The organism is Psychrobacillus sp., assembly GCF_032154225.1.
In the GTDB taxonomy this organism is placed as follows: Bacteria; Bacillota; Bacilli; order Bacillales_A; family Planococcaceae; genus Psychrobacillus.
Window position 1 is genome coordinate 1 of the sequence record NZ_JALDYF010000011.1, and the last position, 115,343, is coordinate 115,343.

The window sequence follows — 115,343 nt, forward strand, 5'->3', positions numbered from 1 at the left end:
GCGCCGATGGTAGTTGGGGGTTTCCCCCTGCAAGAGTAGGACGTCGCTGGGCACACAAATAAAAAGTCGTTACCGAGTAATCGGTAACGGCTTTTTTTGTATGAAATTATGATGTATTTATTACAAATAAAAAAAAGCTGAAATTGAATTTTGATGCATTAAACAATCATAAAATTTAATTTTGCTCCTATTCTAGCTATCAAAATTAAATTATCTCCATATTATGTGAACTTACTATTGTGTTAAATATGATAGGATTCCAAAAAAGGGATGATTTATTGATTAGCAAAAAACGTTCTAATGATTATAATTATGTGGGTTTGCAAATGCTTTGTCGGCGTTTACCTGATAGGCATGTGATAAAAAATGTTATTCAGTCAAAGATGTTATCAGCAAAAGCAGGAATAATAGGAGAAACCACGATTGAAAAAGTATTTGAAACATATCAATTTTCTTTTCCATGTCGTGTATTGCACGACATAAGTTTGAACTCGAATGGTAAATTTCAAATAGATACTTTGTTATTCAGTCCGCATTTTGCAGTTATTTTTGAGTTTAAAAATATTGTAGGCGAATTTAAGTTTGAAGGTGATCCTGCTTGTTTAAGACGAACATTAGAGAATGGCCAGGAAGATATAATTCGAGAGTCCTGAAGTGCAGATGGACCGAAATATGTATTTGTTAAGAGAGTGGTTGAAAAAGCGTGAAATAGACATTCCAATTACAGGCGTCAATGTATTTAGTAGTTTTAAATCTATAATTGTTAATCCTCCAGATCACACATCTGTTATTTATGCTTCAACCATTCCGGTTTATCTGAGGAAGCTACAAAGGCAAAAGAAATATTTAAAGGATGTTCAAATGGCAAATATTGAAGAAGATATTGTGCAGAAACATCAACTGTATATGCCATTTCCGATGTGTAAAAATTGGAGAATTGATACGAGAGAGTTAATTACCGGAGTTCAATGTGAAAAATGTGAAAGGTTTGGAATGGAAAAGTTAAAGAAATGGTGGTATTGTCCTTCCTGTGGAAATATTGATCGACTAACACATGAAAGAGCAGTGCGTGACTGGTTTGCACTAGTTAATACTGGTATTACTAATGGAGAGTGTCGGAAGTTTTTACGTATTGATTCTCATCAGCTTTCGAGTAGAATATTAAATTCAATGAACTTGATACGAAAGGGGGAGCTCTAAAAATACGATAAAGTATACTCTTGAATGGAAGTAGCAAATGTATAAGTAATTTTGAAAAATATTAGTATTGGACAATCTCCAGGAACAACTGGACAATCAAATAGATAAGGCGAACAATGCTTCCAGTGACAGCACTCAAATTGAAGTAAATCACTATTTAATGTATTATTAGAGCAACTTAACATCTATATTCTATGATTCAACTTGTACCGTATGAGGAAAAAGCGCTTACTGAGTATCCGCTTTATGAGCAAAGTGATATAAAATACATAAAGAGAAATTGGAGGGTGGATGGCACTTTTGAAAAGACCATCCGTAACAAAAATGAAAAAAGAGACTGTTTGGTTTGAAGTAGAAGAGCATGAAACAATTGCGGCTTGTATGGAAAGAATGGATAAAGAAGGCTTTCAAATTGCGGGTAGAAGAGAGGAACCACTCTTTGCTGAGGTGGATGGGCAACCTGTTCCAATTAGACAAATTATCATGTTAAAAGGAATAAAAGAGACAAATTAATAAAAATCGCACTTAAAACCGAACAATAAAGTTTAACTAAAATTCATTGTTCGTATTTAAGCGTTGACGAGATGCCGTTCACTTGATAAAATAAGAATAGAAATAAACGACAATATCCCCATATATACTAAGGAATTGGCCTTAGTGTTTCTACCATGTCACCGTAAATGACAGGACTATGCGGGAAAGCAACTTTTGGAAAAATGCTAGAGGGATGTGTTTGCATATGTTAGTAATCACACAAAGTCAGCGAATTAACTCCTTAAGTAAACTGCTTTTCATGCATGAAGAGTAGTTTATTTGGGGAGTTTTTTATGCCTTAGGAAGGGACGAAAATAATGAACGCAAAAATTGGTGTAATTATGGGTAGTTCTAGTGATTGGGAAACAATGAAGTATAGCTGTGAAATACTAGATGAATTACATATTCCGTATGAGAAACAAGTAGTGTCTGCACATCGTACGCCAGATTTGATGTTTGAATATGCAGAGCAAGCTAGAGGTAGAGGAATTCAAGTAATTATTGCAGGAGCTGGTGGTGCTGCGCATTTGCCAGGTATGGTTGCTGCAAAAACCACTCTTCCAGTAATTGGTGTTCCGGTTCAATCAAAAGCGCTTAATGGGCTAGATTCTTTATTATCAATCGTGCAAATGCCGGGTGGTGTTCCAGTTGCTACTGTTGCAATAGGAAAAGCTGGTGCAACAAATGCCGGATTACTTGCTGCACAAATACTTTCTATAGAAGATTCAGACGTGACAAGTCGTTTAGAAAAACGTAGAGAAGACACAAAAAACAAAGTATATGAAAGCAATGGTGAGCTTCAATGACAAAAGTAATTTATCCGGGACAAACAATCGGTATTATCGGTGGTGGTCAGCTTGGACGAATGATGGCGTTAGCAGCAAAAGAAGCTGGTTTTAAAGTAGCTGTACTGGAGCCGACAATAGATTCACCATGTGGACAAGTAGCAGATATTCGTATCGTTGCTCCATATAATGATGAAGCTGCATTAGAGGAACTTGCTGAAGTAAGTGACGTAATTACGTACGAATTTGAAAATATTGATTATGCTGGATTGAAGAGATTATCGCAAATTGCTTATGTACCTCAAGGTGCGGAACTGGTGAAGATTACACAAGATCGCATTCTGGAAAAAACAGAAATTCAGGCTTCTGGTGTACCAATTGCGAAATTTGTCGAAGCAAGTACATTTGAAGAACTAGAAAAGCGTATTGACGAAGTTGGTTTTCCTTGTGTAGTGAAAACGGCTCGCGGTGGATATGACGGTAAAGGGCAGCAAATCGTTAAAATAAGAGCTGATCTTTCATTAGCAAAATCACTTTTTGAGCATTCGGCATGTATTGCAGAAGCGTTTGTACCATTTACGAAAGAAATATCTGTCATTGTTCAGCGTAATGGAGAAGGCCAAACATATTGTCTGCCAATCGGTGAAAATATTCATGTGAATCATATTTTGCATGAAACAATCGTACCTGCTCGTATTAGTGATGAACTTGCAAAGAAAGCTATTCGTGCAGCTGAAACAATTGCGAATCATTTAAATCTTGTTGGTACATTAGCTGTAGAGATTTTCGTTTTAGATAATGGTGAAATATTAATAAATGAATTAGCTCCTAGACCACATAATTCTGGTCATTATTCTATTGAGGCATGTAATATTTCACAATTTCATCAGCATGTTCGAGCAGTTTGTGGGTGGCCACTTCGTGAACCAGAGCTTTGGACCGACACTGTCATGGTCAATGTCCTTGGCCAGCATGTGATTCCATTAACAAAATCAATTAGTAAATATCCAAACTGGTCTGTACATTTATATGGGAAAAGTGAAGCGAAAACAAACCGTAAGATGGGTCATGTAACTATTTTATCGTCTAATATTGAACAAACATTGGAAGAAATTAATCAATCTAAAATTTGGTCTTAACCGGGAGGAACTTGAATGATCCAACGATATACACGCCCAGAAATGGGTGCCATATGGACAGAAGAAAATAAATACAACGCTTGGCTTGAAGTGGAGATTTTAGCTTGTGAGGCTTGGGCTGAAATTGGGGATATTCCAAAGGAAGACGTTGTGGCACTTCGCAAAAATGCATCATTCTCTGTAGATCGTATTTTAGAAATTGAAGAAGAAACAAGGCATGACGTTGTGGCGTTTACACGTGCTGTTTCTGAAACATTAGGTGAGGAACGAAAATGGGTACATTACGGACTTACTTCAACAGATGTAGTAGACACAGCTCTTTCTTACTTGATCAAGCAAGCAAATGTTATTTTACGTAAAGATCTTCTGAACTTCATTGAAATTTTGGAGAATAAAGCAAAAGAACATAAGCTGACAGTCATGATGGGACGTACGCATGGTGTACATGCAGAACCCACTACATTTGGTTTGAAGCTTGCACTTTGGACGGAAGAAATGAAACGTAACTTAGAACGTTTTGAAGCAGCGGCTAAATCTATTGAGACAGGAAAAATGTCTGGTGCTGTTGGAACATACGCAAATATTGATCCGTTTGTAGAAAAATATGTATGCGACCATCTAGGACTTGAGGCTTCACCAATTTCGACACAAACATTGCAGCGTGATCGCCATGCACAATATATGAGTGTATTAGCTCTTATCGGTTCTTCTATTGAAAAATTTGCAACGGAAGTTCGTGGGTTACAAAAATCAGAAACTCGTGAAGTAGAAGAATTTTTTGCAAAGGGTCAAAAAGGTTCTTCTGCAATGCCACATAAACGCAATCCAATTGGATCTGAGAATATGGTTGGTTTAGCGAGACTCATTCGTGGTTATATGATGACTGCTTATGAAAACGTAGCTTTATGGCATGAAAGAGATATTTCACATTCATCTGCAGAGCGCGTTATTTTACCAGATGCAACAATCGCATTAAATTATATGTTAAATCGTTTCGGTAATATCGTGAAAAATTTAACGGTGTTCCCTGAAAATATGAAACGCAATATGGATTCCACTTTAGGATTAATTTATTCTCAACGTGTGCTACTAGCACTGATTGACAAAGGGCTTGCACGTGAAACAGCGTATGACACTGTGCAACCACTTGCGATGCAAGCTTGGGAATCTCAAACTGCTTTCCGCACATTTGTAGATGCGGATGAAAAAATCACTTCTTTATTAACAAAAGAAGAGTTGGATGATTGCTTTGACTACAACTATCACATCCAACATGTTGATTTAATTTTCGAGCGTTTAGGACTTAATTAATTTCATTCGGGGGAATTCATAGTGGAAAAAGGTCGTCTATTATACGAGGGTAAAGCAAAGCAATTATTCGCAACAGAAGATGAAAATATACTTTTTGTTTCATATAAGGATAGCGCTACAGCTTTTAATGGAGAGAAAAAAGAAGAAATAGATGGTAAAGGAATTTTGAACAATAAAATTACGACTATTTTATTTCAACAATTAAAAAGGCACGGGATTGATTCACATTTTGTAGAAGAGATTTCGGAAAATGAACAGCTTGTACGAAAAGTAGAAATTATTCCATTAGAAGTAGTTGTTCGTAATGTAGCGGCAGGGAGCCTAGCTAAAAGGCTAGGAATGGAAGAAGGAGTCCTTTTAAAGCATCCAATTGTAGAGTTCTATTACAAGGATGATGCACTAGGAGATCCTATTCTTACAAATGCACATCTTGAATTACTTGAACTGGCAACACCAAAGGAAATAGAAACGATCACAGCAAAAGCGTTAGAAATTAACCATGTATTGCAGCCAATTTTCAAAGAAATCAGCGTTTCATTAATTGATATGAAGTTGGAGTTTGGACGAGATGCACACGGAGAAATCTTACTTGCAGATGAAATATCACCAGACACATGTAGATTATGGGACGATGAAACAAACGAAAAATTAGATAAAGATGTATTTCGCCGCAATTTAGGTAGTTTAACTGAGGTTTACCAAATAATATTATCTCGCCTAGGAGGATTATCAAAATGAAAAAAGTTAAAGTATATGTAACATTACGTGAAAGTGTATTAGACCCACAAGGTTCGGCAGTTATGGGAGCACTTCATTCGATGAATTATAACGAAGTAAAAGACGTTCGTATTGGTAAATTTTTAGAGCTTCAAATCGAAGAAAGTGATCGTGATTTAGATACAATCGTCAAAGAAATGTGTGAAAAGCTTCTTACAAATACAGTAATTGAAGATTACAGCTACGAAGTTGAGGAGGTTAATAACAAATGAAATTCGCAGTAATCGTTTTTCCAGGATCGAACTGTGATTTAGATATGTACCATGCTATTAAAGACGAGCTTGGTGAAGAAGTAGAGTATGTATGGCATGATGAAACAGATTTAAGCAGATTCGATGGAGTGTTATTACCAGGTGGATTCTCTTATGGTGACTACTTACGTTGTGGAGCTATGGCTAACCAATCTAACGTTATGGCTGAAGTTGTAAAAGCAGCGAAAGAAGGCAAACCAGTTTTAGGTATTTGTAATGGATTCCAAGTGCTAACAGAAGCAGGTCTTCTACCAGGAGCACTTTTACGTAACAAAAACTTGAAATTCATGTGCCGTACTGTTGGGCTAAAAGTAGTAAATAATGAAACACAATTTACATCAGAATACGAAAAAGACCAAGTAATTCAAATTCCAATCGCACATGGTGAAGGAAACTACTATTGTGACGAAGAAACTCTTGCAAGTTTAAAAGCAAATAACCAGATCGTGTTCACTTATGCTTCAGAAAATCCAAACGGAAGCATCGAAGACATCGCAGGTATCGTGAATGATAAAGGAAATGTATTAGGAATGATGCCTCACCCAGAGCGTGCTGCAAATGACATTATGGGTGGAGCAGAAGGACTAGCATTATTCAAATCAATAGTGAAACAGTGGAGGGAATCTCATGTCAATCATGCTTGAACCAAATCCGGAGCAAATTAAGGATCAAAAAATATATGCACAAATGGGTATGTCGGATGAAGAATTTGAAATGGTAGAGAAGATTTTAGGTCGTCTTCCTAACTACACAGAAACAGGATTATTTTCTGTTATGTGGTCTGAGCATTGCTCATATAAAAACTCTAAACCAGTATTACGTAAGTTCCCTACAAGTGGACCACAAGTATTACAAGGACCAGGAGAAGGCGCTGGAATCGTAGATATTGGTGACGGTCAAGCAGTAGTATTCAAAATGGAATCTCATAATCACCCTTCTGCTATCGAGCCTTACCAAGGAGCGGCAACAGGTGTTGGTGGAATTATTCGCGACGTATTTTCAATGGGAGCTCGCCCAATTGCGATGTTAAACTCTCTTCGTTTCGGAGAATTAAAAACACCACGAGTGAAATACTTATTTGAAGAAGTTGTAGCTGGTATTGCTGGATACGGTAACTGTATCGGTATTCCAACAGTTGGTGGAGAAATCCAATTCGACGATTGCTACGAAGGTAACCCACTAGTAAACGCAATGTGTGTTGGTTTGATTAACCATGAAGATATTCAAAAAGGAATCGCTGCTGGTACTGGAAATACAGTATTGTATGCAGGTGCTAAAACAGGTCGTGACGGTATTCACGGTGCTACATTTGCATCTGAAGAACTAACAGAAGCTTCGGAAGAAAAACGTCCAGCGGTTCAAGTTGGAGATCCATTCATGGAGAAATTATTACTAGAGGCTTGTTTAGAAGTTATTAAATCAGATGCACTTATTGGAATTCAGGATATGGGAGCAGCAGGATTAACTTCTTCTTCAGCTGAAATGGCATCTAAAGCTGGTTTTGGTGTAGAAATGAACTTAGACTTTGTTCCTCAACGTGAAACTGGGATGACAGCATATGAAATGATGCTTTCAGAATCACAAGAGCGTATGTTAATCGTAGTGAAAAAAGGACGCGAAGATGAAATCACGAAGATTTTTGATAAATACGGCTTGGATTGCGTTGCTGTTGGTAAAGTGACGGATGACAAAATGTTACGTCTTCTTCATAACGGCGAAGTTGTAGCAGAAGTACCTGCGGATGCACTTGCAGAAGAAGCTCCAGTGTATTACAAAACATCTTCTGTACCTTCTTATTTTACAGAATTCCAAGCAATGGAAAACGTAGAGCCGGTAGTTTCTGATTACAAAGAAACATTATTAAACTTACTTCAACAACCAACAATTGCTTCGAAAGAATGGGTTTATGATCAATATGACTACCAAGTGCGTACAAGCACAGTAGTAACACCTGGTTCAGATGCTGCAGTAGTGCGAGTTCGTGGTACGAATAAAGGATTAGCAATGACAACGGATTGTAACTCTCGTTACATCTATTTAGATCCTGTTGAAGGTGGAAAAATTGCAGTTGCAGAAGCAGCTCGTAACGTAGTGTGTTCGGGTGCAAAACCACTTGCAATTACAGACTGCTTAAACTTTGGTAATCCAGAAAACCCTGAAATTTTCTGGCAGCTTGAGAAATCAGCTGATGGTATTTCAGCAGCTTGTATCGCATTAGATTCACCAGTAATCGGTGGTAACGTTTCTTTATATAACGAGCGCAGTGGAGTTGCAGTTTACCCAACACCAACTATCGGTCTAGTTGGACTTGTAGAAGATCTTGCACATGTAACAACTCAATCAGTGAAACAAGCTGGAGATATCGTTTATGTAATTGGTGAAACGAAAACAGAATTCGGTGGATCAGAGCTTCAAAAATTAGTGGAAAAACGTATTTTTGGTAAAGCACCTTCTATCGACTTAGCTGTAGAGGCATCTCGTCAAACAGCTCTACTTACTGCTATAAAAGCTGGAGTTGTAGCTTCTGCACATGATATTGCTGAAGGTGGATTTGCAGTTGCTTTAGCAGAGAAAGCTTTCGGAGCAACTGGTCTTGGAGTTGAAGTAACTATAAATGGCTCTGCAACAACAGCGTTATTTAGTGAATCTCAATCACGTTTCCTTATTACAGTAAAACCTGAAAATGCAGCTAAATTTGAAGACATCGTAAATGATGCAGTTAAAATTGGTGCTGTAACAGATTCAAATAAAGTAATTATTTCTAACGAAGATGGAACTGAATGGATTAACGGTTCTGTTGACGAATTGCGTTCCGCTTGGAAAGGGGCAATACCATGCTTGCTGAAGTCAGAGGCTTAAACGAAGAATGTGGTATATTTGGGATTTGGGGTCATCCAGATCCTGCACCAATTAGCTATTATGGTTTGCACGCTCTTCAACACCGTGGGCAAGAAGGTGCTGGAATAGTAGTAACAGACGGAGAATTTTTACGCGCTATTAAAGGCGAAGGATTAGTGAACGATGTTTTCAATCACGATAAGCTAGGCAATTTAGGTGGAAATGCTGCAATCGCGCATGTTCGCTACGCTACTGCTGGCGGTTCAGGAATTGAAAATGTACAACCACTTCTTTTTAATTCCACAACTGGAAGTCTTGCAATTGCGCATAATGGAAATATTGTGAATGCAAATCATTTAAAACGTAGTTTGGAAAAGCAAGGAAGTATTTTCCAAACTACATCTGATACAGAAGTGTTAGCGCATTTATTGAAAAAAAGTCATCATACTTCTTTAGAAGAACGAGCAAAACAAGCCCTAAAATTATTAGATGGTGCATTTGCATTTGTTATTTTAACTGAAGATGTCATGATGGTTGCGCAAGATCCACACGGCATGCGTCCGCTTTCTCTAGGAAAACTTGGTGATGCTTGGGTAGTTGCATCAGAGACAAGTGCATTTGACTTAATCGGAGCGGAAGTAATTCGTTCTGTAGAACCTGGTGAGTTATTAATTATTAACGACGAAGGTCTTCGTTCAGAACGTTTTGCAGAACCTGCTAATCGTGCAATTTGTACGATGGAATACGTGTACTTTTCAAGACCTGACTCAGATATTGATGGTATTAATATTCATATGGCAAGAAAACGTCTTGGAAAACAACTTGCGAAAGAAATTCAAATTGAGGGTGACATTGTAACTGGCGTACCAGATTCGAGTATTTCTGCTGCAATTGGTTTTTCGGAAGCAACAGGTATTCCATATGAAATGGGTCTTATTAAAAACCGTTACGTTGGTCGTACATTCATTCAACCTTCTCAAGATTTGCGCGAACGTGGAGTGAAAATGAAGCTATCTCCAGTTCGACAAGTTGTAAATGGCAAACGTGTTGTTATGGTAGATGACTCAATCGTACGTGGAACAACTTCTAAACGAATTGTTAAAATGCTGAAAGAGGCTGGAGCAAAAGAAGTGCATGTAGTTATTAGCTCACCTCCACTGAAAAGTCCTTGTTTTTATGGAATTGATATTAGCACAGATTCAGAATTAATTGCTTCTAACAATAGCATTGAAGAAATGCGAGAGTTAATCGGAGCTGATTCTCTATCATTTTTATCTGTTGAAGGAATGGTTGAAGCAATTGGTCGTACAGATGAAGGAAAAAACTGTGGACATTGTTTAGCATGTTTTACAGGCGAATATCCAACGTCTATTGCTGCAAATACGAAATTACCGCATGAAAAAGAGCTTGTTCGATAGGAGGATTTTACATGTCAAAGGCATATGAAAAAGCTGGAGTAAATATTGAAGCAGGCTATGAAGCTGTTCAAAGAATGAAGTCGCATGTCGAACGTACAGCAAGAAAAGGAATCATGGGTACATTTGGTGGTTTTGGCGGAATGTTTGACCTGTCTTCATTAAACTATAAAGAGCCTGTATTAATTTCTGGTACAGACGGGGTTGGAACGAAGTTAAAACTTGCGTTCATGACTGATTCACACGATACAATCGGTGTAGACTGTGTTGCAATGTGTGTTAATGACATCGTTGCACAAGGAGCAGAGCCATTGTTTTTCCTTGACTATGTTGCAGTAGGAAAAGCAGTACCTGAGCGTATTGAACAAATCGTTAAAGGTGTTGCAGATGGCTGTGTGCAATCTGGAGCGGCTTTAATCGGTGGAGAAACAGCTGAAATGCCAGGTTTATACGAGGAAGACGAGTATGACTTAGCTGGATTTGCAGTTGGTGCTTGTGAAAAATCAAAAATCGTAACGGGTGAAAAAATTGCAGAAGGTGACGTTTTAGTTGGAATTGCTTCTAGCGGCGTTCATTCAAATGGTTATTCGCTTGTGCGTAAAATTGTTTTTGAAGAGCAAGGTTATACACCAAGTACAGTTGTAGAAGGATATGAAGGTCTTGGCGAAATTGGTAAGGCACTTCTAACTCCAACAAAAATTTATGCGAAGCCAGTAATGGAAATGCATAATGCACTATCTATTCACGGAATGGCACATGTAACGGGCGGTGGTTTTTACGAAAACTTACCACGTATGATGCCGGAAGGTCTAGCAGTAGAAGTAGATTTAGGTTCATGGGAAGTACTTCCTGTATTCCATTTCCTGAAGGAAAAAGGTGAACTTACAGATCGCGATTTATATAATGTCTTTAATATGGGAGTAGGCTTTGTTATTGCAATATCTGCTGATGAAGCGGAAAAAGCAATCGCAATCGCTGAATCTCATGGTGAAAAAGCATACACAATTGGTCGTGTTGTGAAAGGTGAAGGAGTTATCTTCAACGGTACGCATGACGGGAGTTTAGTGTAATGGCTGGAACACCGAAATTTGCGGTATTTGCTTCAGGGAGTGGCAGTAATTTTCAAGCTATTTATGATGCAATTGAATCAGGTAAATTAGCTGGTTCGATTGAGCTTGTTGTAACAGACAAGCCAAATGCCTATGTAATTGAAAGAGCACAAAAAGTCGGGATTAAAACACTAGTTTTGATTCCAAAAGAATTCACTTCAAAAGCGGCATATGAGCAAGCTATTTTAGAAAAGCTTGTGGCGCTTAATATAGAATGGGTTGTATTAGCAGGGTATATGCGTTTAATAGGAGACGTCTTATTGGATGCCTACCCGAATAAAATCATTAATATTCATCCATCTTTATTGCCTTCATTTCCAGGAAAAGATGCCATTGGACAAGCAATGGATCATGGAGTGAAAGTAACTGGTGTAACAGTTCACTATGTCGATGCTGGAATGGACACTGGTTCAATCTTAGCACAGCAGGCTGTTATTGTAGTTAATGGAGATAAAGAACGAACAGAAACACTTATTCATGAAGTGGAACATGAGCTGTATACAAAAACATTACAACAGTTATGGAGCCGGTAATCATTACCGGCTTTTCTTATAAAAGGAGGAATTTACGTGTCAAAACGTGCTTTAATTAGTGTTTCAGATAAATCAGGTATTCTCGAATTTGCAAAAGAGTTGGAACTACTTGGTTATGAAATTTTATCAACTGGTGGAACAAAAGCGTTTCTTGAACAAAACGGAGTTGCGATTACATCAGTAGACCAAGTAACAAACTTTCCAGAAATTTTGGATGGTCGAGTAAAAACATTAAATCCTATGATTCATGGTGGACTATTAGCAAAACATGACGATCCTTCTCACCAAGCACAATTAGAAGAACATAGCATTACACCAATTCAAGTAGTATGCGTGAACTTATATCCTTTCCGTGAAACAATTTCAAAACCAAATGTTGCTTTTGAAGATGCAATCGAAAATATTGATATTGGTGGACCATCTATGTTGCGTTCAGCAGCTAAAAATCATCAATACGTAACAGTAGTAACAGATGCAACGGACTATCCAGAAGTATTGGCACAGCTAAAAGAAAGTGGCGCAACTACACTAGAAACTCGCCGTAAACTTGCTGCGAAAGTATTCCGTCATACTGCGGCTTACGATGCATTGATTGCTGGCTATATGACTGATTTGGCTGGGGAAGAATTCCCGGAATTATTGACACTTACATATGAGCGTAAACAATCTCTACGTTACGGTGAAAACCCACATCAACAAGCAGCATTTTATAAACGTCCACTTGGATCAGATTTCTCTATTGCTTCTGCTACTCAATTGCACGGTAAAGAGCTTTCTTATAATAATATCCAAGATGCAAATGCAGCTATCCAAATCATTAAAGAATTCGAAATTCCAGCTGCTGTTGCTGTGAAGCATATGAATCCTTGTGGTGTTGGAACTGGTGAAACAATTGCTGATGCTTTCCAAAAAGCGTATGAAGCAGACGAAACGTCTATTTTCGGAGGGATTATCGCATTGAACCGTGAAGTAGACGCGAAAACGGCGAAAACATTAGCGGGTATTTTCTTAGAAATCATTATTGCACCTTCATTTTCAGAAGAAGCAATTTCTATGTTAACGGCGAAAAAGAATATTCGCTTGATGACGATTTCATTTGAACAAACGAAAAAAGATGCTATGAATACAGTGTCTGTTGAAGGTGGTTTATTAGTTCAATCACCTGATGCATTTGGTTTAAAAGATGCTGATGTAAAAGTAGTAACAGACCGTGAGCCTACTGCTGAAGAGTGGAAAGCGTTAGAACTTGGCTGGAATGTTGTAAAACATGTGAAATCAAATGCAATTGTTGTTGCAGCAGAAGATATGACTATTGGCGTTGGTGCTGGGCAAATGAACCGTGTAGGATCAGCAAAAATTGCATTAGAGCAAGCTGGTGAGCGTGCAAAAGGAGCTGCACTTGCTTCTGACGCATTTTTCCCGATGAATGATACAGTAGAAACAGCTGCAAAAGCTGGTATTACAGCAATCATTCAACCAGGTGGATCTGTGAAAGACCAAGATTCCATCGATAAAGCAAATGAATACGGAATTGCCATGGTATTCACTGGCGTTCGCCATTTCAAACACTAAGGAGGCGCATCTCATATGAAGATTCTCGTAATAGGTAGTGGCGGCCGTGAACATGCCATCGTAAAGCAATTTAGTCATTCCCCTTCTGTAAGTGAGGTATTTGTAGCACCAGGAAATGCTGGTATGGCAAAAGATGCACAAATTGTTCCAATTGATGTAATGGCATTTGAAGAGCTTGCACAGTTTGCGAAAAATAATGCGATTGATTTGACGTTTGTTGGTCCAGAGCAACCACTTGTAGCTGGAATCGTCGATCATTTCATGAAGCATGACCTTCGTATTTTTGGACCGAACAAAGCTGCGGCACAATTGGAAGGCAGTAAAACATTTGCTAAAGAGCTGATGAAAAAATATAATATCCCAACTGGTGCATATGAAACATTTACTGATGTTGATAAAGCGAAAGCATATATTGAAAAGCTAGGTGCTCCAATTGTTGTGAAAGCTGATGGCCTTGCTGCAGGTAAAGGCGTTGTAGTTGCTCTGACAGTAGAAGAAGCGAACGGTGCAGTAGAAGATATGATTGGCAATCAATTATTTGGTGAATCATCTTCTAGTGTAGTAATTGAAGAGTTTTTGGACGGGGAAGAAATTTCGTATATGTCATTTGTTCATAACGGACAAATTTATCCAATGGTTATTTCACAAGATCATAAACGTGCATATGAAGGGGACAAAGGGCCGAACACTGGCGGTATGGGTGCTTACTCTCCTGTGCCTCAAATTGCCAACGAAGTAGTACAGTTAGCGTATGATACAGTCGTTGTTCCTACAGTGAAAGCAATGGAGCAAGAAGGCACACCATTCACGGGCATTTTATATGCAGGGCTTATTATTACGAAAGAAGGACCAAAAGTAATTGAGTTTAATGCTCGATTCGGTGATCCTGAAACGCAAGTAGTACTTCCAAGAATGACGAGTGATTTCGGATTATTTATGACTGCATTGCTAGATGAAAAACCATTCGATTTAAAATGGTCGGATAGAGAAATTCTTGGTGTAGTAATTGCATCTGCTGGTTATCCAGGAGATATGAAAAAAGGTGCTAAGCTGCCGGATCTTTCTGTTTTAGAAGAGGCTGGTCTTCATGTGTTCCATGCAGGAACAAAAGTTGTAGGGGAAAACTTAGTAGCGAATGGCGGGCGTGTTATTTTAGTTGTAGCGAGCGAAGCAACTTTAAAAGTAGCACAGAAAAAAGTATATGAAGGTTTATCTAAACTTACTTGGGATGGTTTATTCTTCCGAAAAGATATCGGCTGGAGAACTTTCCAATAATAAAAATCCATTTACTCCGTATTAATGGGGTAAATGGATTTTTATATATATGTTCTAAATGTAGGTATGAATTTAGTTAAATCGGATGGTCCACTTGCTTAGACCAAAATGCCATAAAGGTAACATAAATTCAATCAAAACTATCAAAAAATAACAATGAACACTTTGCTTTACTAAAGTGATATGCTACTATTATTTTAATAAGCTATCTTAAAGGAAGGAGACTGGCTAAAATGCAATATCCTATATGGAAAATAGAAGAAATTAGACATCAAATAGAAGTCGTAAATAGAACACAATCGCCAAATATTCTTATAACGAATGCGACTTATTTACATAGTCATTTAAAGAAATGGATTACCGGTAATATTTGGATCGTAAAAGATCGAATTGTATATACGGGCCTAGAAATGCCACTCGTTTCTGAAAAAACGGAAGTATATGATGCAACTGGCCAAAAGATTGTACCAGGATATATTGAACCACACTCGCATCCATTTCAGCTATATCATCCACAAACATTTGCAGATTATGCTGCACAAGGTGGGACAACTACATTTATAGCAGATAACTTAACATTATTTTTGGCACTTGAAAATAAGAAAGCGTTTTCAATTATGGATGAATTGAGTGAGCTTCCTTTTACTTTTTATTGGTGGGCTCGATTTGATTCGCAAACAGAATTGATAAATGAAGAAGAAGTGTTTACTTCAAGAACTGTTGGAGAATGGATTGAACGCCCCGATGTAATTATGGGTGGAGAGTTAACTGGCTGGCCAAGATTACTTTCAGGAGACGATCAAATGTTGTATTGGATGCAGCAAGCGAAGTCGAATGGCATGAAGATTGAAGGGCATTTTCCTGGTGCCTCTGAACAGACGCTTGCACGTATGCGTTTATTAGGAGCGGATGGAGATCATGAAGCAATGACGATTGAAGAAGTAGAAAGAAGAATTTTACACGGCTATGCAGTTACATTACGCCATTCTTCCATTCGTCCGGACTTGCCGAATTTATTAAAAGGAATATTAGAAAAAGATTTACGTATTTTCGATCATTTAATGATGACGACGGACGGAGCAACTCCTTCGTTCCATGTGGATGGTGTCATAGACAAATGTATTCAAGTTGCACTTGATGCAGGTGTCGATCCAATTGATGCATATTTAATGGCTTCATTCAATGCTGCGAAATATTATAATCTGTCTAATTTACATGGTGTAATTGCAACTGGAAGATTTGCAACATTAAACTTTTTAGAAAACGAGCAAAATCCAGTGCCGATAGCTGTTTTATCTAAAGGAGTATGGTTAAAGAAAGCACAAGAAAAAGTGCATGCGCTTGCTCTAATTGATTGGTCACATATGCCAGCATTCGATTTGGAATTTGATTTAACGGATGATGATTTTCAATTTTCGATGCCTTTTGGAATTCATATGGTCAATGATGTTATTACAAAACCATATTCAGTTTCTGTTGATACAACGGACAATGAACTTTCAAGTGAGCATGACGAAAGCTTTCTTCTTCTAATTGATCGTCATGGAAAATGGAAAGTGAGCACGATGATTAAAGGATTTGCTACTACATTAAAAGGTTTCGCATCATCTTATTCAAGTACAGGTGATATTTTATTGATTGGAAAGAACAAAAAGAGTATGCTAAAAGCCTTCCAAGAAATGAAAGCTATGCGCGGTGGTATTGTTATTGTAGACAATGATGACGTTGTTTGTACGATCAAACTACCGATAGGTGGAACACTTTCGGATAAACCTATGGAACAATTAATAGAAGAAGAATTACTATTCAAGAAAGAGCTGGCAGAAAGAGGATTTACGCATGGGGATGCTATTTATACATTATTATTCTTGCAAGCTACACATTTACCATATGTTCGAATTACCCAAAGAGGTATTTTTGACGTGATGAAGAAACAAGTACTATTTCCAGCTGTTATGAGGTAGGAGGAGTGAAATGTTCAAAAAATGGGGTATTGTATTTGCGATAAGTTTGCTTGCACTCGCCGCTTGTTCGAAAGAAGAAGTAATAGAGGAAGAGGCAGGGGAAGTTTCTGAGGAACTAGAAGAAGTAGAGGAAATTGTAGAAGAAGAGGTTGCGCTTCCGTTTATGGCTCCATTTACTGGAGTTGGTTCGGAACAAGAGGTAACACAAAGGGCGATTCTTGTTACAATGAATAACCACCCAAGTGCGAGACCACAGTCCGGTATTGCTCAAGCCGATGTCGTATACGAAATGCTTGCAGAAGGAAATGTTACAAGATTTCTTGCGTTATATCAGAGTGAAATACCAGATTTAATAGGGCCTGTAAGAAGTGCACGTGATTATTTTGTGAATATCGCAAAAGGGTTGGACGCTTTTTATATTGCACATGGCTATAGTCCGGCGGCACAGAAAATGTTAAATGCAAAAGTCGTGGATAATATTAATGGCATGCAATATGACGGTACTTTATTTCATCGATCGAAAGAACGAAAAGCACCGCATAATTCGTATATTACAAAAGACAAAATTTTCGCTGGTGCTGAAAAAGTTGGAGCTTCGATGGAACTTAAAAAGACCCCAGTGTTCTCTTTTTATGATTCGATAGAAGGAGCTAAACTAGGCCAACCGGTATCTAGCGTGAGCGTTCAATATGGTTCAGGATCAAGTTTTGAAAATCAGTATACGTATATTGCAGAAGAAGGTATTTATGAACGAAAAACAGCAGGTATTTTAACGACGGATAAAGAGACAGCAGAACCTGTTAAACTAGCAAATCTAGTTTTTATGGAAATACCACATAAAGTAATTGATAACTCTGGTAGACAAGAGATCACGTTGACCGAGGGTGGAAGAGCATATCTTTTTCAAGCGGGGCTCATGAAAGAAATTGAATGGGAAAATGTTGATGGTATTCTCATTCCAATGGAAAATGGAGTACCTGTGAAGCTTGTAAAAGGAAAAACGTGGATAAGTTTTGTTCCAACGAAAACTGGACTTGAAGGTATGGTCAACTTTTTACCATAATAGTAGATTGGGAAGAGGAGATATGTAGATGCAAATCGAAAAAATAAAAGGACATCAAACAGATCAATTGTTTAAAGCTGTCCTAGAATTAAAAGATATAGACGAATGTTATCGATTTTTTGATGATCTATGTACAATTAGTGAAATCCAGTCATTGGCACAGCGATTTGAAGTAGCACATTTATTGAGATTGAAAAAAACATACGAAGCGATTAAAAAAGAAACTGGTGCGAGCACAGCAACTATTTCCCGTGTTAGACGCTGTTTTGACTATGGAAACGACACCTATGATGAAATGCTTGGACGTTTATATCCAGACGAACAACCTTTTCAAAATCCAAGAAGCTGAACAGAAACCTCTGTTCAGTTTTTTTGTTATAATGGAGAAATGTAAAGTAACTAATAGTAGGTGAAGAAATGGAATATAAAGAATGGCGACATATATTTAAGTTAGACCCGGCAAAAGAAATTAGTACAGAAGCATTGGAAAAGGTTTGTGAATCAGGAACCGATGCGATTATTATTGGAGGGTCTGATGGTGTAACGCTTGATAATGTCATTGATTTATTAATGCGTGTTCGACGTTATGCTGTACCTGTAGCTTTAGAAGTGTCAACGATTGAGTCAATCACACCAGGTTTTGATTTTTATTTTATTCCGAGTGTATTAAATAGTACTGACACAAAATGGGTGAAGGATTTGCATCATGCGGCGATGAAAGAATTTGGTGAAGTGATGAACTGGGAAGAAATTATTACGGAGGGATATTGTATTTTAAATCCGGATTGTAAAGCAGCGAATTTGACGAATGCTAAGTTACCCGAGTCAGCCGAAGAAATTATTGCGTATGCGCAAATGGTGGAGCATATGTTTAAGTTCCCTATTTTTTATATGGAATATAGCGGAATTTATGGAGATGTGGAAGTTGTTCAAAAAGTAAGTGAAGGTCTTGAACGAACACAGCTATTCTACGGTGGAGGAATTCAAACGGAGGCACAAGCACGCGAAATGGGTGCTTATGCGGATACGATCATTGTTGGCAATCACGTATATGAAAACTTAGAAGAAGCTTTAAAAACAGTAAAAGCAGTACAGTAAAATTTGAGAAAACAGATATTCACATGTATAATAGCGAGAACAAACGTTCTTGAAAAGGAAGTGCATTATGGAACTTATAGCGAAAAATTTATTGAACGGCATGAATCCAGAACAAGCAAAAGCAGTGAAAAAAACAGAAGGACCTCTTCTAATTATGGCTGGAGCAGGTTCTGGGAAAACACGCGTATTAACACATCGAATTGCTTATTTAGTTGTGGAAAAAGAAGTATATCCATCGAAAATTCTTGCGATTACATTTACAAATAAAGCAGCAAGAGAAATGCGAGAACGTATTGATGGTCTGCTAGGAGCAGGAACTGGTGAACGTATGTGGGCATCTACATTCCACTCTATGTGTGTCCGTATTTTAAGAAGAGATATTGATCGAATCGGTTTTTCGAAAAGCTTCTCGATTTTGGATACGACAGATCAATTGTCCGTCATAAAAACTATTTTAAAAGAACAAAACATCGACTCCAAACAATATGATCCACGTTCAATGTTAAATGCTATTAGTGGTGCTAAAAATATTTGCATCGACGCAGATACATATAAAGCGCAGATGAATGAACATAATCCGTTTGAGAAAATAGCAGCAGAAGTATATTTAGGGTATGAAAAACGATTAAGAAAAAACCAATCCCTCGATTTTGATGATCTCATCATGACCACACTTACACTATTTAAACGCGTTCCTGAAGTGTTAGAGTTCTACCAAAACAAATTTCAATATATTCACGTAGATGAGTACCAAGATACAAATAAAGCACAGTATGAATTAGTTCAAATGCTGGCGGCGAAATTTAAAAATATTTGTGTGGTTGGCGACTCGGATCAGTCTATTTATCGCTGGCGTGGAGCGGATATTCAAAATATTTTATCGTTCGAAAAAGATTATCCAGATGCAACTGTCATTATGCTGGAGCAAAATTATCGTTCATCTAAACGAATCCTTCAAGCAGCAAATGACGTCATTGGGAATAATGCAAGCAGATATCCGAAAGTGCTTCGTACGGACAATCATGATGGAGAAAAGATTCAGCTTTATCGTGCCTATAATGAGCAGCAAGAATCTCAATTTGTTGTGCAAACAATCCAAGAGCTAATGGAAAATGAAAACCGCACACTCAATGATTTCGCAATATTGTATCGCACAAATGCTCAATCACGTGTCATGGAGGAAGTGCTCGTTAAATCGAATATGGCCTATACAATCGTTGGAGGAACAAAGTTCTATGATCGCAAGGAAATTAAAGATTTACTTGCATATCTTCGACTAATTGCCAATAACGATGATGATTTGTCACTTGCACGTATTATTAATGAGCCGAAGCGAAATATTGGTGCTACTTCATTTGAACGAATGGCGCGGTATGCAATGGAACAAGATCGTTCTATTTTAGATGCTTTAAATGAAGTTGATTTTATGGGATTACCAGCGCGTGCTGTCAATTCAGTCGTTCAATTCCATGGCCTACTTCAAAACTTTACACAAATGCAAGAATTTTTGTCGGTAACAGAAATTGTGGAGCAAGTGCTTGATAAAACAGGTTATCGAACGATGTTAAAAAATGAAAAGACGATTGAAGCAGAAAGTCGTTTAGAAAATATTGAAGAGTTTTTATCTGTGACGAAAGCATTTGAAAAAAATAGTGAGGATAAATCGCTTGTGGCTTTCTTGACCGATTTAGCACTGATTTCAGATATTGATAAATTGGATGAAGAGGAAGATACGTCACAAGGAAATATTATTTTAATGACAATGCATGCTGCAAAAGGACTTGAGTTTCCAATTGTATTTATCATTGGTATGGAAGAAAATGTTTTTCCACATTCACGCTCCATTGGAGATGATGATGAGATGGAAGAAGAACGTCGCCTTGCTTATGTAGGAATAACTCGAGCAGAAGAAAGACTTGTCATCACTTGTGCTCAATCTAGAACTCTTTTTGGACGTTCTAACTTTAATAATCCCTCTCGTTTTATCGCAGAAATTTCGGATGATATTATCGAAACAATTGGTGGACAAAAAGCAAGTCAGCAAGGGCAAGGAGCTTATGCGCGTTCGCAAACAATTGCACAACCGCAAAGAACAGCTGTTACTTTACCAGCATATAGTGCATCTGGTGGAGAAAAAATGGGCTGGCAAGTTGGAGATAAAGCAGCGCATAAAAAATGGGGCGAAGGGATGGTCGTTAGTGTACGTGGACAAGGGGAAGAAATTGAACTCGACATTGCGTTCCCAAGTCCAACAGGTATTAAACGATTATTAGCCAAATTTGCACCAATTGAAAAAGTATAATTCACTTAGTGGAGGAAACACGGCATGGATAAATTAGAACAACGCGTAAAAGAGCTAAATAAGCTTTTATATGACTACGGATATGCGTACTATACATTAGATACCCCACTCGTGTCGGATGCGGTTTACGATCAATATTTGAACGAATTGATCGCTTTGGAAGAGCAACACCCAAGCTTAGTGTTACCCGATTCTCCGACACAACGAGTTGGAGCATCTGTAAGCGAAGGATTTCAAAAAGTAACGCATACGACACCAATGCTCAGCCTTTCTAATGCATTTAGCGAAGAAGATTTACTAGACTTTGATCGACGAATTCGAGGAATGATTGATGAAACACCAACATATGTATGTGAGCTAAAAATCGATGGACTAGCAGTTTCTCTTTTATATGAGGATGGCATTTTAGTTCGTGGTGCAACTCGAGGAGATGGAACTACAGGGGAAGATATTACAACGAATATAAAAACGATTCGTGTTGTACCACTTCGTTTGAAGGATAATGTAACGCTTGAAGCAAGAGGCGAAGTATATATGTCGAAAGCTTCTTTCCAAAAGTTAAATGAAGAACGAGCGGAACGCGAAGAAGAGCTTGCCGCTAATCCACGAAATGCAGCAGCGGGATCGCTCCGTCAGCTAGATTCTAAAATAGCGGCAAGCAGAAACCTTTCGATGTTCGTCTATGGAATGGGAGATTCTGAAGTGCAAAATATCGATGCACATTCGGAAGCATTAAACTATTTCAGTGTGCAAGGATTACCTACAAATAAAGAAACGAGAGTATGTTCTTCGATGGAAGAAGTAATTGCATTTGTTCAGGAATGGACTGCTAAGCGGACAGATTTACCATATGAAATTGATGGAATTGTTATTAAAGTAGATGAATACGCACAGCAAGAAGAACTTGGTTTTACAGCGAAAAGTCCACGTTTTGCGATTGCCTACAAGTTCCCAGCAGAAGAAGTAGTAACGACTATTATCGGGATCGACTTAACGATTGGACGAACAGGTGTAATAACACCGACTGCTATTTTGGAACCTGCACAAGTAGCCGGTTCTACTGTTCAACGTGCTTCTTTACACAATGAAGATTTAATTCGTGAAAAAGATATTCGTATCGGTGACCGTGTCATTATTCGAAAAGCTGGAGATATTATTCCTGAAGTTGTTGGAGTTATTTTGGAGGAAAGAAAAGGCACAGAAATTCCATACGAAATGCCAACAAATTGCCCAGCATGTGATAGTGAATTAGTCCGAATCGAAGAAGAAGTAGCTTTACGTTGTGTTAACCCAACATGCCCAGCACAAATCCAAGAAGGTATTTATCATTTTGCATCTCGAAACGCAATGAATATCGAAGGATTAGGTGAAAAAGTAGTAGAGCAATTATTTAGAGAGCAGCTAGTGAAGGACATATCAGATTTATATAAACTAACGGTAGATGATTTAGTAAAATTAGAACGAATGGGTTTGAAGTCAGCTACTAATTTAGTGGAAGCGATTGAATCCTCTAAAACAAATTCAATGGAGCGAGTATTGTTTGGTTTGGGTATCCGTCATATCGGAGAAAAAGCTGCAAAAATTTTGTCGGAAACTTATCATCACTTCGATGCGTTAATGTTAGCGAATAAAGAAGAGCTTATACAGATTTTTGAAATCGGAGAAAAGATGGCGGATTCTATCATTACTTATTTTGAACAAGAAGAAGCAGTTCAATTAATCGAACGATTAAAAGAAGTGGGGCTTGCTTTACAATACACAGGAAAAATTGTCGATGCTGCTACATTAGAAAATGGTTTATTTGCAGGGAAAACAGTTGTATTGACAGGAAAGCTTACACAATTAACACGCCAAGAAGCGAAAGAACAGATTGAAGCATTAGGTGGCAAAGTTGCGGGAAGTGTAAGTAAAAAAACCGATTTAGTCATTGCAGGAGAAGAAGCCGGGTCTAAGCTGGAGAAAGCAACTAGCTTAGGAATTGAAACTTGGGATGAGCAAAAATTGCTAGATCAGTTAGCAGAGTAAAGGGGTAATGAACATGGTGAAAAAAAGGGTAGGCATATCCATGTTGGCTTTGTTGCTACTTATTTCTGGATGTACTCCTTCTATGAAAATGGAACCGGAAGTCGTTCAAGATACAGAGCAAGAAGCAACGAAAACAGTAATCATACCAAGCTTACAATTAGATGATGCGTATTATCGCACGGTATTACCTTATGAGGAAAGTAAAAGTAGAGGGTTAATCGTTTCTAATTTAGCTACTAAATACGATATGAAAGAAGTGGAAACTGGACTGCTTCGCATATCCCAAAAACAATTTTCTCCTGATAAGTATTTATTTCAAGAAGGGCAGTATTTAAAAAGCAGTGAGTTAAAAGACTGGTTAGCAAGAAGTAATCAAGAAAAAAGCGGTTTAAATCCTAGCGATGAAGGGCTTATTGGAGAAGAAAAAGCAAAAAATGCTCCAGTTTATATTACACATATTGTGGAACAAAATTATTTGGTAAAAGAAGATAATAAAGTAAAGCTTGCAGGAGTTTCAATCGGGCTAGCTTTGAATTCCATTTACTATTACCGCAAAGAAGATTTTGGAGCAACATATGAGGAAGTATTAACACAAGCACAAATCGAAGAAAACGGGAAGAGAATTGCGGATGAAGTTGTGAGTAGAATGCGCCAAATGGAAGACTTAGCAAATGTACCAATTGTTGTTGGTCTTTTTAAACAAAATAGTAGGAATGCTGTCGTACCTGGAACATATTTTACGTATAGCGTTGCACCAGAAGGCAAAAATGTCTCGGAATGGACTGCTATTGACGAAGAATATGTTTTATTTCCTACTGCAGCATCAGAAGAAAAACATCGTGATTTAGATACTGCTTTCCGTAGTTTTAAGCAAGAAGTTGAAAGGTATTTTTCTAACTATACAAGTGTTATTGGTACAGGTTATTTTAAAGACAAGCAGCTTCAAAAATTGACGATTACAATACCGATTCAGTTTTATGGAACGGCTGAAATTATTGGCTTTACACAGCATGTTGCTGGCTTGATGATGAATCAATTTACTCCCGCCACTCATGTGGAAGTGCGCGTTACTTCATTGAATGGGGAAGAAGCTTTATTGATAAAGAAACCAAATGATGAAAAACCTTATGTTCACATATATGGGCAGTGATAGTTCTCTGTTCAATTAGTGTGAAAAATGATATGATACTTCTTATGGTTATCGAATTCGGAGGTGTGAAAAATGGCGAATATTTCAAAAGAAGAAGTTAAGCATGTAGCGAATTTAGCAAGACTAGCAATCACAGATGAAGAAGCTGTGAAATTTGCGCTTCAGCTTGGTGCAATTACAGATTTTGCGAAACAATTAGAAGAATTGGACACGACAAATGTAGTACCAACAACACATGTTCTACCACTAGTAAACGTTTTACGTGAAGACAAAGCAGTTAAAGGATTAGACCGTGAAACGATGATGTTAAACGTAAAAGAGCAAGAAGCAGGTCAAGTAAAAGTACCATCTATTATGGACTAATAGTTGTGAGGAGGGAAAGTAATGACGTTATTTGAACGTACAGCGAAAGAGCTACAAACTCTTTTACATAGTAAAGAACTTACAATCGCTGATTTAACAAAAGAAGCATTTGAACGCGTAGAAAAATTAGATGGTGATGTAGAAGCTTTCCTAGCATTGAACAAGGATAAAGCACTTGCAACGGCATCTGAATTAGATCAAGTTCCTTTTGAAGAGCGTGGACCACTATTTGGTTTACCTATCGGAGTAAAGGATAATATCGTAACAGAAGGTCTAGAAACTACTTGTGCGAGTAAAATCTTAGAAGGATTTAACCCAATTTATGACGCAACTGTTGTGCATAAATTACGTGCAGCAGGAATGGTTACGATCGGGAAATTGAATATGGATGAGTTTGCAATGGGTTCTTCAAATGAAAACTCTGCATATAAAACGACAAAAAATCCATGGTCATTAGATCGAGTTCCAGGCGGTTCTTCAGGTGCATCTGCAGCAGCAGTAGCAGCAGGAGAAGTACCATTTTCACTAGGTTCTGATACTGGTGGATCTATTCGTCAACCAGCTTCTTACTGTGGCGTAGTTGGGATGAAACCTACTTATGGTCGTGTTTCTCGTTTCGGTTTAGTTGCATTCGCATCTTCACTTGACCAAATTGGACCAATTACACGCAATGTAACAGACAATGCATTATTACTGGAAGCAATTTCTGGATTAGATGCAAATGATTCTACTTCTGCAGACGTTGAAGTACCAAATTTTGCAGCAGCTTTAACAGGCAATATTGAAGGATTAAAAATTGCCGTACCTAAAGAATTTTTAGGTGAAGGTGTTAGTGAAACAGTACGCCAGTCTGTTCTGGATGCTTTAAAAGTTCTGGAAGCAAAAGGAGCAACGTGGGAAGAAGTTTCATTACCACATTCTAAATATGCTTTAGCAGCATATTATATCCTTTCTTCTTCGGAAGCTTCATCGAATCTTTCACGTTTTGATGGAATTCGTTATGGTTTCCGTGCTGAAAATGCACAAAACTTAATGGAACTTTATAAAGAAACTCGAGCTCAAGGATTTGGGGATGAAGTAAAACGTCGTATTATGCTTGGAACTTATTCTTTAAGTGCGGGAACTTACGATGCTTACTATAAAAAAGCGCAACAAGTTCGTACTTTGATCAAAGAAGATTACGATAAAGTATTAGCAGAATATGATGTTATTATTGGACCTACTGCACCAACACCTGCGTTCAAAATTGGTGAAAATGTAGAAGATCCATTAACAATGTATGCAAACGATATTTTAACTATCCCGATTAATCTAGCAGGTGTACCAGCGATTTCTATCCCATGTGGATTTGAAGATGGCTTACCACTTGGCTTACAAATTATCGGTAATTACTTTGATGAGTCGACAATTTATCGTGTAGCTCATGTGTATGAGCAAGCGACAGATTTCCATAAACAAACTCCTCAAATTTGGGAGGGAAAATAACATGAACTTTGAAACAGTCATTGGATTAGAAGTACACGTAGAGCTAAAAACAAACTCTAAAATCTTCTCTGCGGCACCGAATCATTTCGGAGCTGAGCCAAATACAAATACGACAGTAATCGACCTTGGATATCCAGGCGTATTACCTGTGCTAAATAAAAGCGTAGTCGATTTTGCAATGCGTGCAGCTCTTGCATTAAACATGGAAATCGAACAAAATACAAAGTTTGACCGTAAAAACTATTTCTATCCAGATAATCCGAAAGCGTATCAAATTTCACAATTCGATAAGCCAATCGGTAAAAATGGATGGGTTGAAATTGAAGTAAACGGAGTGAAAAAGCGTATCGGTATTACTCGTCTTCATATGGAAGAAGATGCAGGTAAATTAACGCATGCGGATGGTTACTCTTTAGTTGACTTTAACCGTCAAGGAACTCCACTTGTCGAAATCGTTTCAGAGCCAGATATTCGTACTCCAGAAGAAGCATATGCTTATCTAGAAAAAGTAAAATCGATTATTCAATATACAGATGTTTCGGATTGTAAAATGGAAGAAGGATCTTTGCGTTGTGATGCTAATATTTCTATTCGTCCATACGGAAGAGAAGAATTTGGTACAAAAACAGAATTGAAAAACTTAAACTCTTTCAACTACGTGCGTAGAGGTCTAGAGCATGAAGAAATTCGTCAAGCAGAAGTACTTTCTGCTGGTGGAATTATTGAACAAGAGACTCGCCGTTACGATGAAAAAACAGGAAAAACGATTCTAATGCGCATTAAAGAAGGAACAGATGATTATCGTTACTTCCCGGAGCCAGATTTAGTTGATCTTGTTATTGATGATGCGTGGTTAGAACGTGTACGTGCAGAAATTCCAGAATTACCGGATGCTCGTAAACAACGTTATGTTGCGGAACTTGGTTTATCTCCATATGATGCACATGTTTTAACTTTATCAAAAGAAATGGCAAACTTCTTTGAAGCAACAATTGCTGATGGAGCAGATGTAAAACTTTCTGCTAATTGGTTAATGGGAGAAGTTTCTGCTTACCTAAATACAGATCAAAAAGACCTAAAAGATATTAAACTTACTCCAGCAAATCTTGCGGGTATGATTAAGCTAATTTCAGATGGAACAATTTCATCGAAAATAGCGAAAAAAGTATTCAAAGAGCTTGCAGATAATGGCGGTACTGCAGAAGAAGTTGTTAAAGCACAAGGCTTAGTACAAATTTCAGATGAAGGTGCACTACGCGAAATCGTAACTGCAACGCTTGATGCAAATCCACAATCTATTGAAGATTTTAAAAATGGTAAAGATCGCGCAATCGGATTCCTTGTTGGTCAAATTATGAAAGCAACAAAAGGACAAGCGAACCCACCACTTGTTAATAAAATCTTGAATGAAGAAATCGTTAAAAGATAAATAATAAAGGCCAACTCAGAATTTTAATTTTGAGTTGGTCTTTTTATATGAAGAGAATGGATTCCGTTACAAGCGGACGCTTTCCGCGGGCGTTGCCTCAGCTTCCTCACTTTGTTCCGGGGTATTCGACTAACGCTGTTCCCTCCAGAGTCTCCGCTTTGCACTACATCCAACTAGTTTATAAGAATGGATTCATGTGCGTTCTATTTATTGATTTTATAGAATACTTGCTTCTGCATTTTAGAGTGAATATTTGTAGGCAGCTAACGATGAAACAACTTTTTGAAACAAGTTAATCTCTTTTTAGAAATAAAGTAAAAGAAATAATCATCTATCCTTGTTTGGCCCAAGATTCTAATAATAGTTCTTCTATTTATAAAAAGATGAAACTATGCATAAATATAAGCTTATTGATTGAAGTGGAGGCGGCGACTTCTGTGGAGATCAACGGCGTCTTATTTTCTATAGTTCAAAATTACTTTTTAATATATAATTATCTTTAAATTCAGTTAGTTATAAAAAGAGGGGGATGGGAATGGAAGCGTTAGCATGTGAATCAGGAGTTTATTATGAATTTAATAAAAACAATGCGTACACGAAGAAAGTAGCTTCTGGAACGACTATAAAAATTGAAACGTATGACTGTTATAAAAATCAAATCCAATCCGAAGAGATATCAATGGACGCGATTAATTGGCATGAGATTAATCCGGCAACAGGACCGATATACGTAGAAGGGGCACTTCCAGGAGATATATTAAAAGTACAAATTGAAAAGATTGAAATAGGATCACAAGGTGTAATGATGGTCGGTCCGGGATTAGGGGTAATGGGTCATCGCATAGAAAAGAGAGTTGCAAAAATTCTACCAATTCGAGAAGAAAAAATAATATTCAACGGAATTCAAATTCCATTGAATAAAATGATCGGTGTCATTGGAGTAGCACCCGCCGGAGAAGGTGTAAGTTGTGAAACACCTGGAGCCCATGGTGGAAACATGGACAATAAAATGATTACTGAAGGTGCAACATTATACTTCCCAATTTTTACAGAGGGTGCTCTTTTTAGTTTAGGCGATTTGCATGCTGCAATGGGGGATGGTGAAGTTGGTGTTTCAGGAATAGAAGTTCCTGGGGCAGCAACAGTTACTATAGAAGTTATAAAAGGACCAACGATTCAACATCCAATGCTTGAAAATGCGGAGGTGTTTACTCAAATTGCGTCTGCCCAAACATTAGATGAAGCTACAAAAATAGCTATAGAAGAAATGATCGATAGAATCGTAGAGAAATCTACTTTATCGTTAGAGGAAGTAACGATGTTAATGAGTGCTGTTGGACAAATTGAAATTTGCCAAATTGTTGATCCATTAATGACTGTACGTTTTGTTGTTCCGAAATGGTTATTAGAAGAGTTAGGAATAGAGCTCATTTAAGGAGGAAAATATATGTCTTCATTAAAACGATATTTAAAAGAGTTAAATGACCTAGTTGCTGTTTCTGGTGAGGAAGAAGAAGTAGCTGACTATATTAAAAAAGAACTTGAGCATTCCACTTTAAAATACACAGAGGATAGTTTAGGAAATTTAACGTATATCAAAAAAGGAAGTCATGAAAACTTGAGTCTCTTACTAGCAGCACATATGGATGAAATAGGATTTATCGTTACTTATATAGATAATGACGGATTTATTTATTTTGGTGCAATTGGTGACCATGATGATCGTATGGCAATTAATCAAGTGCTCCAAATAAAAACATCAAAAGGAATAGTTAAGGGAGTTACTGGAACCAAACCGGCTCATGTATTAACAGCTAATGATATGCAAAAAGCAATTATGATGAAAGATATATTCTTAGATGTGGGCACTTCTTCAAAAATAGAAACTGAAAACCTTGGAGTTGAAATCGGTGATTATATAACTTTTGATCGAGAAGGTCAGTTCTTAAATGGTGGATTTATTTTTACTGGGAAAGCCGTAGATAATCGCTCGGGCTGTGCCGTACTTATTGAAGTAATTAAACGCATTGAAAATCTTGATATTAAACCGACTGTTTATTGCACGGCAACAGTTCAAGAAGAAACGGGAATACGAGGAGCAGCACCAGTTGGACATTCTATTCAACCAACAGTTGCTCTTGCAATTGATGTAACGCTTGCGGGAGGGTTACCTGGTCATGATAAACATGAACTACCTGTCTATTTAGGAAAAGGTACGGCAATAAAGTTTTATGATGAAGGAATATCAGTTCCGAAAAAGTTGTCTCGTAAGCTAGTAGAAACTGCGGAAAAGTATGATATTCCATATCAAAGAGAAGTACTCTTAAAAGGAGCTACTGATGCAAGGGCTATAAGTGTATCAGGTAATGGCGTTATGACCGGGGCAATCTCAATTCCATCTAAATATATTCATTCCGGTGTTGGGTGTGTTCATATAGAAGACATGGAACACTCAGTTGAGTTAATCGTCCGTTTCATAGAGGATATGGTAGAGAACTTTTAAATAGTAATGGACCAACTTGAAATTTTCATCACAAGCTGGTCCTTAATATTACCCAGTAAACACCGGGTCATACGGATAACGATAATGTGTTTTCTTTGGTTTCGTTAAAATGAAAAATAAAGTAAGTGGTCCAATTCTCCCGATAAACATGACAATACTAATAAGGATTTCTCCAACAGGAGTAAGATCTCCAGTAACCCCCATTGTTAAACCAACAGTTCCAAAAGCAGAAAATACTTCAAAAACAAGAGGCAACAAAGGAATTCTTTCACTAATTGTGAGCATAAACGTAAAGAAAAATATAACAGCTAAGCTAATCGTAGATATTGCTAAGGAACGAATAATTACTTCTTTCCGAATCGTTCTTCTAAAGAGTTCAGGTTCATCACGAGATCGTAAGAAAGCAAATGTCGCTAAAATAATGACTATAAAAGTTGTTAGTTTAATACCAGAAGCAGTAGAAGCACTACCACCTCCAACGAACATTAGAAACATAGTAAATAATAAAGAAGGGTCTTCCATTTGTCCGTAATCGACCATATTAAAACCAGCAGTACGAGGAGTAACTGCATTAAAATAAGAAGTGAATCCCTTCTCCCAAAAGCCCATCGTTCCTATTGTTCTATCATTATTATATTCTAATAAGAACAAGATAATCGTTGCAAATAGATTCATAGCAATTGTTCCAACGACCATCATTTTCGTGTGGAGCGACCATGCTCGAATCGATTTCTTCTTATAAATATCTACGACTACAACAAATCCAAGACCACCAATAACAAACAAACTAGATAAGATGAAATTGACGATAGGATCACCCGTAAATCCCATCAAGTTATCGGGAAATAAAGAAAATCCAGCGTTATTAAAAGCTGAAACAACATGAAATAGACTATAGTAAAAAGCGTCCTCTAATCCATATATTGGTAGCCAATGAAGGGTTAGTATAACAATAGCGATACTTTCAACAGTTAATACGAATAGTAAGATTAGCTTCGTAAGTTTGACAATACCGCCAATGGATTGTTGGCTAAACGATTCTTGCAAATAAATTCTGTTTTGTAAGCCAATTTTTTTCCCGAGTAAAATAAGTAGTGCTACAGCAAACGTCATTAATCCAATACCGCCACATTGGATAAGAAAAAGTAGCACAAGTTCTCCAAATAAGGTTAAAGTAGCCCCGGGATCGAATACACTTAGCCCGGTAACCGTTGTTGCAGAAGTTACAACAAATAGAGCATCTATCCAAGTGATTGGAGTAGTCGTAGCAAATGGGAGCATTAATAAACATGTTCCAACGACAATTAGAGAAAAGAAGCTACCAGCAATAATAACAGGTGGAGAAATAGTCATTCTTTTCTTTTTATGCTTTAACATAAAAATCACTTCCTCTTTAATTATTGCCGAAAATAATAATTACTGTATGCTTCTTTCTATTTTTTGTCAATACTAAAAATAGTCGTGTCATCTAATTTGAAATAGCTAATCGAACGAAGTATACTTAGCAAAAAGGGGGATGGCAAAATGACTAATGAGCAACGCTATTTTGACAATGCAAAATCATTGAAACAATATATGGACGATATGACAACGAAAAAAGAAGAAACCTTTAGCATATATGAACAGTTTGAAGTACCAGTGGATGATGGATTCATCGACATACTAACAGAAAAATCGCCGTCTATACTAGTTATTACAGAAGACTGGTGCGGAGATGCTATGATGAATAATGCAATTTTACGTAAAATTACAGAAGCAGCTGAAATAGAAGTTCGTGCAGTGTACCGTGATGAAGATGTAACGTTAATCGATCAATATTTAACAAATGGAGGTCGTGCAATTCCTATTTATTTATTGTTAAACAAAGATGGGGAAGTTATTTCTAAGTGGGGACCACGTGCTGAAAAAGTGCAGCAATATGTGATAGACAATAGAGCAAAGTTTCCATCTAAAGAAGATCCGACATTCGAAGAAGTACAAAAAGCATTTTATGAACAAATGACTAAAGAATTCAACGACAATAAAGACTTCCATTTAGCCGTATATGAATCAATTCGCAATACATGGTTACCAGCGCTTCAAAAGTAAATAGATCGAAGAAACTTTTTGTTTGCATATGAAGTCTTTATGGCTATAAGAAAATGTAAGACAGGAAGGAAATAATGATGAAACGTGCAAGAATTATATATAACCCTACTTCGGGCAGAGAACTTTTTAGAAAACATTTAGCAGAAGTTTTAGAAAGCTTGGAAATAGCGGGCTATGAAACATCATGTCATGCTACAACGAGCGAAGGAGATGCTACCCTTGCTGCGATTAATGCCGTTGAAAATGGTTTTGATGTCATTATTGCTGCTGGTGGAGATGGCACGTTAAACGAAGTCGTTGCAGGAGTTAGTACAATGGAAAGACGACCGAAAATAGGACTTATTCCTATGGGAACAACAAATGATTTTGCAAGAGCTGTTCATATTCCAAGAGATATAAAAAAAGCTGTAGAAATCATTATTAAAGGCGATACAATTCCTGTAGATGTTGGAATTGTAAATGACCGATACTTCATAAATATTGCAGGTGGCGGAAGAATAACAGAGCTTACATATGAAGTACCAAGTAAGTTAAAAACCGTGCTTGGCCAATTAGCATATTATTTAAAAGGTATAGAAATGCTTCCTTCGATTAATGCAACAAAAGTAAGAATTGAATATGACGATGAAGTATTTGAAGATGAAGCAATGATGTTTTTAGTAGGTTTAACTAACTCTGTTGGTGGCTTTGAAAAGCTAGCACCAAATTCGAGTATTAATGATGGGAAATTTACTTTATTAATTTTGAAAAAATGTAATATTGCAGATTTTATTCGCCTTGCATCACTTGCGATTCGTGGAGAGCATTTACATGACCCACTCGTAATTTCCACAAAAGCGAAGCATATTAAAGTGACATCAGAAGATAAAGTTCTTCTCAATCTAGACGGTGAATACGGTGGCACAATCCCAGCTGTATTCCAAAATTTATATCGACATATAGAGGTTTTTGTACCAATCGATGAAATTCGAGAACAGGACAGACCGTAAAACTAACCCAGCATTCTTAACAGATTGCTGGGTTTTTCTAAACAATTTTGTATTTGTCCTATTGTAAAGGGGAATTAATAGGGAAGAATGGAATATAGGGAGTGAATGACATGTATAAAAAACAAGAAAAGCACTTGATGTGGCTTGCATTTGTCGTTGCAGGAATTATGCTATTGTCATTTGTTGGACGAATTTTTGGAAGCTAAGGAGGTATAGCAAATGGGAAATGAAGAAGCGGTATTTTTTAGTCGCGTATTAACGGAACTAACTTTATCTTTTCATATCATTTACGCAACCATTGGTGTAGGGGTTCCACTAATGATTATGATTGCCCAATGGGTAGGGATTAAAAAGAACGACGAACATTATATTTTACTTGCAAGACGTTGGGCGAGAGGCTTCGTTATAACCGTTGCTGTCGGAGTAGTTACAGGAACAGCCATTGGAATGCAGCTATCCTTACTATGGCCGAACTTCATGGAGCTGGCAGGAAATGTTATAGCCCTTCCACTATTTTTAGAAACTTTCGCATTTTTCTTTGAAGCAATTTTTCTTGGTATTTATTTATACACATGGGATCGTTTTGAAAATCAGAAAAAGCATTTATTATTACTTATTCCAGTAGCAATAGGAGCTTCTGCATCGGCAGTTTTTATCACAATTGTAAATGCATTTATGAATGCTCCACAAGGTTTCGATATATTGAATGGTGAGTTAATAAATATTAACCCATTGCTTGCAATGTTCAATCCAGCAATGCCAACGAAAGTGGCACATGTTGTTGTAACAGCTTATATGACTTCTGCGTTTGTTTTAGCGTCTATTGCAGCTTTCCGTTTATTGAAAGGATCGAATCATGTATATCATAAAAAAGCATTGTTTTTAACGATAAAAGTTGGTTTTGTGTTTGCAGTAGCAACAGCGATTATCGGTGATTTTTCAGGGAAATATTTAGCTGAATATCAACCAGAGAAACTTGCTGCGGCAGAATGGCATTTTGAAACAGAAGGTAGTGCCCCATTAATACTTTACGGTGTATTAGATGATGGTGAAGTAAAATATGCGATTAAAATTCCTTTTGCATTAAGTATTTTGGCGCATACAAATCCAACAGCGGAAGTAATTGGACTTGATCAGTTCCCGGAGGATGAAATTCCACCTTTATATATTCATTATTTGTTTGATATTATGGTAACAATCGGTGTTTGGATGACTGTTTTATCTGGTGCTTATTGGTTAGGAAAACAAATGAAATGGGCATTTGTAGATTCAAAATTATACCGTTGGTTAATCGTTTTAGGGGGCCCTTTATCGGTTCTTGCGATTGAAACAGGCTGGTGGCTTGCAGAAGTAGGAAGACAACCTTGGATACTGCGAGGGTTAATGCGCGTGGAAGATGCGGCAACAACTAGTGCTCATGTAGATACAATGCTTGTTCTATTTGCAGGGCTTTATTTGGTACTTGGAGTCGGCAGTGTAGTTGTATTAAGACGAATGTTTAGAAAAAATCCGGTAGAACAAGAGCTAGAAGATCGTCATGCTGAAAAAGGTGGTGACATTTCATGACACTTGAAATCATTGGCGTTACTGTGTTATGGATATTTTTGTTCGGTTATTTAATTGTAGCATCCATTGATTTTGGAGCAGGATTTTTTAATGCGTATAGTTTATTGACCGGAAGACAGCATATTTTAACGAATGTAATTCAGCGTTATTTATCACCAGTTTGGGAAGTAACGAATGTATTTCTCGTATTTTTCTTTGTTGGAATCATTGGATTTTTCCCGAAAACCGCATTTTATTATGGCACGACATTACTAATTCCAGCCAGTATCGCGATTATTTTATTGGCGATCCGCGGGTCTTACTATGCGTTTGAGACGTATGGCTCAAGAGGGCATAAAGGGTATTCGTTTATGTATGGCGTGTCGGGATTGTTTATACCTGCTTCGTTATCGATTATTTTGACGATTTCAGAAGGTGGATTTATCGATATGATAAATGGAGCACCGTCACTCAATTACAATGCACTTTTCACTAGCCCATTAACTTGGTCTATTGTCGTGCTGAGTCTATGTTCCGTTTTGTATATTTCCGCTGTGTTTTTAACATGGTATGCGAATAAAGCAGGAGATGCAGATGCAACGAAATTGATGAGAAAGTACTCGCTAATTTGGGCATTGCCAACGATTATTACCGCGGGGGGAATAATGTTTGAATTACGTTCACATAATCCAGAGCATTATAGTAACATGCTTGATATTTGGTGGGCGTTTGCAGTGTCGTTTTTATTGTTTGTAGGAACGGTTTGGTTTTTATATAAAAAACGAAATTATGGATTGGCGTTTGGATTATTAGCTGGACAGTTTTTAGTTGCGTTTTTCGCTTACGGTTTTGCGCATCGTCCTTATTTGCTCTATCCATACTTAACGATTTACGATAGTTTTACGAATGAAGCAATGGCGATTTCTTTGATCGTTGCATTTATTGCAGGGTTAGGGTTACTTATTCCATCGTTGTATTTGTTATTACGTCTGTTTTTATTCAATAAAGATTATGTTCGTGGCAATAAAAAAGATAATCATGCATAAGGAGGAGCCACTATGACAAACTTTTTTATATTTTACGCACCATTTATAGTTCTGGCCGGATCAATTGTCGTAGCCTTTTGGGCGGCTTCAAAAGATGGAGCAATTAAAGAGAAATAAGAAAAGAAGAAAGTATATAAAAAGGTTCCATGAATACAGGGTATTCAGTGGAGTGTATTTCATTACAAGCGGACGCTTTCCGTGGTGCGCGGCTTCAATCTCCTCGTCGCGAAAAGACGCTCCTGCCTAGTTAGAAATAGACAGACAATTTTGGTATGAAGTAAATATGTCATTTACTTCTCCACTTTATATTCAAATGTAGAAGTGGCGCTTTGTAAAAATCTACAAAAAGCTGCCAAAATTGCATCTTTGGCAGCTTGCAAAGTAAATAGAACCGACTTGCTTCTCCTAGTGCCAAAGATATTTAACAACTTGGCACGGAAGTTTTTGGCGAGCGAAAGGCGAACATTTTCCATACGATGACCGAAAAAAGCTTGTTGGAAGCGGCGCAGCCACTTCCAACAAGCTTTTAAAATTTTCCGATCATCGTATAGCCTAATGGGAAGCCTGAAGCGAGGCAGAAACTGGGTTGTTAAGATGTTTTAGATTTAAAGGACCCGGCCACCTTTTACCTGGTTTTCTCATTAGTTTTTAAATTGTAATCCCGCTTCCTGTAAAACGGTTCGAAGTGTTGGCAAAGAGGCTGGTCCGATACCGTGAAGTTTCAAAAGCTCTTTTTCACTATACTGTGACAGCAGTTGCAAGGTAGTTATTTCATGATGTTCTAATGCTCGTCTCGCTGGTGCGGAGAGTAGGGAAAGAAATCCGCTCGTTGGTTTACGTTCTTGCTCACAAATGGGACAAGTAGGGCACTCGCTACTTTTATAGTATTCATGTCCATTCTGGCAAGTTCTTAATGTTTTTTGCGAAGCTGTCATTTTACATATCTCCTCCGTATCGTTATATTGTAGAACGAATGTTTGTATATTTCAATAAAGAAGCTTAAAATTTATAAGATTAATGAACTATTCATCAAAGTTTGTTAAAATGGTTATGCATTCTAACAACAAGAGGAGAACGACATATGGTAAAGAAAAGTAGCACGAAAACAGTAGTTTTTGAATATATTCAAATAATGTTTGGAGCAGCTCTAGTCGGCGTTTCCTACAATATATTCCTATTACCATCCAAACTCGCTGCAGGAGGAGTTTCTGGGATAAGTACGATTCTTTATGAACTTTTTCAATACAATCCTGCTTATGTTCAATGGCTTATTAATATTCCATTATTCTTTTTAGCAATCATTATTGTAGGGAAAGATTTCAGTTTAAAAACGCTTGTTGGAACAATTTTTGTTCCATTAGTTATTTGGTTGACGTCCGATATTAAGATAATGATAGACAATCCACTTCTAGGAGCCATTTACGGTGGGATTATGTTAGGAGTAGGTCTTGGTATTGTTTATCGAGGAAATGGATCAACAGGTGGTACGGCATTAATTGCGCAAATACTGAAGAAATTCACAGGTATTTCTAGCGGGTTTTCTCAGCTTTTAGTGGACGGATTAGTTGTCATTACGTCTGCACTTGTTTTTAATTTTGAATTAGCGTTGTACGCAATGATGTCCATTTATGTATCAAGTAAAGTAATTGATTTTGTACAATTACAATCTTCAACAGCTAAATTAGTGCTTATTATAACGGATAAAGAAGAAGAAATCCAAGAGATTGTCAAAGAAGAGATTAACCGTGGATTGACGAAAGTCAAAACAATTGGTGGTTACACAAATGATGAGAAAACAATGATTTTATGTGTAGTAGAGCAATCAGAGGCAGTCTATTTTAAGAAGCTAATATTAGAAAGAGAGCCAACTGCATTTGTCATTTTCTTAAATGCATCTGAAATACTAGGACGAGGTTTTTCAAAAGCGCGATTTGATGAATAAAAGGATGGGATATTAATGAAATACGATGTTTTGATATTTGATTTGGATGACACATTATTTGATTTTGGAATGACTGAAAAAAATGCACTTCACCATTCTTTTACGGAATACGGTTTGCCAAATGGTTTAGCGGATTATTTAGCAAGCTATAAAGCGATTAGCAAAGTATTGTGGGATGATTTAGAGCATGGACGTACAACTTTAGACGTGCTGAAAGTGGAGCGTTTTAAACGATTATTTACGGGGCATGAATTAGACATAGATGCGGAAGCTTTCGGATATAAGTATTTAGAGAACTTAGGGAAAGAAGTGCATATGATTGATGGAGTAGAGGAGATGTTTGCTAATCTTTCTGACTGTCGATTTGCTTTATTAACAAATGGTTTTAAAGATGTTCAGCATGCAAGAATTGGTGGATCTACGTTAAAGGATTTGTTTGAGGTTTTAATAACGTCAGAGGAAACTGGTTTTCAAAAGCCACAAGCAGAAATTTTTGCGTATACATTGGGCAAGTTGCAAATGCCAAGTAAATCTCGTGTGCTAATGATTGGTGACTCACTGTCATCTGATATTCAAGGTGGAAATAACTTTGGTATTGATACTTGTTGGTTTAATCCTCATAGGAAGGATAATGGAACAGGTATTCAGCCAACGTATGAAATTCAATCGTGGGACGAGTTAGTTGAAATTGTTCTTAAACATGTAATGGAAGTGAAATAAGCAAGGAGAGTGCCTTAATGACAACTGATCAAATGGAACAAGTTAAGCGAATTCGAACGGAAATGAAACGCTTTATGTTAATGTATAAATTTGCTTTATCGGAGCTCGAAACAAAAATCGAAATTTTACAAGAAGAGTTTCAGATAATCCATGATTATAGTCCGATTGAACATACTAAATCTCGCATTAAATCGCCAGAAAGCATTTTAAAAAAGATACAACGAAAAGATATGAATATATCATTAACGAATATTAGAGAAAATGTGAAAGATATTGCAGGAATGCGTATTACATGTTCTTTTATTTCGGATATTTATCAGATTTTAGATATGCTGCAAAATCAAAGTGATATAACTGTGGTAGAAATTAAAGACTATATTAAAGACCCTAAAGAGAATGGTTATCAAAGTTTGCATCTACTTATTAAAATTCCAGTTTTTATGTCGGATCGTACAGAGCTTGTTCCTGTGGAAGTCCAGATTCGCACGATTGCGATGGATTTTTGGGCAAGCCTTGAACATAAAATCTTTTATAAGTATGACCAGTTTGTACCTGAACATTTGCTGGAAGAATTGAAGGAAGCTGCAGATTCTGCTGCGGCACTAGATCAGAAAATGGAAAGGCTCCATAATGAGGTCAAAGCAATAAAAGATGAAAACAAATTAGAATTAGAAAATGAATCTATGCAGTTAATGATAAAAGGCCAACAATTTACTATTCCTCCTGCTTTCTTGAAGTTGCTTGAGGAAGGGGAAATATTGAAGTAGAACCTCGAAAGGGCTTATTCAACAAAAGGGCCAGCGAACGATTCTGCTATTGAATACCGAGAAATTAACTGAATATATCCAATGATGCGTATGTGTTAAAACATACGCATTTTTTGGTATAATGAAACAAACAAATAAGAACGGAGAAATAAAGTGAATACACCAGTAACGAAAAATGACCGCATTACAGTTCATATAGAAGATTTAACTCACGACGGAGCAGGAGTTGCAAAAGTCGACGGCTATCCATTATTCATACAAGGTGGATTGCCAAATGAAACAGCAGAAGTACATGTTTTAAAAACATTGAAAAATTATGGCTTTGCAAAATTAGTAAATATTGTAGAACCTTCACCATTTCGAGTTGAAGCACCATGTCCTGTATTTTCGGAATGCGGTGGCTGTCAATTGCAACATATGACGTATGAAGGGCAACTAGTATGGAAAGAAAATATGGTTAAAAACGTCATGCAACGAATCGGTAAAATAGATGCACCTGTGCTTCCGATTAAAGGAATGGACAATCCTTGGGAATATCGCAATAAATCTCAAATTCCTTTTGGACTAGAAGAAGGACAAGTTGTCGCTGGTTTTTATCAAGCGAAATCACATCGCATTGCGGATACAAATACATGTTTAATTCAAACAGATGAAGCAGATCGATTGCTTAGAGCTGTAAAAGAAAAAGCATTAGATTTAGATTTAATGCCTTATAACGAAGAAACGAGAAAAGGACAGCTACGTCACTTAGTCGTTCGTAAAGCTCGTGCAACAGGGGAAGTAATGGTCGTACTTGTAACGAAATATCCAAAGCTTTCGAAACAAAACGAAATCATTGCATTCATCCAAGAAGTAGAACCGAATGTCACTTCTATTATTCAAAACGTAAATAATCGCAATACAAATGTTATTTTCGGTGATGAAACGAACGTCCTTTGGGGCAAAGCAGCTATCGAAGATCGAATTGGCGATGTTCGCTTTGAAATATCAGCGCGTTCATTCTATCAAGTAAATCCAGAGCAGACAGAAGTACTTTATAAACAAGCGTTGGATTACGCACAGCTTTCAGGTGACGAAACAGTCATCGATGCATATTGCGGAATCGGAACAATTTCTTTATTCTTGGCACAAAAAGCAAAACAAGTACTAGGTGTAGAAATAGTTCCACAAGCAATCGAGGACGCAAAACGCAATGCAGCATTAAATGGCTTCGAAAACACTTATTTTGAAGCAGGTCCAGCAGAAGAAGTTATTCCTGCGTGGTACAAAGAAGGCAAAACAGCAGACGTTTTAGTAGTCGATCCACCAAGAAAAGGCTGTGACGAAGCATTGTTGACGACAATAATAGAACAACGTCCAAAACGTGTTGTTTATGTATCTTGTAACCCAGCGACACTTGCTCGTGATCTACGCATTTTAGAAGATGGTGGGTATAAAACACAGGAAATTCAGCCGGTGGATATGTTCCCGCAGACGACGCATTGTGAGGCTGTGGCACTGTTGTCGAAAATATAATATGTATAACCTTGGAGACCATTTGTGAATTCCTTATCGGATTATTGAAATTCGAATAAGTGTAATACATATGGTCTTCTTTGGGGATTATTTTTATCGTTTTATTTCCGAAAATATGACAGTTTTTTAAATCAAGCAGAGCGTGAGGCAGGAGACTTAGAATTCGACTATGCTAGGCTTTCAGATGAAGAAGCAGAGATGGATTTTCGTCCCAATACAGTTGAAGATAAAGGTTTTTTCATCTTGCCAAGTCAGTTGTTTGGAAATGTTGTTGAGACCTCAAGAACTAATGAGAATTTGAATACAGACTTAGCGAATATCTTTAGTGGAATTGAAGCGAGTGCTGTTGGATTTGCTTCCGAGAGAGACATTAAAGGGCTATTTGAAGATAATGATATTGATGCTTTTGGAGATGCGTATGAATATTTGATTTCCAACTATGCACGTAATGCTGGTAAAAGTGGGGGAAAATTTTTTACACCGCAAAGTGTTTCACGCTGTTTAGCTCGTTTGGTAATGGACGGAAAAATAAAAATACATAAGGTGTATGATCCACCCTATTCGATTAAGTGGGTGGGAAACGTGGATCCGACTTTGATTAACGACGAAAGATTTGCCCCAGCAGGTAAATGGTTTGGTGAATAATTAGGGGTTGACTAAATTTATTAACTAGGTATACTTAGATAGATAATTGATATTGATAATCATTATCAAAGTTATTGTTTTTGTGTCGCCACTGGGCACTATGTGAAATAAAAAATATGATTGAAACCTAAAAAGGTATTTCGTTGAAAAAAGCGGCTTACAAAACACAGCATATGATGGTTTGTTTGGATGAATATCTACTACATATGGTATTAATAAAGGCGTTTTGACATTTTTGGGGGCTAATCAAAATATTTATTATTTAAATCACGCATAAAAAATAACATAGATATTAGCTTTATCAACACAATAATCTGTTTGTCTATATTGTTTACACATAAGGAGAGGAATAAGAAAATGAGAAAGATTAAATTAACTGCTATTATGGCAATTTTTGTTTTGATGTTGGCTGCGTGTTCAGATTCAAGTAAAGAAACTAATCAAGAGTCAAAGCCTAAAGAAGATAATAAAAGTGAAGAGGTTGCTAAGCCTACGACGGTTGAAATCACTGATGCCCATGGAACTGTTACTGTTCCTGTAAACCCAAAGAATGTAGTTGCTTTGGATAATAGAACTTTTGAAACTTTAGCTGATTGGAACATCGAACTATCAGCTGTTCCAAAGGATGTAATGCCTGAGGGTATATCATATAAAAGTGATGATTCAGTTCAAAATATTGGAAATCACCGTGAACCAAATCTTGAAATTTTAGCAGCTGCAGACCCTGAACTTGTAATTGTCGGCCAAAGATTTGCTGACTATTACGAAGAGATAAAAAAATTAGTGCCAAATGCAGTTGTTATTGATCTTAATGTTGATATCTCTGAGGAAGCTGCTGCACCTGGGGAAAACTTAGTAAATGGACTTAAAAATTCTACAATTGCTTTAGGTCAAATCTTTGATAAAAATGAAGAAGCTAAACAATTGGTAGCTGATTTTGATAAAGTTATCGAAGATGCTAAATCTGCTTATAATGGAACAGATACAGTTATGAGTGTTATTGTTTCTGGTGGGGATATTGGTTTTGCAGCTCCTTCTTCTGGACGTGTTTGGGGACCAATGTATGAAATTTTCGGTTGGGTTCCAGCATTAGAAGTTGCCGATTCTTCTACAGATCATAAAGGTGATGAAGTTTCTGTTGAAGCTATTGCACAAAGTAATCCTGATTGGATTTTCGTATTAGATCGTGATGCTGGAACATCTGATGCAGCTACTTCAACTCCTGCTAAGGATGTTATTGCTAACTCACCTGCTCTTCAAAACACAACTGCTGTTTCTAAAGAACAGATTATTTATGCACCAGCAGATACTTACACAAATGAATCAATCCAGACTTATTTAGAGTTATTTGAAAACCTTGCAAACACTTTAGCTAAGTAGTGTAAAGGAGTATGAAATAGTGCCAAAAAATATAATTTCTAGGGTTGAGAATTTTTCTCAACCCCAGTTTTATAACCACAATAAGATATGGACAAGACCCTTTATATTCGCGATTATAGTTGTGATTATTTTAGGCGTTATATCACTGTTTACTGGAGTTTATGATATACGTGGACAAGAGGATGGAATGGAGATGTTTTTCATAACTCGCGTTCCAAGAACAGTTGCATTAATGCTTACTGGCGCTGCAATGTCGATGGCAGGACTCGTAATGCAACTGATTACACAGAATCGTTTTGTTGAACCAACTACAACAGGGACTATTGAATGGTCAGGTTTAGGGCTACTTCTTGTTTATTTATTATTTCCTGCTCCATCTTTAGTTTTAAGAATGACGGGTGCAATCATTTTTTCGTTTATAGGAACTATGATTTTCTTTTTATTTTTAAGAAGAGTTAAACTTCGTTCGTCTTTAATTGTTCCGATTATTGGATTGATGCTTGGAGCAGTTATTTCTGCAGTGTCCACTTTTGTGGGACTCCTTTTTCAAATGACGCAAAGTATTGAAACTTGGTTTGTAGGTTCTTTTGCACCCGTTCAGGTGGGAAGATATGAATACTTATGGCTAATTGTTATCGTTACTGTGCTTATTTTTATTTATGCTAATAGATTGACTTTAGCTGGACTAGGAGAAGATGTCGCAACAAGCCTTGGAGTTAATTACAATAGGATTGTTCTTTTTGGAACTGGTCTTATTTCTGTTGCAGTTGGAGTTGTTGCAGCTGTTATTGGAAACTTACCTTTCTTGGGTTTAATTGTCCCAAACATTGTTTCAATGTTTAGAGGCGATGATCTTAGGAGTAATTTACCTTGGGTATGTGTGATAGGAATGGGGACTATAACTGCCTGCGACATAATTTCTCGAGCAATTATAATGCCTTTTGAAGTACCTGTTTCTTTAATACTTGGAACAGTGGGGGCAGTCGTGTTTATTACTATTTTATTGAGACAAAGAAAACCAAGGAGGCTACGATGAACACATTGGAATATAGAAATAAAGAAAATGTCGAAATCGATTCTAGCCTTCATAATGAAAATAGATCAGCTAGGGCTTTTCGTTCTAAGAAGGAAGAAAGACGTTATTGGATTTTGCTGATAACATTGATTGCTTTGGGCATCCTTGCTTCATATGGACTTTTAGTTTACAACAATCCAGTTCCGGTAGATTCACCTTCTTTTATCCCAGTTGTTATGAGAAGGGTAGTAGCTCTTGTTGCAATGATTATTGCTGCAATTTGTCATAGTTTGTCGACCGTTGCTTTCCAATCTATAACGAATAATAGGATCATAACCCCTTCACTTTTAGGTTTTGAATCACTTTACTCAACAATACAAACGAGCACAATATATTTCTTTGGTGCTAGTGCATTGATAAATTTTAGTGGAATTGGATCTTTTTTATTTCAAGTTGTTGTTATGGTCTTGATGAGTTTGATACTTTATGGATGGTTACTTTCTGGTAAATACGGGGATTTACAACTTATGCTTTTAGTTGGAATAATTATTGGCACTGGACTAAATTCTGTGTCAACTTTCATGAGAAGACTACTTGCGCCTTCTGAATTTGATATTTTACAGGCAAGATTGTTTGGTTCTGTTAATAATGCAGATCCTGCATATTTTCCTATTGTAATTCCTATGGTAATAATTGTAGCATTATTACTTCTTGCTAATTCTAAGAATCTAAATATATTGTCACTAGGAAAGGATGTTTCTACTTCTTTTGGAGTTAAATATCAATTTAGTGTAATTTATACGCTTATATTAGTTGCTATTTTGATGTCAATTTCAACAGCTTTAATTGGGCCACTTACTTTCTATGGCTTTTTAGTTGCAACTTTGAGTTATCAGGCGGCGTCAACTTATGATCATAGATATATTTTTCCAATGGCTCTTGCTATAGGATTTTTGATACTAACGGGTGCATACTTTTTGATGTATCATGTATTCCATGCTCAAGGTGTAGTTTCAGTTATTATCGAATTATTTGGTGGAATTTTATTTTTAACTGTAATTTTAAGGAAGAGGTCTCTATGATAAAAATTGATAATGTTAAAAAGTTCTATACTGATGAGGTAAAAATAGGACCTTTGAATATTGAAATACCAAAAGCGGGTTTTACTTCTTTAATTGGACCAAATGGCGCTGGCAAGTCTACGACACTTTTGATGATTGGAAGACTTTTGGATATGGACGAAGGTCAAATTCAGGTGGCAAATATGGATGTTTCTGAATCCAAATCAAAAGACTTAGCAAAAATTTTGACTATCTTGCGACAAGAAAATCATTTTGTAACTAGGCTTACTATTAGACAACTAGTTGGATTTGGACGCTTTCCTTATTCAAATGGACGATTAACTAAAGAGGATGAGGTTATTGTTTCTAAATATATCGATTTTCTACAATTAACTGATTTAGAGAATAGATATTTAGATGAGCTTTCTGGTGGTCAAAGACAAAGGGCATATGTAGCGATGGTTTTGTGCCAAGAGACTGAATATGTACTTTTGGACGAGCCTCTGAACAACCTTGATGTTGCTCGTTCTGTTCAAATGATGGAGCATTTGAGACGTGCGGCTAATGAATTTGGAAGAACAATTCTGACTGTTATGCATGATATAAATTTTGCGGCCAAATATTCTGATAGAATTTGTGCTATGAAAGATGGTCAAATTGCCGCTTTTGGAACAGTAGAAGAGATTATGGACCCAGAAGTTTTGACAAATATTTTTGAAACGAAGATAGAAATTATCGATGGTCCTTATGGGCCAATAGCTGTTTATTAGTTATAAAATTTTATTAAAAGAAGTATCTCAGAATATAAGTATACCAAAAAACTAATAGAAAATTAAATTATTTACTGTAACTTGCACAGATCATAACAGCTATTCCGCTTGAAATGATTAGATGAACATTCAAATTGCTTATGAGATACTTTCTCTTGAGCTTCATAAATTATATAATCGGTTCAATCGATTTTAAAATTGAGAATTATTTCCAATTATTATATATTAGATAGCGAAGATACATATAATTGAGGAGGATGTATTATGCAAGTATATTGGACTAAAATAAATAAGATTATTGAAGAAACGCCTGAGGTTAGAACGTATCTACTTGACTGTCCGCAAGACTTTACATGGGAAGAAGGTTCCCACACCCACTTTGCACTAGAGGGTTTTAATGCTGGAGATAAACCAAACCGCAGCCTGATTCGCCATATGTCAATTTCAACTTTACCGCATGAAGATGCGATAGGAATCACAACACGTATCAAAGAGCAATGCTCTGAGTTCAAAACGATTTTAAAAAATCTTGAAGTCGGTAATGAAGTAGCAATATTTAAAACACATTCAAATGTACCGCTGAAAAGAGAAGGTAAAAATGTTTACCTGTTGTCATCAGGTGTCGGTCTGGCAACTTTCAGACCGCTTGTACTTGATTATTTCAAACGTGCTGACAACGTCAATCGAATTCATTCCTTAAACATCGATTCATCGAAAGATTTCTTATTTACCGATATTTTTGAATCCGCACCTGATAAGAAGTTTACATCACAGTTCGTCGATAACCGTAAAGACTACTATGAAGAAGTGAAAAATCTTACTTCAGACAATGATGGGCTCTTCTATGTTGTCGGCAGTGACGAATTCCTCGTGCAGAACATTGAAGTACTGCGTGAGCAGGGCATCAAGGCGGAACAGATTATGCTCGATAAGCATGAACAACAACTGACTGAGTTTTTATCATTCGAATTGTCAAATTAAGCTAGACAAAATATTCTATTGGTAAATACGAAATAAATGTTCCATTAACGGCGCTATTGGGGAATATATTCACGCAAACCAGAGTATTCGTGTAAATGTTTCAACCAATGATGAAAACACATGTCAAGTGCCTCCCTTGTTTGGAAAAATAAAACACCCCAACAGTTAGATTCCAACTGTTGGGGTTTCTTTTGCTAAATATAGGTGGTAAGTTAATTGATTTAGAAGTTGTATTGCCTGGTGTAAACTTCGTGGAATTGAAAAAAACGCTGCTTTTAGAAAAGTATTTTTTGATCTTAAAAAAATATTACTATATTTCGCAATTGGGGCGTTAATCGCATAATGTTGTTCCAAAAAAAGGGTCAAATTATTAGAATTAATTTAGAATATAAAGTGAATTGAGGTGAAGAACACAATGAACAAATATCATAGATCCAGCTTATGGATAATTTTTATTGTCACTATGTCGTTGATTTTATCTACGTACTGGTTGAATTTAGAGTTTGGTTACGGAATTATACTTTTACTCATAGTTGTTGGGTATGCTATTTATCTTAATTTTAAAGCACTTAGAAATGAACAAAAGGAAGAATAAGAACCTGCAAAGTTTACATATTAAGTTGGAGTTGGGAACAAAAACTGAATAATAAACCTCGGATATTATAAAAATAAATCCATGGTAAACGTCAGATAGCGCCTTATCCTAAAGTCTGGATAAGGCGCTATCTGACGTTTACGATTGTGAAGAAGTTGATGAAAAGTCTCTGAAAACAGGTTTTTACCATTACATGAAATACATATATATAGGGTAAAAGCTAATAGGAGTGGAAATCATTGGACAAACAAAATAGCAGATACAGATGGATTGTATTTGTTGCTGTATTGTTTACTTATTTGTTAATGGCGAGCCAACGAACCGCTCCAGGATTGATTACGGACCAATTAATAAGGGATTTTAATGTAACAGCATCAACGATTGGGTTATTGACGGGTTTACAATTTCTTGTATACACTGGTTTGCAAATTCCTATGGGTATTTTAGCTGATCGTTATGGGCCAAACTCGTTTCTAATTATAGGTGCCTCACTTACTGGGTTAGGAACAATCATTTATAGTCTTGGTACACATGAATTTGTACTTTTTTTTGCTAGAATTCTTACTGGGGTAGGGGATGCGACCATATGGGTTAATATGGTTTTAATTTTGGCTGGATGGTTTCATACAAAAGAATTTGTTCGATTAATTGGTCTGGCAGGCATGACAGGAAGTCTTGGTTTCTTATTGGCGACAGTTCCTTTCTCTGCCTGGATACTTTTACTTGGTTGGAGGGGAGCATTTTTCTCAGTGGGAATATTGTTATGTTTTTGTGGCTGTCTCCTTTATTTTGTACTTATAAAAAAACCAAAAAGTATTTTTGTGGATAAACCGGTAATTGTAACAGAAGTGGGACAACGTGAAAAAACATTCGTTTTATTACGAAGAATATTTTCAAATCGGCAAGCATGGGCTCTATTCTTTTGTCATTTTGGAGTTGTCGGTGGCTATGTAGGGTTTATCAGTTCTTGGGCAGTACCATATGGGATGAGTATGTATGAAATGACACGCTCAGATGCAAGCCAGATGATTATGATTGGTCTTATCGGGGCACTTATTGGAGCTCCTCTAGCTAGTTGGATTTCAAGCCGGTTAGAAACGATAAAAAGGCCATATATTGTCGTTCATATTACTGTTTTATTGAGTTGGTTTTCCTTCTTATTATGTAATGGGCGCCCATCATTATATTTGCTAATTGTCCTTTTTTTTATCATTGGCTTTGGATTTGGAGCAAGTGCATTAACCTTTGCAGCTGTACGTCAATCTTTCCCAATAAAAGAATCCGGCATTGTTTCTGGGTTTGCGAATACGGGTGGCTTTCTTAGTGCGATATTGCTACCAATCATTTTTGGATATACATTGGATTATTTTCAATCTACTTCAGGTAATCAAGCTGATGGATACTACAATAGTTTCATCACGCCAGTTATCTTTTCCATAATTGGCTTGATTGGAGTGATTCTATATAAGGAAAAGGGTCAGTTGCAGGACAAAAAAAGAAAATCCGTATATCCTAATTAGCAAAAATAAATTGAAATGCTCGTAATTATTGGTGGGACGCCCTATGTGAAAAATTATTTTTCGACTTTTAATAAGCAGTTTTCACCGATTATGGAAGGGCATATTACGCACGAGGACATCAGTCGTTGGTTAAAGTGGCGTACGTTTCCGCCAACGCGTGTGAATGCCGATGAATTGCTGAGAGCTTTAGGACTTGGGGCGTTTAATCGTTGGGGATTGTTCGTAAGACGCATGGTGTGATGGCGGATGATGAAATATGGTTACGTTTCAAAGGAGAAGAGCATATAAGGCACCGGGATGTATGTTTGCGAAAAGATTTATACCATCCTAGTTAATATGTGAGAAATATTATAAAAGATGAGGCTTGGCTGATATTGCTTAAATAATTATTAAGGATGAATCCCCATTAGAGGAATTCGTTCTTTTTTGTAGAAATAGACTTAAATGAATGTGAGGGAGTGAGTGAGGTGCAGGCTGAAGAAGTATGGGAAAGATTATTAGTTGAATGTAAAGATCGTCCGATGATGCTTCAAACTAAGACAGGCTTACATTTTAATTTAAAATCAAACGGAAAAAAATTAATTGCAACTGCATCAGAAATAGAACCACCATGTAAAATCAGATTGCCACGACCTATTTATAAAGATAATTTTCTAAAAGTATTTCCCTATTATGAAAGGGTAAGATCTGGAGAAAAAGGATTGAGCGGTGAAATACTAGCTAACACTAGAAATAGCGTGTATATTATGGCTGCAATTAAGCGTATTGGTTAGAAATTTTCACATGTATTTCAGACATAGGGTACATTCGAAAGGTTTACAGCTACTGAGTCGATTGATATATTAAGTGTTAATACAGAATAGGGAAAAGGGGTTTGAAAATGGATGTAAAATACCCAATTGGAAAATTGCAAGTTCCTGAAAAAGTAACATTTGAACATATTCAAGAATGGTTAAAGGAAATCCAAACTTACACGATTAAACTAAGAGAAACGGTCGAATCATTAAGTGATGAGGAATTAAGTAAAACGTATCGTGAAGATGCCTGGACAGTTCGTCAGCTCGTTCATCATATTGCAGATTCTCAGTTGAATATGTATCAACGTTTGAAGTTGACTTTAACAGATGAGAATCCAACAGTACCAGCTTGTGATGAAGAAAAGTGGGCTATTCAACCAGATACGAAGCTTCCTGTAGAAAGTTCTATTAAAATGTTAGAAGGTATAAATGAGCGTATCGTTTCTTTAGGACATAGTTTAACTGAAGAGCAGTTAAATCGGGTTTTTACTCACCAGATGAACGGTAAAATAACAGTTGCAACAAAAGTTGCAAAATTAGCTTGGCACGAAAATCACCACTTAGCACATATAAAAATCGCATTATCAAAATGATGCAATATGTATTGAATTTCATTTCAAAATAATGTAACATATAAAAAAATTCTATATATAAAGCTATGAAAAGAAGAGTAAGCATATATACTATCAGCAGAGACCTCTGGCAGCTGAAAAAGAGGGATAGGAAATGTGTTGAAACAAGTCTTGGAGCTGTGCATTGGATTTGTTTGCTATGAACAATGATGATGCAACGTATTCTCACGTTAACGAGATAGAGTATCACATGTGATTTATTCACAAAGTCGTACTTGATTAGGCTTCTGCAGCAATGTGGAGGTGAACTGGGGTGGCACCGCGATATGACTCGCCCCCAAGATAAAAATCTTGGGGGTGAGTTTTTTTTATTTTGTTTTACAAAAATAAAAAAGGAGTGGTGGACATGTCCAGATGGAAGTATCCGTTAATGCTATTAGGAGGAATAGGAATTTCAAATGTGGGGGGATGGGTTTACCTCATCGCACTGAACTTAATTATTTTGAATGAAACAGGTTCTCCACTTGCAATTGCCTTATTATATATACTAGGTCCAATTGCCACTATATGTTCGAATGCTTGGGCAGGTAGTTTAATTGATCGGGTAAATACACGACGACTAATGATGGGATTAGACATTTTCAGAGCGCTATGTATTGCGTTAATTCCATTTTTACCTTCGCTTATTTATGTTTATATACTAGCGTTTATCATTAATATGGGAAGTGCTATTTTTGAACCTACATCTATGGTTTATATGACTAAACTGATACCTGAAAAAGATCGCCAACGCTTTAATGCACTACGTAATTTTATCAACTCTTGTGGTTCACTAATTGGACCTACCATTGCTGGGGTTTTATTTTGGATAGGTACTCCTTACACTGCGATCCATGTGAATGCAGTAGCTTTATTTATTTCGGCTCTTATTATTATGATGCTACCTAATGTTGATGCAAGGCTCAAAGGGACAGAGAGGCAAAGTCTTACATGGGATATGATAAAAAATGATTTTCGAGTTGTTTTTAATTTCAGTAAGGACTATACGTATGTAACAAAGATATATTTATTATTTAGCGGAACTACTATATTTATGACTGCAATAGATTCTCTCGAGGCTGCATTTGCTAAAGGGGTACTTTCATTATCAGATCCTATTTATGGGTTTTTATTAACTGTATTTGGAGCAGGATTTATACTAGGTTCCATAATTAATTCAGTATTTTCGAAACAGCTTGCAGTTAATCTTTTAATTGGTTTTGGTACGATTTTCACCTCAATAGGTTATATAGTGCTTTATAGTTCGAATGGCTTTTTTAGTGCAGGGCTAAGTGTATTTTTAATTGGGTTTGCTGTAACGTTTGCAAATACAGGGTATTTGACTTTCTACCAAAATCACGTTCCTGTGAGGATGATGGGAAGGTTCAGCAGTATCTTTAGTGTTATGGAAGCAGGTTTCATTATTGTTTTAACGGCATTAATAGGTTTAGCTGCTGAATTAACATCGATCCGTCTTGTGGGGATACTAGGTTCATTTGCCTTCTTTTTATTAGGGATAATGGCATTGAAAGCTGTACTAGGTACAAAACGGAAGAGATACTTTGAAAAACGAGTTTTAGATAGGGTTGCAAGTAGAGCGAGAATAGATGTAAGCTGAAGTTGAGGAATGAGAAATATTAGAAAAGATGAGGCTAGTTATGAAAGTAGAAATAGAAAATACAGTAGTAAATTTTAATATTCAATATGGAAAAGGAAAAAAGCTGTCTATTCATATGGATTCGTTTGGTTTTCTAACTGTTAAAGCTCCGACAGGTACAAGTAAAGAACAGATTGTTAGTGCAATTGAAAGTAATGGAACATGGATACTCGAGAAAATGCAAGCAATTGAAGTAGCTAGAGAAATCCCTAAAGCAAGAGAATTTCATGATGAAGGGAAGTTTTTACATCTAGGGAAAGAGTATTTCTTACATGAATTAATAGATACAGATGAGCTGGATGAAGAGACACTTAAAAAAAATCTCAAAAGGTTTTATATTAATAGCTGCAAGAAAGTTGTAGGAGAACGGATAAAAATATATCAACAACAACTAAAAGTAAAGCCTAAAGTTATTGAAATAGTAGAATCTAAAACAAAGTGGGGCAGTTGTAGCTCAGATAGGAAGCTCACGTTTAATTATCGATTAGCTATGGCTCCCATCGAAGTCATCGATTATGTGGTCATCCATGAATTATGTCATTTAGCTCATATGAATCATGATCGCTCATTCTGGAGACGTGTTGGAAGTATAATGCCGGATTATAAAGAAAAAGAAGCATATTTAGCAAAGCACGGACAATCTATGACATTTTAATGAAATAAAGGAAGGGGGCTCAAACGATCATTGTTTGGAGCCCCTTTCATTATTTTATTCTTAAAGCGTGTCCACAACGTGCGCAATACCTAGCACTCCGTGGAGATACAGTACCACAACCACTACAATGCAGCTCGTCATCTTCCTTCTCGTCAAGATCGAAATGATGCAGAGGCTCTTGTACATAGGGATTCATAGTCGTAAAGGATTGAATTTCTTCTTTTCTGCCAATACGGATTAAGATATATAACAAGATGATGTCAATGAAACCTATAATAATCATTGCCCCAACTTTGCCCCAACCATTAACGAAATCGAAATCCCATAGTGCATGCAGACTGATGACGGTAAGAAGAAGGAGAAACGCACTTACAACCTTGTACATAATACGTGCGTTACTATTGGTTTTCAATTTTATTGACGTCACACCAATCCAGATTGCAGCGACTGCAATTGCCGTCCATGCTCCATGGCCGAAAGGAGACAATAAAGCCCTAATCCAAAGAACGGATAGCATTCCAACTGAAGATGCCTCTCCCATATGCGACCAACCATAAATCATGCTCTCTACCGCAGCAAACCCCATGCCTGCTGCCGCACCGAATACGATTGCATCCATTAGAAAATGCATTTGCTTTTTTCGAATAAACAGGAGGCATACAAGAAGCTTAACGCTTTCCTCGATCAATGATACAGAGAGCGGCAATCTAAACTGCGTAAAATCTAAGCCACTGTTGAATAGCCACAATCTCTCGAGAAACCAAGCTGCAGGAACAGCAAAAATCGCGGAGGCTGCAAAAAGCATGCCTAACCGCGTTTGTCGAAAGCCTAATAACTGATGGTCTCGAATATAAGAAACGAATGTAACTGGTCCAACTAGCCCTCCTACAATCATGACAACGATATTTAGCCAACTATTGTTGAGAAACAGAGCAAGCGCAGATAGAGCAATGAAACTCCCGCCGAGCCAAAGAAGTACGTCAACCCAACGCTCCCTAGTTTTCGTTAAGGTGGAGCTGTTCTCTACAGAAACTTGCTCCGAATTTCCTCTAAACTCTGATTTAACTTTGGAAAGCAAGTGAGGAGACCGGATATGTAGAACCCCCATAAATTGCTTTTGGATTGGGGCGTAATAACTTAGTACATATAGAAACTCATTTTTTCCCATCACTAATAATTCACTATCTTCCGAAGCCACAATTGCAATGTCTGAAGGGGTCTCAGTCAATAGCATCTCTTCACCGAAAAAGTCACCTTCAAGCAGGACTGTTCGTTTTCTTTTCTTTCCATTGACTTCGAAACTTCCTTTGCTGACCATGTAAAATTGATCGGAAAGTGCTCCCTCTGCAACGATGGTCTCACCTCTGGCAACCTTTTGAATTACTGTGACTTCTGCAAGACCACGAAGCTCTGCGTCAGGAATGGCCGACCAAATCGTAGCATTGCGAAGCTTCCGATGGATCATCCGAATGTTAAGCGTAAGCATCATACTCTCATAGAACAGAGGACTACTTTCCGACAATTGCTCGAATAACTGGCGCTCTAAACGTAAAGCAGTTACTTCCCCAATGGCTGTTACGCGAGCGGTCCTACGTTCATTTTGAAGCAATCCGATTTCTCCAACTAACGCTCCTGGACCGAGCTCAGCAAGTAACATGGATTTGCCTATCAAATTACGCGATGAAACCTCGACATTGCCCGTACGAATAAAATAACATTCTGTGCCAATTTCTCCCTCAATAAGAAGTGGTTGTCCATCCATGAAATCGATTGGTTGAATTGAACTTGCTGCAATTTGTAGTTCATTGTCTGGAATGCCTCGTAAAAGTGGATGCTCCTGTAAATAAGAAAAAATTTCTTTTGAGGACATCTGCTCAACCTCTCCTAACGCATATTGCCGATAATGCTAGATCTATTCTCCTGCATCTTCTTCACGAAATTCGACATCACATCGAACGCTTCGTTTCTTTTATTGCTCAAACTTTGCAAACGTAGCATGTCCATCTGTTGCGAATTAGAAAGACTGTCGATATTCCCTTTTGTTTGTGATATTAATGCATCAAGTTGCTCTTTTGTTTTCGGTGGTTCGGTGCCAATACCGGATGCTTCCATTGCTTTTTTCATTGCTTCTAACTGATCGTCATTCAAAGGAGAATTAGGCACTGCGTCGGTCGGAAACTGAGCTAATATCTGTCTCTGCTCGCCTATAGATGTATTTAATTTAGCAAGCTGACCGTTTTTTTCCTGCACTGAGCTAATTTGATCCTTTAGCTGAGTTTCTAGCAGTTGTGCACGCTGATCTTGAATCGCCTTCATTGCTGCCTCAAGATCCATGTTGTTTACTGGAATGCTTGAAACCCCAGAAACGTTAGTAATTGAATTCTGTGTTGCACCTTTGCCTAGTACGTCATTGACCGTATGGTAGAACGAATTGTTGTACATAAGGGTCAAACCAACAAGTAAACCTGCAATAAATATGCCTCCAATAGATAAAATCTTTTTCTTCTTGTTCATTTTTTATCATCCTCTCATTCAGATTGTCTATCTATAAAAAGTATATATATCACTTATTATTTTGACAATACTGAGGAATGTTAATAGTCTGTTAGTAACTACGGTTTAAAAACTAGCAATTAATACAAAAAAAACTGTAGAAACCGCTCAAATGAGTGGACTCTACAGTTTTTTTATACTTCTTCTTGAAAATAGATTTTATAAAATTTACGATTAGTTACTTCATCATAGCCAACTTCAATTAGTTGATCGATTTGGTCGATATCACGTACATTTACTTGGATTTCAATATTGGAATCGAGTTTTATTTTCCGTTTATAACTCTTCTCTGCTTTTGCAATCGCACTCTCAGAAATAACAGTTTCGTATGGTTTTACGGAATTGACGATAATATCTTTTTGGACAGGATCGCTCCCTTCAAAAACGGTTTCAATATAATCATCTACCTGAAATTTTTCTTCCGTTTTAAAGAAATCGAGCGTTTTATTCAATAAACCTAATTTCTCTGTATTCGTAAAACTTTCTTCTTTAATAATGTATTTTTTGCATTCAGTTAATGCTAAATTTGTTTTATGATAGTGTTCATCGGCAACTTTAATCTTTAAAAAACGTTCTTGCCAGTAGATGACATCCTCTTTCTTCTTCGTTTTCATAAAGACTGCAGGGGCTACGTCTGGTCCCATGTCCATGATGATGGCCATGTTATTGATTTTCTTCACATTAATACCGTCGATACCATTCACAATCATTTTGTTTTGCTCATTTTTCACATCTAAAAACATTTCTTTTTCATCAATTTTTACAACGGCAAGTACCTTTTTTTTCTCTGTATGCCATAAGCAATTATGGAATAGCCCAATAAACAATTCGCCGCTTTTAATATTAGGATGTTGGGATACACTTTGCAGGTGAACTGCAATATGCTTTGATTGATCAAGGAAATTGCTTTCCTGATCAAAAATAGAATTCACATATGTATAGATTTCATTTAACCCAATATCCGTTTCGTGAAAAAATTCGAATTGCTGTTCAAAATCAACTTTGTTAAACGCTAATTGTGTAAATGCCGCTTCTAGCATTACCTCTGGTTGAGAAAAAGACTCTTCTCCTAAAACAAGCGTGTCGCCTACATAATGTACGACATATTGTGCTAATTTACTTTCACTTACTTCTAGCATGGTCTTCACCTTCTAATCATTAGTTGTAGATAATTTACCATATCATACTCCACGCAATATTTTCATACATTTTATATAAAATAAGGCACACATTTTTGTGAAGGGGGAATTTACATGAATAAATTAATAAATGACAATCTGTACGAAACGAGAGCTAACCTAGTTAAGGAGATTACTTTTTTAAGCGATACCGAATTAAATAGTAAGCCTAATTTGAATATGTGGAGTATCGCACAAGTTTGTCATCACTTAGTCTTGGTGGAAGGCGCATCAATAAAGGCAATTGCTTGGGGATTAAAAGAGGTTAATAGTTCACAAAAAGAGCGCAAAAATGTCGACCATATATTATTAGATAGAACAAATAAGATTAAAGCTCCAAAAATAGTCGAACCAAATATAGAATCATTTAATGCTCAGCAAATGATGGATTTATTAAATGATTCGAGAAAGAAGCTAATGGCTTTTCTAAGTTCAATAGAAGATATATCGGTATTAGCAGAAAAATCAGTGGTGCATCCCGCTTTAGGTGAATTACCTCTTGATCAATGGATTGAACAGATATATTTGCACGAACAACGCCATATAGAACAAATAAAAGAAATAAAATTACTTTTAGAGAACAATTAGAGCAAGAAAAACACTGAGATAATAATCAGTGTTTTTTTTATTCTATGAAAAAGAATCATTCATTTTCTTCATCATCAATTATTTTATCAAGGTAAACATCGATGATTGCTCCAATTTGATGTGCGAATGTAATAATTTCTGGATACAAACGCATACCTGGAGTCTGTGCCCAGTAAAAACGATAATGTGCGAAGAAAATAGGTGTAATTTGATACTTCTCTTTATAGTGATTAATCAATTCGATATGAGGGCGCAATGGTGCAATAATTGACTCAAAAAACTGCATATCTTCATCGCCAGCATACTCAATTTTCATAACCTCAGATTTGATAGTCCATACCGTTTCAAATCTTTGCATTTCTCTTGTACTTCGAACAAAAATATCTCCATTTTTATATGTCTCTGTTGCAATATCTCCAATTTTTTCAATAAATTCATCAATTGGCCATTCATCCGCTGCAAGACTAAAACGTATTTGTACAGTGTCTTTTAACAAGTGTTTCACCTCTATAAAAAAACAATTTAAAATAAACTAGTAGAGTATTTGGCGAAGTAATAAATAACATAAAGCCAGCTTAAACAACCGTGTATAATAGCCCAACCTATCGATTTATAAGCCGAATACGAAATAACAATAGACAGGCAAGTGCCAAAACTTATACCTTTTTTAATAACACTTACTGTTTTTGGTTTATACTTATTATTGTCCAAAATAAGACTCCTTTCCAATCCATCTGTTAACTTCAACTTAACCAACGTTACAGTTGAAAAACTTTTCCACAATTAAAGGATAAAAGACGATTATGTTTCCATTAATATGATACTATTATATTAGAAAATTCAGAAGAGTGAACAAACTATATTACTTACTATTAATGAAAAGAATTATAATAGGGGGACAATATAATGCAAAATAATTATAAAAATTGTCAAAGTTGCGGTATGCCAATTAAAAAAGATGAAAAAATAGTAGGAACTGAGGCAAATGGGACGAAAAGCAATAAGTATTGCATTCATTGTTATGAAAATGGACAATTCACGATGCCAAATGTGACTGTAGATGGTATGAAAGAAATAGTAATGGATAAAATGATAGAGATGAAATTACCTAGGTTTTTAGCTAAACTTTTCACGAAAAATATTCCTAAATTGGAAAGATGGAAGAGCTAAAAATTTTTAAACGACGGGAGGGACATGTGTGATTTCGGAGTTAAAGACTTTAATAGAAAAAATTAACGAAGCAAAAGAAATAGCTTTAAAATATCCTACCAAAGCATTTGAAGAAGCTTCTTTAGCATACAAATTAGCAAGTGCATCGGAATGTAAAAAGGAACAAGCAGATTCTTTATTTGTCATGGCACTTGCTTGTCGCTCTATGACAAAACTGGAAAAATGTTATGATTATGCATACGATGCGTATCAAATATATAGAGAACTAAATGACCGTTTCGGAATAGCTGAATCGCTCAATTTAATTGGAATAGCGTACTTTTATAGCGGGATGTATGAACAGTCCCTAGAAAATCTTTTAAAAGCACTACAGTTTGGAGAAGAAGCAAATGATCTAGGAATTTTAAGTAGTATTCATAATAATATGGGTGAGGTATATAAGGAAGTTGGAAATGTAGAAGAAGCCCTTGCTGCTTATGGGAAGGCACTAGATATATTAGAGCAGCAAGATTTTAAAAGAAATCGAGCTGTTATTCTATTGAATATGGGATGGATTTATTTTACACAGAATCGTTTTAAGAAAAGTTTTGATTATTATCAAAAAAGTTATGAGATGTTGTTGAAGCTGGATGATGTGGCTCCACTAGCAGAAGTCGAAAATAGAATTGGAAAAATTTATTTTCTTCAGCAGGATTTTAAGCAAGCAAAACATTATTATATGCAGGCATTGAATCGATTAGAAGCAATCGGAAATAAATTCTATGCAATTGACGTATTAATTAATTTAGCCGAGTATGAACAGCAAGTAAATGAAGAGGCGTTTTTAGATTATCTTTATGATGCGATTCATATTGCGGAAGAAATTCAAGCAAGGAAACAGCTAAGCCAAATTTTTTATCGACTGTCGAATTTTTATGAGTCTAAAGGACAGCATGATTTGGCATTAGGTTACTATAAAAAGTATCATCTTATAGAACAAGTAATTGAGTCTACCGGAATATCACAAAAGTTAGAGATTATTAAACTAGAATTAAATAAGCTTTTTGCTGGGAAAGAAGTCGAAGAAATTGCCAAAATGAATGAGCATTTGAAAAATGAGATTTCTACGCAACAGAAAATAGTAGAAGATCTTGAGAAAACGAATTTACACTTAAGTGGAGAAGTTTTTTATGATGATTTGACCAAACTTGCTAATCGTAAACATGTGACGAAATATCTTTCGGAGTTTAGAAGTGATGAAAGGAATCACACGTTGGAGGTCGCTTTGCTCATGATCGATATTGATCACTTCAAGCGTTACAATGATTTTCACGGTCATATGGAAGGTGACCGTTGTTTGAAGGAAGTGGCAGCTTGTATGAATGCTGTCATTGAAACGCGAGAAGGTATTTTAGGAAGATTTGGCGGGGAAGAATTTGTTTGCTTTTTGAAAGATATTAGTCAAGAAAAAGTGATTCAAATTGCAGAAGAACTGAGAGTGAAAGTGGAATCTCTGCCATTACTTTACTGCTGGGAACAGCATTCATATCCTATAACAATTAGTGTTGGCGGAGTACATGGAAAGTGCAATAAGTTCAGAGATATGGAAGAAATATATACAATTGCTGATGAAGGATTATACGAAGCAAAAATGAACGGACGTAATAGGGTGAGGATTAACATAAAATAATAAACGAAATGTTCATATGAAATAAATATTAAGTACAAATAAAAACCAGCGATATGACTGTAGCTGGTTTTTATTTGTACTTTTTTACAGCTTTTGTCTTCAGTGTAATTTGGACTACTAACATTCCTCAGTATTGTCGTTATGAAAAGTACTGTATATACTTTTTAATAGAAAGATAAGTACTGAGATTAGGATGTAAAAATAATTCTTTCCAAGGATGGAAAAACAATTATTATTACAAATAAAATATCATATAAAAAAGGTGAACATTATTATCTTACAACAACTAAAGTAGTTGGAGTGAATGGAGAAATCCTATTAAAACCAATAAGAAAGATTTTTATCATCGGAGGAAATTAAATTGTCTTTATTAGCAAACACGGTTACACATAAATATACTGGAGAATCTATTACATTTTTAAAAACGAGTAGTGAAACAAATGGGGAGTATTTATTAATAGAAGTATCTTTACCACCAAATGGAGAAGGGCCGCCATTACATTGCCATGATCGATTTGTGGAAGAGTTTGTCGTAAAGGAAGGTAACCTTACAGTAAATATTAATAAAGTAGAGCAAATTGTAGAAGTTGGAGAAGCGTTAACGGCTCCGATAGGTACTGCGCATACTTTCCGCAATGCGCATGATGAACCAGTCGTTTTCCAAGTGAGGTTAACTCCACCTCAGCAGTTTGAGGAATCGGTGCGTATTCATTATGGATTGATGGACGATGGGCTTACGGATGATAAAGGTGTACCAAAGAGTTTGTTTCATATTGCATTGATTCTAGTACTCCAAAATACGTTAGTTACAGATAAGCCATTGTGGTTACAGCGGGCATTATTCGGCACTTTAATCCAAATAGGTAAATTAACAAATAAGTATAAGCCTTTGGAAAAATATACTGGTAAGAAGATTAAATTGTAATAGAATAAATATGAAATCCAGGTTCTCGATCTATTTTTTTATAAATAGATTGAGAACCTGAAACTGTCTACTTTCTATTAGGGTTACATGTGAAAACTGTTTGTAATTTCATATAATTATAAAGCATACGAGCATGTCTTCCTTTTTGAGTGTATGGATTTATTTTGGGCTGCAGTTGGCGAAGAAATTCATAATCACATTCACACCGGTTTCTTCCGCTGCTGTAACAATCGTCGTGTGCCTTGCACGCAGCATCTACATCATTTATAGGTGCACCAGGTCCGCTACAACCAGGTCCACACCAGTTATATCCAGGAAACACACAAAAACCAAGCTTCGCATTTCTTCTCTGTGACAAATCAAAAACCTCCTTTAGATTTCTCTTAGCTTTTAACATAATATAAGTTATTCAATAATCTCCGATAATGTATAAACTGTTACCTACGAGTTCCATAAATAATTCGCAAGTTATAAGCAAAGGGATTTTGGCTGGTGAACTCGAATATTAATAGAAGAACTGAAAAAGGGGGGGGGTGAGAAAATGGAGCCTACATTCGTAATGTTTTCAATTGCGCATTTTGGAGCAATGGCAGCGCTAGGCTTTTTAATCCTTCTACTATTTTTGACAAAGAAGAAATGGTCTATTCAAAAGGAGAAGATTAGACTAATTGAACGCATCTTTGCGCTGTCATTATTAATGATGGAAGTCCTTTATCACATATGGCTCTATCAATCTGGAAGTTGGAATTGGAGCAACTCATTACCACTTGAATTATGTAGTATTAGTTTAATGATGACGATTGTTCTTTTATGGACTGGGAATAAGCATATATATGATTTTGTTTTTTATGCTGGGATTGGAGGAGCCCTTCAAGCGGTTGCGACGCCAGTTTTAGATCTTAGCTTTCCTCATTTTCGATACTTCCACTTTTTTTATGTGCATTTCGGAATCATTTTAACGGCACTTTATTTTACATGGGTGAAAGGGTACCGTCCTACTTTCAAAGGTATTATTAAAACGATGGTTGCATTAAATATATTGCTGCCTTGTGTATTTGCTCTGAATATTATGCTTCAAGGGAATTATATGTTTTTAAAGGAGAAACCAACGAATGGAAGTCTTCTCGACTTTTTAGGTCCTTATCCGTGGTATATCCTGTCTTTAGAATTTGTAGCGTTTATCATCTTCGTTTGTTTATGGCTCCTTTTTAGAAAAAAGAAGCATAAAGGAGAATCGAAAGGTTGAGCTTAACTATAAATTTTCGTGGGAAATTGAAATCTATTTCATTCAAACCAATTGTGTTTCTCATTACTATAATTATTGGTGCTTTGTTAGTTAGTGCGTGTAGCGAAGAACAAAAGGCAACTCGATCGGAAGAATTATTAGCATACTTAAAGGATTATGATGAAATAGCTGGGAAGTTAACTTTTGATGAAATAGAATGGGTAGACCATCAAGATATAGAGCGAGTGAAAGAGTTAGGATTAGATCTAGAATCAGATTTACCAAGCGGCTTTCTAATTTACAATGAATCGGAGCAAACGGAAAGTTTAATAGTATCGAAAACAGTAGAGATAGATATTGTAAATGGAAGTAATCTTCAAGAACCTTTAAGCATTGCTATAGATGAATTTTCCAAGATAATAGACAGATATAAAGTTCCTTTTTACTTAACAATAAAAGATGATGAAGTCGTAAAGATTTCGGAAAAATATACGCCGTGAATGAATGCTCTCCTAAACTGAATACGAAACATCTAAAAACAAGAAAAGAGTTTCGACTTTTTCTTGTTTTTGTTATATTGGAAACACCTTGATGAAATGTTCGGAATTTTTAGTGATTATATATATATGAATATATAATCCAACGTGAGAAGCGGGTGATTGAAATGTTTAGAAAGTTGATGAGTTTAAAATTACAAACAAAGCTGATGCTGTTTTTTTCAGCGATTACATTAATTCCCCTATTGCTTTTAGGCATATTCACTTATCAGGTTTCCTCTAAGATGGTGAAGGAACAAGCAAGTACTGGGATTATGGAAAATTTGACGCAAATAAATAAAAATCTCGCTTTTTTTTCACGCGATATCGAGCAATTGAGTAATTATATTTACCGTTCAGATTTAGTGCAGGAAAAGCTACAAAAAGACGAAGCACGAACAAACTTAGAAAAATACCAAGATTTTGAACAAGTGAATGCATTGTTTGACTCTTTTTTAGGTACGAAAAATTGGACGATTAATCTCTATATTATTGGTTTTAATGGTGATCGATACTTTACTGGAGATTATTTACCGCCACAATATAATCAAATTTCAGAAAACTGGGGTGTGTTTCGAAAAGCTAAAAAAGCGAATGGAGCAGCTGTTTGGGATACGCACTATACAATCCGGCATACAGAGTCGCAAGAAGTTGTTCTTCGCGTAGGCAGGCTTTTAAAGAATGAGGATAGTGAGCCAATTGGTTATTTAATAATCGATATACTAGAGCCATCCATTGCAGAACTGTATCAATCTAATTACCAAAATAGTAAAAATCAAATATATTTAATTGATTCAGAAGGGTATGTCATTTCTGGTTATCCAAGTAAAACAACGATTGGAACAAAAATGACCCACGAATCGATTAATAGTATTTTACAAAGTCAAAGAGGATTTTTTGATACAACTTTAAATAACCAAAAGTATATTACAATCTTTGATACAAATGAAGAAACCCATTATAAAATCGTTAACTACTTACCTGAAGATGAAGTGACGAAAAACAGTCAGCCAATCAAATATTTGACTCTATTATTAATTGTGATGGCTTCCATCATTACGATTTGGTTTACATACTTATTTGCTATTTCGATTACGTCACCAATCAATAAATTAAAAAGAGTTATGAAGAAAGTAGAGAAAGGAAATCTAGATGTTCAATTTCAAGCTACATATCAAGATGAGGTAAGTGAGCTTGGAACAAATTTCAATAGCATGATTACGAAGCTAAATACATCTATGAAAGAAAGTTTAGAAAAGAAAAGCCGCCTACAAGATGCTGAAATTAATGCTTTGCGTGCACAAATCAATCCTCACTTTCTTTATAACACGCTTGAAACGATGAGTGCTATTGCCAAAATAAAAGGCGTAAAAATGATTAGTGAGCTAGCGATTGCATTAGCTGAAATGATGCGCTATTCCATTAAAAAAGACAGCGAATATGTTTTATTAGAAGAAGATTTATTGCTATTGGAACGTTATTTATTTATTCAGGAAGTTAGATTTCAGAAAAAAATAGAGATTATCATTTCAGTGGAAGAATCAGCGAAGGGATTATTAATTCCCCCTTTGTTAATACAGCCAATTGTCGAGAATGCCATTATACATGGACTGGAAACAAAAGTTGGTCAAGGTGTGTTATTTATTCAAATTTATAACGACGATTCTGTATTATCGATTCAAGTAAAAGATGATGGAAAAGGGATGAATCCAGTTAAGCTAGCGGAAGTTACGAACTTGTTTGAAAGCAAAGTTTCATCGTCCAAATTAGGAATTGGATTAGAAAATGTAGTTAGAAGAGTTTCTTTGTATTACGGAGAATCGTATGGTTTAAAGATTGATAGCGAAGAGAATGTTGGTACGACTGTTATTATGAAGCTACCGGTGATAAGGAAGAATGGGGGAAAGGTCATTGATTAAAATGGTTATTGCAGATGATGAGTGGCTAATCCGAGAAAGGCTTCATCAAGGGTTTGATTGGACGGAATTAGGAATAGAAGTAGTTGGTACTGCTGCGGATGGGTATGAAGCTATTTCTTTAATCAAATCGGAAGCACCTCATTTATTATTAACAGATATTCGAATGCCCGGTTTGGATGGGCTTGAGCTAATTGGAGTGGCTAAAGAAATCAATCCGCTTTTAAAATCGGTTATTATTTCTGGTTTTGGGGAATTTGAATATGCACAAAAGGCATTAAAAATGGGTGCAGATGATTATTTATTGAAACCAATCGTAGATGAAGATTTGATATATACCGTGAACAAGCTTGTGCACCAAATAGAAATCGAGGAAAAAGAAAAAAGAGAAAAAGAAGACAATTATTTACTTAAAGTTATTCTTGGTGAGCAAAAGGCAGAGGAACATGCATTCAATCAGTTGGGGTTAAAAGGAAAGTATGCGATTGTTTGTTGGGAAAGTGAGCAAGAAAATGGACCACAAATGAATGAACTAGGAGTTAAAAGTTTTGAGGGTGGTATTTTATTTTTGGAAGAAGCAGAACAGAAGCAACCGTTTTTTCAACAACTAGATGGGTATTTTACGGACAATAAAATTGTAGGGGGATGTAGTAGTTTATCAGGTAATTATGATGACCTTCCTAATTTGTATAAACAAGCACTTATGGCAAAAGAACAAAATAAGTTTGGTCCAGCGCTAGGTTGTTTGTTTCATGAGCATACACAATCGCCTATTAATATGGAAGAAGTCTTTTTGTATGTGAAAGAGAATTATCAACAAGCAATTACACTTCAATCTTTAGCAGCAAAGTTTTTTATATCAGATAGCTATTTTAGTAGAGTATTTAAACAACAAACAGGGAAAAATTTCATCGAGTATGTAACGGAATATCGTATGGAAATTGCAAAGGACTTGCTTGGTTATTCTTCTATGAAATCAAATGAGGTAGGCAGTGCAGTAGGATATACTGATCAACGTTACTTCAGCCAAATTTTTAAAAAGTATACTGGAATGACGCCATCCCTTTATCGAAATACAAATAAGAAAGTTTGATTGAATGGAGGACTTACACAAGAAAGAATATGAAATGATAGTAAGAATTCGGTTACAAGCTGACGCTACATTCACTAGGTTAGAAAAATATATTCATATTCTTTTGTATGCAGCAATACCTCTTTCTTTTTTTAGAAAATGTATCTTTGGCGGTCTTCAGATGATATAGAATGTCACTTGCTTCTTCTATTTCCAAAAGCATTACTATACTTGGTGTGGAAGTTTCCAGAGAGCGGAAGGCGATCATCGTATGGCCAAATGTGAAGCCTATAGCGAGTAGGAAACTAGTGTCCTAGTATTAAAGTGCGCCTACATATTTTTTGTATACGAAATATTTTAAACATTAAGGAAAATATACCACATTGTAAACGCTTCCAGTAGGTAGCTATAATTGCACTAGAAATAAAAAATAAGAATGAGGGGCTGAATTTATTGAAAAAGTTTTTATTTTTTGTGTTAATTGCTTTACTTGCTCTAGTCGTTGCAGCATGTGGAAATGAGGAAGTAAAACCTAATACTGAAACGAATGCAGGAACTGATTCAGATACAACTACGAAAACGGAAGCAGAACCAGAGAAAAAAGCTTCAACAAAAGTAACCGTTTACTCACCGCACCAAGCTGAAATTATTAATCCAATTGTAAAGGAATTTCAAGATAGAACTAAAATTGAAGTAGAACTTGTAACAGGTGGTACAGGAGAATTATTAAATCGTATGAAAGCAGAATCTGGAAATCCACTTGGAGATGTTTTCTGGGGTGGTGGCGCAGAATCTTTAGCTGCTTTTACGGAAAACTTTGCACCATATAAAGTTGCAAATGATAGCGAAATTGATGCTATTTACAAAAGCGAAGACGGTGCTTGGACTGGATTCTCTGCACTACCGATGGTTATTATGTACAACAAAGATATGGTGAAAGAAGATGAAGTACCAAAATCATGGAGTGATTTACTTGATCCAAAATGGAAAGGCAAAATTGCATATGCTGACCCAGCGAAGTCAGGTTCATCTTTTACACAGCTTGTAACAATGCTATTTGCTAATAAAGACGATGGCCAAGAAGGCTGGGATTTTGTAAATAAATTTGTTGCCAACCTAGATGGTAAGGTTTTAGGTGGATCAAGTATGGTTTTTAAAGGCGTTGCTGATGGAGAATTTCCACTTGGTATTACATTAGAAGAAGCGGCATACCGTTATATTTCTGGTGGAGCTAATGTAGATGTTGTTTATCCATCGGAAGGAACTTCGGCTGTTCCAGATGGCATGGCTGTTATTAAGGGAGCAAAAAATGAAGAAAATGCACAATTATTCTTAGACTTCTTAGCAAGTGAAGATGTGCAAGAAATTATTGTAAAAGAATTCAATAGACGTTCAATTCTTGGTGATGTTGCTGCACCAGAAGGATTAATTCCTTCGGCTGATATCCCACTAGTGGATTATAACTTCAAATGGGCATCTGACAATCAAGAAGATGTTATGAAAAAATTCCAAGATATTATTATTGGAAAATAAATCAGTAGTATGTTGAGTGGTGAGAAGAAAGAATCGTTTATCACAAACGATTCTTTTTTTAAAAGAATAAGAAAGTATCTGCTTTCATACTCAGTAATTGTCTAGCTACAGCGCCTAGCCTCTTGAGGTCAAATGTGAAAACTGCTCCTGCGGTTACTCGTCGCAAAAAACAAAGCTGTGGTGGCTGGGGAGCTGCCTCCTCGCTTTTCCCCATTTGCGTTTCAGGGCAGACATAGGCGCTTACGCTTTTCTTAAAAGGAGGAAGTTTACAGTGACAGATATTCGAATAGATAAAGTAACCAAATACTTTGGTGATATGAAGGCTGTGAATAATGCTGAAATTCATATTCAAGAAGGAGAGTTTTTTACATTGCTTGGGCCAAGTGGATGTGGAAAAACAACACTATTACGAGCACTTGCTGGATTTTATCGTCAAGATGAAGGGGATATATATTTTGGAGAAGAATGCATAAGTGATTTACCAGCGCACAAAAGAAATATAGGGATGGTATTTCAAAGTTACGCTATTTTCCCACATATGTCGGTGTTTGATAATGTAGCTTATGGGCTAAAAGCGAGAAAAGTAAAAAAGGATGAAATTCAACGTCGAGTAATGGAAGCATTAGAGATGGTGGAATTGTCACACTTAAAAGACCGTCAGCCTGCTCAAATGAGTGGGGGGCAGCAGCAAAGGATAGCACTTGCTCGAGCAATTGTTATTCATCCAGGTTTGCTACTGATGGATGAGCCTTTGTCCAACTTAGATGCCAAACTCCGTTTAAAAATGCGCTCGGATATTCGAGAACTGCAGAAGAGGCTTAACATAACGACTATTTATGTGACGCATGATCAAGAAGAGGCACTTGCTGTTTCCGATCGAATCGCCGTACTTAATAACGGGATAATTCAACAAGTAGGCAGACCACATGAAATCTATTTGCAACCACAAAATAAATTTGTAGCCAACTTTATAGGGTCAACGAACTTTTTAGAAGCAGAGCTAACTTCGAACTCTAGCATATGGATTGAAGGCGTAGAGTACCCGATGAACATTGATAAAAAATATACTGGAAAAGTGATTTACAGCGTAAGACCGGAACAAATTAAAATCAAAAGAATGGAAATGAATAGTGAAAAAACGTATATAAAAGGAACGGTAAAAGAAGCTGTATTTCTAGGGGAGAAAGTCGAGTATCGTGTAGAACTTACTTCAGGTGTATCGATTAGTATTAATGAACATGCAGTAAGTTATCGAGATCTTATTAATCTAGGAGATGTCATTGAACTTTATCTTAATCCGGAGGAAGCAATAATTTATTCGGAAGATGGGGAGGAGGCATTGAATCTCCATGGAAAAACAAGCGCGCAAGCCTAGAAAAAGAAAGCTTTTCCGATGGGATTTTTGGAACTTAGTAACGATTTTTGCTTTCTTATTAGTCCTGTTGTTTTTAGTTTATCCGCTGTTTAATATTTTTATCAATAGTTTCTATTATGATGGAAACTTAACGCTAGAAACATATAAAGACTTTTTTACATTGAAATATTATTATGGAGCTTTAACAAATAGTTTGTTCGTTTGTACACTAGCGACAATTTTTGCGATTTGTATTGGTCTTCCGCTAGCTTATATTATGGCACGTTTTGATATTCCGTTTAAGAAAACAATTCATATCCTCATTATTTTAACATTGCTTTCACCACCATTTATTGGTGCATATTCATGGATTTTAATGCTTGGAAATAACGGATTTTTAACACGGTTTTTTCATGAAATTGGCATAAATACGAAATCGATTTATGGTTTGCATGGGATGATTTGGGTATTCACAATCCAGTTTTATCCCCATATTTACTTGTATGTATCGGGTGCATTAAAAACAATTGATTCTTCGTTGGAAGAAGCATCTGAAAGTTTAGGTAGCACGCGCTGGCAAAAGTTAAGAACAGTTACCATTCCATTAATTTTCCCTACATTGTCAACAGGAGCATTAATGGTGTTTATGGCTTCATTCGCTGATTTTGGTACGCCAATGTTAATGGGGCAAGGAATAAAGGTGTTGCCCATATTAGCCTACGAACAATTTATAAGTGAACTAGGTTCAAATCCAGCAATGGCAAGTACATTAAGTATGATTTTATTAACTGTTAGTACGAGTATTTTGTTTTTACAACGCTATTTAGTATCACGCAAAACATTTACAATGAGTTCAATGAGACCACCCGCATTGATTAAGCTAAAACCAGTCCAAAAGTTTTTTGCACTTTTATATGTAGGGATTGTTGTAGGGGTATCGATTATTCCACAAGCAACAGTAATTACAACATCCTTTTTGAAAACAAATGGTCCTGTGTTTGTGCGTCAATTTAGTTTGGATAGCTATCGTGAAGTACTGTACCGAGTACCAAAAGCGATTATTAACACATTCACTTATGCAAGTGTCGCCATTGCTTTTATGGTTATTGCAGGTTTATTATTATCGTATGTTGTAGTCAGGAGAAGTTCAAAATTTACGGCTTTATTAGATACACTAATTATGATTCCGTATGTTATGCCGGGAACAGTGCTAGGTATTAGTTTGATTGTTGCATTCAATAAACCCCCATTTGCATTAACCGGTACTTGGATTATTTTAGTTATCGCCTATTGTATTAGAAAATTGCCTTATACGATGCGATCGAGTACCGCAATTTTGCATCAAATAGATAAGAGTGTGGAAGAAGCATCGATTAGTCTTGGCGTACCACCGATGAAAACATTCTTTAAAACGACCGCCATCCTTATGTTACCTGGTGTTTTGTCAGGTGCGATTTTAAGTTGGGTGACGACGATTAACGAGTTGAGTTCTACGATTGTGCTATATGCGGGTGCAACTTCGACTATTACGGTTGCAATTTATAGTGAAGTGTTCACGGCTAACTTTGGAACGGCAGCCGCATTAGCAACCATTTTGTCGGTAAGTACAATCGTTTCATTGATAATTGTAACTATCATTTCTGGAAAAAAAGGTGTACCGATTTAATCCTATTGAATGGGGTTAAAGCGATTCGGTGGATTAGGAGGCATTGCATTGAAAAAATGGTTTGTTGTCATCAGTGCACTCATTATTTTTCTATGTGTGTTTTTCCTCTATTCACTAAAGCCCGAAAATACAATTGATCAACAAATAATTAATAAAGAACAATTTACATTTTGGCTGTATTCTTCAGAGTTAGTCGAACTTGCAAAGCAGTTTGAAAAGGATAATCCAACGATTAAAGTAATTACAAAATTCGTGAAAAATCCGCTTACATTAGTGGATGAACTTTATGCGGCTCAGTCGGCGGGTACCCCTCCTGATTTTGCGGAAATTCCATCGTGGTATGGAATTCACTCTTTTATTGAGTCGGGGGCAATTATTCCAGTGTCTACCTATTTATCTACTGGATATGAAGAGGAGCTTCCAGATGCGATTAGGAAGCGATTCCAGTATGAGGATACTTTATGGGCTATGCCAATTAGTTATGAAGTGCCGCTTTTATTTGTCAATGAAGCACATCTTTCGCAAAGCCAAATTGAGCTGAGTACATTGGATAGTTTGCAGTCAGTTATCGCAGCTTCCAATGAAATTTCCAAAGGGAAAAATGCAAAACTAAAATGGGGCTTAAATGCGGATAATCTTTACCCATGGTATTTAATGAATATAAATGCCAATCCAAGTGCTATAAATGAACATCATGCCTCCATATTGGTGGCAGAAAATAAAGAGTTTCTTTTCCATCAAAATCATCTAGCCTTAACGGAATTCGTGAATGGTGAAGGTGGAATTTTAATAAGTTCATCTAACAAGCTTCAGTTAATCGAAAAGTTAATAGGAAGTAAGTTCAAGTGGCAAGTAATTCCATTCCCTTTGGAATCTGAAAAGTTAATTCCGAATGGGAATGGTTTAATCATTTTTAATAAAAGTGAGCGACTAGCTGACTATATGGAAAATTTTCTTCAATATATTCAGAAGGAAGAGCAATTAAAAACATTCGCATTATCAAATTCTACGATTCCAGCAAGTAAAACGCTTATCCAAAATGAATCTTATCAAAAGTATTATCGCCATTTTCCGTATTACCGAAATATTGTAATTGATAGTTTGAAGGCGGAAGGTCGGGTAGTAAGACTAGAAGACGAAACGGAATGGAAGCAATTGATTCGTGCTAACGAGAATAGAGAATAGGGTGATCATTTCATGAGAATCTCGATGATAGAACTATTGAATGAAGGAAAGTTTGGTAATCCAGAAGTATGTGAAGATTTATACGTAGTGACGGACGATTTTGTCGCGGTTATCGATGGTGCAACGAATATTTCAGACCGACTTATTGGCGGCAAAGCACCTGGAAGATTTGCAGCGGAAGTGGTGCAAGAGACGCTATTAGAAGCGGAAGCAGAAGTAACCTTGGTTGAATTAATTGGACAGATTAACGAAAGCTTACAGTCAAAGTACGAACGATTGAATCTAGTTAGAGAGATTGAACAATATGCTTGGATGGCCCCAACAGCCTGTTTAATTTGCTATAGTCGTTATTTCGAAGAGGTTTGGCAAATTGGCGACTCACTGTGCATGATTGATGGTCAGTTACATACAAATGAAAAGCCACTTGATGCTATTACGGCCAATGCACGATCATTGTATTTAGAAACCGAGTTAAAGAACGGTAAAACAATTGAAAATTTGATGGATCATGATACAGGATGGGACTTTATTAAACCGTTAATTAAGCAACAATATTATTTGCAAAATGATACAGAAAATCAGTACGGCTTTGAAGTCATTAATGGTTTTGATATAGACTTTTCACGCGTTAAAACGATTAAAGTTCCTGAAGATGCAAAAACGATAATCCTTGCTTCCGATGGCTACCCAATTATTAAAGAGTCTATTGAGGAAACGGAAGCAGCTTTGAATGAATTACTTGCAATAGACCCTCTTTGTTTTCGACAGTTTAAGTCGGCAAAGGGATTGCAAAAAGGAAATAAATCATTTGATGATCGGACATATATTAAATTTCAGGTAAGATGAACATAAAGAAGGCAACCAACTAGTCAATATTTGACTTTTGGGTGCCTTTTTTGGTGCGCATATTTCGGTCCTTGTGTCCGATACTCCTGTGTCTGTCACAGGGACATAATAAGTTCACCATTTCGCCATCAATACCAGCATTGGTGTTCAAAATCACATGCTCAAGTGATTTGGTTCACTGTTATGAAAACGCTTTGAAAATAGAATAAGGGTAGGAACAAAAGAAGAAGGAGGGCTTCGGAGATGAAAAAGAATAAGGATGAAGAATCGTTAAGAGGAACTTTGTTTTCCTCCATCGTTTTGGTAGGGGGAACGATCGTTTTTTGCATCGTATTATTGCTCGTGTTATACATGGATAGAATTTAAGGAGGAGAAGGCAGATGAAAATGCATCGTACGGAAGAAATATGGCTGATTATCGGAGTTGCAATTTTAGTTATTTCTATGGTCATAACCGGGTATCAAGCATTTGCATTGGAGATGGGACCACCAAGTGGAACGGAGTTAATCGATCCGCAGAAGGTAGATGAAACCGCTCCATTCGACAACACGGGTGTTTTTCAAACAGGTGATAATAAATATGAAGTGATCATGACATTGCAATTATTCTCTTTCACACCAAGTGAAATAGAAATACCAGCAGGGGCAGAGGTGACTTTTATCATGACATCAAAAGATGTTGTACATGGATTTCAAGTTGCTAAAACGAATTTGAATGCAATGGTAATGCCTGGTCATATTCAAAAAATCACACAAAAGTTTGATGAACCTGGAGAATATTTAGTTTTATGTAATGAATATTGTGGTGCCGGCCATCAGATGATGAGCACAACAATTACAGTTAAATAGGGAAGGAGAATATTAACATGGGAGCGGAAGCAAAAGGTTCTATGAAAAACAAAGTAAATAATATGTTAGGTGCTAATCCAAAAGATGCACGTTTGTCGTTAACTCTTTTTGCAGTAGCATTTATCGCATTTTTTCTCGGAGGAACGCTAGGGTTACTCCAAGGACTTAACCGCGCGGGATTACTAGAATTGCCAGCATGGCTGAATTATTATCAAATACTTACAGCACACGGGGTTTTATTAGTTCTCGTATTTAGTACGACATTTACAATCGGGTATTTCTACGCAGCACTTTCCCATACACTTGGTGGACTTCTTCCGAAAGTAAGGAAGATGGGCTGGATTGCTTTTGGATTAATGGTAATCGGAGTTGTGTTTGCAACCGTAACGATTGTGATGGGTGACGCATCTGTCATGTACTCGTTTTACCCTCCGATGGCTGCATCCCCTTGGTTTTATGTAGGTTTAGTATTTCTTGTTATTGGTATTTGGACATCGGCGTTCGGGGCATTTATCAACGTAGCAGATTGGCGTAAAAAACATAAAGGGAAGCATATTCCATTGCTTGCATTTTTTGCAGTCGGCGTATTCGTCCTACTATTTTTCGGAAGCTTTGGTGTAACAGCAGAAGTGTTAATGATTATTCCATGGGCTTTTGGATGGACAGATACGATTAACGTTATGTTAAGTAGAACACTGTTTTGGAGCTTCGGGCATACGCTCGTAAATATTTGGTATTTGACAGCAGTATCAACTTGGTATGTAGCAGTTCCGAGAATTATCGGCGGTAAATTGTTCAGTGATTCATTAGCTCGCTTAGTCGTGATTATGTTAGTTGTGTTAAATATTACAGGTGGATTTCACCATCAAATTGTTGACCCAGGTATTACAGAAAGTATCAAATTCATGCACGTATTTATGAGTCTATCAATAGGTTTTCCTTCATTAATGACAGCTTTTGCGATGTTTGCGGTATTTGAACGCACTGGCAGAAGAAAAGGTGCAAAAGGATTGCTTGGTTGGTTTAAAGTATTGCCTTGGGGAGATGTTCGCTTCCTTGCGCCAGTTATTGCGATGTTTGCGTTTATTCCAGCGGGAGCAGGTGGAATTGCCCAAACAAACAATCAATTAAATCAAGTCGTGCATAACTCATTATGGATTGTAGGCCACTTCCACTTAACATTAGGAGTGACAGTTGTCTTATCCTTCTTCGGGGTTGCATATTGGTTAATACCGTTTTTAACAAAACGTGTGCTTACTCCAGCAATCAATAAATTAGGTGTGATTCAGACAATTATCTGGACAATAGGAATGATATTCATGTCTGGGTCCATGCATATGGTTGGACTGATTGGTTCACCAAGAAGAACTTCTTATTCAACATACGGGGATAATGCTACAGCGTTAAGTTGGGACCCATACTTAATATTCTTAGCAATCGGCGGAACACTATTAATGATTGGTGTTGTCTTAATGGTCTACATCGTTTTCTACCTTATGTTTAAAGCACCAAAAGGAGAAACAGAATTCCCACTTGCAGAGTCAGAAGACGATGCTGCACCAACACCAAAATGGACAGAGCGATGGACATTATGGATTGTGTTAATGATAATAGTCGTATCAATGGCATACGTAATTCCTGTTGTGGACATGATTATTAATGCACCACCAGGCTCTCCACCTTTTAGAACTTGGTAGCATACAACACTCGGAGATAGTCTGATAGAAAGACTATCTCCTTCTATTTCAAAGCATAGGACGTGATTTGTATGATTCAAAATAAGCCAAATAAAATAGCGATTTTTCTTGTAATTCTATTTGGAGTTTCCTTGCTTTTTGTTGGTACGGATGGTTTTACAGCTTATACAGCCGAAACTGCCAGGGTCAATAAACTAATGAAGGAAAATCCAGTGTTCCCAGAAGTAACGCTGGAGGATAGCAAAGGGAGAGTGTATCCATTTTCAGAGTTTAAAGGGAAATATGTGCTTCTTACATTTATTTACACAGCTTGTACAGAAGTTTGCCCACAGCTAGAACTGAATTTATCCGAAGTATATAATCAAATTCCACAAAAATATATTGGAGAAGATATTCTCTTTTTAAGCATAAGCTTTGATCCAACGAAAGATGATCCAGAAACACTAGAAAGATATCGCTATTATTTTGATAGTGATGGAGAAACTTGGAGAATGGCGAGAATTACGAATGAAGCAGAATTGACGAATTTATTGAAAGAGTTTGGCGTTATTGTCATACCAGATGAAAATGGAAATTTTCAGCATAACTCTGCTTTCTATTTAGTAGATCCTAATGGCATTTTAGTAGAGGTGATGGACTATAAAAAAATAGATGAAGCGGCGAATAAAGTGACATCTATTGTAGAAGAGAAAGTAGGGGAGTAGCATATGAGGCAACCATTGTATGGACTCACTCTTTATATTTTCTTAATGTTACCGCCAGTTGCAACGCTAGCGGAGTCAGTAATGGCGATTCATATGCATATGCAAATGCCGTTATTCGTAATCGTTGGCGTATTAATGGCTACTTTTTTTCAACGACGATTTTCACGTTTGTTTGCAATATGGAATGGCAACGGGATACCAGGAATTATTCTTTTTATGATAATCGTTATTTATTGGATGCTTCCGCGCACGATGGATGAGGCATTGACTATACAGAAAATCGAATTATTTAAGTTTGTTAGTTTACCATTTTTAGCTGGTGTTCCTTTGCGAGATAGTTGGCCAAAGCTTGGGGTTATTGGGAAGAATATTATTTTTGTTCTATTAAGCGTGTTATTTAGTAGTATGGCGTGGTTGTATATAATGACACCAATCCAGCTTTGTAATAATTATTTAATTATTGAACAAAAAACACTAGGATGGGGATTTGTTTTTCAAGCAGCTGGTATTTTTATCTATTTTGCAATGGCGTTGTTTATAGATAAGTCCGATTATGAATGAAGAACCGCCAAATTTATCTTTGGCGGTTTTCGTGTTGGATGGAATATGGTTGATTTACCTGAGCATTCATTCAATCAAAAAAACTCATTGGAAGAAGTAAATCCTTTTCCAACAAGCCCTTCCCAACTACTTTACAGCAGTTCCTTCGCTCGGTCACTCATATTTCCTGGATTCCATGCAGGGTCCCAAACGACATTTACTTCAACCTCTCCGACACCTTCTACCTGACTGACACGGTGCTTTACTCCGTTTGTAATATTATCATGCATTGGGCAGCCGGGAGTTGTTAATGTCATGATGATCACTACATTATTACTCGCATCTGCACGAACATCATACACTAAACCTAAATCTACAATATTAATCCCTAATTCGGGGTCCACGACATCATATAACGATTGTTTTACTAGCGATTCCAATTATAAAACTCCTTTTCTGTATCAATGAAATAAAATACGAACAATAGAACTAGCGTAAGCGAGTGAAGTGATTGCTAATAATGCCTGGAAAAAGAAAACAAGCATACTGATTTGAACGAGCGCACCAGCAGTTAAACCGGTGATGCCAACGATAAAAAGTATAAATAATAGTACGCTCCACTTTTCATTGAACATATCTTTTAAATTAGGAACTTGTTCTTTACCGATTTTATCGGCGTATTTAAATGTCCACCAAAGGAAAGGAACGATTTTATATAAATAACCTAAAATACTAAATATAATCCAGCTCATCACATAAAGAAATATTAACCAGCTCCAAATAGTCAAATGATTGACTGCAAATAAGCTAAGCATGAATGCAATGAAGTGAATGATCAAACCATTTACGATAGCTAGAAGGGAAAACATAAACGGCTTGTCGAGTCTCTTTTTCAATCGTTTCGATAAAATATCTTTCATATCTAAAACAAAAAAAGTAAATCCACAAAATAATAATAGCCAACCACCGGTGCGTAGTGTAGTATCCTGCATCCCAAAAGAGACGATTACTACGAGCAAACCAACTAAGTAAGAAAAGAATGCTAATTTCGCCCATTTCATCGAAAAGCCATGTGCAAGGCTAAACATAGGAACTAGTTTATACGAAAAACCAAAAATAAGAAGCGTAAACCAACCAGCAACTCCTAGAGTAATATGAGAAGTTAAAATCGTGTTATGGCTACTAATTCCACCATATGCAATATTCCATGCCAATAAAAACCCAGCTAAAATAGTAAGAAAAAAGCAAGTAATTGCGGCAAGAACGAAATAGGTAATGATATTTTTCTTTTTCTGCTTTCCAATAGTTAATGCCATTTGGAAAATGAACAGGACCATTCCGATAATCGTTAAAATTCCTCCGTAAACAGCGATGTCAGGCTTAATTCCTAATAATAGCGAAAGTGATGTAATTCCAACTAATGTAAAGCTAAACTGAATAGCTCCTAGTTTTTGACTCCAAATAGGTGTTAAAAAAGCGACCGGAACTAACTGATACATAGCTCCCATCGCAATCATTGCCGCAAAACCTAAAAGAAGGAAGTGTGCCCCCATCCAAATAGTTGGTAGCCTAAACTGGCTATCGATTAATAGATTGCTATGAAAAAGGAGCAAAAATTGTGCTGCAACAAATGCTAGTAAGGCGTATAAAATAAAAGCTAATGGTAGTTTAATATTCGTGTTTGATTGGAAATTTGTATTTATTATCAACTTAATCACCAGACTTTGTAATTGTAATTTTAAAACTGCCGTCCTCAAGCTCCTCTGTTTCATGGGCGTATCCAAGATCATTTAGTTCTTCATATAAAAACATCGGTCTGCGGTCATTAATGATTGCTATTTTTTCTCCTATGCTCATTAAATCTAGTCTTTTTAAAGTGCGCATCATTGGTTGTGGTGGCTCTAATCCACGATTATCTAATATCATGCTTCTACATCTCTTTTCTTTGAGTAAGTTACTTTCCAATGTTTTTTTTCTATTTTTTCCGTTTCATATTGAAACCCTTTTCTCCCTAAAACCTTATGCAATGGTGTCGGGTTAAACGGGGCATGTAACACAAAAACTTGGTCCTTTTCTAGCGTTTTAACAACGCCCATAATTTTATCAAAAGGTTCTTTTTTTAATAATAAATCTTCTCGTACATCTAACTCGATTATCGCTTGTTTTTGCATAAAACATTCCCACCTTTCATCTAATACCTATATGATAATCATTTTCAATTAGAGGTGCAGTGATTTGCATCACTAAAATGAAAAAAAGCATACCAGTAGTTGGTATGCTTCCATTCAAAGTTAAAATAACTCTTCCTTTAATTTGTCGATATGTAAAACAATATTCCCAATTGAATCTGTATATAATAGGTCTTTCTTTTTAAGATAAGTAAGCGTTCTACTAACTGTTTCACGACTGGAGCCTATCATATTAGCTAAATCCCGATTCGTAAAGTGCGTAGTAATACTAAACTCTGTGTCGTTAACTTTCTTTCCATGATTTTTGGCTAAGCGAATTAAAAGTAAAATAATTTGTTCATACGTATTGTGCAAAATTTTCTCTTCTAGCCGATTTTGTAAATCGACGAGTTTATCTCCTAAAATGCGAAATATTTTCACGCAAACTTCTGGATTTGTAACTAAGAACTCTTCAAACAATTGAATGGGTATATATATTAATAATGCATCCTCTGACACTTGGGCATGTGCAGGATAATTCCCTTTTCGAAAAAAGCCCATATGTGGAAACATATCACCTTGTTGAAGCACATTAACAATTTGTTCTTTTCCTTGCATATCTGTTCGATATATTTTTATCTGTCCTTGATGAATGAAGTACACATTTGTCAATGGATCATCTTGCATAAATATATGCGTACCTTGCCGATACATACGGTTTTTTGCTAATTGAACAATTGGTTTAATTTCTGAGTCTGTTAGATCCTTAAACAAAGGAAATCGTTGAAGGAGCTCTTGCACAGATCCTGGATTCATGGAGAACACCCTTTCTATCGTTAAAAGCTCGTCTTATTAATATTACTTGAAAATTAGTAGAGAGAGTATGATTTTAATCACACAACTTGTATGTGATTGAAATCATACTTTTTTTGTGCGCTTCCTCACTTTGAGATGACCGTATTAGCAGTATGATGAGGATGTCAAAGAAACATAATAATTTTAGGAGGGAATAGTAGATGAGTGACATTCAATTTACCGTTAAACTGTTTGCACCTGATATTGCACCAAAAATTAGACATCCTCGTATTTTTGAAGCTTTTGAAAGTTTAAACGCTGGAGAATTTTTAGAGCTTACAAATGATCATGATCCAAAACCTTTACAATATCAATTTATGATAGAAAGAGAAGGAACATTTACTTGGGATTATCTCGAAAATGGACCTGAACTTTGGCGCGTTGCGATAGGAAAAAAATAGGTCCTTTAGGTCCCTGTGTCTGACACAACTTCAAAACTAGTCTGAATTGTATTCAAATTGTGTCTGTCATAGGGATACTTATATTTCACTATGGAGGGATCATATGTTTACTCGAGACTATAATAAAAATCCATTTATCGTCATTTGGGAGCTAACTCGTGCTTGTCAGTTACATTGCCTACATTGCCGGGCAACAGCACAGCATCATAGACATCCGTTAGAATTATCATTTGATGAAGGAAAAAAATTAATAGATGATATTTATGAAATGGATAATCCACTGCTTGTATTTACTGGTGGTGACCCTTTAGAACGACCAGATGTTTTTGAGATTGCACAATATGCGATCAATAAAGGGGTACGTGTATCCATGACACCATCTGCCACGCCTAATGTGACAAAAGAAGTGATGCAAAAAGCAAAAGACATTGGCTTGGCTAGATGGGCATTCAGTATAGATGGCCACTGTGCAGAAATCCATGACCATTTTAGAGGGACGACTGGATCTTTTGATTTAACGATGAATGCGATCAACTATTTACATGAATTAAATATGCCACTTCAAATCAATACGGTTATTTCACGATATAATTATGAGCATTTAGACGAATTAGCAAATATGGTGGAAAAACTAAATTGCGTACTATGGAGCGTTTTTTTCCTCGTGCCAACAGGTAGAGGAAAAGAATCGGATATGATTACTTCTGTCGAGCATGAGAAAGTATTCAGATGGCTTTATGATTTATCGAAGCGAGTACCATTTGATATTAAAACAACAGCAGGTCAGCATTATCGCCGTGTGGTCATTCAACAAAAAATGCGAGAGAAAAAAGGAATGAGTGACAAGGAACAAATCTTTTATGAAGATGCTTTAATGGGAGGAAAAACGGGTCAAATTGATGGTTTAGGAAGAGCTCCAAAAGGAGTAAACGATGGCAATGGATTTGTCTTTATCTCGCATACTGGCGACGTGTTTCCAAGTGGTTTATTGCCAATAAAAGCAGGGAACGTCCGCGAAACACTATTAGCTACTATTTACCGTGAATCCGAACTGTTCCAAAATTTAAGAAGTCCAGAGAAATACAAGGGCAAATGTGGCGTTTGTGAATTCAATAAAGTATGCGGTGGGTCTAGATCAAGAGCATACAGCGCAACTGGAGACTATATGGAAAGCGAACCATACTGCATATACATACCACAAGCAATGAGAACAAAATCCGTCCCTGTGTCAGAAACAACTTCAACACTATTCTGAATTGCATTAGAATCACAAAAATATCTTACTCCTTTATATAAGGGTGTAAGGTATTTTTACTTCTTTATCATTTATATTGAGCAGTTTATAGCTTAAAATGAAGTTAAGTATATTGAACTGGGAGGAAGAGATGATGGAAGACAACAAAAGCACTTTTCTAACAATTGATGAATATATAAGCCAATTTTCTGCAGAGATTCAAGGGAAACTAAATACATTAAGAATGGTAATAAAAGAATCGGCTCCAGAAGCAGAGGAAAAAATTAACTACCAAATGCCGACGTTTGCGCTACATGGTAATCTTGTACATTTTGCTGCTTATAAAAATCATATTGGGTTCTATCCATCTTCTAGTGGAATTGCCGCGTTTCAAAAAGAATTATCCGGTTATAAGGGAGCGAAGGGTTCTGTACAATTTCCATTAGAAGAGCCACTTCCATATGAACTGATAAAGGAAATTGTACTGTTTAGAGTTGCTGAAAATTTAAAAAAGGCAGAGGCTAAAAAGAAGAAATGATTTTATTGGGGGAAATCAAATGAGAGTAGAAAGCTTAACAAAGTCGAAAGTTCCTGACTTCATAGAGTACTGCAAGAAGCATAAAGAACAGCTGGATGATTCATTTTTGTATGAGGAAGATTTTCAAACATTTGAAGCGAATGAAGCGAATCCTACTTATGTTTTGATGAATGAACAAGGTAACATGGTAGGAGTAGTATCGCTCATGATCGACGAGTATAGTAAACGAGGAAGAAAGGGACGCTTCCGAATTTTTCATTCAGAGATGGAGAACCTTGAATGTTATTCCATGATGATGGAGTCTATTTTAAAGCATACCGCTGGATTCGATAAAGTTTTCTTGTTTGTTCCATTCACGAATAAAATGCTACAAACGTTCATCGAAGGACTTCATTTTAATATAGAAAGATACTCCTTTGTGCTTGTTCGAGAAGAATTGGAAGTGCCAGAATTTAGTTTACCAGAGAATTATACACTTAGAGCTTTCCAATTAGGAAAAGATGAAGAAGCTTGGTGTACGGTTAGAAATGCCGGTTTTGCAAAATTGCAAGGAAGTGAAACACCAATCACACCAGAAATGGTTATAAAAATGATGACTGCTGAAGAGCATATTGAAGGAGCTTCTATGATTTTATATGACAAGGAGCTACCAGTCGGAGTCATTAGAGGTACTGATGATGAGTACGAAAATTCACCGATAATGGACATCGGACCAATTGCCATATTGCCGGAGTATCAAGGGAAGGGATTGGGGAGAATTTTGGTTAGATCCGCTTTGCAAATTGCAAAAGAAAAGTCATATGCAAAGACAATCCTTTGTGTGAATGCGGATAATGAACGAGCAAAAGCATTATATGTTCAAGAAGGTTTCCAACAAGTTGAGGCAGTCATTTGTTATAAGTATGATACGGAGAATGGATGAAATAGGTCCCTGTGTCCGACAAAACTTCGATACTATTCTGAATTGTGTCTATCACAGGGACATAAAAAAGGAGGATTTTATGGATATATCTTTTAAAACACCAGAAGGAAGATTCAATTATCGTGTAGCGGGATTATTAATACATGATGGTAAATTACTTATTATGCAAGATGAAAACCAGCCTTATTACTATGTTCCGGGTGGAAGGGTAATGCTACATGAAAAAAGCGTAGATGCGATGAAAAGGGAAGTGGAGGAAGAGCTATCCGCAGAAGTGAATATAAAACGCATGTTATGGGTGAATGAAAATTTTTTCAATGAAGAAAGATTGAATGAGCAGTTTCATGAAATTTGCTTTTTCTATTTATTAGAATTGAAAGATCCCGAAATTTTGAACAGGGGCGAAGAATTCATTATTAATGAAGATGGCAAAATACATACGTATTATTGGAAAAGCTTTGAACAGTTGAAGGATATACAATTGTATCCATTATTTTTGAAAGAGAAGATGATGGAGTTGCCGTTGTCTATTGATCATTTAGTAGAAATTAAATAAGGCGGTCACTTTTGAGACAGCAACGATTTGTGTTGCGGAAGGTGGAATCGACCAGACAATCGGTCGATCGAACTCTTCTAAGAATCGATCAATCGCAATAAGACTGCCTAATTGTGTCTATCACAGGGACATAAAAAAGACTGTAAACAAGCTCAAATTTCTGAGTTTGTTTACAGTCTATTTTTATCCTACTATTTTCGAAGTTTTTCCATTTCATCTGCAACAAACTGTACGCTTGTTCCGACGATTACTTGAATACTTTGTGGACCAACTACATTAATGCCGGGAACACCAGTATCTTTGATTTTTTTCTGATCAACAGCATCCATATTTTTAACTTCTATACGTAGACGAGTTGTACAGTGGTCAATAGAAGTAACGTTTGCATCTCCACCTAAGCCTTCATAAATTTTAGATGCCATCGCAGAGAATTTATTATCTGTTCCACTATCTGCTACCGAATCCTCATCTTCCTCATTGTCACCTCTACCAGGTGTTTTCAAATCGAATTTCACGATTAAGAATCGGAATAAGAAGTAGTAAATAACTCCAAATACTAAACCTTGTACGATTAACATATAAGGCTGGTTAGCGAGTGGATTTGCTAAGCTTAAGGAAAAATCTATAAACCCTGCACTAAAACCAAATCCAGCGGTCCATTGAAACGTTGCGGCGATGAACAAAGATAGACCAGTTAATACAGCATGCACTACATAAAGAGCTGGAGCTAAAAACATAAATACAAATTCAATAGGCTCTGTCACACCTGTAAAAAACGAAGCGAATCCAGCTGCTAGCATTAAAGCCGCAATTTGTTTTTTTCTATTTGTTTTAGCTGTATGATACATTGCAAGAGCAGCGGCTGGTAATCCAAACATCATGATTGGAAAGAAACCAGCCTGATACATACCAGTGACTCCTTTGATACCAGATCCATCCAAAAACTTGCCGATATCATTTATCCCTATCGTGTCAAACCAAAATATGTTATTTAAAGCATGGTGCAAACCAGTAGGAATTAACAAACGATTAAAGAATCCGTACAACCCAGCTCCAACCGCACCTAACCCACTGATTGCTTCTCCAAAAGTAACTAACCAACCAAAGAAAATAGGCCAAACAATGTATAACACACCTGCAACTACAAGCATAGAAGCAGCGGACATAATTGGAACGAGTCGTTTTCCGCTAAAGAATGCTAAGAAATCCGGTAGTTTCACATGACTAAATCGATTGTACATAATGGATGCTACAATTCCTGAAATTATTCCGATAAATGCATTCCCGATTTTAGCGAAAGCTGGGTCAACATTTGCTACATCTATCCCTTGATACATGGCTACTGAGCCTGATGATAACAAGGTCGTGACTACTAGAAATGCAACCAACCCACTTATTGCCGCAGAACCATCTTTGGCTTTAGACATCCCTAGTGCAACCCCAACTGCAAATAAAATCGGGATATTGTCTATAATCGAAGCTCCGCCTTTTACTAAGAAAGCAGCTAACACATTCCCAGATCCCCAACCATCGTGGTCAATCCAGTATCCAATACCCATCATAATCGCCGCTGCTGGTAATACAGCAACTGGCAACATTAAAGAACGTCCGAGCTTTTGTAGATATTTCATCATATTAAAATTCACTCCCATTCAAAATTGTTTTAAAAGGTATAAAAATAAAATAATGCCGGTATTTTTATTGCTTACGTAATCTTTCAATATGCAGTGCAATATAGCCTAATTCATGATCAGGCAGTTCAATACTATGCAACTTCTTTACCTCTTTGGCAACTTCAGTCGCGCAATTGTACGAAAAAGCAAATTTCTTTTGAATCATGACTAGCATTTCTTCATCCATCGTATGAAGTTCATAGTTATTCATTCTTGTTAAAGCAAAACGTAAATGTGTGATTAAGCGGTGATAGGAAATATCATCTTCCTCAAGGTGCATATCCAAGTTTTTTTGAATAATTTGGACCATATTTCGAATAATCGTTGTTTGCCTTAACGTTTGGTGTAAATCACCTCCTTGTGGTTTCATCGTATGAATATGAAGGGCAATGTAAGCGGCTTCATCTTCTAGCATATCAACTTGGCATTTTTCTCTAATATGTTGTATTGCCCAAAGACCAATTTCAAATTCTCTTCTATATAATATTTTAATCTCATGTAGAAGCTTGTTATTAAGGTGAATACCATCTTTCATTCGTTCAATTGCAAATGAAACATGGTCCGTAAGTACAATATGAATATGTTCGTTTAACTTTGTACCAATATATTCTTCAGCGTAAGAAATAATTTCTTCGGAAATAGTAAAATGTTCTTCAGGAATTCTACTTAACAGTTGCTGAAGTTTATCATTCTCTTTCATAACAAAGATCTTTTCGACTTTGTCTAGACTGACGATATCGTTTCTTTTCTTATTAAAGGCAATTCCAGCCCCTACAGCAATCTTCTCACGCTCATTGTCGACTACGACGACAGCATTATTATTGAGAATCTTAGTTATTTTCATTGGAAGCGCTCTCTCCCTTATGAACGACATGCAAGCTCTGCATTACTTAGCGGAAATGTTCATGACTACTGTTTCACCTTGGATAGCAGCATTTGTATAACTACATTGAACTTCTTTGTCAATGCCATTTGTAATGATGATTGGAGTTACAATGCTTTTTGCATGTTCTCGAATATATTCCAAATTTACTTCGATAAGTAGTTGTCCGACAGAAACATGGTCACCTACTCGAACAAGTACTGTAAATCCTTCTCCTCGCAATGAAACCGTTTCTAATCCTACGTGAATAAGAATTTCCGTTCCATCTTTAGCACGTATTCCAACTGCATGCTTTGTGTCTGACACTAGAACTATTTCTCCATCCATAGGTGCAAGAACCTTTCCAGCAGTAGGCATAATTGCAACACCTTCACCCATCATTTTTTGGCTGAAAACTGGATCTGGAACGTCCTCTAATGGAATAACTTCTCCATTCATAGGTGCTAAAACTTCCAAATTCTTTTTCTTAAATAGTTTCGATAGCATATAAAAAACTCCTTTTTCGTATATTTTTACAATAGAAAAGGCATGGAGGCAAAAGAGCAGCTATATATAACTTCTCAGTTTACCACCATGCCTGATCTCGTCAGTAACATGTGATCCAATATTGAACTAATATTCAGATAATATCACCAGGTAATTTATAATGCAATAGAAATTTGAAAAAAAGTTTGTGTGCACAATGTAATTGCTTAAATTATATGAAACAAATTCAGTAATAAGTACATTTTTAAAAATAAATAAATTCTGTTTTGGTGAGTTAAAACAAGATGAAATTAATTAGTATTAATCCCATTTGAAGTTGTTCATACGCTAAACTCCACAATGCCGAAATACCTTTCTTGACTTTGGTTTTAGACAAATGCAAAATTTGATTATAGGCAGTTGTCTAAAAGATTAAAATGGAAAGTAGGTATTAAATAATGAATTTCACTCCTTTTCCAACAATAGAAACAGAAAATCTTGTACTAAGAAAAATGGATGAAAATGATCGTTATGATTTATTTGAAATGAGAAAAGATCCACGTATGAATGAGTATACCGATTCTAAGGTGGATGAACATATTTCTGAAACAGAAGCCTATATCGAAAAAATGAATGCAGGTGTTGAAGAAAACAAATGGATTATTTGGGCAATCGAGCACAAACTAAGTAAGAAAGTAATTGGATCGATAAGTATTTGGAATATAAATAACAAACAAAAGAGTGGCGAACTCGGTTATGGAATTACCCCGAATTTTCAAGGGAAAGGCTATATGAAAGAAGCATTGCAAAGTATTGCGCAATATGGCTTAAATGTAATGAATTTAAAGGAATTATTCGCTTATACAGAAGCAAATAATAAGCCATCGATCTGTCTATTAGAAAAATGTGGCTTTACAGAAGTTGGGAAAGTGGAAGAAGCGGGATATTTCAGTAGTAAAATTTACCATATGATTATTTATAAACTGAAGTAAAGCTATTTATTGAATTCTAACGTCGAGTATTTTTCCTCCTAAAGTTGTTCATGCTAACAAAAAGGAGGTGTGACACTTTGGCGAAAGATGTTCTTTGTGAGGTCAATAATTGTACGCATTGGGGTTCAGGAAACAAATGTAATGCAGAAGCAATTTATGTAGTTAGTAAAAAAGGTAACCAAGCTAATAATAGTGAAGAAACAGATTGCCAAACGTTTGAACAGGAAGTTTAACATATTAGGATAACCTTCGTTTGGGTTATCCTTTTTTAATTTATAATAGAAAAATGGTAAGATAATAAAAGGAGTTCAAATATTCAAAATAGGAGTGTAGTAAATGGCAATTGAATTAGTAAGAGATTATTTTGAGCAGTTTGGAATTGCGGACCAAATACTAGAATTCGACGCATCAAGTGCAACCGTAGAACTTGCAGCCCAAGCATTAAATGTTGAGCCAAGCCGCATAGCAAAAACACTTTCTTTTAAAAAAGAAGTGAATTGTATTTTAGTAGTTGCTGCAGGAGATGCTAAAATAGACAATGCAAAATTTAAAGCAACTTTTGGAGTAAAGGCTAAAATGCTCACGCCAGATGAAGTGCATGATCAAGTAGGACATGCAGTTGGTGGTGTTTGTCCATTCGGCATACCTGAAAACGTAGCAGTCTATTTAGACGAGTCACTAAAAAGATTCGAAACTATTTATCCTGCATGTGGGAGCAGCAACAGTGCCATTAAATTGACTTGCGAAGAACTATATACATATGCAAATGCCCAGGAGTGGGTAGATGTTTGCAAAGGCTGGGAATAAAAACATGCTATTTCAAAACGGTAAGTTATCAGTTCGTCCATTAGAACAACAAGATAGTTCATTATTAGTCAAATGGCTTTCGAATCCTGTGGTACTTGAATTTTATGAAGGAAGAGATAATGCATTTGATTTGGAGAAAGTACAAGAAAGTTTTTACAATGATGAACCGGAAGTAGTTCGTTGTATCGTTGAAGTGGGAAAAATAGCAATCGGCTATATTCAATTTTACCGTATAGATGCGGAGGAGAGAACGCTTTACGGTTACACAAATGAAAAAGAAACCATTTATGGAATGGACCAATTTATCGGAGAAGTGGAATACTGGAACAAAGGTATTGGCACAGCTTTAGTCCAATCAATGGTGGAGTTTTTATTCGAACAAAAGCAAGTAGAACGAGTGGTGATGGACCCTCAAACATGGAATGAAAGAGCAATTCGCTGCTATGAAAAATGTGGCTTTAACAAGGTGAACCTTTTACCGAAACATGAACTGCATGAGGGCGAATATCGTGATTGTTGGTTAATTGAATATATAAAATAAGTACCTAGTTCTAAACAATGCAAATTTGTTTAGAATTAGGTGCTTTTTTAGTGGAAATATGGCAATTATATCATTTGAAAAGATGAAATATTTTTTAGTTGGAAAACCGTCTCCACAGAAGAAATATACCATTTTATTTTCAACCAATATAAAAACTGTTTGACAAATGATAATGATAACCGTTATCATTCAGTAGTAATGAAAATGATTATCAGTTTCAATGGAGTGTTAACTACGAAGCAACAAACATACATATACGGAGGGATACATTTTGAAAAAGTTTTACTTAGTTTTACTAATTGCAGTGATCGCGTTATTGACGGCATGTGCGTCAGATGATGCTCCTAAAAAAGAAGAAGTTTCAAAAACTGAGAGTCCAGAAGTAACGGAGACAGAAAAAGCAGAGGAATCTGCCGATGTTTACAGCCTAGAAAATGATGGGGTCGATCAAACAGCGTTAGATGAGGCATTAGCACAATTCCCGACAGACGTGCCTGAACGAGTAATAACGACATCTGTTCCATTAACAGAAATGCTACATGTACTTGGTGTTACACCAGTGGGAGTACCAACTTCTACAAATCCTATCCCAGCAGACTTTGACTCGATTGATCGAATTGGTTCTCCAATGGCACCGGATCTTGAAGTTGTAACGAATCTTAAACCAGACTTAATTCTTGGTGCAGAATCACTTCGAAGCACATTAGAAAAAAACTTAGAAGGCTTTGATTTGAAAGCTGCGTACTTAAAAACAGATTCATTTGATGATTTAAAACTTAGCTTTAAAGCACTAGGAACTTATTTCAATAAAAAAGAAGAAATGAATGCAGTACTAAGCTCACTATTAAACAAAGAAAATGAGTTAATTGAGCAAGCAAAAGGCAAAGAGTTACCGAGCGTTATGTTAATGATCGGAACATCAGACTCATTCATGGTAATGAGCGAGAAATCGTATTTAGGAAGTTTAGTGAAAAAACTTGGTGCGGATAATATTGCAACTTCTACATTAAAAGTTACGGACACGTATTCACCTATTAATATGGAAGACGTTGTAGTTGCTGACCCAGATATTATTCTAGTATTAGCTTCTGGAGATCATGGTGCATCGAAAGATATGTTCGAAAAAGAAGTACAAAGCAATGATACTTGGACGAAATTATCTGCTTATAAAAACGACAATATTCACATCTTGGATTACAATATTTTCGGTGTTACTTCTATCAGTAATGCAGAGCAAGCATTGACGGAAGTCGCAAATTATTTTTATAAATAAAAGAGGGTTATTAAGTGATTAGCAAATCTAGAAGCGGAACGATTGTTACAATTACGTTCATACTTGCAATTGTTGCCGGAGTCATTGCTATTGGTTTAGGCAGTGTAACAATACCGGTTCCAGAAATATTAAAGACATTCTTCGGCTCATCCACTACGGATGTGCATGATACGATCATTTGGGATATTCGTTTCCCACGTGTTCTGTTGGCAATGATTATTGGTGCAAACATTGCAATTTCAGGCGCGCTTTTACAGGCAGTAATGGGCAATCCACTTGCAGACCCTGGATTAACAGGTGTAACAAGTGGAGCAGCAGTTAGTGTACTTGTCATTATGCTCGCAGCTCCAACGTATACACAGTTCATTCCGCTTGCTGCATTTGTAGGAGGACTTATTGCCGCAACAGTTGTTTATTCCTTGGCATGGAGAAGAAATGGTATTTCACCGATTACGATCATATTGTCTGGGGTTGCGGTGAATGCACTTTGTGGTGGCGGAATTGGCTATTTATCTATTATATATAGTGACCGACTTCCTGGTGCTGTTCAATGGTTGAATGGTAGTTTAGCTGCAAAAGGAAATAATGCTTTATTCATGGTATTTCCTTATGCAATTGTTGGATGGATATTATCTATTTTCGCTATCCGCAAGGCAAATATTATTCGACTTGGGGATCAAGTTGCATCTAATCTTGGGGAAAATGTAACTCGAATTCGTATTGTATTATCCATACTAGCTGTCTTTTTAGCTGCGATTTCAGTTGCCGCAATCGGTATGATTGGATTTGTTGGGTTGGTAGTTCCACATATGGCAAGAATGCTCGTTGGTTCAAATTATAAATATATGTTACCTATGAGCATGGCACTTGGAGCACTTGTCTTGTTGTTGGCGGATACAGGAGGAAGAACTTTATTTGCGCCGATGGAAATACCTGCTGGGATTCTTATGGCTGTTATAGGTGCGCCGTACTTTTTATACTTGATGAGAAGGAGGACATTTTAATATGTTTGCTGTAGATTCAGTTTCAATTCGGTATGAACAAAAGAATGTCATTACTAATTTTTCTTTCGTAGTCAATCAAGGAGAAATAGTATCTATTATTGGTCCAAACGGTTCAGGTAAATCTACGTTGCTAAAAGCAGTTTCAAGAAGTATTCCTTATTATGAAGGCACAGTGAATTTCGAAGGCACAAACTTGAAATCATTGAGCTCCAAACAAGTTGCACGGAAAATGTGTATGCTAAGTCAAAAAAACCAAGCACCAACAGATATGACAGTAATTGATCTCGTTTCTTATGGGCGATATCCACATAAAAAATGGTTTGAGAAGTTAAATAACGATGATATGGAAATCGTTCTTTGGGCGCTAGAGAAAACACATTTGACAGCGTACAAAGATCGAACAGTTTCTTCTTTATCTGGTGGAGAATCACAGCGCGCTTGGATTGCAATGGCTCTTGCTCAGCGACCAAAAGTGCTATTTCTTGATGAACCAACAACTTATTTAGACATATCTCATCAGCATGAAGTGCTAGAGCTTATTCGTGAATTAAACCGTGATATGGGTATGACAATTGTGATGGTGCTACATGATCTTAACCAGGCGGCTAGCTATAGCGACAATATCGTTGTCGTCCAAGATGGAAAAAAAGTGATGTGTGGTACGCCAAATGAAGTGATGACAGCAGATATGATTCGGAAAGTATATCGAATGGATGCAGAAATTCAATTTATCCCACCCGAGATGAAGCCTCGTATTCATTTGTTAAGCACAGCTCGATAAAAAATAATAAAAGGCGAGGGATTTAGTATGGTAAAAACAATCGATTTGGAGAAAAATAAAGAAAAGTACTTACAATTTGTAGAGAGCAGAAGAAACTTGATTTTGAATATGATTGATGAAGAAGGAAAACCTTTTAGCAGTTGTACTCCATTTGTGAAAAAAGACGGTAAATTGTACATATATATTAGTCAAATCGCAGAACATTATGGCCATATAGAAAAAAGCAAATATGTCGATGCAATCCTTATTGCAGATGAATCTGCTACAGCAAATCCATTTGCAACGGAGCGAGTTCGTTGGAACTGTACACCAAAAAGCATTGGCAATGAAGGGCATGATGACATTTTCGAATTATTTAATGCTGCCTATGGAGCTAAACTTCTGGATGTATTACGCGGATTAGATTTTTCTCTTTTCGAATTAACTCCGTTACAAGGACGCTATGTAGTGGGCTTTGGAATGGCATTTGACCTAGATATAGATGCAACTGTTTTTACGCATGTTGTTGTAGATAAGAAGAAAGATGCCATATGACGTATTCTACTGTACTACCAATTTGGAATGCTATTCGCGAAAGATTTCATAAAACTGCAAATGCGTTGCCAGAACAAGACTTAAGCTTACAACTAGGGACGACATCGATTGGCTCTTTACTACACCACACTGCGGAAGTGGAGTATATGTTTGCACAATGGTTTTTTGGAAAAGCTATGCCGGAAGATGGAATACCGAAACCTGCTTTGACGAATAAAGATGAACTTGTGGAGTTTTTAGAAGCTTCTAATGAACGTATTCTTCAAGCAATGAAAGAGCTACCTGAGGAAAATTGGCATAAAAGTATGGAGTCACCAATTGGAGCATCTACTCCGCTAGAAGCTGTAGGAAGACTAATGTATCATACGGGAATTCACGCAGGACAGATCTCACTTATTCAGAAAAATGGTAATACTGTAGAATAATAAAGTGTTAGAAATGAACACAAAATCCCTGTGAATTTTCGTGGGTACTGAAAAAGTCATCAAAAGGATTTTGAAGCGATTAAGTGAACGAATTATTGTTCACTTAATCGCTTTTTATGTGGGAACCGTTGATTTACGTTCCAGGCGGACGCGTTCCGCGGGGTGAGCGATGAACCATCACCGCCCCTACGGGTACGTTGTGTTGTTTCATCTTCCTCACTGATGCCGAAGGAGTCGCTGCCTTGCACTCCAATCAACTAATATATGCCTATGTTAAAAGAATTCTATCTAAAAAAACCATCTTATTACGGTAAAATAAAGTAAATGTAGGTGGTGCTCCTCGTGATTTCAAACCAAGGAACCCTTCAACTAAGTCCATACATGGCAATCTATGATATTGTCATGCCAAAAGATAATATGCTTCGCCAACTAACCACCTAAAATTATTTTGTCCACCAGTCAAATAGTAGTTCTGCACGCTTGTCAGATGAAGGATAAAGTATATGAAATACAGGAAGTGTGACTTCATTCAAATCTTCATTTTCCTAAAAAATTGTTAACCATTCTTCAAAATTTCTTAATACCTTAACAATCTTATGAGAGGATTGGCTAATAAAACCAACCCTGTATTCATGATTTTCTTCTCCTTCATCACATATAAATACCCAGTGATCATTAGACTGTTCGTATGCATCAAACATAGTAAAAGAAATAAGTTTAGTGAAGTCAATTTTTTCATTAGTATCCGTAATTAAGACTTGAACGGGAATATTGGGAAATGTATGAGTTAACAGGCTGATATCCCCACAAGGTGTTCCTCTACCAACTCCCCCGATCGGTTCAAAATCTAATAAAAACATACCATTTGAGAGTTTCATTTAAAATTCTTTGAAGGAATTTGGTAATGGATAGCCAAGTTTATCCTCATATTCAGCGATCATTTCATTTGTTATAACTTCGTTATGATCCACATCTGGATACCTTTTATTGAATTGTTCAATGAACTCAGTGATATAAATTCACTTTTTTCTAACATAGATTAAGGTGATCAGTTGATTATAAGGTTTAATACCATATTTTACAGCAGTCTATATTCTATCGCTACTTTGAATAGACCCTTGAAATCCCTGTGACAAATTCTTAATAGTTAAATAAATATTTCCCCAAAATTAAAATACTTATAATTGCTTAATATTGAATTATGTTACAATACCTTTTAAGGACTTTTTGCTTATAAATAAAATAGGAAATGAGGTGGGTATGGAGTTAGTCATAGCGATATTTAAAGAGAATTAAAGCTAATTACTATTTCATTCTATTCTAAAAAGGCAGGTTACTATTCATGAGGTTCAGAAATTTCAAGATAAACACAAAGTTCAATTTATTGCTGATTGGTGTCATTCTTTTCTTAACTATTATTATAAGCCTTGTAGCAAAATCTCAAATAAACAAAGTAATGAACGAAGTTTTTACGGACAGAGTAGAAATATTATCAGGAATTGGATATAACTGGTTGGATGAAGTGTACGAGGGTGAATGGACTGTTAAAGACGGAGAGTTGTATAAAGGAGATATGAAAATCTCGAGTAATACCGATTTTATTGATGAAATGGGAACAATCACAGAAGGCATTGTCACGATATTCCAAAATGATACGAGGGTTATGACGAATGTAATGGTGGACGGAGAAAGATCAATTGGGACGAAAGCTAGTGCAGAAGTAAGTGATCTTGTGCTTAAAAAAGGTGAAACATACATAGGAGAAGCCGATGTTGTAGGGCAAAAACATCTCACAATATACAAGCCTATAAAAGATGCCAATGGAAAAAATATTGGAATGTGGTTTGTAGGGGTACCCATTCAAATTATAAGTGACACGGTTTTTGCTTTATTATTTAAAATTATTTCGGTTTTGGTTGGTGCTGGAGCAGTTGCAATTATTGGTAGCCTTTTACTGACAAGAACAATTATCCGTCCTATTCTTACGATAAATAATCAACTGAAAGAAATTTCAGAAGGGGAAGGTGACTTAACTAAGGAGCTGGTAGTTAATACGAAAGATGAAATAGGGGAGTTAGCTAATTCATTCAATAAAATGCTTGGCAGTCTCCGAACGATGATGCGTCAAATTAGTATTACATCCGACCAAGTAGCTTCTTCCTCTGAAGAGCTAACAGCAAGCGCTGAACAGACAACTGAGGCAACGGATCAAATTGCAGCTTCTATTCATGAAATAGCGGACGGATCGAAAGCACAAGTACAGGGAGCAGATGAGAGTTCAAAGGCTATGCAAGAAATTACGATGGATATTCAACGAGTAGCCGAATCAACTTCATCTATTTCTAAAGCAGCTGTGGAAACAAATGAAGAAGCTATTAGTGGAAATGAATCGCTTCAAAAAGTAATACTTCAAATGAATACAATTCATTTATCTGTGGATCAATCGGCTTCTGTTGTAAAACAGCTAGGTGAGCAATCGGAGGAAATTGGAAATATCCTTGGAGTTATAACTGGGATAGCAGATCAAACGAATTTATTAGCTCTAAATGCTGCAATTGAAGCAGCACGTGCAGGAGAACATGGAAAAGGTTTTGCTGTTGTTGCAGACGAAGTAAGAAAACTGGCGGAGCAATCTAAAATATCCGCAGATCAGATTGCTAGTTTAATTAAGCAAATACAGGGAGATACAGCACATGCAGTTAATGTGATGGAGCAAGGGACTGTTGAAGTAAATGCTGGTATGCAAGTTGTAAAGGAAACAGAAACAGGGTTTCAAAAAATTCTAACGTCTATAGAGCTTGTAGCCTCACAAATCCAAGAGGTTTCAGCAGTGGCGGAGGAAATGTCCGCAAGTGCAGAACAAGTGAATGCTTCTACGGAAGAAATGGCTACGATTGCTCAAATATCTGCATCTAATACACAAAATGTTGCAGCAGCTTCAGAGGAACAGTTAGCATCCATGGAAGAAATTTCTGCTTCCGCTTCTTCGATGGCCAAAATGGCAGAAGATTTACAAGGGCTTATTCATAAATTTAAATTTTAGGGGCAGAACATATGAAGCTAACAAATATAACTCGTGAAAATTGGTTGGAAATTGTTATTCTAACTACTAATCAAGACGGCAAAGCAACAATTTCTGAAGAATTTGTTGCATCTAATGCAGTATCGATTGTTCAGTCTGTGTTTGAAGAAGGATGGATTATTAAGGGCATTCAAGTAGACGATGCCTTAGTAGGCTTTACTATGTACGGATTTCCAACTGAGCATAATCATTACGATATTTGCCGATTTATGATAGATAGAAACTATCAAGGAAAAGGATATGGTAGACAAGCACTTCAGTTAATCATTAATGAATTGAAAACAAATGATGATTGCCAAAATATTTATTTATCGACCGAGCCTGACAATGAACGGGCAATAAAACTGTATGAAAGCTTTGGTTTTCAGCAGACTGGAAAAGTAATTGAAGGTGAAATGGAGTATTGTCTTTCATATGAAAAATAAGAAGTAATCGAAACAAAATACTAATTGAAAGACCAAATCGCATTGTGATTTGGTCTTTTCTGCTTTTTAAACAAGCAGGACTATTAAATTTATAAAGAAGGAATTTACAGAAATAAATTGAATTAGTATATATATAGGGAGATATCTTAATATTTGGAAGGAGAATTACTTTGGTGTATTTATATTCAATATTCTACTTTCTAGTAGTAAGTTCGATGATTCTTTGGGCTTTGTTTTATCATATAGCGAACGAAAAAAGAAAGAAGTACAATCAATTTTTCTTGATTTCAATGTTCTTATCATTCTTAATCATTCTTGTAATAAGCCCTTTCATGGTAATAGTGCAATTATATTATCTGATGAACTTTTGTGTAATAGTAACTTTGGTTTACTTGTCTGGATACTTAAATTCAAAAACAAGGAAAGTGTGGTGATTACGATAGAAGCATTGGGGATTGTTTTGGTTTTATGGGTTTTCTTATGGTCAATTACAAAAACATTAGAAAAGTTAACGGATAAGGTTTTAGAGAAACAGGATAAACAGTATAAATTGTTAGAGGAAATAAAATCTAGATTAGATGAGAAAGAATGAACTTTTTGAAGGCAGGAGTTGGAGGGGATTTTTTATGTTGCAAAATATCATCATAATAACAATTGTCAGTGTAGTTGTGAACTGGATTTTATCAGCAATTTTTAAAAATGAAGAAAAGTTAGATAGTGGATTTGTATTTACTTATTATAAATTAAGTTATAGGAGAAAGATGATTCGGACTTTATGGATGGCTCCAATAATTTTTCTTGGACTTCTAGCTTTATATCGTTTTGCGGACAAAAGCTCTAATGATGTTCTTATTCTATCCATAATCACTTTAATTATTTTCTTGATACAATTGACATATACCTATACTAATTGGAAGAAGAGTGAATGATGGAAAAAATAATGAAGTACATAGACAACAACTTTCCTAACTTAACAAGTGAATTGCATCTAAGGTTTGAACTAGGCGAGCCCTATGAAAACGGAACGGAAAAAAGAATAAATCAAGTTGTTGCAAGAGTTACTACACTGTTTGATGAAGTGTTCGGACCAGATGATTTTATTTATGTTTATATAAAAGATTGGGAAATAACAGAGGATATTATGTTCGGAAATACCACTCCAGAATATCTATATAGCTTATTAAGTAAACAATATATAGAAGAGGAAACTTTGTTTGAACTAGATGAGGATTATGATGAGCTAACGGATCAAACAATAGAAATAAAGCATGAATACAAAGTGAAACTTGTATACGCACAAGTAATGTCTTTTCCTTACAGAGAAATACTTGAAGGTATAGGAAACTATGAACAAGGAAGAGAGCCTTCTATTGGACAGTCTGTGTACTTTATTAGTATTGAAAAAGACATAGTTTTTCATATGTATGATGATAGAGGTTGTTTAATACATGCTAATGAAGTGGAGAAATTGGCGCCTTTGTATCAAACATATAATAAATGGTTGGTTGATTATTGGCGTGATTATATGGATAGCATTTTTAAAAAGTAGTAATCTTTCTTATTCAACTAAAGGAGATTTATATGGATAAAACATCGCTATATGCATATATACTATTTAGCGGAAATGATGATTTCCCAATAGATGTCGTAACAGAAAAGCTAGGAGTGCAACCTACAAAGACTTCGAAAGTAGGAGAACGTGTTATTCCTAATCATCCAATAAATCTATTAGTGCATTCATGTACTGACTGGTGTTTCGAAATAGGCACTAAAGAAACACTAGATACAGAAGAGGTATTACGTCCACTTTTAGAAGTGTTCCAATCAAAAACAGATACGATTAATCAGTTAAAAGAAGAACTAAATTTAGACGTTCGGCTAGAGTTAGTCATGTTAATCTACGATGGATATAGTCCAGGATTAGTGATTTATCCTGAATTTAGTAAGTTCGCTGCAGAAATAAATGCTTTTTTAGACGTTGATATGTATGTATTTTCTTTTAATGAACCAGATGAATAATTGGGCTATCCTTAATTTTTCTATTTGCTGGTGTGTTTGATGGCGGTAATTATGCCGAAACAGCAGTTTATACATTTGGTGCAATAATCATTATACTTCTATGATTTTTGATTTCACTCATGTGCTATTTAATAAATTTATTAAAAATAAAAATTTAGCTCTGCTGTTCACTATCTGGTGCTTTAATTCAAGAAGAATTAAAGCTTTTTTTCTTATTGATCTAACGAGTGGATAGTCTCTTTATAATTCAGGAGGGTACTTATATGTCTTCAGGTGCGTGTGATTTATCAGTTTAACCTCAGGTCCATAAGATATTTCATAGGTCATTCGGTCCTTACCTACTGGAATCCAGTGTCCGCCATCAGTTGGCTCAATTTCAAATGTAATTTCCAATATAAAGCCGCGAAAACCATTTACTCTTCTTGTTTCAATTACTTCAATTTTCCAAGGAGTGACTTGTGGTGAAAAATCCTTTAAAATCTCTGGGTAATAATAGTTATTCAACTCTTTTTCAATATAAGGAGCGAGCATGTTCATAAGCATATCCTGCAACCTAAGTTCTTCAGAGTCTTGAGTTGGTTTAACTGATGAAAAGATTGTTTTTTGAAAAGAAGTAATAAGAACAAGAGATAGTATAAAAACGATTAACAGCTTTTTCATTTTGTTTAACACACCTCTTTACGACTTTATCCGACTAATTGTATTGTTGCCTTTACTGGATAAAGTATGTATTTTTTATCCGAAACTTTAAGTAGTTCTCAGAAATCCATGCTTGTCTACTCTAAGAAATATATGATAGAATACATTAATTTGTGTATTCGGCGATGAGTCGCCCGACATCTCAAATTATAGAGGGGGAGATGTTTCGATGGAATTTAAAGGCTCTAGTGTTTACGATCAAGCAGATTTTTTTAATAATTACATGTCTAGAAGAAACAGACAAGATAGTCCAAATAACGCTATTGAAGGACCGATTATCTATGAATTAATAGAGAGCTTTCAAGATAGTAGCGTCTTAGATTTAGGATGTGGTGATGCATCGTTTGGAAAAGAACTTTTACATTTAGGAGCGAAAACCTACACAGGAGTAGAAGGTTCGGAACAAATGGTGGAAGTGGCACGCTCTAATATGCTTGAACAAAACGGGACAATATACTTTGAAACAATGGAATCTTATGATTACCCAAAAGAGGCATTTGATCTAGTAACATCTCGATTTGCAATCCATTATGTTTCAGACATTGACCTCCTGTTTCAAAATGTTCATAAAACCCTTAAAGAAAACGGAAGATTTGTTTTTAGTATCCAGCATCCACTTACAACTTCATCTTTTGCTAGTAAGCAATCTGGTGATAAACGAGGCAATTGGATTGTCGATGACTATTTCTGTGAGGGTGAAAGAAAAGAACCGTGGATTGACCAAATAGTAGTTAAGTATCATCGTACAACCGAACAATATTTTAGAGCACTTAAACAAGCTGGCTTTTCAATTCTCGATTTACGTGAAGGTACACCAAAGCGTGAACATTTTAGTAGTGAAGATGAATTTGTTAGAAGACAACGAATTCCAATTGTACTGGCTTTTTCGTGTGTGAAGTAAATAACCAAGGTGGGAGTTTGTAATGAAAACGATTATGCAGGCACTTTTTTGTTCGCTGCTAATACATATAATATATTTTTTTAGTATCTATGGATGGGGATATATTAAAATGAAATTCGACAATCCCGAGATGTCAGGGAGCTATGTAGCTACGAGTCATACCGATGTAATGTTCGCTTTTGTAGGTTCCCCAATAATCTTTTTAGGCACCACGTTTTTGGGGATAGCGATAGTATGCGGCTTCATTATTATATTGATGAAAAAATATTTTAAGATACGTGGTATTCAGTGACATAACAAACAAGTTTATCTACACCTATTGCGGAAGTTTAGGGGAAATGAAGGAGTGGTCCAATGAGAAGAACATTACTCTATTGTTTTTGTATCGTTTTCTTGGGTGCCTGCAACAATTTCAACGAACTTTTAATAGAAGGGGAAATGGTTAAACTTACAATTGAATGTAAACGTGGAAAAACAATTGAGATTGATGATCAGAAAACGATGAATAAAATAATAGAGGAAATCAATGGTTCAAGAAGAGAAGGTACACAAGAGATGGAGTTCGATTTTGAACATCGCGCAACATTTGAAGACAGTGATGGTGAGATAAAATCTTTCAATTTGTTTAGCAATGGGAAAGCTGTTATGTCTGGATATTATATTCACTCAAATATGGATGATTTTTGTGGGAAATAGTTTTAAACTTATATCTTCTTGTTCAATTCAATGGGGAGTTATGTTGAAAAAAAGTGTCGAATGACTAGGGGTTCGAAGGTGAACAAATTAGGAAAAGCGTTCCAATGGTCAGGTACTATTATTATTGCTTTGGTACCTTTTTTACCTAGAAGATACGTATGCAGATTATATTTCTATTCTTATGATAAGTGGTTCAAGCCTTGCTCTGTTAGGGGTTTTGCTGTGTAAGTCAAGAAAGATAGAAACTGTGGCAGTATGCGTAGCCCTCTTGTCTGTAATAGCTTATTTTTATTTAGACGAAAGATTGATATACAAAATTTTAATAATAACAAGTCTTGTGTTAGTTGTAGTAGATGTAATTTTAGATAAAAGAAATAAAATCGTGTCTAAATGATAAATTGTAAACCTTTATAATGAAAATTAATCATAAGGGGTGTCCAGTTTGAATAATCAACATGAAACGCCTGAAGAAAAAAGGGAACGTTTAAGACAAAGTGAATTAAAAAATAATCCAACTGGTTCTCTGAACGATGCTTTAAATAGGGGAATGAATGGGAACTTAACTGATCTAACTGGTGGTATGGGTTGGAGAGGCACAGGGATATTAATTGTTGTATTAATCGTAGTATATGTATTATATAAACTAGTATTTTAAAGGTTTATCTTTTTTAAACTAAAAGAAGCTTTATTTAAAACGTCTAAAACTCTTGAAACTCAAGGGTTTTAGGCGTTTTTTATCTATTTTAGTTACTTCAACAAAATTACGTTATACTTTATTGATTCAAATGTTTAAGGACGTGATTGGAAATGATTTATGCCGTTGTATTATTTATATTTGCGGGGCTTGCTGAAATAGGTGGAGGTTATCTTATTTGGTTATGGTTAAGAGAAGGTAAACCATATTATTGGGGGATCTTTGGTGGTGTTGCTTTGGCTTTATATGGCGTTATTGCTACATTTCAATCCTTTCCATCGTTCGGTAGAGTGTATGCTGCATACGGCGGCGTGTTTGTCGTTCTTTCTGTATTGTGGGGATGGGGCATTGATAAGAAAACGCCTGATTTATATGATTGGATAGGAGCAGGTATATGTTTACTTGGTGTGTCGGTTATTTTGTTAGCACCACGTAATTAAAAAGGGAGGACGTGAATAGGATGACGAAGGTGGCAATTAGGTTTTATATTGTGGCTTTTTTACTTTACTTCATTAGTTTTCTTGGAGGTTTTTCAATAGGTTTATATGTAATACTTCCTACTATTTTTGTTTTATTGATTGGAATAGCAGTAAATCTTAGGTTATATAAAAAACAAAAGTCTAATGTGGTGCCTATCATTACGTCCATCGTGATATGCGTTATAACCTATCCTTTATGGCATTTTTTAGTTCATAATGTGGATGATTATTATATCTTCTATCCTTTCACGTTTTTTGTATAAACATATTTCATTGAAGTCGAAAAATATATGCAGAAAATTCTCGATGGAAATGGATTAAATGATTAGCTTAATTTAAAACGTCTAAAACTCTTGATACACAAGGGTTTTAGGCGTTTTTTTGCTTATTTGAGTTATGAAAAGAAGGAATACTGCTCTTTTTGTAGAATTGATAGTAGGCAAGTTCAATAATGGAAATAGGTGATTATAATGATTATATGGTTAAATGGAGCATTTGGTTCTGGGAAAACTCAGACATCATACGAATTAAACAGAAGGATTCCTAATTCCCATGTGTATGATCCAGAAAATATAGGTTTTTTCATTAACAAGAATATACCAAAGGAAATCAGTAAAAGAGATTTCCAAGATTACAGTATTTGGCGAGAATTGAATTACACGAATTTAAAATACATAGAAAATGAATATGACGGAGTTATTATTGTTCCAATGACTATAGTAAATCCACAGTATTTTAAAGAAATTGTAGGAAAACTAAGAGATGATGGAGTAATAGTCAATCATTTTGTACTTTGGGCTTCCAAGGAAACATTACAAAAGAGGTTGCGGAGCAGGGGAGAAAGTAAAAACTCATGGGGTGCAAAACAAATAGATAGATGTATGCAAGGGTTATCAAACGAACTATTTAATCATCGAATAGAAACCGATAATATGACAATTGAAAGTGTAGTGGAAACAATAGCATCCATGTTAGACATTCCATTGCTCGATGACAACAGAAATAAGTTAAGAAAAAGATTGGACAGAATTAAAATACAAATAAAACAGTTGTGATTGATTTAGCTAAGGAATAGTAGAAAGTAATGAAAAGTTCAATTCGCTTACGCAAAAGAAATTGAACTTGATGGATATGGAGGTGAATAGGGATGGAAGAAAATTGTATTAGACTAGACGGAGGATTTCATAACGATGTATTTCACATCAAGAATAAAGGGAAAGTAGTAAGAATATCTGATGCTAAGAAAACAAAGGAAATGGTTTTGCAAGAAATAGAGTGGATGAATTTTTTATATGAGGAAGGAGTTGCTGTATCGAAGCCTGAAATGACTTTAGAGAGTGAAGAGGAACGGGTCAGAGCGTGTTTTGAATTTATTGAAGGTAACCAGATTGACGTGACAAACCAATTCCACTGGAATGTAAACATGTTTGAACAGTTGGGAAGGATTGTGGGAAAAATGCATGCCCTATCCAAAAAATTTAAGGTTGAAGGAATTCATCGACCTGTGTGGACAGTTGAAAATCCCGATGTATTTGGTATTAGAGAAAATTTAAGTCCATGGATAAGAGAGAATTACGAACAATTGATGCAAAATCTATTTTCATATGAAATGTCACCTGAAACATTTGGGCTTATCCATAATGATTTCCACCAAGGTAACCTAATTATCAATGGTGAAGGCACTTTAACTACGATTGATTTTGATGAATGTTCATATAATTGGTACGCCCAAGATATTGCGGTAGCATTCTATCATGCTTACTGGCAACATAATTCTAACAATGGCAATGTAGATACATTCCCACAGACGTTTATGAGTCATTTCTTTACAGGATATAAAGAAGAGAATCTGCTTCATAAGGACATAATTAAACAAATCCCTATTTTCTTGAAGCTGCGAGAGATTTTTTTATATAAATTATTCAGTGAGAAGTGGGATATGAATAATATAGCAGAATGGCAAAAGTATACGATGCATGAATTAGAGAAAAAAATCAAGAACGAAATCCCATATGCAGGGATTAGTGATTTTTCTGTTTTTCTGTAAAGGAGTATCAGTTGGTGACTCCTTAGAAAACGTAAAACAATATTACTTGGAAGGAGTCGATAGAATGAGCGAAAAGTTGTTAAGAGTAGGAACTACTTATATTCCAGTAACTAATGTAAAAAATTCTTATGAATGGTATGTAAACAAATTGGGGGCAGAGTTAAGCTATAAAGACGAAGGCAAAGCAATTCTTAACTTTGCAAATCAAAGTATTTTTCTTGTTAAATCTAAAGAAAATCAAAGTGCTAACTTCTTTGATTGTTATGGTGAAGAACGTTTTTCTATAACATTTGAAGTAAATGGACTAAATGCATTAGAGGCAATACATAGAGATTTTACCGATAAGGAAATAAGAGTTGGAGAAATTGAAGACAGGGGACATTCTGGAAGGAACTTTGTTTTCTTTGATTTAGATGGAAATAAATTTGATGTGTGGAGTGAATTAAGCCCAACTTTTAAAGAAAAATATTTTATCACAAAATAGAAAAACTAAAGGAAGTTTCGGCAAAAGAATAATTTTGGATTAGGGATGCAAAAAAACTACACTCTATCTAGAATGTAGTTTTTTTATTAGCTATTTTGTCTTAACTTGGTTGTAGTAAAAATCATATAATTGGTCAATGGATGAACTTGATAAAAGCGGAATTACTCTTTCAACGATTTCTCGCTCCCAATCAAACCACCGCATTTCCATTAACTTATTAATTTCTGAATCGGTGAACCTTCTTTTTATTTCCTTTGCAGGATTCCCACCAACAATTGTGTACGGTGGAACGTCCTTAGAGACGACAGAACCTGCTGCAATGATTGCACCTTCTCCAATTGTAACACCTGGCATTATCATAGCATTCATACCAATCCAAGCATCACTATTTATAACAGTATCACCTTTTGGTTCGTATGATTGTTCTATTTGGTCAGCAAATGGATATACTGTAATCCAGTCAGAGTGGTGGTTATGGTTGCCACCCATTAGAATGACAACTCCGCTAGCGATACTAACATAGTTTCCGATAATAAGTTTGTCTAAATGCCATCCATATTGCTCGATAGGATTGAACAGTACTCGAGATTTTGTGTCGCCCCATAAATACCTCACACAACCATCTTCAAAGTTTTGATGCCCATAATACCCTGAGTAATAGGAATAATCCCCCACTTCAATAAGTGGATTTGTTACTATATCTTTTAAATATTTTATTTCAGACCAATGATTAAATAATTGATGTTTCATCATGATACCTCGCTTCTAAGTTATATAGATTATAGATTTACTTAGAAGCTTAATACGACAGCTACATTTTTAAACATTTTCAAACGACGAATCATTATCATCAACCTTTCTTTTATAATAAGAAAATCGTAACGCAATACATTACAGTAGTCAAATTTACGAATGAGAAGAATTTAGCAAAGGATCAGTGCCCCGCTTAAACATAGAGGAAAGGGTGGAATTGAAGCTTAACTAGAAGTTACTATCAAATTATTATACAAAAAATAAGGGGGAAAAATTTTGAATAAGATAGTTCTGGCTTTATCTGTTGTTACCATTATAGGTTTAGGAAGTTTAATTAGTTATAATCAGAGCACTAAAGAAAATATAGTATTGGCGAGTGGGAATCAATCTGATATACCTTTAAATTACAATTGGGTTATTACTTTCGATAAGGGATTGAATCAGGATATTTTTAATGAAGAATCTATTTATGTTTTAGATGAGGAAAAAAATAAAGTCCTGTAACAGTAAAAGCTATAGATTCTGAAACTGTGGTAATAAAATCACCAAGTGAGGGCTATTTAAAAGGAACATCATATGTGTTAGATCATTTCATAAAATTTTTTCATACAGAATGTCACCAAATGGTATCTTCATGTGTGTTATAAGTGAAGGGAGTTGAAAGATGTTGCAACAATTAGTTTGGTCGACTGAACCAGATATAGAGAGAATTATTGATACATATGGCAATATGCTTTTTAGAATATGTCTTGTTATTCTATGCAATGAGAATGATGCAGAGGATGTCGTACAAGACACTTTTATTACCTATCTAACTAAATCTACAACATTTAACGATTCGGAACATGAGAAAGCATGGTTGATTACTATTGCCACTAACCGCTGCAAAAATATGAGAAGGTACAATATTATTCGTAAACATATGGATATCAATGATTTGCAATTATATTGTAAGGATGACGAAAACTATGGTTTGCTCGACAATCTTATGAAATTGTCAAATAAACATAAGATTGTATTATTACTTTATTATGTTGAGGGATATAAGGTAGATGAAATAGCAAAAATACTTAACATTACTACATCAGCAATAAAAAAACGATTACAACGCGGAAGAGAGCTTATTCGAGAAAGATATCGAAAGGAGAATGAATGATGGACTTCGATAAGATTAAAGAGGCTGTTAATTCTATTGAAATGTCAAAAACTATGGAAAATCGATTGAAAGAGAATAGTAATATTATAGAAAAGAAAAAACCGGGACAATTAAATTATAAAAGGTTGATTTCTGTAGCTTGTGCATTTGGAATCCTATTGTCAATTATGATAGGCATTCCACTTTTCAATAAGAATGGAAACTTTCAAGGCGCAAATTTTACAATCACAGCTTATGCATGGAGTGATGATGGGAATCGGTCTAATACCAAACTTTTATCAGATAAAGCTACTTTTGAATTATCAACTGAACTTAGAGGTATTACAACTGATATAACTGGTGATTCAGGTCATGCAATTTATACAAAGGTTATGCTAAATGTAAGTGGAGAACATATCGACTCGATCACTTATACCATTAACAAAGGCAAGTTTTTAGAGGATGTTATACTAACAGCTAAAGAATATGCAGACAAAGACTGGTTATTATCAGAAAAGATATTTATTACTATGAGTCATCCTGATTTAGATATATACAATGGTATAAAAGAAATTGGAAATACCTATACAGTTAAGTATAATGAACAGGATAAATATAAAAATTTAATTACAATTCCTCATGATGGCAATTTGGCAATAGATGACGATATAATAATCAAAGTAATTGTAAAATATACAGATGGAAAAACTGAACAACAAGATATTGTTGTAACGCAAGAATCAAATTCTATAGAATCAAAATCTATTTCATTAAAGCTTAAATAAAATAATCGAGATGATAATACTACTGTACAAAGAACTGAGTTAACTGGAGAAAAGAAGAACTAGTAGAAAAAGCTACAGTATGGATTTAAAAACCAATTATTGGCACAATTTACGTAGAAACCTTTCTTCAACTAACACGTGCTCTAGTCAAACATGACCATCTTTTTGATGGTCTATTTTTTTACCGAAATATCAAGTAGATATTAGAAATGCATTGTGCGAAATGTTCCTAGCTGAAATAGAGGATGGTTACATCTCTCTGGTAGAGGCTAGGAAATTCCTTATGGAATTGAAGGATTAAATCGAAAAATCAAATGAAGAGGTAACGCTCAGAAAGGTTCTCTCTTAGTCGAATAGCACTGGATTTAGTAAGAATGATTTGTGTTATAAGCTCGGTGAAAAGGCGTGAGAATTTACCGAAACAGGTTTTGCTGACGAAAGAATACCCGTGGGGGGATATCAACATTTTGATATTGAAAAAGCACAGGCACAAGCCATTTTTGGATTCGGTGGATACCGTACTAACAATCAGTTTGTGGCAATTGATGATGGAAAATTACTTGTAAGTGGCTCTCGTTCATATAATAAAATGGAATCGGCTATCGACTTATACTTAAAAGAGATTGGCGAGGAATCTGTACTTGAATATTATCAGCAAGGAAGATATTAACAAAATAAATTACAGCATTGTTTGAGATTGTATAGATATCCAATTATTTGGGTATCACCTTTTCCTCTCCACGACAAAGTATTTAATAAACACATCACCTATAGATGTTCATTACTCAACGTTTCCCTATCATTTGCCGATAGTATTTCATCATTTTTTCATTTATATTGAGTATAAATAAACAACACAATGTTTATTTATTGGAGGGAAAACGATGAAAAACAAATTTTTAGTATTGCCATTTATTGCGGTCATCGTGTTAGGAATTATTTTCTTATCCACGCAGATTCCTGTTGTTAAAATGAGTCCCAAAAATCTACCTGTTGCTCTTGTGTCTGAAGATGCTGGAGAAATGGGAGATACCTTATTGCAGAACTTGCAAAATCAGTTAGCGGCAACGGGAATGGATATGATTGAGGTCAAAGTATATGACTCCATTCAATCGATGGAAGAAGCGATGAAAGAACAAGAAGTGTATGGGGGATTAGTAGTATCAGAAAGTTTCACAGCCCAATTTGCTTCGTTGCAATCACCTTCTCCTGAAAATCCAACTATGCAAATTTATATTAATCAAGGTGCAAATGCAACGGTGGCGACAATGTTAACCTCTGCTTTAGATAATATTGTCAAGCAACTGAATTCGGTAATGAGTACACAACTGCTTCAAAATATGGGGCAAGCAAACGTACCAATTCAAGCAAGCCAAGTCCCAACATTAGTTGCACCCATCCATGCTGAAACGATTTATGTAAACTCTGTAGGAGATTTAGGATCGGCCCCAACAGCATTCTTCCAACCTCTTTGGTTTGCGAGTATTATTGGCGCTGTTTTATTTTACTTAGCACAAACGAAGACGACTTTTAGTTCAAAGCAACAAAAACTAAAATTTCATGGAGTACAATCCATTGTTGCAATCATCTACGCATTTTTTGCTGGCTATTTTGTAACATGGTCAACAACATGGATGTTAGGTTTTTCATTTGAGGATTTCAATAAAGTCGCATTATTTAGCTCGCTAGCTTGTTTGGGTTTCGTATTTTTAATACTTGCGACGGTTACTTGGTTACGTTTTCCTAGCTTAGTTATCTACGTTTTACTTATGTTCTTTGGATTACCTTTAATTCAATTGGCACCTGAAATGCTACCAACTTTTTATCAAGATTATATTTTGCCATGGTTACCGATGAAGTTTTTAATTAATGGTTTAAAAGATATTTTATACTTCGGTCAAGGTATATTTAATGGAAATGGCGTTGTGTTATCATGGATTGCAGTAATTTCGTTTATTTTACTTTGGATAAAACAGCTCATTGAAAAGCCACGCCCAACTGAAGAAATAAATACGGAAGTTGTAGAATAAAAAACAGGTCACCGCTCTAGTAAAGGCGGTGGCCTGTTTTGGTTCATTCGGTAAAAGGGAGAACGCCAAAAGCTCCCATGGGGCCTTTTAAAAAAATATCCCACACCATTTGAGCTAATTGTTCAGGAGTCTGCTTCATATCTGATTGAATCCAGTATTGAATGACACTAATAAACATTGCGCTTGCAAATAACGCTAAAAATTCAATGGGATATAAAAATGGATGTTCAGATACTTTAAATGGTATGTTATTTCGGAACATATATATAAATGTATTTTTTATTCGATCTTGGAAGGAAAAGAATCCTCTTGTTTTTAATAAAATTGTAAGTAATTCTTGTTCCTCTTGTAAAAGATGGAAAACGTGAACAATTGCCGGGTAACGTGAATGAAGAAATTTATCCATCGTATCATCATCCTGTAAATATTCCATTGCAACATGTTCAAGTTTTTCAAACAGTTCTTGTTCGTACTTTTCGAGCATTTCATATTTATCTACATAATGTAAATAAAATGTTCCACGATTGATATTCGCTCGTTTTGTAATATCTAAAACCGTTATTACCTCAAAATCCTTCTCTTCCATTAATGAAAGGAGTGCATTTCGTATTTCTTTTCTTGTTTTCACCACACGTCGATCCATATTTTCCTCCTAGTTATTCAACAGATAAAGCTTAACTGTTGAGTAATCAACACATCATACAAACTTGCCGATAGGATACCTATTTCGAATATTCTATACTTATATTAAACTTTATACAACAGTGTGTTCAGAAAGAGGTTGTATAAACAACTTGTCAAGACTATATGGTAACTAAATCCCTTAACGACTGAAGGAGTGAGAAGATGAAGGTAATTTCATTACAGCATGTCACAAAAGATTATGGACATGGACGAGGGATTTTTGATGTTTCATTTAATGTTGAAAAAGGTACTGTGTATGGATTTTTAGGGCCAAATGGGGCTGGAAAAACGACTGCCATTCGTCACATTATGGGATTTTCAAAACCGCAACAAGGCATCGTAACAGTAAATGGTATGGATAGTTGGGCAAATGCTAGCACCATCCAAGAAGACCTAGGCTATTTACCTGGCGAAGTAGCATTGCCTGAAAATTTAACAGGTGAGCAATTCATTCAAATGATGATGGATTTAAGAAAAGTTAAAGATGATACGCATTGCAAAAAACTAATAGACTTTTTTGAGCTAGATGCTTCAGGAAAGATAAAACGAATGTCACTTGGTATGAAAAGAAAATTAGCAATTGTAACGGCATTCATGCATGATCCGGATGTACTCGTGCTCGATGAGCCAACAAGTGGTTTAGATCCAATTATGCAGCAACGCTTTATCGATTTCGTGAAAGAAGAGAAAAAGCGTGGCAAAACGATTTTACTTTCAAGCCATATTTTTACGGAAGTTGATGCTACTTGCGATGAAATTTCGATTGTTAAAGATGGGCATTTGATGTCTTCATTTAACAAACAGGAACTATTGAAAATGACAGAAAAGATCTTCCATGTGACAGTCCAAAACACAATGCAGTATACGCAACTTGTGCAAATGATTGAGTCGAATGCAGCATTCCATTTAATCTTTAATAATGAACAAACAAATGAACTTCAAATTGGCTGTTATCCAAGTGACTTATCACAACTTATCAAATTATTAGCCAACTTTACTATCTCTAGTTTCAACGAAGTGCCGTTTAGTTTGGAAAAGCATTTTATGGAGTTTTATGATAGACGTGTAGGAGGGGAATTGTCGTGGCAATGATTGAACTACACAATGTGACGAAAGATTATGGAGAGAGACGAGGTATTTTTAATATCAACCTTTCCATTGAAACAGGTGAAGCATTTGGGTTTGTTGGTACAAACGGAGCAGGTAAAACAACGACGATTCGTCATTTAATGGGTTTTTTAAAACCAAATAACGGAACGGTGAAAGTTAAGAACCTTGATGCGTGGGATGATGCAGCAGAAATTAAGCAATGGATTGGCTATATCCCAGGAGAAATTGCCTTTCCAGATGTATCTACTGGCTGGGATTTCATTCATCAGCAAGCTGAGCTTTTACACGTAACGGATTTAAGCTACGCGAATCAATTAATCGAAAGACTTCAGCTCGACCCTTCAGCAAATATTAAACGTATGTCTAAGGGAATGAAACAAAAAACTGCGATTGTTGTTGCACTCATGGCCGATAGTCCTATTCTTATTCTAGATGAGCCAACAACGGGACTTGATCCTTTAATGCGCACGGAATTTATACAAATTATCAAAGAGGAAAAAGCAAATGGCAAAACGATTTTTATGTCGAGCCATATGTTCGAGGAAATTGAAGAAACATGCGATAAAGTGGCGATGATTAAGGAAGGAAAGATAGTTGCGATTACACCTATTTCAATTATTACGTCTAATGAAAATCAACGATTTATCATAGAGTTTTGCAATGAGCAGGAATGTAGTCGTTTTATTCAAGAGAAGTTCGATTCGATATCCATTAGTCATACAACTGTTTCTATAAATATCGAAAATAATACATTAAATGAATTTTTATCTATCTTATCAACTTATCAATTTGATAATTTAACAGAACAAAAACATACGCTACAAGAGCAGTTTTATAACCTTTATGCGGGAGGACAATCTAATGATTAATGGTACGATTTTCAAACAAACCTTACGTGCAAATGTAAAGCTTTGGCTTATTTTTACGATTGTTTTAACTTTATTACAAGTAGTTATGGTTGCGGTGTTTGATGCAAGTACTTTAGCAGATGTTAGTCATTTAGTAGAAGGGACACCACTTGCAGGACTACTTGGACAGTCGACTTTACTGAGTATGCTTGCTTCAACATTTTATTCAATTCATGGAGTCATTTTTCCGATTATTTATATCATTATGACAGCAAATAGTTTAATTGCCTCACAGGTTGACCGTGGCTCCATGGCGTATTTATTATCAACGCCAACGAAACGATCTACAATTATTGTTACACAGGCCTTTTACTTAATTGTAGCTTTGGTGGTAATGTTCTTTATTGAGACAGTTGCTGGCTTAATTACGATTCAAGTGTTCCAATCAGAAACAGATATTATGGTAGCTGATTATGTTATGCTGAATGTTGGTTTGTTTTTATTAATGTTTGCCATTAGCGGTATTTCGTTCTTTTTCTCAAGCTATTGCAACTTAACGAAAAACTCCCTTGCTTTTGGTGCTGGTATTCCCATTGCCTTTTTCTTATTTCAGTTGCTAAGTTCAGTTGACGATAGCCTTAACGTACTAAGTTACTTCACAATTAATGCATTATTTGATACAACTGCTATTTTAGAAGGTGAAAACTATTGGTGGAAGTTAATCATTCTTTTAGGTATTGGCATTGTTCTTTATATTGCGAGTTTAGAAGTATTTAAACGAAAAGACCTTCCGCTTTAATCTTTATAAATCAAAAACGAGCGTGTGAATTTAATAATTCGTATGCTCGTTTTTTTGTTCAACAAAATTGAAATAAGAAGGGATATCACGCCTGTTGATTAACTATTTTATTCAATTTTTTATTTCCGTTAGTTTTCTAGGTAGAGTGCGTCTTAACGGTAGTTTCCGATGGGATTATCGCTACAGGGGTCGACGCTTTCGCCTCAGCCTATTCCCTCACTTCGTTCAGTCCAGGATCTTCGACTAACGCTGTTCCCGCTGGAGTCGCCAGCCCTTTCGCTTCAATCTAGTAGAGACGGCTACTTATTTAAAATGGAGGAACTATCTCTAAGAAAGAGGGGGAGAATGAATGCTTTTCCAACCACAGCAAAGGTATAATAGCTGTTCGTTAAGAAGGTCTATTTTGCTCGACATAGAAATAGGGTTATCAACAGACGTTTAGGGATGTACAAAAATAAATAGAATTAGTGCATGTAAAGGAATAAAGGTTTTAATGATCCAAAAGTCGAAAAGAATATATAACCCAATACAACACAAGGAGAGACAATTTGAAAAAAATAAGAGAAGCAACAAAAGAAGATATGATAGAAATCTATAAGATGGGCTTTGATGTTTGGGGCGATTATATGCCGGTCGAAGAATATATAACTATGTGTCAGAATTCAAGTAAGTATAAAAAGGGGAAATGGTACGTTCTTGAAGCTACAGATACAAAGGAATTACTAAGTTCTCTTATCGTACATGAACTTAACCCCTCAGAAGACATGATTGTAAAAGGAATAGGTTCAATCGCTACACCTGTACATTTAAGAAAAAATGGATATGCTTTTTTATTAGTCAAAGAAATAGTAAATAAATTGGAACAGGAAGAAAACTGTAACAACTTTTTCTTGTATAGTGATATTGGAACAGAATTTTATAAAAGATTAGGCTTTAATGTTCTGCCAAATGAAAGTCAAAAATATAGAGACAGTATTTGTATGTATTACTCAAAAGAAAATGATGTCGCCACAATTTCATTTGATATCCCCAGTTACTTTTAAAATACATGATTATTCAACAAACGGGGAAGTTTAATGAAAGAACCTTACTGAAGAGTAAAATTAAACTAAAAAAGGGGAAATAACTATGACAAAACAATTTTGGATCAACTTGCCAGTTAAAGATACAAATAAATCAAAAGAGTTTTATAGCAAACTTGGATTTTCGACTAATACACCCCCTGGCAATAGTGATCAGGTGCAATTAGTCATCGGAGATAATAATTCTCCCATAATGCTTTTTCCTATTTCCACTTTCGCAAATTTTACCAATCATGAAATAGTCGATACAAAACAAGCTACTGAAGTATTATTTTCAATTGATGCAGAGAGCAAAGAAGAAGTAGATGAAATAGCAAAGAATGCAGTAAGGGCTGGAGGCACAATTTTTGGTGAACCTTCAGAGAACCAAGGTTGGATGTACGGCTGCGGTTTTGCTGATTTAGACGGTCACCGCTGGAATGTATTGTATATGGATATGAGCAAGATGCCGAAAAACTAAAAATTTTAAGACAGACAGGAGTTAGATACATTGATAAAAGGTTTCGGTGGAATATTTTGGAGAACTAAGAATATTGATGCTGTAAAAAAGTGGTACAGCGAAGTGTTGAAGATTGAAATAAACAATTGGAATATGAGTGTAATTAAACCCCAGTCAGAAAATGAGACTATTTTTTCTTTATTTACAGAGGATGACAGTTATTTTCCAACAGATCAACAAGTGATGTTAAATTTCCAAGTACATGATCTAGACGAGACTATTAAGCATTTTGAACAGATTGGTATACCTCTTGCCAAACAAAAAGAGATTAGTGAATTTGGAAAGTTTGTTTGGATTAAAGATCCTGAAGGTCGACTGATCGAGCTTTGGGAGAAGTAGTGGGGTGTAATCATTTGCTACTAAGTTAGTGCGGCTTAGTTAAACAAGACCATCATTTCGATGTTCTATTATTTATCCAAAACATTAATTAGATATCAGAAATCTATTGTGAAATATTACACTTAAACTAAAGCAGCAGGTTAGTTGAAGAAGAATGAACAATAATTTTATTTAAAGGGGTAAATAATATGATTCAATATAGGCATATGCCACAAGGCTATGTTTGTCCATTTTGTCTTTTAGTAAAAGGTATTGAGGATGAAGAAGACAAGTTAATCCAATCTAAACAGCAAGATATTGTGTATAAAGATGACTATGTAACGGCTTTAATCGCAACATTGTGGTGGCCAAATAATAAAGCCCATGTAATCATCGTCCCAAATAAACATTTTGAAAATATTTTCGACTTACCTATTGAATATGCTACACGAATTCATCAGCTGGCACAGAAGATATCCTACGCATTAAAGGAGTGTTACAAATGCGATGGTATTTCTACTCGACAACACAACGAACCTGGGGGAAGTCAGGATGTATGGCATTATCATTTACACGTTTATCCACGCTATAATGATGACGATCTTTATCGAACCGACGGTAATTTAAGTTCTTCAAAGGAAAGGGTAAAATATGCTGGAAAATTAAGAACCTGGTTTGAAATAAATGAGTTGAACAATGATAACTAAAATTCACAAGTTACATATTCCTTCTTCAACTAACGGGGCAATTTAGTTGAGGAATGGTTGTATTTATCGATTGACAATTGAAAGGACTTTTTATTGAGCTAGGAAACAAACCTCTAATGAAATTCCTATTAATTAGGGAAATTCATTAGAGGTTTGTTTCTTTTAGATGCTAATCTACGAAAAATATTTCCGGGTATCTTCACGTATTTGTTTGGGCAAGACACGATTAAGCTCTTCGTTTAACCATGAAAGTTTTTTACTACGTAAGTCATCACGCATTTTTTCTTCCGCAGAGAGCATAACTAAATTGATGGTACAAAAAGAGGGAGCTGAACAGCACCCTTCTCGATACAAATAGCCATTATCTTTAATATTTTTACATTGAAAAATAGGCTTAGGACCTTCAATTGCTTCAACTACATCCCAAAAGGAAATATCTTCTGGAGATTTAGCAAGTTTATAACCACCCTTAACACCAGGAACTGAGCTAACAATACCTGCTTTTGATAATTTACCGAAAACTTTTGATAAAAATGTCTCAGAAAGTCCTTGGAATTCTGCTAAATCCTTTATTCCAATACTTTCCTTGGAAGGAACATCAATCAAATAAACCAGACAATGTAAAGCATATTCAACGCCGACACCATATTGCATATAAACTCACCTACTTTTGATTAAGGAATATCAAATTTTATCTTAGATGGATTTAGAGAACTAGTCAAATAAATGAAACCTCGCTCTTTGGTAAATTTAATTAGTTGACAAAAATAATTATAACTAATATTATAGATCATGTTAATCGTCGATTGACTTAATCTTTATTAAAAAGCTATTAAGAGGAAATATATTGGCACTAAGAATGGAACTACAAAATATTCAAACCAATAGAGGTGGAACAATGAAAATTTTACAGTTAATGGCTCATCCTGATTATAACAATCAAAAAAGAGCAGCAAACCGTTTAGCAGATGTTGGATTAAAAACTTTACAAGAAAAATTAAATGGTCAAGGAACAATCGAAGTATTAAGTGTTTACGATCCAAATAATATTATCCCGCAAGTTACTGCTGACACTTTAAATCTTACTAATCCTAAAGAAATGTCTGCTGAACGATTAAAAAATCATGAAGCACAATATAAATTAATTAAACAATGGAAGTCAGCAGACTATATTTATATTTACATGCCTTTGCATAATTGGAATGTGCCTGCAAAGTTTAAAGACTATCTGGATAATATTCTAACAGCAAGAGAAACATTCAAATACACTGAAACTGGTTCAGTTGGATTAATGTCAGACGAAACTACCAAGGTCACATTTATCCTCACGAGTGGAAGTGAATATGATACTAATTACCGATATGTAAATTTAGATATTGCGCCACAATAT

Annotated in this window: 126 protein-coding genes, 1 riboswitch and 1 other annotated feature (1 of these 128 running past the window's edge); of the genes, 105 read left to right on the forward strand and 21 right to left on the reverse strand. The window is 35.9% G+C overall.

Going from position 1 to position 115,343, the window contains the following annotated elements:
• The first annotated feature begins 278 nt into the window (after positions 1-278).
• The 27 genes from RUH95_RS13955 (at position 279) to RUH95_RS14085 (ending at position 30,121) form a co-directional block, all read left to right on the forward strand.
• Entirely contained in the window at positions 279-653 is a 375-nt protein-coding gene (locus tag RUH95_RS13955; RefSeq protein WP_313893497.1) for a nuclease-related domain-containing protein, read from the forward strand.
• A gap of 19 nt (positions 654-672) precedes the next feature.
• Positions 673-1,200: a hypothetical protein gene (locus RUH95_RS13960; protein WP_313893498.1), complete on the forward strand. Its 528-nt coding sequence runs from the start codon at positions 673-675 to the stop codon at positions 1,198-1,200.
• A 300-nt stretch (positions 1,201-1,500) separates the two neighbouring features.
• Positions 1,501-1,713 (forward strand): NETI motif-containing protein, encoded by a 213-nt coding sequence (locus RUH95_RS13965; protein WP_397469512.1) that lies wholly within the window; start codon positions 1,501-1,503, stop codon positions 1,711-1,713.
• Between the two features lie 98 nt (positions 1,714-1,811).
• Positions 1,812-1,912: riboswitch (purine riboswitch) on the forward strand.
• A gap of 139 nt (positions 1,913-2,051) precedes the next feature.
• Positions 2,052-2,540 (forward strand): 5-(carboxyamino)imidazole ribonucleotide mutase, encoded by a 489-nt coding sequence (gene purE / locus RUH95_RS13970; protein WP_313893499.1) that lies wholly within the window; start codon positions 2,052-2,054, stop codon positions 2,538-2,540.
• Positions 2,537-3,658 (forward strand): 5-(carboxyamino)imidazole ribonucleotide synthase, encoded by a 1,122-nt coding sequence (gene purK / locus RUH95_RS13975; RefSeq protein WP_313893500.1) that lies wholly within the window; start codon positions 2,537-2,539, stop codon positions 3,656-3,658. Before purE ends, purK begins: the two co-directional genes overlap by 4 nt.
• A 15-nt stretch (positions 3,659-3,673) precedes the next feature.
• Entirely contained in the window at positions 3,674-4,969 is a 1,296-nt protein-coding gene (gene purB, locus RUH95_RS13980; protein WP_313893501.1) for an adenylosuccinate lyase, read from the forward strand.
• 21 nt (positions 4,970-4,990) lie between these two features.
• Complete coding sequence (purC, locus tag RUH95_RS13985; protein ID WP_313893502.1) at positions 4,991-5,707, forward strand: phosphoribosylaminoimidazolesuccinocarboxamide synthase; 717 nt, start codon at positions 4,991-4,993, stop codon at positions 5,705-5,707.
• Positions 5,704-5,958, forward strand: a complete 255-nt coding sequence (gene purS / locus RUH95_RS13990) for a phosphoribosylformylglycinamidine synthase subunit PurS (protein ID WP_313893503.1) — start codon at positions 5,704-5,706, stop codon at positions 5,956-5,958. Before purC ends, purS begins: the two co-directional genes overlap by 4 nt.
• Positions 5,955-6,641, forward strand: coding sequence for a phosphoribosylformylglycinamidine synthase subunit PurQ (gene purQ / locus RUH95_RS13995; protein ID WP_313893504.1), 687 nt, complete (start codon positions 5,955-5,957; stop codon positions 6,639-6,641). The genes purS and purQ overlap by 4 nt, the downstream gene beginning before the upstream one ends.
• Positions 6,625-8,856: a phosphoribosylformylglycinamidine synthase subunit PurL gene (purL, locus tag RUH95_RS14000; RefSeq protein WP_313893505.1), complete on the forward strand. Its 2,232-nt coding sequence runs from the start codon at positions 6,625-6,627 to the stop codon at positions 8,854-8,856. Before purQ ends, purL begins: the two co-directional genes overlap by 17 nt.
• The gene (purF, locus tag RUH95_RS14005) at positions 8,832-10,253 is read left to right on the forward strand and encodes an amidophosphoribosyltransferase (RefSeq protein ID WP_313893506.1); all 1,422 of its coding nucleotides are present in this window, start codon (positions 8,832-8,834) and stop codon (positions 10,251-10,253) included. Before purL ends, purF begins: the two co-directional genes overlap by 25 nt.
• Before the next feature lie 11 nt (positions 10,254-10,264).
• Positions 10,265-11,320 carry a phosphoribosylformylglycinamidine cyclo-ligase gene (gene purM / locus RUH95_RS14010; RefSeq protein ID WP_313893507.1) on the forward strand — a complete coding sequence of 352 codons (1,056 nt, stop codon included), beginning with the start codon at positions 10,265-10,267 and terminating at the stop codon, positions 11,318-11,320.
• Positions 11,320-11,892, forward strand: coding sequence for a phosphoribosylglycinamide formyltransferase (purN, locus tag RUH95_RS14015; protein ID WP_313893508.1), 573 nt, complete (start codon positions 11,320-11,322; stop codon positions 11,890-11,892). The genes purM and purN overlap by 1 nt, the downstream gene beginning before the upstream one ends.
• Before the next feature lie 36 nt (positions 11,893-11,928).
• Positions 11,929-13,464: a bifunctional phosphoribosylaminoimidazolecarboxamide formyltransferase/IMP cyclohydrolase gene (purH, locus tag RUH95_RS14020; protein WP_313893509.1), complete on the forward strand. Its 1,536-nt coding sequence runs from the start codon at positions 11,929-11,931 to the stop codon at positions 13,462-13,464.
• Positions 13,465-13,479: 15 nt separating this feature from the next.
• A complete protein-coding gene (purD, locus tag RUH95_RS14025) occupies positions 13,480-14,739 on the forward strand; it encodes a phosphoribosylamine--glycine ligase (protein WP_313893510.1) in 1,260 nt (419 codons plus the stop codon).
• A gap of 233 nt (positions 14,740-14,972) precedes the next feature.
• Entirely contained in the window at positions 14,973-16,703 is a 1,731-nt protein-coding gene (locus tag RUH95_RS14030; RefSeq protein ID WP_313893511.1) for an adenine deaminase C-terminal domain-containing protein, read from the forward strand.
• A gap of 10 nt (positions 16,704-16,713) precedes the next feature.
• Positions 16,714-17,766 (forward strand): DUF3048 domain-containing protein, encoded by a 1,053-nt coding sequence (locus RUH95_RS14035; protein ID WP_313893512.1) that lies wholly within the window; start codon positions 16,714-16,716, stop codon positions 17,764-17,766.
• 28 nt (positions 17,767-17,794) lie between these two features.
• Positions 17,795-18,115: a YerC/YecD family TrpR-related protein gene (locus tag RUH95_RS14040; protein WP_313893513.1), complete on the forward strand. Its 321-nt coding sequence runs from the start codon at positions 17,795-17,797 to the stop codon at positions 18,113-18,115.
• 68 nt (positions 18,116-18,183) lie between these two features.
• Positions 18,184-18,864: a heptaprenylglyceryl phosphate synthase gene (gene pcrB, locus RUH95_RS14045; protein ID WP_313893514.1), complete on the forward strand. Its 681-nt coding sequence runs from the start codon at positions 18,184-18,186 to the stop codon at positions 18,862-18,864.
• 67 nt (positions 18,865-18,931) lie between these two features.
• A complete protein-coding gene (gene pcrA, locus RUH95_RS14050) occupies positions 18,932-21,166 on the forward strand; it encodes a DNA helicase PcrA (RefSeq protein ID WP_313893515.1) in 2,235 nt (744 codons plus the stop codon).
• A 24-nt stretch (positions 21,167-21,190) separates the two neighbouring features.
• Entirely contained in the window at positions 21,191-23,191 is a 2,001-nt protein-coding gene (gene ligA, locus RUH95_RS14055; protein ID WP_313893516.1) for an NAD-dependent DNA ligase LigA, read from the forward strand.
• 13 nt (positions 23,192-23,204) lie between these two features.
• Positions 23,205-24,341, forward strand: a complete 1,137-nt coding sequence (locus tag RUH95_RS14060; protein ID WP_313893517.1) for a CamS family sex pheromone protein — start codon at positions 23,205-23,207, stop codon at positions 24,339-24,341.
• 72 nt (positions 24,342-24,413) lie between these two features.
• Positions 24,414-24,704, forward strand: coding sequence for an Asp-tRNA(Asn)/Glu-tRNA(Gln) amidotransferase subunit GatC (gene gatC, locus RUH95_RS14065; protein WP_313893518.1), 291 nt, complete (start codon positions 24,414-24,416; stop codon positions 24,702-24,704).
• 21 nt (positions 24,705-24,725) lie between these two features.
• Positions 24,726-26,189 (forward strand): Asp-tRNA(Asn)/Glu-tRNA(Gln) amidotransferase subunit GatA, encoded by a 1,464-nt coding sequence (gene gatA, locus RUH95_RS14070; protein ID WP_313893519.1) that lies wholly within the window; start codon positions 24,726-24,728, stop codon positions 26,187-26,189.
• Between the two features lies 1 nt (position 26,190).
• Entirely contained in the window at positions 26,191-27,618 is a 1,428-nt protein-coding gene (gatB, locus tag RUH95_RS14075; protein ID WP_313893520.1) for an Asp-tRNA(Asn)/Glu-tRNA(Gln) amidotransferase subunit GatB, read from the forward strand.
• Between the two features lie 535 nt (positions 27,619-28,153).
• On the forward strand, positions 28,154-29,053 hold the full coding sequence (locus RUH95_RS14080) for an acetamidase/formamidase family protein (RefSeq protein ID WP_313893521.1): 900 nt from the start codon (positions 28,154-28,156) through the stop codon (positions 29,051-29,053).
• A gap of 12 nt (positions 29,054-29,065) precedes the next feature.
• Positions 29,066-30,121: a M42 family metallopeptidase gene (locus RUH95_RS14085; RefSeq protein WP_313893522.1), complete on the forward strand. Its 1,056-nt coding sequence runs from the start codon at positions 29,066-29,068 to the stop codon at positions 30,119-30,121.
• Positions 30,122-30,169: 48 nt separating this feature from the next.
• Here the strand turns inward: RUH95_RS14085 and RUH95_RS14090 are convergent, their stop codons facing one another.
• Positions 30,170-31,507: a TrkH family potassium uptake protein gene (locus tag RUH95_RS14090; protein ID WP_397469513.1), complete on the reverse strand. Its 1,338-nt coding sequence runs from the start codon at positions 31,505-31,507 to the stop codon at positions 30,170-30,172.
• Positions 31,508-31,645: 138 nt separating this feature from the next.
• Between RUH95_RS14090 and RUH95_RS14095 the strand changes: the two genes are divergently transcribed.
• The 5 genes from RUH95_RS14095 (at position 31,646) to cydS (ending at position 35,906) form a co-directional block, all read left to right on the forward strand.
• Positions 31,646-32,209, forward strand: a complete 564-nt coding sequence (locus tag RUH95_RS14095; protein ID WP_313893524.1) for a thioredoxin family protein — start codon at positions 31,646-31,648, stop codon at positions 32,207-32,209.
• A 77-nt stretch (positions 32,210-32,286) separates the two neighbouring features.
• Entirely contained in the window at positions 32,287-33,198 is a 912-nt protein-coding gene (locus tag RUH95_RS14100) for a diacylglycerol kinase (protein ID WP_313893622.1), read from the forward strand.
• Between the two features lie 219 nt (positions 33,199-33,417).
• Entirely contained in the window at positions 33,418-34,764 is a 1,347-nt protein-coding gene (locus tag RUH95_RS14105; RefSeq protein WP_313893525.1) for a cytochrome ubiquinol oxidase subunit I, read from the forward strand.
• Entirely contained in the window at positions 34,761-35,789 is a 1,029-nt protein-coding gene (locus RUH95_RS14110) for a cytochrome d ubiquinol oxidase subunit II (protein WP_313893526.1), read from the forward strand. The genes RUH95_RS14105 and RUH95_RS14110 overlap by 4 nt, the downstream gene beginning before the upstream one ends.
• 12 nt (positions 35,790-35,801) lie before the next feature.
• Entirely contained in the window at positions 35,802-35,906 is a 105-nt protein-coding gene (gene cydS / locus RUH95_RS21535; RefSeq protein ID WP_397469514.1) for a cytochrome bd oxidase small subunit CydS family protein, read from the forward strand.
• 524 nt (positions 35,907-36,430) lie between these two features.
• On the opposite strand, the gene RUH95_RS14115 is transcribed toward cydS, so the two are convergent.
• On the reverse strand, positions 36,431-36,724 hold the full coding sequence (locus RUH95_RS14115) for an RNA polymerase alpha subunit C-terminal domain-containing protein (RefSeq protein WP_313893527.1): 294 nt from the start codon (positions 36,722-36,724) through the stop codon (positions 36,431-36,433).
• Between the two features lie 146 nt (positions 36,725-36,870).
• Here RUH95_RS14115 and RUH95_RS14120 point away from each other — a divergent pair, with 146 nt between their 5' ends.
• The 15 genes from RUH95_RS14120 (at position 36,871) to RUH95_RS14190 (ending at position 52,420) form a co-directional block, all read left to right on the forward strand.
• On the forward strand, positions 36,871-37,731 hold the full coding sequence (locus RUH95_RS14120) for a YitT family protein (RefSeq protein WP_313893528.1): 861 nt from the start codon (positions 36,871-36,873) through the stop codon (positions 37,729-37,731).
• 15 nt (positions 37,732-37,746) lie between these two features.
• Positions 37,747-38,451 carry a YjjG family noncanonical pyrimidine nucleotidase gene (locus RUH95_RS14125; RefSeq protein WP_313893529.1) on the forward strand — a complete coding sequence of 235 codons (705 nt, stop codon included), beginning with the start codon at positions 37,747-37,749 and terminating at the stop codon, positions 38,449-38,451.
• A 17-nt stretch (positions 38,452-38,468) separates the two neighbouring features.
• The gene (locus RUH95_RS14130; protein ID WP_313893530.1) at positions 38,469-39,218 is read left to right on the forward strand and encodes a GTP pyrophosphokinase; all 750 of its coding nucleotides are present in this window, start codon (positions 38,469-38,471) and stop codon (positions 39,216-39,218) included.
• A gap of 153 nt (positions 39,219-39,371) precedes the next feature.
• Positions 39,372-40,733, forward strand: a complete 1,362-nt coding sequence (rlmD, locus tag RUH95_RS14135; RefSeq protein WP_313893531.1) for a 23S rRNA (uracil(1939)-C(5))-methyltransferase RlmD — start codon at positions 39,372-39,374, stop codon at positions 40,731-40,733.
• 198 nt (positions 40,734-40,931) lie between these two features.
• Complete coding sequence (locus tag RUH95_RS14140) at positions 40,932-41,378, forward strand: N-6 DNA methylase (protein ID WP_313893532.1); 447 nt, start codon at positions 40,932-40,934, stop codon at positions 41,376-41,378.
• A gap of 357 nt (positions 41,379-41,735) precedes the next feature.
• On the forward strand, positions 41,736-42,758 hold the full coding sequence (locus RUH95_RS14145; RefSeq protein ID WP_313893533.1) for a siderophore ABC transporter substrate-binding protein: 1,023 nt from the start codon (positions 41,736-41,738) through the stop codon (positions 42,756-42,758).
• 19 nt (positions 42,759-42,777) lie between these two features.
• Positions 42,778-43,794, forward strand: coding sequence for an ABC transporter permease (locus RUH95_RS14150; RefSeq protein ID WP_313893534.1), 1,017 nt, complete (start codon positions 42,778-42,780; stop codon positions 43,792-43,794).
• A complete protein-coding gene (locus RUH95_RS14155; RefSeq protein ID WP_313893535.1) occupies positions 43,791-44,855 on the forward strand; it encodes an iron chelate uptake ABC transporter family permease subunit in 1,065 nt (354 codons plus the stop codon). Before RUH95_RS14150 ends, RUH95_RS14155 begins: the two co-directional genes overlap by 4 nt.
• Complete coding sequence (locus RUH95_RS14160) at positions 44,852-45,604, forward strand: iron ABC transporter ATP-binding protein (protein WP_313893536.1); 753 nt, start codon at positions 44,852-44,854, stop codon at positions 45,602-45,604. The genes RUH95_RS14155 and RUH95_RS14160 overlap by 4 nt, the downstream gene beginning before the upstream one ends.
• A gap of 264 nt (positions 45,605-45,868) precedes the next feature.
• Positions 45,869-46,585, forward strand: a complete 717-nt coding sequence (locus RUH95_RS14165) for a dihydropteridine reductase (protein WP_313893537.1) — start codon at positions 45,869-45,871, stop codon at positions 46,583-46,585.
• An 834-nt stretch (positions 46,586-47,419) separates the two neighbouring features.
• Positions 47,420-48,700, forward strand: a complete 1,281-nt coding sequence (locus RUH95_RS14170) for an MFS transporter (RefSeq protein ID WP_313893538.1) — start codon at positions 47,420-47,422, stop codon at positions 48,698-48,700.
• Between the two features lie 467 nt (positions 48,701-49,167).
• Positions 49,168-49,473: a hypothetical protein gene (locus tag RUH95_RS14175; protein WP_313893539.1), complete on the forward strand. Its 306-nt coding sequence runs from the start codon at positions 49,168-49,170 to the stop codon at positions 49,471-49,473.
• Between the two features lie 107 nt (positions 49,474-49,580).
• The gene (locus RUH95_RS14180) at positions 49,581-50,090 is read left to right on the forward strand and encodes a YfiT family bacillithiol transferase (RefSeq protein WP_313893540.1); all 510 of its coding nucleotides are present in this window, start codon (positions 49,581-49,583) and stop codon (positions 50,088-50,090) included.
• Between the two features lie 56 nt (positions 50,091-50,146).
• Positions 50,147-50,411 (forward strand) — a binding site (T-box leader).
• A 64-nt stretch (positions 50,412-50,475) separates the two neighbouring features.
• Positions 50,476-51,726 (forward strand): MFS transporter, encoded by a 1,251-nt coding sequence (locus RUH95_RS14185; protein WP_313893541.1) that lies wholly within the window; start codon positions 50,476-50,478, stop codon positions 51,724-51,726.
• A 40-nt stretch (positions 51,727-51,766) separates the two neighbouring features.
• A complete protein-coding gene (locus RUH95_RS14190) occupies positions 51,767-52,420 on the forward strand; it encodes a M48 family metallopeptidase (RefSeq protein ID WP_313893542.1) in 654 nt (217 codons plus the stop codon).
• A 49-nt stretch (positions 52,421-52,469) separates the two neighbouring features.
• On the opposite strand, the gene RUH95_RS14195 is transcribed toward RUH95_RS14190, so the two are convergent.
• From RUH95_RS14195 to RUH95_RS14205, 3 genes are all read right to left on the reverse strand, one after another.
• Positions 52,470-54,290, reverse strand: a complete 1,821-nt coding sequence (locus RUH95_RS14195; protein WP_313893543.1) for a cyclic nucleotide-binding domain-containing protein — start codon at positions 54,288-54,290, stop codon at positions 52,470-52,472.
• Positions 54,291-54,304: 14 nt separating this feature from the next.
• Complete coding sequence (locus RUH95_RS14200; protein ID WP_313893544.1) at positions 54,305-54,934, reverse strand: hypothetical protein; 630 nt, start codon at positions 54,932-54,934, stop codon at positions 54,305-54,307.
• 173 nt (positions 54,935-55,107) lie between these two features.
• Positions 55,108-56,112: a nucleoid-associated protein gene (locus RUH95_RS14205; RefSeq protein WP_313893545.1), complete on the reverse strand. Its 1,005-nt coding sequence runs from the start codon at positions 56,110-56,112 to the stop codon at positions 55,108-55,110.
• 114 nt (positions 56,113-56,226) lie between these two features.
• Here RUH95_RS14205 and RUH95_RS14210 point away from each other — a divergent pair, with 114 nt between their 5' ends.
• Positions 56,227-56,739: a DinB family protein gene (locus RUH95_RS14210; RefSeq protein ID WP_313893546.1), complete on the forward strand. Its 513-nt coding sequence runs from the start codon at positions 56,227-56,229 to the stop codon at positions 56,737-56,739.
• A 55-nt stretch (positions 56,740-56,794) separates the two neighbouring features.
• Here RUH95_RS14210 and RUH95_RS14215 read toward each other — a convergent pair whose 3' ends face one another.
• Both RUH95_RS14215 and RUH95_RS14220 read right to left on the reverse strand, forming a co-directional pair.
• A complete protein-coding gene (locus tag RUH95_RS14215; RefSeq protein WP_313893547.1) occupies positions 56,795-57,235 on the reverse strand; it encodes a DUF4279 domain-containing protein in 441 nt (146 codons plus the stop codon).
• Positions 57,236-57,261: 26 nt separating this feature from the next.
• Positions 57,262-57,450, reverse strand: a complete 189-nt coding sequence (locus RUH95_RS14220; RefSeq protein WP_313893548.1) for a hypothetical protein — start codon at positions 57,448-57,450, stop codon at positions 57,262-57,264.
• A 195-nt stretch (positions 57,451-57,645) separates the two neighbouring features.
• Between RUH95_RS14220 and RUH95_RS14225 the strand changes: the two genes are divergently transcribed.
• The 3 genes from RUH95_RS14225 (at position 57,646) to RUH95_RS14235 (ending at position 60,503) form a co-directional block, all read left to right on the forward strand.
• Positions 57,646-57,909, forward strand: coding sequence for a zinc ribbon domain-containing protein (locus RUH95_RS14225; RefSeq protein ID WP_313893549.1), 264 nt, complete (start codon positions 57,646-57,648; stop codon positions 57,907-57,909).
• Between the two features lie 28 nt (positions 57,910-57,937).
• Positions 57,938-59,578 carry a tetratricopeptide repeat-containing diguanylate cyclase gene (locus tag RUH95_RS14230; protein WP_313893550.1) on the forward strand — a complete coding sequence of 547 codons (1,641 nt, stop codon included), beginning with the start codon at positions 57,938-57,940 and terminating at the stop codon, positions 59,576-59,578.
• A 361-nt stretch (positions 59,579-59,939) separates the two neighbouring features.
• Positions 59,940-60,503 carry a cupin domain-containing protein gene (locus RUH95_RS14235; protein ID WP_313893551.1) on the forward strand — a complete coding sequence of 188 codons (564 nt, stop codon included), beginning with the start codon at positions 59,940-59,942 and terminating at the stop codon, positions 60,501-60,503.
• A gap of 67 nt (positions 60,504-60,570) precedes the next feature.
• Here the strand turns inward: RUH95_RS14235 and RUH95_RS14240 are convergent, their stop codons facing one another.
• A complete protein-coding gene (locus tag RUH95_RS14240) occupies positions 60,571-60,861 on the reverse strand; it encodes a phospholipase (RefSeq protein WP_313893552.1) in 291 nt (96 codons plus the stop codon).
• Positions 60,862-61,044: 183 nt separating this feature from the next.
• Here RUH95_RS14240 and RUH95_RS14245 point away from each other — a divergent pair, with 183 nt between their 5' ends.
• The 14 genes from RUH95_RS14245 (at position 61,045) to RUH95_RS14310 (ending at position 75,646) form a co-directional block, all read left to right on the forward strand.
• The gene (locus RUH95_RS14245; protein ID WP_313893553.1) at positions 61,045-61,749 is read left to right on the forward strand and encodes a YwaF family protein; all 705 of its coding nucleotides are present in this window, start codon (positions 61,045-61,047) and stop codon (positions 61,747-61,749) included.
• Positions 61,746-62,228 carry a hypothetical protein gene (locus RUH95_RS14250; protein WP_313893554.1) on the forward strand — a complete coding sequence of 161 codons (483 nt, stop codon included), beginning with the start codon at positions 61,746-61,748 and terminating at the stop codon, positions 62,226-62,228. Before RUH95_RS14245 ends, RUH95_RS14250 begins: the two co-directional genes overlap by 4 nt.
• 164 nt (positions 62,229-62,392) lie before the next feature.
• A complete protein-coding gene (locus RUH95_RS14255; RefSeq protein ID WP_313893555.1) occupies positions 62,393-64,183 on the forward strand; it encodes a cache domain-containing sensor histidine kinase in 1,791 nt (596 codons plus the stop codon).
• Between the two features lies 1 nt (position 64,184).
• On the forward strand, positions 64,185-65,273 hold the full coding sequence (locus RUH95_RS14260) for a response regulator transcription factor (protein ID WP_313893623.1): 1,089 nt from the start codon (positions 64,185-64,187) through the stop codon (positions 65,271-65,273).
• 432 nt (positions 65,274-65,705) lie between these two features.
• Positions 65,706-66,785 (forward strand): ABC transporter substrate-binding protein, encoded by a 1,080-nt coding sequence (locus RUH95_RS14265; protein WP_313893556.1) that lies wholly within the window; start codon positions 65,706-65,708, stop codon positions 66,783-66,785.
• A 271-nt stretch (positions 66,786-67,056) separates the two neighbouring features.
• The gene (locus RUH95_RS14270; protein ID WP_313893557.1) at positions 67,057-68,160 is read left to right on the forward strand and encodes an ABC transporter ATP-binding protein; all 1,104 of its coding nucleotides are present in this window, start codon (positions 67,057-67,059) and stop codon (positions 68,158-68,160) included.
• Positions 68,135-69,805, forward strand: coding sequence for an ABC transporter permease (locus tag RUH95_RS14275; protein ID WP_313893558.1), 1,671 nt, complete (start codon positions 68,135-68,137; stop codon positions 69,803-69,805). The genes RUH95_RS14270 and RUH95_RS14275 overlap by 26 nt, the downstream gene beginning before the upstream one ends.
• A 48-nt stretch (positions 69,806-69,853) precedes the next feature.
• Positions 69,854-70,990, forward strand: coding sequence for an extracellular solute-binding protein (locus RUH95_RS14280; RefSeq protein ID WP_313893559.1), 1,137 nt, complete (start codon positions 69,854-69,856; stop codon positions 70,988-70,990).
• A 12-nt stretch (positions 70,991-71,002) separates the two neighbouring features.
• Positions 71,003-71,836, forward strand: coding sequence for a hypothetical protein (locus RUH95_RS14285; RefSeq protein ID WP_313893560.1), 834 nt, complete (start codon positions 71,003-71,005; stop codon positions 71,834-71,836).
• Between the two features lie 243 nt (positions 71,837-72,079).
• Positions 72,080-72,202, forward strand: coding sequence for a hypothetical protein (locus tag RUH95_RS14290; RefSeq protein WP_313893561.1), 123 nt, complete (start codon positions 72,080-72,082; stop codon positions 72,200-72,202).
• A gap of 14 nt (positions 72,203-72,216) precedes the next feature.
• Positions 72,217-72,684 carry a cytochrome c oxidase subunit II gene (locus tag RUH95_RS14295; RefSeq protein ID WP_313893562.1) on the forward strand — a complete coding sequence of 156 codons (468 nt, stop codon included), beginning with the start codon at positions 72,217-72,219 and terminating at the stop codon, positions 72,682-72,684.
• Between the two features lie 17 nt (positions 72,685-72,701).
• Positions 72,702-74,381 carry a cbb3-type cytochrome c oxidase subunit I gene (locus tag RUH95_RS14300; RefSeq protein WP_313893563.1) on the forward strand — a complete coding sequence of 560 codons (1,680 nt, stop codon included), beginning with the start codon at positions 72,702-72,704 and terminating at the stop codon, positions 74,379-74,381.
• A gap of 71 nt (positions 74,382-74,452) precedes the next feature.
• Positions 74,453-75,085, forward strand: a complete 633-nt coding sequence (locus tag RUH95_RS14305; RefSeq protein WP_313893564.1) for an SCO family protein — start codon at positions 74,453-74,455, stop codon at positions 75,083-75,085.
• Between the two features lie 3 nt (positions 75,086-75,088).
• Positions 75,089-75,646 carry a hypothetical protein gene (locus RUH95_RS14310; RefSeq protein ID WP_313893565.1) on the forward strand — a complete coding sequence of 186 codons (558 nt, stop codon included), beginning with the start codon at positions 75,089-75,091 and terminating at the stop codon, positions 75,644-75,646.
• Positions 75,647-75,777: 131 nt separating this feature from the next.
• Here RUH95_RS14310 and RUH95_RS14315 read toward each other — a convergent pair whose 3' ends face one another.
• From RUH95_RS14315 to RUH95_RS14335, 5 genes are all read right to left on the reverse strand, one after another.
• Positions 75,778-76,065, reverse strand: coding sequence for a metal-sulfur cluster assembly factor (locus tag RUH95_RS14315; RefSeq protein WP_313893566.1), 288 nt, complete (start codon positions 76,063-76,065; stop codon positions 75,778-75,780).
• Positions 76,066-76,086: 21 nt separating this feature from the next.
• Positions 76,087-77,334 carry a hypothetical protein gene (locus tag RUH95_RS14320; protein ID WP_313893567.1) on the reverse strand — a complete coding sequence of 416 codons (1,248 nt, stop codon included), beginning with the start codon at positions 77,332-77,334 and terminating at the stop codon, positions 76,087-76,089.
• 1 nt (position 77,335) lies between these two features.
• Complete coding sequence (locus tag RUH95_RS14325; RefSeq protein ID WP_313893568.1) at positions 77,336-77,551, reverse strand: DUF2249 domain-containing protein; 216 nt, start codon at positions 77,549-77,551, stop codon at positions 77,336-77,338.
• The gene (locus RUH95_RS14330; protein ID WP_313893569.1) at positions 77,548-77,796 is read right to left on the reverse strand and encodes a DUF2249 domain-containing protein; all 249 of its coding nucleotides are present in this window, start codon (positions 77,794-77,796) and stop codon (positions 77,548-77,550) included. The genes RUH95_RS14325 and RUH95_RS14330 overlap by 4 nt, the downstream gene beginning before the upstream one ends.
• A gap of 120 nt (positions 77,797-77,916) precedes the next feature.
• A complete protein-coding gene (locus RUH95_RS14335; RefSeq protein WP_313893570.1) occupies positions 77,917-78,609 on the reverse strand; it encodes a Crp/Fnr family transcriptional regulator in 693 nt (230 codons plus the stop codon).
• Positions 78,610-78,809: 200 nt separating this feature from the next.
• Between RUH95_RS14335 and RUH95_RS14340 the strand changes: the two genes are divergently transcribed.
• The 5 genes from RUH95_RS14340 (at position 78,810) to RUH95_RS14360 (ending at position 82,299) form a co-directional block, all read left to right on the forward strand.
• Positions 78,810-79,049 carry a DUF2249 domain-containing protein gene (locus RUH95_RS14340; RefSeq protein ID WP_313893571.1) on the forward strand — a complete coding sequence of 80 codons (240 nt, stop codon included), beginning with the start codon at positions 78,810-78,812 and terminating at the stop codon, positions 79,047-79,049.
• 103 nt (positions 79,050-79,152) lie between these two features.
• Entirely contained in the window at positions 79,153-80,304 is a 1,152-nt protein-coding gene (locus RUH95_RS14345; protein WP_313893572.1) for a TIGR04053 family radical SAM/SPASM domain-containing protein, read from the forward strand.
• Between the two features lie 133 nt (positions 80,305-80,437).
• On the forward strand, positions 80,438-80,821 hold the full coding sequence (locus tag RUH95_RS14350; RefSeq protein ID WP_313893573.1) for an iron chaperone: 384 nt from the start codon (positions 80,438-80,440) through the stop codon (positions 80,819-80,821).
• Positions 80,822-80,840: 19 nt separating this feature from the next.
• Positions 80,841-81,743, forward strand: a complete 903-nt coding sequence (locus RUH95_RS14355; protein WP_313893574.1) for a GNAT family N-acetyltransferase — start codon at positions 80,841-80,843, stop codon at positions 81,741-81,743.
• Between the two features lie 79 nt (positions 81,744-81,822).
• A complete protein-coding gene (locus tag RUH95_RS14360; protein WP_313893575.1) occupies positions 81,823-82,299 on the forward strand; it encodes an NUDIX hydrolase in 477 nt (158 codons plus the stop codon).
• A 191-nt stretch (positions 82,300-82,490) separates the two neighbouring features.
• Here the strand turns inward: RUH95_RS14360 and nagE are convergent, their stop codons facing one another.
• From nagE to RUH95_RS14375, 3 genes are all read right to left on the reverse strand, one after another.
• On the reverse strand, positions 82,491-83,933 hold the full coding sequence (nagE, locus tag RUH95_RS14365) for an N-acetylglucosamine-specific PTS transporter subunit IIBC (protein WP_313893576.1): 1,443 nt from the start codon (positions 83,931-83,933) through the stop codon (positions 82,491-82,493).
• A 64-nt stretch (positions 83,934-83,997) separates the two neighbouring features.
• Complete coding sequence (locus RUH95_RS14370) at positions 83,998-84,816, reverse strand: PRD domain-containing protein (RefSeq protein ID WP_313893577.1); 819 nt, start codon at positions 84,814-84,816, stop codon at positions 83,998-84,000.
• Positions 84,817-84,858: 42 nt separating this feature from the next.
• Positions 84,859-85,341, reverse strand: coding sequence for a PTS sugar transporter subunit IIA (locus RUH95_RS14375; protein ID WP_313893578.1), 483 nt, complete (start codon positions 85,339-85,341; stop codon positions 84,859-84,861).
• 437 nt (positions 85,342-85,778) lie between these two features.
• On the opposite strand from RUH95_RS14375, the gene RUH95_RS14380 reads away from it, so the two are divergent.
• The 9 genes from RUH95_RS14380 (at position 85,779) to RUH95_RS14420 (ending at position 91,677) form a co-directional block, all read left to right on the forward strand.
• The gene (locus tag RUH95_RS14380; RefSeq protein WP_313893579.1) at positions 85,779-86,312 is read left to right on the forward strand and encodes a GNAT family N-acetyltransferase; all 534 of its coding nucleotides are present in this window, start codon (positions 85,779-85,781) and stop codon (positions 86,310-86,312) included.
• A 77-nt stretch (positions 86,313-86,389) separates the two neighbouring features.
• The gene (locus RUH95_RS14385; RefSeq protein ID WP_313893580.1) at positions 86,390-86,545 is read left to right on the forward strand and encodes a DUF1540 domain-containing protein; all 156 of its coding nucleotides are present in this window, start codon (positions 86,390-86,392) and stop codon (positions 86,543-86,545) included.
• Positions 86,546-86,648: 103 nt separating this feature from the next.
• Positions 86,649-87,119: a YbaK/EbsC family protein gene (locus RUH95_RS14390; RefSeq protein WP_313893581.1), complete on the forward strand. Its 471-nt coding sequence runs from the start codon at positions 86,649-86,651 to the stop codon at positions 87,117-87,119.
• Positions 87,120-87,123: 4 nt separating this feature from the next.
• A complete protein-coding gene (locus RUH95_RS14395; protein ID WP_313893624.1) occupies positions 87,124-87,660 on the forward strand; it encodes a GNAT family N-acetyltransferase in 537 nt (178 codons plus the stop codon).
• A 271-nt stretch (positions 87,661-87,931) separates the two neighbouring features.
• Positions 87,932-88,933 carry an ABC transporter substrate-binding protein gene (locus tag RUH95_RS14400; protein ID WP_313893582.1) on the forward strand — a complete coding sequence of 334 codons (1,002 nt, stop codon included), beginning with the start codon at positions 87,932-87,934 and terminating at the stop codon, positions 88,931-88,933.
• A gap of 14 nt (positions 88,934-88,947) precedes the next feature.
• Positions 88,948-89,937, forward strand: coding sequence for a FecCD family ABC transporter permease (locus RUH95_RS14405; protein ID WP_313893583.1), 990 nt, complete (start codon positions 88,948-88,950; stop codon positions 89,935-89,937).
• Between the two features lies 1 nt (position 89,938).
• Positions 89,939-90,718 (forward strand): ABC transporter ATP-binding protein, encoded by a 780-nt coding sequence (locus RUH95_RS14410; RefSeq protein ID WP_313893584.1) that lies wholly within the window; start codon positions 89,939-89,941, stop codon positions 90,716-90,718.
• Positions 90,719-90,745: 27 nt separating this feature from the next.
• Positions 90,746-91,252, forward strand: coding sequence for a pyridoxamine 5'-phosphate oxidase family protein (locus RUH95_RS14415; protein ID WP_313893585.1), 507 nt, complete (start codon positions 90,746-90,748; stop codon positions 91,250-91,252).
• Complete coding sequence (locus RUH95_RS14420) at positions 91,249-91,677, forward strand: DinB family protein (RefSeq protein WP_313893586.1); 429 nt, start codon at positions 91,249-91,251, stop codon at positions 91,675-91,677. Before RUH95_RS14415 ends, RUH95_RS14420 begins: the two co-directional genes overlap by 4 nt.
• A gap of 545 nt (positions 91,678-92,222) precedes the next feature.
• Here the strand turns inward: RUH95_RS14420 and RUH95_RS14425 are convergent.
• Complete coding sequence (locus RUH95_RS14425) at positions 92,223-92,555, reverse strand: hypothetical protein (protein WP_313893587.1); 333 nt, start codon at positions 92,553-92,555, stop codon at positions 92,223-92,225.
• Between the two features lie 464 nt (positions 92,556-93,019).
• On the opposite strand from RUH95_RS14425, the gene RUH95_RS14430 reads away from it, so the two are divergent.
• From RUH95_RS14430 to RUH95_RS14455, 6 genes are all read left to right on the forward strand, one after another.
• On the forward strand, positions 93,020-94,720 hold the full coding sequence (locus RUH95_RS14430; protein WP_313893588.1) for a methyl-accepting chemotaxis protein: 1,701 nt from the start codon (positions 93,020-93,022) through the stop codon (positions 94,718-94,720).
• 11 nt (positions 94,721-94,731) lie between these two features.
• A complete protein-coding gene (locus RUH95_RS14435; RefSeq protein WP_313893589.1) occupies positions 94,732-95,184 on the forward strand; it encodes a GNAT family N-acetyltransferase in 453 nt (150 codons plus the stop codon).
• Between the two features lie 223 nt (positions 95,185-95,407).
• Positions 95,408-95,776: a hypothetical protein gene (locus tag RUH95_RS14440; RefSeq protein ID WP_313893590.1), complete on the forward strand. Its 369-nt coding sequence runs from the start codon at positions 95,408-95,410 to the stop codon at positions 95,774-95,776.
• A 34-nt stretch (positions 95,777-95,810) separates the two neighbouring features.
• Positions 95,811-96,113 carry a hypothetical protein gene (locus RUH95_RS14445; RefSeq protein ID WP_313893591.1) on the forward strand — a complete coding sequence of 101 codons (303 nt, stop codon included), beginning with the start codon at positions 95,811-95,813 and terminating at the stop codon, positions 96,111-96,113.
• On the forward strand, positions 96,110-96,733 hold the full coding sequence (locus RUH95_RS14450) for a DUF3885 domain-containing protein (RefSeq protein WP_313893592.1): 624 nt from the start codon (positions 96,110-96,112) through the stop codon (positions 96,731-96,733). The genes RUH95_RS14445 and RUH95_RS14450 overlap by 4 nt, the downstream gene beginning before the upstream one ends.
• A gap of 32 nt (positions 96,734-96,765) precedes the next feature.
• Positions 96,766-97,203: a DUF4279 domain-containing protein gene (locus RUH95_RS14455; protein WP_313893593.1), complete on the forward strand. Its 438-nt coding sequence runs from the start codon at positions 96,766-96,768 to the stop codon at positions 97,201-97,203.
• 240 nt (positions 97,204-97,443) lie between these two features.
• Here the strand turns inward: RUH95_RS14455 and RUH95_RS14460 are convergent, their stop codons facing one another.
• Positions 97,444-97,863, reverse strand: a complete 420-nt coding sequence (locus tag RUH95_RS14460; protein WP_313893594.1) for a DUF3888 domain-containing protein — start codon at positions 97,861-97,863, stop codon at positions 97,444-97,446.
• Between the two features lie 208 nt (positions 97,864-98,071).
• On the opposite strand from RUH95_RS14460, the gene RUH95_RS14465 reads away from it, so the two are divergent.
• The 7 genes from RUH95_RS14465 (at position 98,072) to RUH95_RS14495 (ending at position 103,203) form a co-directional block, all read left to right on the forward strand.
• Positions 98,072-98,803: a class I SAM-dependent methyltransferase gene (locus tag RUH95_RS14465; RefSeq protein WP_313893595.1), complete on the forward strand. Its 732-nt coding sequence runs from the start codon at positions 98,072-98,074 to the stop codon at positions 98,801-98,803.
• 354 nt (positions 98,804-99,157) lie between these two features.
• Positions 99,158-99,499, forward strand: a complete 342-nt coding sequence (locus RUH95_RS14470) for a hypothetical protein (protein WP_313893596.1) — start codon at positions 99,158-99,160, stop codon at positions 99,497-99,499.
• A 442-nt stretch (positions 99,500-99,941) separates the two neighbouring features.
• Positions 99,942-100,154, forward strand: coding sequence for a DUF6366 family protein (locus RUH95_RS14475; RefSeq protein WP_313893597.1), 213 nt, complete (start codon positions 99,942-99,944; stop codon positions 100,152-100,154).
• Positions 100,155-100,306: 152 nt separating this feature from the next.
• Positions 100,307-100,633 (forward strand): YnfA family protein, encoded by a 327-nt coding sequence (locus RUH95_RS14480; protein WP_313893598.1) that lies wholly within the window; start codon positions 100,307-100,309, stop codon positions 100,631-100,633.
• Between the two features lie 509 nt (positions 100,634-101,142).
• A complete protein-coding gene (locus RUH95_RS14485) occupies positions 101,143-101,727 on the forward strand; it encodes an AAA family ATPase (protein ID WP_313893599.1) in 585 nt (194 codons plus the stop codon).
• A 92-nt stretch (positions 101,728-101,819) separates the two neighbouring features.
• Positions 101,820-102,719: a phosphotransferase enzyme family protein gene (locus tag RUH95_RS14490; RefSeq protein WP_313893600.1), complete on the forward strand. Its 900-nt coding sequence runs from the start codon at positions 101,820-101,822 to the stop codon at positions 102,717-102,719.
• Between the two features lie 64 nt (positions 102,720-102,783).
• Complete coding sequence (locus RUH95_RS14495; RefSeq protein WP_313893601.1) at positions 102,784-103,203, forward strand: VOC family protein; 420 nt, start codon at positions 102,784-102,786, stop codon at positions 103,201-103,203.
• 90 nt (positions 103,204-103,293) lie between these two features.
• Here the strand turns inward: RUH95_RS14495 and RUH95_RS14500 are convergent, their stop codons facing one another.
• Complete coding sequence (locus RUH95_RS14500) at positions 103,294-103,953, reverse strand: CatB-related O-acetyltransferase (protein ID WP_313893625.1); 660 nt, start codon at positions 103,951-103,953, stop codon at positions 103,294-103,296.
• 279 nt (positions 103,954-104,232) lie between these two features.
• On the opposite strand from RUH95_RS14500, the gene RUH95_RS14505 reads away from it, so the two are divergent.
• From RUH95_RS14505 to RUH95_RS14525, 5 genes are all read left to right on the forward strand, one after another.
• Entirely contained in the window at positions 104,233-104,460 is a 228-nt protein-coding gene (locus RUH95_RS14505) for a hypothetical protein (protein ID WP_313893602.1), read from the forward strand.
• A 160-nt stretch (positions 104,461-104,620) separates the two neighbouring features.
• A complete protein-coding gene (locus RUH95_RS14510) occupies positions 104,621-105,112 on the forward strand; it encodes an RNA polymerase sigma factor (RefSeq protein ID WP_313893603.1) in 492 nt (163 codons plus the stop codon).
• Positions 105,112-105,876, forward strand: coding sequence for a hypothetical protein (locus tag RUH95_RS14515; RefSeq protein ID WP_313893604.1), 765 nt, complete (start codon positions 105,112-105,114; stop codon positions 105,874-105,876). The genes RUH95_RS14510 and RUH95_RS14515 overlap by 1 nt, the downstream gene beginning before the upstream one ends.
• A gap of 448 nt (positions 105,877-106,324) precedes the next feature.
• On the forward strand, positions 106,325-106,546 hold the full coding sequence (locus tag RUH95_RS14520; RefSeq protein WP_313893605.1) for a hypothetical protein: 222 nt from the start codon (positions 106,325-106,327) through the stop codon (positions 106,544-106,546).
• 214 nt (positions 106,547-106,760) lie between these two features.
• Positions 106,761-107,906 (forward strand): YhgE/Pip domain-containing protein, encoded by a 1,146-nt coding sequence (locus tag RUH95_RS14525; protein ID WP_313893606.1) that lies wholly within the window; start codon positions 106,761-106,763, stop codon positions 107,904-107,906.
• A gap of 43 nt (positions 107,907-107,949) precedes the next feature.
• Here the strand turns inward: RUH95_RS14525 and RUH95_RS14530 are convergent, their stop codons facing one another.
• On the reverse strand, positions 107,950-108,549 hold the full coding sequence (locus RUH95_RS14530) for a TetR/AcrR family transcriptional regulator (RefSeq protein ID WP_313893607.1): 600 nt from the start codon (positions 108,547-108,549) through the stop codon (positions 107,950-107,952).
• Positions 108,550-108,752: 203 nt separating this feature from the next.
• Here RUH95_RS14530 and RUH95_RS14535 point away from each other — a divergent pair, with 203 nt between their 5' ends.
• From RUH95_RS14535 to RUH95_RS14565, 7 genes are all read left to right on the forward strand, one after another.
• Positions 108,753-109,682: an ABC transporter ATP-binding protein gene (locus RUH95_RS14535; protein ID WP_313893608.1), complete on the forward strand. Its 930-nt coding sequence runs from the start codon at positions 108,753-108,755 to the stop codon at positions 109,680-109,682.
• The gene (locus RUH95_RS14540; RefSeq protein ID WP_313893626.1) at positions 109,679-110,569 is read left to right on the forward strand and encodes an ABC transporter ATP-binding protein; all 891 of its coding nucleotides are present in this window, start codon (positions 109,679-109,681) and stop codon (positions 110,567-110,569) included. Before RUH95_RS14535 ends, RUH95_RS14540 begins: the two co-directional genes overlap by 4 nt.
• A complete protein-coding gene (locus RUH95_RS14545; RefSeq protein WP_313893609.1) occupies positions 110,562-111,347 on the forward strand; it encodes an ABC transporter permease subunit in 786 nt (261 codons plus the stop codon). Before RUH95_RS14540 ends, RUH95_RS14545 begins: the two co-directional genes overlap by 8 nt.
• A 548-nt stretch (positions 111,348-111,895) precedes the next feature.
• Positions 111,896-112,390 carry a GNAT family N-acetyltransferase gene (locus RUH95_RS14550; protein ID WP_313893610.1) on the forward strand — a complete coding sequence of 165 codons (495 nt, stop codon included), beginning with the start codon at positions 111,896-111,898 and terminating at the stop codon, positions 112,388-112,390.
• 85 nt (positions 112,391-112,475) lie between these two features.
• Entirely contained in the window at positions 112,476-112,889 is a 414-nt protein-coding gene (locus tag RUH95_RS14555; protein WP_313893611.1) for a VOC family protein, read from the forward strand.
• Positions 112,890-112,919: 30 nt separating this feature from the next.
• Positions 112,920-113,267 (forward strand): VOC family protein, encoded by a 348-nt coding sequence (locus RUH95_RS14560; protein ID WP_313893612.1) that lies wholly within the window; start codon positions 112,920-112,922, stop codon positions 113,265-113,267.
• 188 nt (positions 113,268-113,455) lie between these two features.
• Positions 113,456-113,953: an HIT family protein gene (locus RUH95_RS14565; RefSeq protein WP_313893613.1), complete on the forward strand. Its 498-nt coding sequence runs from the start codon at positions 113,456-113,458 to the stop codon at positions 113,951-113,953.
• Positions 113,954-114,127: 174 nt separating this feature from the next.
• Here the strand turns inward: RUH95_RS14565 and RUH95_RS14570 are convergent, their stop codons facing one another.
• A complete protein-coding gene (locus RUH95_RS14570) occupies positions 114,128-114,607 on the reverse strand; it encodes an RrF2 family transcriptional regulator (RefSeq protein ID WP_313893614.1) in 480 nt (159 codons plus the stop codon).
• Between the two features lie 193 nt (positions 114,608-114,800).
• Here RUH95_RS14570 and RUH95_RS14575 point away from each other — a divergent pair, with 193 nt between their 5' ends.
• A protein-coding gene (locus tag RUH95_RS14575) for an NAD(P)H-dependent oxidoreductase (RefSeq protein ID WP_313893615.1) crosses the window boundary here: on the forward strand, positions 114,801-115,343 show its 5' portion. It continues 147 nt past the right edge of the window; 543 of the gene's 690 nt are visible here — the first part of the coding sequence; its start codon is at positions 114,801-114,803; the stop codon falls past the right edge of the window.

What these genes read in the sequence shown, in the direction of transcription:
- RUH95_RS13960 (WP_313893498.1), top strand. Translation starts at nt 673, where the DNA reads ATGTATTTGTTAAGAGAGTGGTTGAAAAAGCGTGAAATAGACATTCCA.
- purE (WP_313893499.1), top strand. Translation starts at nt 2,052, where the DNA reads ATGAACGCAAAAATTGGTGTAATTATGGGTAGTTCTAGTGATTGGGAA.
- purK (WP_313893500.1), top strand. Translation starts at nt 2,537, where the DNA reads ATGACAAAAGTAATTTATCCGGGACAAACAATCGGTATTATCGGTGGT.
- purB (WP_313893501.1), top strand. Translation starts at nt 3,674, where the DNA reads ATGATCCAACGATATACACGCCCAGAAATGGGTGCCATATGGACAGAA.
- purS (WP_313893503.1), top strand. Translation starts at nt 5,704, where the DNA reads ATGAAAAAAGTTAAAGTATATGTAACATTACGTGAAAGTGTATTAGAC.
- purQ (WP_313893504.1), top strand. Translation starts at nt 5,955, where the DNA reads ATGAAATTCGCAGTAATCGTTTTTCCAGGATCGAACTGTGATTTAGAT.
- purL (WP_313893505.1), top strand. Translation starts at nt 6,625, where the DNA reads ATGTCAATCATGCTTGAACCAAATCCGGAGCAAATTAAGGATCAAAAA.
- purF (WP_313893506.1), top strand. Translation starts at nt 8,832, where the DNA reads ATGCTTGCTGAAGTCAGAGGCTTAAACGAAGAATGTGGTATATTTGGG.
- purM (WP_313893507.1), top strand. Translation starts at nt 10,265, where the DNA reads ATGTCAAAGGCATATGAAAAAGCTGGAGTAAATATTGAAGCAGGCTAT.
- purN (WP_313893508.1), top strand. Translation starts at nt 11,320, where the DNA reads ATGGCTGGAACACCGAAATTTGCGGTATTTGCTTCAGGGAGTGGCAGT.
- purD (WP_313893510.1), top strand. Translation starts at nt 13,480, where the DNA reads ATGAAGATTCTCGTAATAGGTAGTGGCGGCCGTGAACATGCCATCGTA.
- RUH95_RS14030 (WP_313893511.1), top strand. Translation starts at nt 14,973, where the DNA reads ATGCAATATCCTATATGGAAAATAGAAGAAATTAGACATCAAATAGAA.
- RUH95_RS14035 (WP_313893512.1), top strand. Translation starts at nt 16,714, where the DNA reads ATGTTCAAAAAATGGGGTATTGTATTTGCGATAAGTTTGCTTGCACTC.
- RUH95_RS14040 (WP_313893513.1), top strand. Translation starts at nt 17,795, where the DNA reads ATGCAAATCGAAAAAATAAAAGGACATCAAACAGATCAATTGTTTAAA.
- pcrB (WP_313893514.1), top strand. Translation starts at nt 18,184, where the DNA reads ATGGAATATAAAGAATGGCGACATATATTTAAGTTAGACCCGGCAAAA.
- pcrA (WP_313893515.1), top strand. Translation starts at nt 18,932, where the DNA reads ATGGAACTTATAGCGAAAAATTTATTGAACGGCATGAATCCAGAACAA.
- ligA (WP_313893516.1), top strand. Translation starts at nt 21,191, where the DNA reads ATGGATAAATTAGAACAACGCGTAAAAGAGCTAAATAAGCTTTTATAT.
- RUH95_RS14060 (WP_313893517.1), top strand. Translation starts at nt 23,205, where the DNA reads ATGGTGAAAAAAAGGGTAGGCATATCCATGTTGGCTTTGTTGCTACTT.
- gatC (WP_313893518.1), top strand. Translation starts at nt 24,414, where the DNA reads ATGGCGAATATTTCAAAAGAAGAAGTTAAGCATGTAGCGAATTTAGCA.
- gatA (WP_313893519.1), top strand. Translation starts at nt 24,726, where the DNA reads ATGACGTTATTTGAACGTACAGCGAAAGAGCTACAAACTCTTTTACAT.
- gatB (WP_313893520.1), top strand. Translation starts at nt 26,191, where the DNA reads ATGAACTTTGAAACAGTCATTGGATTAGAAGTACACGTAGAGCTAAAA.
- RUH95_RS14080 (WP_313893521.1), top strand. Translation starts at nt 28,154, where the DNA reads ATGGAAGCGTTAGCATGTGAATCAGGAGTTTATTATGAATTTAATAAA.
- RUH95_RS14085 (WP_313893522.1), top strand. Translation starts at nt 29,066, where the DNA reads ATGTCTTCATTAAAACGATATTTAAAAGAGTTAAATGACCTAGTTGCT.
- RUH95_RS14095 (WP_313893524.1), top strand. Translation starts at nt 31,646, where the DNA reads ATGACTAATGAGCAACGCTATTTTGACAATGCAAAATCATTGAAACAA.
- RUH95_RS14100 (WP_313893622.1), top strand. Translation starts at nt 32,287, where the DNA reads ATGAAACGTGCAAGAATTATATATAACCCTACTTCGGGCAGAGAACTT.
- RUH95_RS14105 (WP_313893525.1), top strand. Translation starts at nt 33,418, where the DNA reads ATGGGAAATGAAGAAGCGGTATTTTTTAGTCGCGTATTAACGGAACTA.
- RUH95_RS14110 (WP_313893526.1), top strand. Translation starts at nt 34,761, where the DNA reads ATGACACTTGAAATCATTGGCGTTACTGTGTTATGGATATTTTTGTTC.
- cydS (WP_397469514.1), top strand. Translation starts at nt 35,802, where the DNA reads ATGACAAACTTTTTTATATTTTACGCACCATTTATAGTTCTGGCCGGA.
- RUH95_RS14115 (WP_313893527.1), bottom strand. Translation starts at nt 36,724, where the DNA reads ATGACAGCTTCGCAAAAAACATTAAGAACTTGCCAGAATGGACATGAA.
- RUH95_RS14120 (WP_313893528.1), top strand. Translation starts at nt 36,871, where the DNA reads ATGGTAAAGAAAAGTAGCACGAAAACAGTAGTTTTTGAATATATTCAA.
- RUH95_RS14125 (WP_313893529.1), top strand. Translation starts at nt 37,747, where the DNA reads ATGAAATACGATGTTTTGATATTTGATTTGGATGACACATTATTTGAT.
- RUH95_RS14130 (WP_313893530.1), top strand. Translation starts at nt 38,469, where the DNA reads ATGACAACTGATCAAATGGAACAAGTTAAGCGAATTCGAACGGAAATG.
- RUH95_RS14140 (WP_313893532.1), top strand. Translation starts at nt 40,932, where the DNA reads ATGGATTTTCGTCCCAATACAGTTGAAGATAAAGGTTTTTTCATCTTG.
- RUH95_RS14145 (WP_313893533.1), top strand. Translation starts at nt 41,736, where the DNA reads ATGAGAAAGATTAAATTAACTGCTATTATGGCAATTTTTGTTTTGATG.
- RUH95_RS14155 (WP_313893535.1), top strand. Translation starts at nt 43,791, where the DNA reads ATGAACACATTGGAATATAGAAATAAAGAAAATGTCGAAATCGATTCT.
- RUH95_RS14160 (WP_313893536.1), top strand. Translation starts at nt 44,852, where the DNA reads ATGATAAAAATTGATAATGTTAAAAAGTTCTATACTGATGAGGTAAAA.
- RUH95_RS14165 (WP_313893537.1), top strand. Translation starts at nt 45,869, where the DNA reads ATGCAAGTATATTGGACTAAAATAAATAAGATTATTGAAGAAACGCCT.
- RUH95_RS14180 (WP_313893540.1), top strand. Translation starts at nt 49,581, where the DNA reads ATGGATGTAAAATACCCAATTGGAAAATTGCAAGTTCCTGAAAAAGTA.
- RUH95_RS14185 (WP_313893541.1), top strand. Translation starts at nt 50,476, where the DNA reads ATGTCCAGATGGAAGTATCCGTTAATGCTATTAGGAGGAATAGGAATT.
- RUH95_RS14190 (WP_313893542.1), top strand. Translation starts at nt 51,767, where the DNA reads ATGAAAGTAGAAATAGAAAATACAGTAGTAAATTTTAATATTCAATAT.
- RUH95_RS14195 (WP_313893543.1), bottom strand. Translation starts at nt 54,290, where the DNA reads ATGTCCTCAAAAGAAATTTTTTCTTATTTACAGGAGCATCCACTTTTA.
- RUH95_RS14200 (WP_313893544.1), bottom strand. Translation starts at nt 54,934, where the DNA reads ATGAACAAGAAGAAAAAGATTTTATCTATTGGAGGCATATTTATTGCA.
- RUH95_RS14205 (WP_313893545.1), bottom strand. Translation starts at nt 56,112, where the DNA reads ATGCTAGAAGTAAGTGAAAGTAAATTAGCACAATATGTCGTACATTAT.
- RUH95_RS14210 (WP_313893546.1), top strand. Translation starts at nt 56,227, where the DNA reads ATGAATAAATTAATAAATGACAATCTGTACGAAACGAGAGCTAACCTA.
- RUH95_RS14225 (WP_313893549.1), top strand. Translation starts at nt 57,646, where the DNA reads ATGCAAAATAATTATAAAAATTGTCAAAGTTGCGGTATGCCAATTAAA.
- RUH95_RS14245 (WP_313893553.1), top strand. Translation starts at nt 61,045, where the DNA reads ATGGAGCCTACATTCGTAATGTTTTCAATTGCGCATTTTGGAGCAATG.
- RUH95_RS14255 (WP_313893555.1), top strand. Translation starts at nt 62,393, where the DNA reads ATGTTTAGAAAGTTGATGAGTTTAAAATTACAAACAAAGCTGATGCTG.
- RUH95_RS14260 (WP_313893623.1), top strand. Translation starts at nt 64,185, where the DNA reads ATGGTTATTGCAGATGATGAGTGGCTAATCCGAGAAAGGCTTCATCAA.
- RUH95_RS14275 (WP_313893558.1), top strand. Translation starts at nt 68,135, where the DNA reads ATGGAAAAACAAGCGCGCAAGCCTAGAAAAAGAAAGCTTTTCCGATGG.
- RUH95_RS14285 (WP_313893560.1), top strand. Translation starts at nt 71,003, where the DNA reads ATGAGAATCTCGATGATAGAACTATTGAATGAAGGAAAGTTTGGTAAT.
- RUH95_RS14290 (WP_313893561.1), top strand. Translation starts at nt 72,080, where the DNA reads ATGAAAAAGAATAAGGATGAAGAATCGTTAAGAGGAACTTTGTTTTCC.
- RUH95_RS14295 (WP_313893562.1), top strand. Translation starts at nt 72,217, where the DNA reads ATGAAAATGCATCGTACGGAAGAAATATGGCTGATTATCGGAGTTGCA.
- RUH95_RS14300 (WP_313893563.1), top strand. Translation starts at nt 72,702, where the DNA reads ATGGGAGCGGAAGCAAAAGGTTCTATGAAAAACAAAGTAAATAATATG.
- RUH95_RS14305 (WP_313893564.1), top strand. Translation starts at nt 74,453, where the DNA reads ATGATTCAAAATAAGCCAAATAAAATAGCGATTTTTCTTGTAATTCTA.
- RUH95_RS14310 (WP_313893565.1), top strand. Translation starts at nt 75,089, where the DNA reads ATGAGGCAACCATTGTATGGACTCACTCTTTATATTTTCTTAATGTTA.
- RUH95_RS14325 (WP_313893568.1), bottom strand. Translation starts at nt 77,551, where the DNA reads ATGATATTAGATAATCGTGGATTAGAGCCACCACAACCAATGATGCGC.
- RUH95_RS14330 (WP_313893569.1), bottom strand. Translation starts at nt 77,796, where the DNA reads ATGCAAAAACAAGCGATAATCGAGTTAGATGTACGAGAAGATTTATTA.
- RUH95_RS14335 (WP_313893570.1), bottom strand. Translation starts at nt 78,609, where the DNA reads ATGAATCCAGGATCTGTGCAAGAGCTCCTTCAACGATTTCCTTTGTTT.
- RUH95_RS14340 (WP_313893571.1), top strand. Translation starts at nt 78,810, where the DNA reads ATGAGTGACATTCAATTTACCGTTAAACTGTTTGCACCTGATATTGCA.
- RUH95_RS14345 (WP_313893572.1), top strand. Translation starts at nt 79,153, where the DNA reads ATGTTTACTCGAGACTATAATAAAAATCCATTTATCGTCATTTGGGAG.
- RUH95_RS14350 (WP_313893573.1), top strand. Translation starts at nt 80,438, where the DNA reads ATGGAAGACAACAAAAGCACTTTTCTAACAATTGATGAATATATAAGC.
- RUH95_RS14355 (WP_313893574.1), top strand. Translation starts at nt 80,841, where the DNA reads ATGAGAGTAGAAAGCTTAACAAAGTCGAAAGTTCCTGACTTCATAGAG.
- RUH95_RS14360 (WP_313893575.1), top strand. Translation starts at nt 81,823, where the DNA reads ATGGATATATCTTTTAAAACACCAGAAGGAAGATTCAATTATCGTGTA.
- nagE (WP_313893576.1), bottom strand. Translation starts at nt 83,933, where the DNA reads ATGATGAAATATCTACAAAAGCTCGGACGTTCTTTAATGTTGCCAGTT.
- RUH95_RS14370 (WP_313893577.1), bottom strand. Translation starts at nt 84,816, where the DNA reads ATGAAAATAACTAAGATTCTCAATAATAATGCTGTCGTCGTAGTCGAC.
- RUH95_RS14375 (WP_313893578.1), bottom strand. Translation starts at nt 85,341, where the DNA reads ATGCTATCGAAACTATTTAAGAAAAAGAATTTGGAAGTTTTAGCACCT.
- RUH95_RS14380 (WP_313893579.1), top strand. Translation starts at nt 85,779, where the DNA reads ATGAATTTCACTCCTTTTCCAACAATAGAAACAGAAAATCTTGTACTA.
- RUH95_RS14390 (WP_313893581.1), top strand. Translation starts at nt 86,649, where the DNA reads ATGGCAATTGAATTAGTAAGAGATTATTTTGAGCAGTTTGGAATTGCG.
- RUH95_RS14395 (WP_313893624.1), top strand. Translation starts at nt 87,124, where the DNA reads ATGCTATTTCAAAACGGTAAGTTATCAGTTCGTCCATTAGAACAACAA.
- RUH95_RS14410 (WP_313893584.1), top strand. Translation starts at nt 89,939, where the DNA reads ATGTTTGCTGTAGATTCAGTTTCAATTCGGTATGAACAAAAGAATGTC.
- RUH95_RS14415 (WP_313893585.1), top strand. Translation starts at nt 90,746, where the DNA reads ATGGTAAAAACAATCGATTTGGAGAAAAATAAAGAAAAGTACTTACAA.
- RUH95_RS14420 (WP_313893586.1), top strand. Translation starts at nt 91,249, where the DNA reads ATGACGTATTCTACTGTACTACCAATTTGGAATGCTATTCGCGAAAGA.
- RUH95_RS14425 (WP_313893587.1), bottom strand. Translation starts at nt 92,555, where the DNA reads ATGAAACTCTCAAATGGTATGTTTTTATTAGATTTTGAACCGATCGGG.
- RUH95_RS14430 (WP_313893588.1), top strand. Translation starts at nt 93,020, where the DNA reads ATGAGGTTCAGAAATTTCAAGATAAACACAAAGTTCAATTTATTGCTG.
- RUH95_RS14435 (WP_313893589.1), top strand. Translation starts at nt 94,732, where the DNA reads ATGAAGCTAACAAATATAACTCGTGAAAATTGGTTGGAAATTGTTATT.
- RUH95_RS14445 (WP_313893591.1), top strand. Translation starts at nt 95,811, where the DNA reads ATGTTGCAAAATATCATCATAATAACAATTGTCAGTGTAGTTGTGAAC.
- RUH95_RS14450 (WP_313893592.1), top strand. Translation starts at nt 96,110, where the DNA reads ATGATGGAAAAAATAATGAAGTACATAGACAACAACTTTCCTAACTTA.
- RUH95_RS14455 (WP_313893593.1), top strand. Translation starts at nt 96,766, where the DNA reads ATGGATAAAACATCGCTATATGCATATATACTATTTAGCGGAAATGAT.
- RUH95_RS14460 (WP_313893594.1), bottom strand. Translation starts at nt 97,863, where the DNA reads ATGAAAAAGCTGTTAATCGTTTTTATACTATCTCTTGTTCTTATTACT.
- RUH95_RS14465 (WP_313893595.1), top strand. Translation starts at nt 98,072, where the DNA reads ATGGAATTTAAAGGCTCTAGTGTTTACGATCAAGCAGATTTTTTTAAT.
- RUH95_RS14470 (WP_313893596.1), top strand. Translation starts at nt 99,158, where the DNA reads ATGAGAAGAACATTACTCTATTGTTTTTGTATCGTTTTCTTGGGTGCC.
- RUH95_RS14480 (WP_313893598.1), top strand. Translation starts at nt 100,307, where the DNA reads ATGATTTATGCCGTTGTATTATTTATATTTGCGGGGCTTGCTGAAATA.
- RUH95_RS14485 (WP_313893599.1), top strand. Translation starts at nt 101,143, where the DNA reads ATGATTATATGGTTAAATGGAGCATTTGGTTCTGGGAAAACTCAGACA.
- RUH95_RS14490 (WP_313893600.1), top strand. Translation starts at nt 101,820, where the DNA reads ATGGAAGAAAATTGTATTAGACTAGACGGAGGATTTCATAACGATGTA.
- RUH95_RS14495 (WP_313893601.1), top strand. Translation starts at nt 102,784, where the DNA reads ATGAGCGAAAAGTTGTTAAGAGTAGGAACTACTTATATTCCAGTAACT.
- RUH95_RS14500 (WP_313893625.1), bottom strand. Translation starts at nt 103,953, where the DNA reads ATGAAACATCAATTATTTAATCATTGGTCTGAAATAAAATATTTAAAA.
- RUH95_RS14510 (WP_313893603.1), top strand. Translation starts at nt 104,621, where the DNA reads ATGTTGCAACAATTAGTTTGGTCGACTGAACCAGATATAGAGAGAATT.
- RUH95_RS14515 (WP_313893604.1), top strand. Translation starts at nt 105,112, where the DNA reads ATGGACTTCGATAAGATTAAAGAGGCTGTTAATTCTATTGAAATGTCA.
- RUH95_RS14525 (WP_313893606.1), top strand. Translation starts at nt 106,761, where the DNA reads ATGAAAAACAAATTTTTAGTATTGCCATTTATTGCGGTCATCGTGTTA.
- RUH95_RS14530 (WP_313893607.1), bottom strand. Translation starts at nt 108,549, where the DNA reads ATGGATCGACGTGTGGTGAAAACAAGAAAAGAAATACGAAATGCACTC.
- RUH95_RS14535 (WP_313893608.1), top strand. Translation starts at nt 108,753, where the DNA reads ATGAAGGTAATTTCATTACAGCATGTCACAAAAGATTATGGACATGGA.
- RUH95_RS14540 (WP_313893626.1), top strand. Translation starts at nt 109,679, where the DNA reads ATGATTGAACTACACAATGTGACGAAAGATTATGGAGAGAGACGAGGT.
- RUH95_RS14545 (WP_313893609.1), top strand. Translation starts at nt 110,562, where the DNA reads ATGATTAATGGTACGATTTTCAAACAAACCTTACGTGCAAATGTAAAG.
- RUH95_RS14555 (WP_313893611.1), top strand. Translation starts at nt 112,476, where the DNA reads ATGACAAAACAATTTTGGATCAACTTGCCAGTTAAAGATACAAATAAA.
- RUH95_RS14565 (WP_313893613.1), top strand. Translation starts at nt 113,456, where the DNA reads ATGATTCAATATAGGCATATGCCACAAGGCTATGTTTGTCCATTTTGT.
- RUH95_RS14570 (WP_313893614.1), bottom strand. Translation starts at nt 114,607, where the DNA reads ATGCAATATGGTGTCGGCGTTGAATATGCTTTACATTGTCTGGTTTAT.